The organism is Amycolatopsis sp. VC5-11 (assembly GCF_037034185.1).
Lineage (GTDB): Bacteria > Actinomycetota > Actinomycetes > Mycobacteriales > Pseudonocardiaceae > Amycolatopsis > Amycolatopsis nivea.
Window position 1 is genome coordinate 57672 of record NZ_JBAGKF010000012.1, and the last position, 111782, is coordinate 169453.

The 111782-nt window shown below is 70.5% G+C and carries 115 protein-coding genes (2 of these 115 cut by a window edge); 50 read left to right on the forward strand and 65 right to left on the reverse strand.

Annotated elements, in window-relative coordinates:
* From WA670_RS29825 to WA670_RS29835, 3 genes are all read right to left on the reverse strand, one after another.
* On the reverse strand, positions 1–4796 hold the beginning of the coding sequence (locus WA670_RS29825; RefSeq protein WP_336159529.1) for a non-ribosomal peptide synthase/polyketide synthase. 13573 nt of this gene lie to the left of the window's left edge; the window shows 4796 of its 18369 coding nt (coding positions 1–4796); it begins with the start codon at positions 4794–4796; the stop codon falls past the left edge of the window.
* Positions 4797–4873: 77 nt separating this feature from the next.
* Complete coding sequence (locus tag WA670_RS29830) at positions 4874–6118, reverse strand: serine hydrolase domain-containing protein (protein ID WP_336159530.1); 1245 nt, start codon at positions 6116–6118, stop codon at positions 4874–4876.
* A gap of 979 nt (positions 6119–7097) precedes the next feature.
* The gene (locus WA670_RS29835; protein WP_134731016.1) at positions 7098–8318 is read right to left on the reverse strand and encodes an MFS transporter; all 1221 of its coding nucleotides are present in this window, start codon (positions 8316–8318) and stop codon (positions 7098–7100) included.
* 526 nt (positions 8319–8844) lie between these two features.
* On the opposite strand from WA670_RS29835, the gene WA670_RS29840 reads away from it, so the two are divergent.
* The 3 genes from WA670_RS29840 (at position 8845) to WA670_RS29850 (ending at position 14047) form a co-directional block, all read left to right on the forward strand.
* A complete protein-coding gene (locus WA670_RS29840) occupies positions 8845–10257 on the forward strand; it encodes an FAD-dependent monooxygenase (protein WP_336159531.1) in 1413 nt (470 codons plus the stop codon).
* Between the two features lie 403 nt (positions 10258–10660).
* Positions 10661–11701 (forward strand): ArsR/SmtB family transcription factor, encoded by a 1041-nt coding sequence (locus WA670_RS29845; protein WP_336159532.1) that lies wholly within the window; start codon positions 10661–10663, stop codon positions 11699–11701.
* An 81-nt stretch (positions 11702–11782) separates the two neighbouring features.
* Positions 11783–14047 (forward strand): protein kinase domain-containing protein, encoded by a 2265-nt coding sequence (locus WA670_RS29850; protein ID WP_336159533.1) that lies wholly within the window; start codon positions 11783–11785, stop codon positions 14045–14047.
* 19 nt (positions 14048–14066) lie between these two features.
* On the opposite strand, the gene WA670_RS29855 is transcribed toward WA670_RS29850, so the two are convergent.
* Complete coding sequence (locus WA670_RS29855; RefSeq protein WP_336159534.1) at positions 14067–15062, reverse strand: amidohydrolase family protein; 996 nt, start codon at positions 15060–15062, stop codon at positions 14067–14069.
* A gap of 106 nt (positions 15063–15168) precedes the next feature.
* Here WA670_RS29855 and WA670_RS29860 point away from each other — a divergent pair, with 106 nt between their 5' ends.
* The 4 genes from WA670_RS29860 (at position 15169) to WA670_RS29875 (ending at position 21147) form a co-directional block, all read left to right on the forward strand.
* Positions 15169–16080 (forward strand): LysR family transcriptional regulator, encoded by a 912-nt coding sequence (locus WA670_RS29860; protein WP_275292838.1) that lies wholly within the window; start codon positions 15169–15171, stop codon positions 16078–16080.
* A gap of 169 nt (positions 16081–16249) precedes the next feature.
* Positions 16250–17149, forward strand: a complete 900-nt coding sequence (locus WA670_RS29865) for an aminoglycoside phosphotransferase family protein (protein ID WP_336159535.1) — start codon at positions 16250–16252, stop codon at positions 17147–17149.
* A gap of 234 nt (positions 17150–17383) precedes the next feature.
* Entirely contained in the window at positions 17384–19309 is a 1926-nt protein-coding gene (locus WA670_RS29870) for an amino acid permease (protein ID WP_442893136.1), read from the forward strand.
* Between the two features lie 53 nt (positions 19310–19362).
* Positions 19363–21147 (forward strand): serine/threonine-protein kinase, encoded by a 1785-nt coding sequence (locus WA670_RS29875; RefSeq protein WP_134731030.1) that lies wholly within the window; start codon positions 19363–19365, stop codon positions 21145–21147.
* Here WA670_RS29875 and WA670_RS29880 read toward each other — a convergent pair.
* From WA670_RS29880 to WA670_RS29890, 3 genes are all read right to left on the reverse strand, one after another.
* Positions 21144–21950, reverse strand: a complete 807-nt coding sequence (locus WA670_RS29880; RefSeq protein ID WP_336159536.1) for a M15 family metallopeptidase — start codon at positions 21948–21950, stop codon at positions 21144–21146. The genes WA670_RS29875 and WA670_RS29880 overlap by 4 nt on opposite strands.
* A 74-nt stretch (positions 21951–22024) precedes the next feature.
* Positions 22025–22924 (reverse strand): MBL fold metallo-hydrolase, encoded by a 900-nt coding sequence (locus WA670_RS29885; RefSeq protein WP_336159537.1) that lies wholly within the window; start codon positions 22922–22924, stop codon positions 22025–22027.
* Positions 22925–23038: 114 nt separating this feature from the next.
* A complete protein-coding gene (locus WA670_RS29890; protein ID WP_336159538.1) occupies positions 23039–23947 on the reverse strand; it encodes a hypothetical protein in 909 nt (302 codons plus the stop codon).
* A gap of 247 nt (positions 23948–24194) precedes the next feature.
* Between WA670_RS29890 and WA670_RS29895 the strand changes: the two genes are divergently transcribed.
* Both WA670_RS29895 and WA670_RS29900 read left to right on the forward strand, forming a co-directional pair.
* A complete protein-coding gene (locus WA670_RS29895) occupies positions 24195–25805 on the forward strand; it encodes an amidohydrolase (protein ID WP_336159539.1) in 1611 nt (536 codons plus the stop codon).
* Between the two features lie 57 nt (positions 25806–25862).
* Positions 25863–26336 carry a GNAT family N-acetyltransferase gene (locus tag WA670_RS29900; RefSeq protein ID WP_134662317.1) on the forward strand — a complete coding sequence of 158 codons (474 nt, stop codon included), beginning with the start codon at positions 25863–25865 and terminating at the stop codon, positions 26334–26336.
* 2 nt (positions 26337–26338) lie between these two features.
* Here WA670_RS29900 and WA670_RS29905 read toward each other — a convergent pair whose 3' ends face one another.
* From WA670_RS29905 to WA670_RS29925, 5 genes are all read right to left on the reverse strand, one after another.
* Positions 26339–26962: a response regulator gene (locus tag WA670_RS29905; RefSeq protein WP_037813102.1), complete on the reverse strand. Its 624-nt coding sequence runs from the start codon at positions 26960–26962 to the stop codon at positions 26339–26341.
* Positions 26959–28215: a sensor histidine kinase gene (locus WA670_RS29910; protein WP_336159540.1), complete on the reverse strand. Its 1257-nt coding sequence runs from the start codon at positions 28213–28215 to the stop codon at positions 26959–26961. The genes WA670_RS29905 and WA670_RS29910 overlap by 4 nt, the downstream gene beginning before the upstream one ends.
* Before the next feature lie 3 nt (positions 28216–28218).
* Entirely contained in the window at positions 28219–28953 is a 735-nt protein-coding gene (locus tag WA670_RS29915; RefSeq protein ID WP_336159541.1) for an ABC transporter permease, read from the reverse strand.
* A 10-nt stretch (positions 28954–28963) separates the two neighbouring features.
* Entirely contained in the window at positions 28964–29866 is a 903-nt protein-coding gene (locus WA670_RS29920; RefSeq protein WP_336159542.1) for an ABC transporter ATP-binding protein, read from the reverse strand.
* Positions 29867–29971: 105 nt separating this feature from the next.
* Positions 29972–31168, reverse strand: coding sequence for a cation diffusion facilitator family transporter (locus WA670_RS29925; RefSeq protein ID WP_336159543.1), 1197 nt, complete (start codon positions 31166–31168; stop codon positions 29972–29974).
* A 112-nt stretch (positions 31169–31280) separates the two neighbouring features.
* Between WA670_RS29925 and WA670_RS29930 the strand changes: the two genes are divergently transcribed.
* Positions 31281–31652: an ArsR/SmtB family transcription factor gene (locus WA670_RS29930; protein ID WP_037813111.1), complete on the forward strand. Its 372-nt coding sequence runs from the start codon at positions 31281–31283 to the stop codon at positions 31650–31652.
* Between the two features lie 77 nt (positions 31653–31729).
* Here WA670_RS29930 and WA670_RS29935 read toward each other — a convergent pair whose 3' ends face one another.
* Positions 31730–32206 (reverse strand): DUF2267 domain-containing protein, encoded by a 477-nt coding sequence (locus tag WA670_RS29935; protein WP_336159544.1) that lies wholly within the window; start codon positions 32204–32206, stop codon positions 31730–31732.
* A gap of 72 nt (positions 32207–32278) precedes the next feature.
* Here WA670_RS29935 and WA670_RS29940 point away from each other — a divergent pair, with 72 nt between their 5' ends.
* The 3 genes from WA670_RS29940 (at position 32279) to WA670_RS29950 (ending at position 33512) form a co-directional block, all read left to right on the forward strand.
* Positions 32279–32635 carry a hypothetical protein gene (locus tag WA670_RS29940; RefSeq protein ID WP_275292827.1) on the forward strand — a complete coding sequence of 119 codons (357 nt, stop codon included), beginning with the start codon at positions 32279–32281 and terminating at the stop codon, positions 32633–32635.
* A 61-nt stretch (positions 32636–32696) separates the two neighbouring features.
* Positions 32697–33068 carry a hypothetical protein gene (locus tag WA670_RS29945; protein ID WP_308196557.1) on the forward strand — a complete coding sequence of 124 codons (372 nt, stop codon included), beginning with the start codon at positions 32697–32699 and terminating at the stop codon, positions 33066–33068.
* 33 nt (positions 33069–33101) lie between these two features.
* Entirely contained in the window at positions 33102–33512 is a 411-nt protein-coding gene (locus WA670_RS29950) for a DUF4383 domain-containing protein (protein WP_134662322.1), read from the forward strand.
* Here the strand turns inward: WA670_RS29950 and WA670_RS29955 are convergent.
* The 3 genes from WA670_RS29955 to WA670_RS29965 are packed head-to-tail and all read right to left on the reverse strand — an operon-like array spanning position 33509 to position 36813.
* On the reverse strand, positions 33509–34333 hold the full coding sequence (locus tag WA670_RS29955; RefSeq protein WP_336159545.1) for an SDR family oxidoreductase: 825 nt from the start codon (positions 34331–34333) through the stop codon (positions 33509–33511). The two genes, WA670_RS29950 and WA670_RS29955, sit on opposite strands and share 4 nt — an antisense overlap.
* A 21-nt stretch (positions 34334–34354) precedes the next feature.
* Positions 34355–35356 (reverse strand): glycosyltransferase family 9 protein, encoded by a 1002-nt coding sequence (locus tag WA670_RS29960; protein WP_336159546.1) that lies wholly within the window; start codon positions 35354–35356, stop codon positions 34355–34357.
* Positions 35353–36813: an HAD-IIIA family hydrolase gene (locus WA670_RS29965; protein WP_336159547.1), complete on the reverse strand. Its 1461-nt coding sequence runs from the start codon at positions 36811–36813 to the stop codon at positions 35353–35355. The genes WA670_RS29960 and WA670_RS29965 overlap by 4 nt, the downstream gene beginning before the upstream one ends.
* 96 nt (positions 36814–36909) lie before the next feature.
* On the opposite strand from WA670_RS29965, the gene WA670_RS29970 reads away from it, so the two are divergent.
* The 5 genes from WA670_RS29970 (at position 36910) to WA670_RS29990 (ending at position 40985) form a co-directional block, all read left to right on the forward strand.
* Complete coding sequence (locus WA670_RS29970; protein WP_336159548.1) at positions 36910–38280, forward strand: aldehyde dehydrogenase family protein; 1371 nt, start codon at positions 36910–36912, stop codon at positions 38278–38280.
* Positions 38277–39353, forward strand: coding sequence for an FUSC family protein (locus tag WA670_RS29975; RefSeq protein WP_336159549.1), 1077 nt, complete (start codon positions 38277–38279; stop codon positions 39351–39353). Before WA670_RS29970 ends, WA670_RS29975 begins: the two co-directional genes overlap by 4 nt.
* 76 nt (positions 39354–39429) lie before the next feature.
* Positions 39430–39627, forward strand: a complete 198-nt coding sequence (locus WA670_RS29980) for a hypothetical protein (protein WP_336159550.1) — start codon at positions 39430–39432, stop codon at positions 39625–39627.
* A complete protein-coding gene (locus WA670_RS29985; RefSeq protein ID WP_336159551.1) occupies positions 39628–39900 on the forward strand; it encodes a hypothetical protein in 273 nt (90 codons plus the stop codon).
* A 32-nt stretch (positions 39901–39932) separates the two neighbouring features.
* Entirely contained in the window at positions 39933–40985 is a 1053-nt protein-coding gene (locus tag WA670_RS29990) for an NAD-dependent epimerase/dehydratase family protein (RefSeq protein WP_336159552.1), read from the forward strand.
* A gap of 76 nt (positions 40986–41061) precedes the next feature.
* Here WA670_RS29990 and WA670_RS29995 read toward each other — a convergent pair whose 3' ends face one another.
* From WA670_RS29995 to WA670_RS30030, 8 genes are all read right to left on the reverse strand, one after another.
* Positions 41062–41601 (reverse strand): flavodoxin family protein, encoded by a 540-nt coding sequence (locus tag WA670_RS29995; RefSeq protein WP_240690575.1) that lies wholly within the window; start codon positions 41599–41601, stop codon positions 41062–41064.
* Entirely contained in the window at positions 41525–42961 is a 1437-nt protein-coding gene (locus WA670_RS30000) for a UDP-glucose dehydrogenase family protein (protein WP_336159553.1), read from the reverse strand. Before WA670_RS30000 ends, WA670_RS29995 begins: the two co-directional genes overlap by 77 nt.
* Positions 42954–43892: a glycosyltransferase family 9 protein gene (locus WA670_RS30005; protein WP_336159554.1), complete on the reverse strand. Its 939-nt coding sequence runs from the start codon at positions 43890–43892 to the stop codon at positions 42954–42956. The genes WA670_RS30000 and WA670_RS30005 overlap by 8 nt, the downstream gene beginning before the upstream one ends.
* Positions 43889–44575: an SDR family oxidoreductase gene (locus WA670_RS30010; protein WP_336159555.1), complete on the reverse strand. Its 687-nt coding sequence runs from the start codon at positions 44573–44575 to the stop codon at positions 43889–43891. The genes WA670_RS30005 and WA670_RS30010 overlap by 4 nt, the downstream gene beginning before the upstream one ends.
* Before the next feature lie 17 nt (positions 44576–44592).
* Positions 44593–45960, reverse strand: coding sequence for a D-glycero-beta-D-manno-heptose 1-phosphate adenylyltransferase (rfaE2, locus tag WA670_RS30015; protein WP_336159556.1), 1368 nt, complete (start codon positions 45958–45960; stop codon positions 44593–44595).
* Positions 45957–46517, reverse strand: a complete 561-nt coding sequence (locus WA670_RS30020; RefSeq protein ID WP_134662331.1) for a D-sedoheptulose-7-phosphate isomerase — start codon at positions 46515–46517, stop codon at positions 45957–45959. Before WA670_RS30020 ends, rfaE2 begins: the two co-directional genes overlap by 4 nt.
* A gap of 20 nt (positions 46518–46537) precedes the next feature.
* Positions 46538–48172, reverse strand: a complete 1635-nt coding sequence (locus WA670_RS30025) for a carbamoyltransferase family protein (protein ID WP_336159557.1) — start codon at positions 48170–48172, stop codon at positions 46538–46540.
* A gap of 132 nt (positions 48173–48304) precedes the next feature.
* Complete coding sequence (locus tag WA670_RS30030) at positions 48305–49249, reverse strand: NAD-dependent epimerase/dehydratase family protein (RefSeq protein ID WP_336159558.1); 945 nt, start codon at positions 49247–49249, stop codon at positions 48305–48307.
* Between the two features lie 62 nt (positions 49250–49311).
* Between WA670_RS30030 and WA670_RS30035 the strand changes: the two genes are divergently transcribed.
* Genes WA670_RS30035 through WA670_RS30050 form a run of 4 tightly spaced genes read left to right on the forward strand, consistent with a single transcriptional unit; the run spans position 49312 to position 52140 of the window.
* Complete coding sequence (locus WA670_RS30035) at positions 49312–50181, forward strand: polysaccharide pyruvyl transferase family protein (RefSeq protein ID WP_134662334.1); 870 nt, start codon at positions 49312–49314, stop codon at positions 50179–50181.
* On the forward strand, positions 50178–51032 hold the full coding sequence (locus WA670_RS30040; protein ID WP_336159559.1) for a glycosyltransferase family 2 protein: 855 nt from the start codon (positions 50178–50180) through the stop codon (positions 51030–51032). Before WA670_RS30035 ends, WA670_RS30040 begins: the two co-directional genes overlap by 4 nt.
* 2 nt (positions 51033–51034) lie before the next feature.
* The gene (locus WA670_RS30045) at positions 51035–51247 is read left to right on the forward strand and encodes a glycosyltransferase (protein WP_336159560.1); all 213 of its coding nucleotides are present in this window, start codon (positions 51035–51037) and stop codon (positions 51245–51247) included.
* 2 nt (positions 51248–51249) lie between these two features.
* Entirely contained in the window at positions 51250–52140 is an 891-nt protein-coding gene (locus WA670_RS30050) for a glycosyltransferase family 2 protein (RefSeq protein WP_336159561.1), read from the forward strand.
* A gap of 62 nt (positions 52141–52202) precedes the next feature.
* Here the strand turns inward: WA670_RS30050 and WA670_RS30055 are convergent, their stop codons facing one another.
* The 4 genes from WA670_RS30055 to WA670_RS30070 all read right to left on the reverse strand — a co-directional run bounded on the left by WA670_RS30055 (position 52203) and on the right by WA670_RS30070 (position 55115).
* Entirely contained in the window at positions 52203–53414 is a 1212-nt protein-coding gene (locus WA670_RS30055; protein WP_336159562.1) for a glycosyltransferase, read from the reverse strand.
* Positions 53414–54346 carry a glycosyltransferase gene (locus WA670_RS30060; protein ID WP_336159563.1) on the reverse strand — a complete coding sequence of 311 codons (933 nt, stop codon included), beginning with the start codon at positions 54344–54346 and terminating at the stop codon, positions 53414–53416. The genes WA670_RS30055 and WA670_RS30060 overlap by 1 nt, the downstream gene beginning before the upstream one ends.
* Positions 54347–54406: 60 nt before the next feature.
* Complete coding sequence (locus WA670_RS30065) at positions 54407–54583, reverse strand: hypothetical protein (RefSeq protein ID WP_158714487.1); 177 nt, start codon at positions 54581–54583, stop codon at positions 54407–54409.
* 82 nt (positions 54584–54665) lie between these two features.
* Positions 54666–55115, reverse strand: coding sequence for a hypothetical protein (locus WA670_RS30070; protein WP_336159564.1), 450 nt, complete (start codon positions 55113–55115; stop codon positions 54666–54668).
* Between the two features lie 108 nt (positions 55116–55223).
* On the opposite strand from WA670_RS30070, the gene WA670_RS45240 reads away from it, so the two are divergent.
* Complete coding sequence (locus tag WA670_RS45240; RefSeq protein ID WP_442893137.1) at positions 55224–55487, forward strand: hypothetical protein; 264 nt, start codon at positions 55224–55226, stop codon at positions 55485–55487.
* Between the two features lie 39 nt (positions 55488–55526).
* Positions 55527–57608, forward strand: coding sequence for a molybdopterin oxidoreductase family protein (locus tag WA670_RS30075; protein ID WP_442893138.1), 2082 nt, complete (start codon positions 55527–55529; stop codon positions 57606–57608).
* Between the two features lie 4 nt (positions 57609–57612).
* Here the strand turns inward: WA670_RS30075 and WA670_RS30080 are convergent, their stop codons facing one another.
* Positions 57613–59643, reverse strand: a complete 2031-nt coding sequence (locus tag WA670_RS30080) for a CocE/NonD family hydrolase (protein ID WP_336159565.1) — start codon at positions 59641–59643, stop codon at positions 57613–57615.
* 72 nt (positions 59644–59715) lie between these two features.
* Between WA670_RS30080 and WA670_RS30085 the strand changes: the two genes are divergently transcribed.
* Entirely contained in the window at positions 59716–60606 is an 891-nt protein-coding gene (locus tag WA670_RS30085) for an alpha/beta hydrolase (protein WP_336159566.1), read from the forward strand.
* An 84-nt stretch (positions 60607–60690) separates the two neighbouring features.
* Here WA670_RS30085 and WA670_RS30090 read toward each other — a convergent pair whose 3' ends face one another.
* The 17 genes from WA670_RS30090 to WA670_RS30170 form a co-directional block, all read right to left on the reverse strand.
* The gene (locus tag WA670_RS30090; protein WP_336159567.1) at positions 60691–60921 is read right to left on the reverse strand and encodes a DUF2188 domain-containing protein; all 231 of its coding nucleotides are present in this window, start codon (positions 60919–60921) and stop codon (positions 60691–60693) included.
* A 15-nt stretch (positions 60922–60936) separates the two neighbouring features.
* Positions 60937–62208 carry an ATP-grasp domain-containing protein gene (locus tag WA670_RS30095; RefSeq protein WP_336159568.1) on the reverse strand — a complete coding sequence of 424 codons (1272 nt, stop codon included), beginning with the start codon at positions 62206–62208 and terminating at the stop codon, positions 60937–60939.
* Between the two features lie 3 nt (positions 62209–62211).
* Positions 62212–62772 carry a hemerythrin domain-containing protein gene (locus tag WA670_RS30100; RefSeq protein ID WP_336159569.1) on the reverse strand — a complete coding sequence of 187 codons (561 nt, stop codon included), beginning with the start codon at positions 62770–62772 and terminating at the stop codon, positions 62212–62214.
* Positions 62773–62957: 185 nt separating this feature from the next.
* Positions 62958–63722, reverse strand: coding sequence for a maleate cis-trans isomerase family protein (locus tag WA670_RS30105; protein ID WP_336159570.1), 765 nt, complete (start codon positions 63720–63722; stop codon positions 62958–62960).
* Positions 63719–64765, reverse strand: a complete 1047-nt coding sequence (locus tag WA670_RS30110; protein ID WP_037813170.1) for a leucyl aminopeptidase — start codon at positions 64763–64765, stop codon at positions 63719–63721. The genes WA670_RS30105 and WA670_RS30110 overlap by 4 nt, the downstream gene beginning before the upstream one ends.
* Before the next feature lie 57 nt (positions 64766–64822).
* Positions 64823–65665, reverse strand: a complete 843-nt coding sequence (locus WA670_RS30115) for an alpha/beta fold hydrolase (protein ID WP_336159571.1) — start codon at positions 65663–65665, stop codon at positions 64823–64825.
* Positions 65666–65675: 10 nt separating this feature from the next.
* Positions 65676–66335 (reverse strand): isochorismatase family protein, encoded by a 660-nt coding sequence (locus WA670_RS30120; RefSeq protein ID WP_336159572.1) that lies wholly within the window; start codon positions 66333–66335, stop codon positions 65676–65678.
* Complete coding sequence (locus WA670_RS30125) at positions 66322–66975, reverse strand: SRPBCC family protein (RefSeq protein ID WP_336159573.1); 654 nt, start codon at positions 66973–66975, stop codon at positions 66322–66324. The genes WA670_RS30120 and WA670_RS30125 overlap by 14 nt, the downstream gene beginning before the upstream one ends.
* Positions 66972–67478, reverse strand: coding sequence for a (2Fe-2S)-binding protein (locus tag WA670_RS30130; RefSeq protein ID WP_336159574.1), 507 nt, complete (start codon positions 67476–67478; stop codon positions 66972–66974). The genes WA670_RS30125 and WA670_RS30130 overlap by 4 nt, the downstream gene beginning before the upstream one ends.
* The gene (locus WA670_RS30135) at positions 67475–69865 is read right to left on the reverse strand and encodes a xanthine dehydrogenase family protein molybdopterin-binding subunit (protein ID WP_336159575.1); all 2391 of its coding nucleotides are present in this window, start codon (positions 69863–69865) and stop codon (positions 67475–67477) included. The genes WA670_RS30130 and WA670_RS30135 overlap by 4 nt, the downstream gene beginning before the upstream one ends.
* Complete coding sequence (locus tag WA670_RS30140; RefSeq protein WP_336159576.1) at positions 69862–70740, reverse strand: FAD binding domain-containing protein; 879 nt, start codon at positions 70738–70740, stop codon at positions 69862–69864. Before WA670_RS30140 ends, WA670_RS30135 begins: the two co-directional genes overlap by 4 nt.
* A gap of 25 nt (positions 70741–70765) precedes the next feature.
* Complete coding sequence (locus tag WA670_RS30145; RefSeq protein ID WP_037813179.1) at positions 70766–72160, reverse strand: MFS transporter; 1395 nt, start codon at positions 72158–72160, stop codon at positions 70766–70768.
* Between the two features lie 42 nt (positions 72161–72202).
* Complete coding sequence (locus WA670_RS30150; RefSeq protein ID WP_275292818.1) at positions 72203–73471, reverse strand: FAD-dependent monooxygenase; 1269 nt, start codon at positions 73469–73471, stop codon at positions 72203–72205.
* A 1213-nt stretch (positions 73472–74684) separates the two neighbouring features.
* Entirely contained in the window at positions 74685–75185 is a 501-nt protein-coding gene (locus tag WA670_RS30155; protein WP_043833973.1) for a MarR family winged helix-turn-helix transcriptional regulator, read from the reverse strand.
* A gap of 114 nt (positions 75186–75299) precedes the next feature.
* Positions 75300–75563: a DUF3703 domain-containing protein gene (locus tag WA670_RS30160; RefSeq protein WP_158714488.1), complete on the reverse strand. Its 264-nt coding sequence runs from the start codon at positions 75561–75563 to the stop codon at positions 75300–75302.
* A gap of 124 nt (positions 75564–75687) precedes the next feature.
* On the reverse strand, positions 75688–77091 hold the full coding sequence (locus tag WA670_RS30165) for a CoA transferase (protein WP_336159577.1): 1404 nt from the start codon (positions 77089–77091) through the stop codon (positions 75688–75690).
* Between the two features lie 11 nt (positions 77092–77102).
* The gene (locus WA670_RS30170; RefSeq protein ID WP_336159578.1) at positions 77103–78101 is read right to left on the reverse strand and encodes an acrylyl-CoA reductase family protein; all 999 of its coding nucleotides are present in this window, start codon (positions 78099–78101) and stop codon (positions 77103–77105) included.
* 91 nt (positions 78102–78192) lie between these two features.
* On the opposite strand from WA670_RS30170, the gene WA670_RS30175 reads away from it, so the two are divergent.
* Entirely contained in the window at positions 78193–79047 is an 855-nt protein-coding gene (locus WA670_RS30175) for a LysR family transcriptional regulator (RefSeq protein ID WP_336159579.1), read from the forward strand.
* Here the strand turns inward: WA670_RS30175 and WA670_RS30180 are convergent.
* Positions 79032–79373, reverse strand: coding sequence for a winged helix-turn-helix transcriptional regulator (locus WA670_RS30180; RefSeq protein WP_037813190.1), 342 nt, complete (start codon positions 79371–79373; stop codon positions 79032–79034). The two genes, WA670_RS30175 and WA670_RS30180, sit on opposite strands and share 16 nt — an antisense overlap.
* Before the next feature lie 125 nt (positions 79374–79498).
* On the opposite strand from WA670_RS30180, the gene WA670_RS30185 reads away from it, so the two are divergent.
* Complete coding sequence (locus WA670_RS30185) at positions 79499–80218, forward strand: alpha/beta fold hydrolase (RefSeq protein ID WP_336159580.1); 720 nt, start codon at positions 79499–79501, stop codon at positions 80216–80218.
* A gap of 94 nt (positions 80219–80312) precedes the next feature.
* Complete coding sequence (locus WA670_RS30190) at positions 80313–81737, forward strand: MFS transporter (RefSeq protein WP_336159581.1); 1425 nt, start codon at positions 80313–80315, stop codon at positions 81735–81737.
* Between the two features lie 557 nt (positions 81738–82294).
* Here the strand turns inward: WA670_RS30190 and WA670_RS30195 are convergent.
* On the reverse strand, positions 82295–82867 hold the full coding sequence (locus WA670_RS30195; RefSeq protein WP_238606983.1) for a TetR/AcrR family transcriptional regulator: 573 nt from the start codon (positions 82865–82867) through the stop codon (positions 82295–82297).
* A gap of 92 nt (positions 82868–82959) precedes the next feature.
* Between WA670_RS30195 and WA670_RS30200 the strand changes: the two genes are divergently transcribed.
* The 3 genes from WA670_RS30200 (at position 82960) to WA670_RS30210 (ending at position 85803) form a co-directional block, all read left to right on the forward strand.
* Positions 82960–83634, forward strand: a complete 675-nt coding sequence (locus tag WA670_RS30200) for a nitroreductase (protein ID WP_238606984.1) — start codon at positions 82960–82962, stop codon at positions 83632–83634.
* A gap of 73 nt (positions 83635–83707) precedes the next feature.
* Complete coding sequence (locus WA670_RS30205) at positions 83708–84826, forward strand: carboxylate-amine ligase (RefSeq protein WP_336159582.1); 1119 nt, start codon at positions 83708–83710, stop codon at positions 84824–84826.
* Positions 84823–85803: an iron-containing redox enzyme family protein gene (locus WA670_RS30210; RefSeq protein WP_336159583.1), complete on the forward strand. Its 981-nt coding sequence runs from the start codon at positions 84823–84825 to the stop codon at positions 85801–85803. The genes WA670_RS30205 and WA670_RS30210 overlap by 4 nt, the downstream gene beginning before the upstream one ends.
* A 45-nt stretch (positions 85804–85848) precedes the next feature.
* On the opposite strand, the gene WA670_RS30215 is transcribed toward WA670_RS30210, so the two are convergent.
* The 3 genes from WA670_RS30215 to WA670_RS30225 form a co-directional block, all read right to left on the reverse strand.
* Positions 85849–86046: a CDGSH iron-sulfur domain-containing protein gene (locus WA670_RS30215; protein WP_336159584.1), complete on the reverse strand. Its 198-nt coding sequence runs from the start codon at positions 86044–86046 to the stop codon at positions 85849–85851.
* Positions 86033–86716, reverse strand: a complete 684-nt coding sequence (locus WA670_RS30220) for a methyltransferase (protein ID WP_336159585.1) — start codon at positions 86714–86716, stop codon at positions 86033–86035. Before WA670_RS30220 ends, WA670_RS30215 begins: the two co-directional genes overlap by 14 nt.
* A 91-nt stretch (positions 86717–86807) precedes the next feature.
* Positions 86808–87035 carry a DUF2188 domain-containing protein gene (locus WA670_RS30225; protein WP_037813210.1) on the reverse strand — a complete coding sequence of 76 codons (228 nt, stop codon included), beginning with the start codon at positions 87033–87035 and terminating at the stop codon, positions 86808–86810.
* Between the two features lie 107 nt (positions 87036–87142).
* Here WA670_RS30225 and WA670_RS30230 point away from each other — a divergent pair, with 107 nt between their 5' ends.
* Positions 87143–87271 carry a hypothetical protein gene (locus WA670_RS30230; RefSeq protein WP_255443129.1) on the forward strand — a complete coding sequence of 43 codons (129 nt, stop codon included), beginning with the start codon at positions 87143–87145 and terminating at the stop codon, positions 87269–87271.
* Between the two features lie 3 nt (positions 87272–87274).
* Here WA670_RS30230 and WA670_RS30235 read toward each other — a convergent pair whose 3' ends face one another.
* A complete protein-coding gene (locus WA670_RS30235) occupies positions 87275–87712 on the reverse strand; it encodes an ATP-binding protein (RefSeq protein WP_037813213.1) in 438 nt (145 codons plus the stop codon).
* Between the two features lie 251 nt (positions 87713–87963).
* Between WA670_RS30235 and WA670_RS30240 the strand changes: the two genes are divergently transcribed.
* Positions 87964–89184: a PP2C family protein-serine/threonine phosphatase gene (locus tag WA670_RS30240; RefSeq protein ID WP_037813216.1), complete on the forward strand. Its 1221-nt coding sequence runs from the start codon at positions 87964–87966 to the stop codon at positions 89182–89184.
* Here the strand turns inward: WA670_RS30240 and WA670_RS30245 are convergent, their stop codons facing one another.
* Together WA670_RS30245 and WA670_RS30250 are read right to left on the reverse strand one after the other, a co-directional pair.
* Positions 89185–89556, reverse strand: a complete 372-nt coding sequence (locus tag WA670_RS30245) for an STAS domain-containing protein (protein WP_051728972.1) — start codon at positions 89554–89556, stop codon at positions 89185–89187.
* 540 nt (positions 89557–90096) lie between these two features.
* Positions 90097–90708: an HSP18 transcriptional regulator gene (locus tag WA670_RS30250; RefSeq protein ID WP_275294481.1), complete on the reverse strand. Its 612-nt coding sequence runs from the start codon at positions 90706–90708 to the stop codon at positions 90097–90099.
* Between the two features lie 305 nt (positions 90709–91013).
* Here WA670_RS30250 and WA670_RS30255 point away from each other — a divergent pair, with 305 nt between their 5' ends.
* The 6 genes from WA670_RS30255 (at position 91014) to WA670_RS30280 (ending at position 95009) form a co-directional block, all read left to right on the forward strand.
* The gene (locus WA670_RS30255) at positions 91014–91439 is read left to right on the forward strand and encodes a DUF6292 family protein (protein ID WP_238608367.1); all 426 of its coding nucleotides are present in this window, start codon (positions 91014–91016) and stop codon (positions 91437–91439) included.
* A 78-nt stretch (positions 91440–91517) separates the two neighbouring features.
* Positions 91518–91823, forward strand: a complete 306-nt coding sequence (locus tag WA670_RS30260) for a hypothetical protein (protein WP_037813222.1) — start codon at positions 91518–91520, stop codon at positions 91821–91823.
* Positions 91824–91927: 104 nt separating this feature from the next.
* Positions 91928–92311 (forward strand): DUF2267 domain-containing protein, encoded by a 384-nt coding sequence (locus tag WA670_RS30265; RefSeq protein WP_037813225.1) that lies wholly within the window; start codon positions 91928–91930, stop codon positions 92309–92311.
* 145 nt (positions 92312–92456) lie between these two features.
* A complete protein-coding gene (locus WA670_RS30270) occupies positions 92457–93053 on the forward strand; it encodes a class I SAM-dependent methyltransferase (protein WP_336159586.1) in 597 nt (198 codons plus the stop codon).
* Between the two features lie 10 nt (positions 93054–93063).
* Positions 93064–93528 (forward strand): DinB family protein, encoded by a 465-nt coding sequence (locus WA670_RS30275; RefSeq protein ID WP_336159587.1) that lies wholly within the window; start codon positions 93064–93066, stop codon positions 93526–93528.
* A 179-nt stretch (positions 93529–93707) separates the two neighbouring features.
* Positions 93708–95009: a methionine--tRNA ligase gene (locus WA670_RS30280; protein WP_336159650.1), complete on the forward strand. Its 1302-nt coding sequence runs from the start codon at positions 93708–93710 to the stop codon at positions 95007–95009.
* On the opposite strand, the gene WA670_RS30285 is transcribed toward WA670_RS30280, so the two are convergent.
* Together WA670_RS30285 and WA670_RS30290 are read right to left on the reverse strand one after the other, a co-directional pair.
* Positions 94986–95921 (reverse strand): bile acid:sodium symporter, encoded by a 936-nt coding sequence (locus tag WA670_RS30285; protein WP_336159651.1) that lies wholly within the window; start codon positions 95919–95921, stop codon positions 94986–94988. The two genes, WA670_RS30280 and WA670_RS30285, sit on opposite strands and share 24 nt — an antisense overlap.
* 90 nt (positions 95922–96011) lie before the next feature.
* On the reverse strand, positions 96012–96551 hold the full coding sequence (locus WA670_RS30290) for a TetR family transcriptional regulator (RefSeq protein ID WP_078870473.1): 540 nt from the start codon (positions 96549–96551) through the stop codon (positions 96012–96014).
* 48 nt (positions 96552–96599) lie between these two features.
* On the opposite strand from WA670_RS30290, the gene bioB reads away from it, so the two are divergent.
* On the forward strand, positions 96600–97658 hold the full coding sequence (gene bioB, locus WA670_RS30295; protein ID WP_442893139.1) for a biotin synthase BioB: 1059 nt from the start codon (positions 96600–96602) through the stop codon (positions 97656–97658).
* 5 nt (positions 97659–97663) lie between these two features.
* Positions 97664–98800: an 8-amino-7-oxononanoate synthase gene (locus WA670_RS30300; RefSeq protein WP_336159653.1), complete on the forward strand. Its 1137-nt coding sequence runs from the start codon at positions 97664–97666 to the stop codon at positions 98798–98800.
* A gap of 382 nt (positions 98801–99182) precedes the next feature.
* Here WA670_RS30300 and WA670_RS30305 read toward each other — a convergent pair whose 3' ends face one another.
* Complete coding sequence (locus WA670_RS30305) at positions 99183–99668, reverse strand: DoxX family protein (RefSeq protein ID WP_336159588.1); 486 nt, start codon at positions 99666–99668, stop codon at positions 99183–99185.
* 161 nt (positions 99669–99829) lie between these two features.
* Here WA670_RS30305 and WA670_RS30310 point away from each other — a divergent pair, with 161 nt between their 5' ends.
* The 3 genes from WA670_RS30310 to WA670_RS30320 all read left to right on the forward strand — a co-directional run bounded on the left by WA670_RS30310 (position 99830) and on the right by WA670_RS30320 (position 102076).
* Positions 99830–100309, forward strand: coding sequence for a COG4315 family predicted lipoprotein (locus WA670_RS30310; RefSeq protein WP_336159589.1), 480 nt, complete (start codon positions 99830–99832; stop codon positions 100307–100309).
* Positions 100310–100452: 143 nt separating this feature from the next.
* Entirely contained in the window at positions 100453–101655 is a 1203-nt protein-coding gene (locus WA670_RS30315; RefSeq protein ID WP_037813240.1) for an NAD(P)/FAD-dependent oxidoreductase, read from the forward strand.
* Positions 101656–101716: 61 nt separating this feature from the next.
* Positions 101717–102076, forward strand: coding sequence for a hypothetical protein (locus tag WA670_RS30320; RefSeq protein ID WP_037813241.1), 360 nt, complete (start codon positions 101717–101719; stop codon positions 102074–102076).
* On the opposite strand, the gene WA670_RS30325 is transcribed toward WA670_RS30320, so the two are convergent.
* On the reverse strand, positions 102073–102627 hold the full coding sequence (locus WA670_RS30325; protein ID WP_336159590.1) for a TetR/AcrR family transcriptional regulator: 555 nt from the start codon (positions 102625–102627) through the stop codon (positions 102073–102075). The two genes, WA670_RS30320 and WA670_RS30325, sit on opposite strands and share 4 nt — an antisense overlap.
* Before the next feature lie 65 nt (positions 102628–102692).
* On the opposite strand from WA670_RS30325, the gene WA670_RS30330 reads away from it, so the two are divergent.
* The gene (locus WA670_RS30330; RefSeq protein ID WP_037813245.1) at positions 102693–103151 is read left to right on the forward strand and encodes a cupin domain-containing protein; all 459 of its coding nucleotides are present in this window, start codon (positions 102693–102695) and stop codon (positions 103149–103151) included.
* A 3-nt stretch (positions 103152–103154) separates the two neighbouring features.
* Here WA670_RS30330 and WA670_RS30335 read toward each other — a convergent pair whose 3' ends face one another.
* The 4 genes from WA670_RS30335 to WA670_RS30350 form a co-directional block, all read right to left on the reverse strand.
* Positions 103155–103409, reverse strand: coding sequence for a hypothetical protein (locus tag WA670_RS30335; protein ID WP_336159591.1), 255 nt, complete (start codon positions 103407–103409; stop codon positions 103155–103157).
* 516 nt (positions 103410–103925) lie between these two features.
* A complete protein-coding gene (locus tag WA670_RS30340) occupies positions 103926–104159 on the reverse strand; it encodes a hypothetical protein (RefSeq protein ID WP_238606996.1) in 234 nt (77 codons plus the stop codon).
* Between the two features lie 16 nt (positions 104160–104175).
* Positions 104176–105789, reverse strand: a complete 1614-nt coding sequence (locus WA670_RS30345) for a hypothetical protein (protein WP_336159592.1) — start codon at positions 105787–105789, stop codon at positions 104176–104178.
* Complete coding sequence (locus WA670_RS30350; RefSeq protein ID WP_134662373.1) at positions 105782–106036, reverse strand: hypothetical protein; 255 nt, start codon at positions 106034–106036, stop codon at positions 105782–105784. The genes WA670_RS30345 and WA670_RS30350 overlap by 8 nt, the downstream gene beginning before the upstream one ends.
* A gap of 462 nt (positions 106037–106498) precedes the next feature.
* Between WA670_RS30350 and WA670_RS30355 the strand changes: the two genes are divergently transcribed.
* Positions 106499–107032, forward strand: a complete 534-nt coding sequence (locus tag WA670_RS30355) for a hypothetical protein (protein WP_037813252.1) — start codon at positions 106499–106501, stop codon at positions 107030–107032.
* Between the two features lie 77 nt (positions 107033–107109).
* Here the strand turns inward: WA670_RS30355 and WA670_RS30360 are convergent, their stop codons facing one another.
* Positions 107110–107331: a hypothetical protein gene (locus WA670_RS30360; RefSeq protein WP_037813255.1), complete on the reverse strand. Its 222-nt coding sequence runs from the start codon at positions 107329–107331 to the stop codon at positions 107110–107112.
* 138 nt (positions 107332–107469) lie between these two features.
* Here WA670_RS30360 and WA670_RS30365 point away from each other — a divergent pair, with 138 nt between their 5' ends.
* From WA670_RS30365 to WA670_RS30375, 3 genes are read left to right on the forward strand one after another with little or no spacing between them, the layout of a single operon-like run.
* A complete protein-coding gene (locus WA670_RS30365; RefSeq protein ID WP_037813256.1) occupies positions 107470–107805 on the forward strand; it encodes a DUF3040 domain-containing protein in 336 nt (111 codons plus the stop codon).
* A complete protein-coding gene (locus WA670_RS30370) occupies positions 107790–108881 on the forward strand; it encodes an SDR family oxidoreductase (RefSeq protein ID WP_336159593.1) in 1092 nt (363 codons plus the stop codon). Before WA670_RS30365 ends, WA670_RS30370 begins: the two co-directional genes overlap by 16 nt.
* Positions 108878–109507, forward strand: a complete 630-nt coding sequence (locus WA670_RS30375) for a phosphoribosyltransferase (protein WP_336159594.1) — start codon at positions 108878–108880, stop codon at positions 109505–109507. Before WA670_RS30370 ends, WA670_RS30375 begins: the two co-directional genes overlap by 4 nt.
* On the opposite strand, the gene WA670_RS30380 is transcribed toward WA670_RS30375, so the two are convergent.
* Together WA670_RS30380 and WA670_RS30385 are read right to left on the reverse strand one after the other, a co-directional pair.
* Positions 109508–110503 (reverse strand): inorganic phosphate transporter, encoded by a 996-nt coding sequence (locus WA670_RS30380; protein WP_134662378.1) that lies wholly within the window; start codon positions 110501–110503, stop codon positions 109508–109510.
* The gene (locus tag WA670_RS30385; protein WP_134734498.1) at positions 110504–111118 is read right to left on the reverse strand and encodes a DUF47 domain-containing protein; all 615 of its coding nucleotides are present in this window, start codon (positions 111116–111118) and stop codon (positions 110504–110506) included. It lies immediately after the preceding gene.
* A 100-nt stretch (positions 111119–111218) separates the two neighbouring features.
* Between WA670_RS30385 and ku the strand changes: the two genes are divergently transcribed.
* A protein-coding gene (ku, locus tag WA670_RS30390; protein WP_336159654.1) for a non-homologous end joining protein Ku crosses the window boundary here: on the forward strand, positions 111219–111782 show its 5' portion. Its footprint extends 336 nt past the window's final position; only the first 564 of its 900 coding nucleotides appear in the window; its start codon is at positions 111219–111221; its stop codon lies off the right edge, out of view.

The window sequence follows — 111782 nt, forward strand, 5'->3', positions numbered from 1 at the left end:
ACATCCGGGACCTCGGCCGACATCCGGAACGAGGTGGCGAAAGTGGTGGTCTCGGTCGGACCGTAGCCGTCCACGACCGCGGTTCCAGGGCAGCGGTCGAGGACCCTTCGCACGGCGGGCGGGGGCACGACGTCGCCGCCGGTCCAGACCTCGCGGAGTCCGGCGAAGCACTCGGGTGACTCCTCGGCGAAGAGCCGGAACAGGCCCGCGGTCAGCCAGAGCGCGGTGATGTCGTGCTTCGTGACCAGGTGCTGAATCGCGTCGGCGTCCAGGTCGCCGGGCGGCGCGACGATCACGGTGCCGCCGTTGAGCAGCGGTACCCACAGCTCGTAGGTCGAGGCGTCGAAAGCGAGCGGGGAATGCAGCAGGACGCGCTCGTGGCTGGCGAAGCGCGGATCGGTCGCGAGCGCCGTGACGTCCGCATGGCGTACTGCTACGCCCTTGGGGACTCCGGTGGAACCTGAGGTGTACTCGACGTAGGCCAGATTTTGGGGGCTCAGCGTGATTTCCGGGGCTGGTCCGTCCACATCCGCCACGACCAAGGACGTTCCTTTGTGGACGGTTGCCGCGGTGTCGTGCCAGGTGCGATCGGTGAGCACCAGCGACACCCCGTCGAGGACGCGGCGCAGGCGATCGGCCGGGGCGCGCAGGTCCAGCGGGAGATAGGCCGCGCCTGCCTTGAGGATCGCGAGCACGGCCACGACGAGGTCGGCCGAGCGGTCCATCAGCACGCCGACCTGCTCCTCCGGGCGGACGCCTTGCCGGGTCAGGTGCTGAGCGAGGCCGTTTGCCCGGGACTGCAGTTCTGCATAGGTGAGGCGGATGTCGCCGCTCACGACCGCGGTCTGGTCGGGTTCTCGTTCCGCGCATCGGTCGAACCGCTCCGGCACCGTTTCGGCGGGGCTGCTTTCGGCGGGTGCCGGGAGCAGGAACCGGCGGTCCTCGGCGGTGAGCAGCGGGAGGTCGCCTATCGGCCGTGCGGGGTCGGTGGCGACGCCGGTGAGCAGGACTTCCAGGCTCTGCGTGAGCCGTTCGATGGTGGCGGCGGCGAAGAGCGCGGTGGCGTATTCGACGGTGACGCGCATGCCGTCCGGTCGCGGCCAGAACTCGACCACGAGATCGAAGCGTGCCGAGGGTCGCGGCAGGGCGTACTCGCTGACCTGCAGCCCGGCGATCGTACGCTCCTCGACCAACGGACGTTGCAGCACTACGACGACCTGCACCAACGGCGTCCGCGACGGGTCGCGTTCGGGCTGGACTTCCTCCACGACGCGGTCGAACGGCACGTCACCGTGCGCGAAAGCGGCCAGCACGGTTTCGCGGAACTCGGTCAGGAAACCATCGAACGGCTGCGTACCGTCCACTGAGGACCGCAGCACAAGGGTGTTGACGAAGAACCCGGTCAGCTGCTCAAGTTCCGCCCGGTCGCGTCCGGAGACTGCGGTGCCGACCGCGATGTCTCGTTGCCCGCTGTACGCGGCTAGGACGACCTGGACGGCCGCGGTCAGGGTCATGAACAGCGTGGCACCCTGTGCTCGGCCTGCTTCCGCGATGCCGCGGACCAACTCTTCGGGCAGATCGTGCCGGTGCACCGCGCCTTCGGTGGTGCGCTGCGGGGGCCGGGGACGGTCGGTCGGCAGTGCGAGGGGTTCGAGCCCGTCGAGTGCTTCGCGCCAGTAGCCGAGCTGGTCGAGACGTTCGGACGCCAGCCGCCAGTGAGTGTAATCCTGGTAGCCGAGCGGCAGCGGGGGCAGGGACGCGCCGCCGTACAGGTCGAGGAGTTCGCCGGTGAGCAAGGCGATCGAGCGACCGTCCGTCACGATGTGGTGCTGGCACAGGAGAAGCAGGTGCTCGTCCGCGGCGAGCGGGAACAGGACGGCTCGGGTCAGCGGACCCGTCCGGAGGTCGAACGGTGCGCGCAGTTCAGCCTTCAGTGTCTCGTCGTCCGGGGCGGAATCCGCTATGCTCAAGGGTACTTCCCCGGTTGGCGCTATCCGCTGTTTTCCTTGTCTCTCAATGGAATCGAAGGTCGTTCGCAGCGATTCGTGCCGCGCGCACAGCGAGGCCAGTGCCCCGCGCAACTTGTCGAGGTCGAGCGGGCCGGACAGGCGGATCCCGACGCCGGTGTTGTACTCGGCGCTGCCGCCGGTCATCTCGTCGAGGAGCCACAACCGCCGCTGCGCCGGAGACAGCGGAAGCAGTTCCCGCGGCGCCGCCACCGGAATCGCCTGCTCGGCTCGCGGACCGCTTTCCAGCAGCTGCGCGAGCTGTGCCACGGTGGGCGCGTCGAAGAGCGCCCGCGCCGACAGATCCGCACCGAACCTCCGGCGCAAACGGGACAACGCCTGTACAGCCAGAATGGAGTCGCCGCCCCTGGCGAAGAAATCGTCCTCGACACCGATCCGGTCCAGGCCCAACACTTCCGTGACAACCTCGGCAACGGCGCGTTCAGTATCCGTTCCCGGCTCGGCACCTTCCGGTTCCGCCGTCGGCGCAGGCAGCGCTCTCCGATCGACCTTTCCATTGACACTCAACGGAAGCTCGTCCAACACGACAATCGCCGACGGGACCTGATAGCTCGACAACACCGCCGCGACCACGGCTTTCAAGTCCTTCCGCAGCGCGCCCGGCACCAACACGACGTAGCCGACCAGCCGCTTCCTGCCCGGCCCGTCCTGCCGCGCGACGACCACGGCCTCCGCGACCGTGTCGTCCCCGGCCAGCACGGATTCGATCTCGCCGAGTTCCACCCGGAACCCGCGGATCTTGACCTGATCGTCGGTGCGGCCGAGAAATTCCAGCTCGCCCCGGTCGTTCCAGCGGACCATGTCGCCAGTGCGGTACATCCGCTCGCCCGGCACCACGGGATCGGCGACGAATTTCTCCGCCGTCGCCCCGGGACGCGCCCAGTAGCCGCGCGCCAGCCCCGCGCCGGCCAGGTACAGCTCGCCGGTCGAGACCGGATTCAACGCGTCGTCCAGGACATACGCGCGCACGCCGTCCAGCGGGCGGCCGATCGGAATCGCCGCGACGTCCGCCGACTCGACCGCGTGGGCCGTCATGAAGGTGGTGGTCTCGGTCGGACCGTACCCGTCGACGACCGTGATGCCGGGGCAGGCCCGCAACACCCGCCGCACCGCTCCGGGCGGGACGACGTCGCCGCCGGTCCAGACCTCTCGCACACGCTGGAAACAGTCCGGCGCTTCCTGCGCGACGACCCGGAAGAGACCCGCAGTCAGCCAGATCGCACCGACCTCGAACCGGGACAGAACTTCGCGAAGGCTCTCGACGTCGAGGTCACCAGGCGGCGCGACCACCACGGTCCCGCCGTTCAAGAGCGGGACCCACATCTCATACGTGGAGGCGTCGAAGGCCGCAGGCGAGTGCAGCAACACCCGCCGATGCGCGTCCCCAGCGAATCTCCGGTCCGCCGCGAGCGCCGCAACATCCCGATGCCGGACCGCGACCCCCTTGGGCGTTCCGGTCGAGCCGGAAGTATGCATCAGATACGCCAGATTGTCCGGATATACTGTCACCGGAGGGAATTCCGCCTCCGGCAACGCCCGCCCGAGCACGACGATCTGTCCACTGTGGATCTCTGCCGCCCGGACCGGGTCGTCAGTCAGCAGCACCGTGACCCCGGCCTCGCCCAGCAGCGTCTGCAACCGCCCGTCCGGCGCCCGCCGATCGAGCGGAACATACGCCCCGCCCGCGATGACCACCGCCAACTCCGCGACGACCACCCCGGCCGACCGCTCCGCCAGCACCCCGACCCGGTCCTCCGTACGCAACCCGAGCCGCAGCAGGTAGGCGGCGAGCTTGCCTGCCTCGCCAGCCAGCTCGGCGTAGGTCAGGCGGGTCTCCGCACTCTCGACGGCGAGTGCGTCCGGATCCTGCCGCACCTTCGCAGCGAACAACGCGGGCAGGGTGGCGGCCGGATCCGCTTCAGCGTCAGCCAGCCGCGCCTCCCCGGCGACCGCGTCCGGATCCTGCCACTCCTGAGCGGCGAACAACCCGGGCACCGTGGCAACCGAGTCCGGTTCGGCGTCAGCCAACCGAGCCTCTGTACCCTCCACAGCTAGCGCATCCGGAGCCTCCCGCACCTGAGCAGTGAACGGCCCAGGCACGGTGGCGGCCGCGTCCGGTTCGGCGTCCGGCCGCCGAGCCTCCGCACCCTCCACGGCAACCCTATCCGAAACCCGCCGCACCTGAGCAGCGAAGGGCGCAGGCAGGGTGGCAGCCGAATCCGGTTCGGCGTCAGCGAACCGGGCCTCGCCACCCGCCACAGCGACCGCGTCCGGAGCCTCCCTCACCTGAGCGGCGAACGGCGCGGGCAGAGCGGCTCGCTTGGCTGCCTGTTCGTGGTCAGTCGACCTGGCCTCCGCACCCTCGACGGCGAGCGCATCCGGAGCCCGCCCCACCTGACCGGCGAACAGCCCGGGCACGGTGGCAGCCGGGTCCGGTTCGGTATCTGCCAACCGAGCCTCCACCGCAACCCCGTCCGGAGCCCGCCGCACCTGAGGAGCGAACGGCGCAGGCACGGTGGCGGCCGGATCCGGCTCGGCGTCAGCCAACCGAGCCTCCGCACCCTCCACAGCAACCCCATCCGAAACCCGCCGCACATCAGCGGCGAACAATCCCGGCACGGTGGCGCCCGAATCCGCTTCGGCGTCCGGCCGCCGGGCCTCCCCACCCCCCACAGCAACCCCATCCGGATCCCGCCGCACCTGTTCGACGAACAACGCGGGCAGAGCAGCAGCCGGATCCGGTTCGGCCGGTTTGTCTTGGGCGGTCATCGTCGTTCGCTACCTTCCGGGCACACCAAGGGATCCCGCCTGGCGCGGGTGGGGGACGAGGAGTCAGGAGGGCGGCCTCAGCACCGCCGCGCGAGCCGGCCGCCGATTTCGACTGCGGCTGCCGCGCCGGGGTCGCCGCGGAACCGTCCGCACGGGGTGGCGCGGCCGGTCGCCGGGTCGCGGACGGTGAAGCTGCCGTCGGCGTACCGGGTCAGTTCGGGGAAGACGTCGCCGTCCACGTCGAGGCACGCGCCGCCGTCGGCGGTCGGTCGGATCGTGTATCCGAGGGCTCCGTTGCGATAAGTGCCGAAATCGCCGTCCGGCAGCGGAATCGGGCAGGATTCCGCGCTCTGGACGTGATGTGGCGGAAGGCCGAGGTCCGGCAGTTCCGCGGCCAGGTCGTGCCAGAGGTCGGTGCCGCCCGCGCCGTTGGCAGTCAGCGCGAGCACGCAGGCCCCGGCCTGGTCGATCCGCAGGTGGCACGAGGTGCCGTCGGCCGTGCCGTCGTGGCCGAGCCAGCGGAACTCCTCGTCGCCGAAACACGCCAGCCCCAGTCCCCAGCCGTCGGCGAGGCCGAACGGTTCCGCGACGGGCACCGGCCGGTGCAGGTCGCTCGCGGTGACGACGTCGAGCAATCCTGGTTTGCCGAGGTGGACCCGCCCGAGCCCGACCAGGTCGCGGGCGCTCAGCGCGAGCGCGCCCGCCGGGTCCAGCATCGGCGGCAGCACCTGTTCGAGCGGACGCTCGCCGTCGCGCGCGTGCCCGGTCGCGACGCCCGGGCTGTCGACGTAGACCGGCTCGATCTCCAACGGCCGCAACAGAATCGACTCGACCGCCTCGCGCCAGCCCATCCCGGTGACCTCTTCGATCAGCAGCCCGACGAGCGCGTAGCCGAGGTTGGAATAGGAGAACGCGGCGCCCGGCTCGCAGACGAACTCCGCGGCCCGCACCTCTTTCCGGCAGGACCCGTCCGCGTCGGCCGGGTCCGAGGGCAGCCCGCTGGTGTGGCTCAGCAGCCTGCGCAAGGTCAGCTCGGCAGACAGCGAAGGGTCGCCGAGAATCTCGCCGACCGGCTGGTCCAGTTCGAGATCGCCGTCGGAGACGAGCATCATCGCCAGGGTCGCGGTCGCCACCTTGGTGATCGAGCCGATCGGCACCCGCGAGTCCGCCCGCATCGGCCTGCCGCCGCCCGCCGAACCGGTCTGGACCATGACCGTCTCGCCGCCGGACCACACCGCGACCTGCGCTCCCCGCACCCGATGCCGGGCGGCCAGCCGCGGGAGCACTGCGGCCAGCCGGCCCGCATCGCCGGCGCCGGGCACCGGCCGCGGTCTCGGGACAGCGAATCTTTCTTTCCGGGAGTGCATGACCAAGCCTTTCGAATACTCGTAGGAGCCGCCCGGGGAATTGCCCCCCGCCCGCGCGGCACTAGCCCCAGCAGAGCGCGGCCGTCTTCAAGACCGGACCCGCGCCGGAATCCATACCCTGCCTAGCGCGGTTGCGCTCCAGCAACCGCCAAACGAAGGACTGCGGCATACGCCGGTTCGCACCCAGCGTCACACATTGCCGAGAGCATTCTAAAATATGAACAACGGACTCACACCTCAGGGCGACACACAGATAAGCGGACGGTCCGCCTTCGCATTCGGCCGACGTCCCGACCGCACCCGGAACCGTTTCCGACTGCTCCGACCAGCGTAAACCCGTCATTATCCCGGCCGCCTCGACAATGATCGAAACCGCCGAAGTAGTGCCAACGGACGCTGCCGTTGCCCCGACCGCAGCAACATCACCGCCGCGAGCGGGAGTTCAGCCGCGTCCCGGAAAACGATCACCTTCCGCCTCTCCTTAAACGCTTCCGAACAGCTAGCGGGACAAGTCGATCAGGAAGAATCGGCGATTCGCTCCGCTAAACCTCACCCGATCACCGGAAAATTCCGCCGACTCCCCTCCGCGCGGAATTCACCGCCCTCCCCGCACGACCACACGAATGGCGCGCGACGGCAGTAGCCCTTACTCCCGGGTAACTCGCCGCACTTCCCGTCGTTCCGCCATGAGACCGCCACAGTCGATTCCGGCATGAGCACCTCCGCCCGCACAGTCGCCCCCGCCGCCGGAAACGTTGCACCTTCTCCGCGACCAATAACCGAACAGCGGAACCCGCTTCCAACTGTCGGCAAGCTGTCAATAAGATGCATATTCCGCAGCATTTCCGACCGCACAGATCGGTAAAAGGGAACCATCGGGCCGATTGCCCACGAATTGACTATCACCCACTGTCCACTCAGGACAGACGTGCCCTCACTCCGCTGGCTTCCCGCCGCGCATCGCCGATAGAAGCACCGGCAGCGCCACGGCCAGCGCGATCCCCCGCACCGCACCGGCCACCGGATACGCCGCCCGGATGCCGAGCACGTCCGCGACCAGTCCGCCGACCAGCGATCCCAGCGGCATCAAACCCCAGCCCAGCATCCGGTAGACGCTGTGCACGCGCCCGCGCAGTTCCTGCGGCACCGCCTGCTGGCGCAGGCTGACCGTGACCACGCTCCAGAGCGTCGTCGCAAACCCGTTGAAACCCAGCAAAGCCCCGAGAACGACCGCATTCGGACTGGCTCCGATGAGCACGAAGATCACGATGTTGGCGATCAACGCGGTCAACAACGCTTGCAGCGCCCCGATTTTCGCCACGACCCGCGCGTTGACCATCCCGCCGAGCACACTGCCCGCCGCGGCCCCCGCGAGCAGCACGCCGTAACCGCGCTCGCTGACGTGCAAAGTCTGGGTCGCGAGCAGCACGACCGTCACATTGCCAAGCTGGTAGCAGAACGTGTTCACCGCCAGCAGCCCGGCCAACGTCCGCAGCAACCGGTGCCGCCCGAGCCACCGCACCCCCTCCACCACCGCGACCCGGACCGGTGGCTGCACCTCGCGCGGCGCCGGACGGCGAGGCAAAGTCGCCAACAACGCGGCAGACCCCGCGAACGACACCGCGTCCAGGCCGAACGGCAACGCCTCCGCCCCCGCGAACAGCAGACTCCCGATCGGCGGCCCGACGAACAACTGCCCCGCGTTGGCGACCGCGTACTGACTGCCGTTCGCCCGGTGCAACTGCGCCTCGGACACCAGGTCCGGCAGCACTGCGAGCGACGCGTTGGCGAACACGACCTCGCACGCACTGAGCCCGAACCCCATGGCCGCGAGCCCCGCGATGTCGATCCGCCCCAGCCCGATCAGCACGGCGACCACCGCGACGATCACCGCTTGAAGCGCCTGCGACCGCCAGAGGAGACTGACTCGGTCGCGCCGATCCACGAGCGCCCCCGCGGGCAAGGAGAGCAGCAGCCAGGGAAGGTAGGTCGCGGCCGAGACGACCGAGACCTGCACCGGATCGCGCGTGAGCGTGACCGTCAGCAGCGGGACCGCCGCGGAGAAGATCCCGTCCCCCACGTTGTCCACCGCAGAGGCCCACCACAACCGCCAGTACGCGGCGGGGAGCTTGGCTTTGGGGTCGCTGTGCTTCATGTTCGGGAGGGTTCCTGAGTCGAACATGTGTTCGCCATCATGTAGACTGGAGCTACATCGACGATGGCTGGAACCTCTTCGTATTTCGCTTGCCGCAAGATCCGGGGTGCCGCAGACTGGCGCGGCCGATGCCAAGTCCTGCGCGAATCCCGACTCAGCCCGACGCGTCCTTACCTGGGCGTGCCTGCCGTCGTGGGGTCGCGATGCCGGGATGCGCGGTTGTCGCGATCGCCGCGGTTGAACGGGCGGCGGTTGGACGCACCGCAGTCAGCCACGCACTGATCGAGCGGACCCCAGCCAGGCTCTCTCCCATCAGACGCGCCGCTGCCAACCGCGCAAACTGCGGCAAGGCGCGCGCCAGCCAAGGCCCCGCTGAGCGAACTGCGGCTACGCGGCCACGGGCCAAGCGGGCCACGGCCGCGTGCATCCCAGCTCAACGGGCATCAGCAGAGCGCCGCGCAACTGACCGACCGGCGACTGTTCCCATCGCACCGAACCGCACGTCACCTGAACGAACGGATGCTTCATGATCGACGCAATCATCGCCGGCTGCGGTCCCACCGGCGCGACGCTCGCCGCCGAGCTGCGGTTGCACGGCGTGCGGGTTCTCGTGCTGGAGAAGGAAACCGAGCCGGTCCCGCTGGCCCGGATCGTCAGCCTGCACATCCGCAGCCTCGAGCAACTCGCGATGCGCGGGCTGCTGGAGCGGCTCCTGCCGCACGGACGGCAACGTCCGGTCGGCGGCATTTTCGCTGGCATCCCCGCACCCCCGCCCGCGGACCTCGACACCGCGTATCTGCTGGGCATCCCCCAACCGGTCGTCGTCCGGGAGCTCGAGGAACACGCCATCGAACTGGGCGCGGAGGTCCGGCACGGCTGCGCGATCGCCGGGTTCGAGCAGGACGAGGACGGAGTGACCGTCGAACTGGCTGACGGCGAACAGCTGCGAGCGAAGTACCTCGTCGGCTGCGACGGCGCGCGCAGCACCGTGCGCAAACTGCTCGGCGTCGGCTTCCCGGGCGAACCCTCGCGGACCGAAACCCTGATGGGCGAGATGCCCGCGTCCGCGCCGCCGGAGGAGATCGCCGCCAAGGTGGCCGAGGTCCGGCAGGCCAACAAGCGGTTCATGCTGGGGCCGGTCGAGGAAGGCGTCTACCGCGTCGTGGTACCTGCCGCCGGGCTCAGCTCCGAACCGCCCGTTCTCGAAGACTTCCAAGAACAACTGCGCGCCCTCGCCGGCACCGATTTCGGCGTGCACTCCCCGCGCTGGCTGTCCCGCTTCGGTGACGCCACCCGGCTGGCCGACCGATACCGCGTCGGCCGGGTGCTGCTGGCAGGCGACGCCGCGCACATCCACCCGCCCACCGGCGGACAAGGCCTCAACCTGGGCGTGCAGGACGCGTTCAACCTCGGCTGGAAGCTCGCCGCGCAGATCCGCGGCTCGGCCCCCGACTCCCTGCTCGACACCTACCAGGCCGAACGCCATCCGGTCGCCGCAGACGTCCTCGACAACACCCGCGCCCAGATGGAACTGTCGTCCGCCGAAGCAGGACCGCGGGCCGTGCGCAAGCTGCTCGCCGAACTGATGGACATCGATGAGGTCAACCGCCGCCTGATCGGGAAAATCACCGCGATCGACCTCCGCTACGACTTCGGCAAAGGCCCCGACCTGCTCGGCCACCGTCTCCCCGACCTCGACCTCAAGCAAGGCCGCCTCTACGACCGCCTCCACCAGGGCCGCGCACTGGTGCTGGACCGCACCGAACGACTGACCGTCGACGGCTGGACAGACCGGGTCGACCTCCTCGCCGACCCCGCCGCCGCCCTGGACGCCCCCGCCGTCCTCCTCCGCCCCGACGGCTACATCGCGTGGATCGGCGAGGACCAGCAGGAGCTGAACCACCAGCTCTCCCGCTGGTTCGGCCGGAGTGCTGCATAACAGAGGAGTAGCCGGAACCAGCGGGAACCGGACTCCCATCCCGCTGGTTCGGCACGCTCTCCCTTGGCAACCGCACTGCCGCGCCCCGCTCGGACCGGTGAGAAGCCGCACGCCCTCAACCACCGCTGAAAGACCGGCAGCCCAGACCGGCGAAGGCGAGACCTCAACGACCTGGCCGCTGAAAGCCACCCGGACCAGCAAAGTCGAGTCCTTACCGCCGCACCCGCTGAAACCACCCCTGGCCAGGGAAGGCAAGACCACAACCATCCCACCCACAGACCCCCGGACCAGGGAAGGCAGGACCTCGGCCGCCCCCTCAAGCGCGGCCTCTCGACCAGCCAAGGCCAACCCCGCCCGCCCGCCGGTCCCCCGAACAAGCCGCCCTCTGCCGCATAATCGCGACGTGCCGCTGACCCTCGATCTGAGCACCGGCGACCTCGCGGGCACCAGGCTCGCCGTCTCGCCGCTGTCCGAAACTGTCTCCGGCCTGCAGACCCTCGCCGGGTGCTGGGGCCGGACGCGGCACGAACGCTGGGCCCGCTGGGCGACGGCAGAGCTCGCCGCGCGGCCGCTGGACCTCCGGCGGACCTGGCCGTTGCTGGTCACCGGCCGGGCCAGTTGGCCGCAGTTCCTCCTGCCCGCCCCGGCGCGCGCGGCTAGCACGATCGACGAGGCGCTCGCCGCGATGTGCCGGACCACCCCGGGCGAGGTCCGGCGAAGTCTGCACGGCGTCTTCGGCGATCGCCTGCCAGGCCCGGCCCAGGCGCTCGCCGACGACCCTGCGGCCGGGTTGCGCGCCATCGCTGCCGAATTGCGCCAGGCGCACGACCGCCTGATCGCACCGCACTGGGCCCGGCTGCGCGCGGTCCTCGACGCCGACATCGCCTACCGCGCCAAACAATGGGCCGACGGCGGCGCGGGCCGTCTGTTCACCGACCTGCACGCCAGGCTGAACTGGCACGACGGCCGCCTCGTCCTCGACGGCGACAACCGTCCTTCGCCCGGACGCCCCGTCGGCGGGCTGGTCCTCTCCCCCGTCGTGCTCGGGCCGCCGTGGGTGATGATCAAACTGCACACCACCACCCAGACCACGATCCGCTACCCGGCGCGAGGCAGCGGTGCACTGTGGACAGCCGACGAGCGCCGTCCTGCCGGGCACGCGGTCCGCCTTCTGGGCCGGCGTCGCGCCGAACTGCTGGAGGCCCTGCGCTCCCCCGCCACGACCACCGACCTCGCCGAAGCCTTGCACGTGTCGCCGAGCGCGGTTTCGCAGCACCTCCGGGTCCTGCGCGACAACGGCCTGGTCACCGGGCAGCGGTCCGGTCGCACGGTCCGCTACCGCACCACCGAGCAAGGAATCCGCCTCCTGAGCCCCGGTTCGCCGACACATCAGCACCCCGAGGCGCGTCCAGTTTCGGATCCCACGACCGAGGCACAAATGTGACAACTCCACTCCGGATGCCACATCTCCGGAGTACGATCTCGCCGACCGCGACCAGCCTCGCGGAGAGGGGAAGCGGCGGGGATGAGCGACTGGCGGGTGCCCGGGTTCACTGAGGTCGACGTGCTCGGCGTGGGCGGCTTCGGCCGCGTCGTGCTGGCCAAGCACCAGGAATCCGGCCGGATGGTGGCGATCAAGTACCTCCTCGCGGAGTACCTCGCCGACCCGGACATCGCGGCGGGGTTCCGGCGCGAGGCGTGGCTGCTGTCCGGCGTCCGCAGCCCGCACGTCGTGCGGTTGTTCGACTTCGTCGAAACACCGCAGGGCGCCGCGCTGGTGATGGAGGCCGTGCCCGGCGTGTCCCTGCGCGCGCTTCTGGCGACGGAGAACGTCCTCGAACCGGAATCCGCGCTGGCCATCCTCAAGGGCTCCCTGCTCGGACTCGCCGACGCGCACGCCGCCGGGGTTGTCCACCGCGACTACAAGCCGGGAAACGTGCTGGTGTCGCAAGAAGGCCAGTCGAAACTGGTCGACTTTGGACTGGCCACTTTGGACGGCCACAATGGACTGACCGCAGGGTCGCCGTCGTACATGGCACCCGAGCAGTGGGCCGGGCAGCCGGGCCAGCCCGCCACCGACGTGTACGCCGCCACTTGCGTGTTCTACCAATGCATCACCGGACACCAGCCGTTCGAGGCGACCACCACGGACGAACTCCGCTCGCTGCACCAGATGGCGCCGGTGCCGCTGGACGCGGTACCCGAGAAACTCCGTCCGCTGATCGCGCGCGGGATGGCCAAGGACCCGGCGTGGAGACCGTCCACAGCGGATGCTTTCGTGTCCGAATTGGAAACCATCGCCCGCAAGGCCTACGGAAAGAACTGGGAGAAGCGCGGCTGGAAGCGCCTGGCCGCCGCGTCCGCCGCCCTGACCGCGCTCACCCCGCTGGCCCTCCTGGCCACCGCGGGCACCGCCGCCGCGCCGATCGGAGCGGGTGCCGGCGCGGTCGCGGCCGGGGCCGGGGTGCCGACCGCCACGGGCACCGGAGCCGGGGCGACCGCGGTGATCGTCGGCAAGGTCGTCGCGGTGCTGGTGGTCGTCAGCGCACTGGTCACCGGCGGAATCCTGGTCTTCAACCGCCAGGACGACCCGCCCGCGCCCGCGGCGCTCACCGTCGCGATGCAGACCGATTCCGGCCGCGACCAAGCGCTCCCGATCACCTACGACCTCCAGTATCCGCAAGTGTCCGGCGGACCGGACGCCGCGGTGCGGAAACGCGTCAACGACGCTTTGCGCGCCCCGATCGACAAACGGCTGAAGGCCATCCGCGACGCACGCGCCAATCCGGACTGGCGGCAGCAGTTCACCGACACCGGGGACACGCCCGCGGCGCACACGACCGCGCAGATCCTGCTGCAGACGCCGAGCCTGCTTTCCGTTCGCTACGACCACGGTCTCGATTCGAATGTCCTCTCCCACACGACCTGGCGTTTCCCGGAAACCGTGAACGTCGACCTCGCCACCGGGAACCCGCTCGGCCCCCAGGACATGTTCCGGCCCGAAGCGCTGACCGCGGCCGGGATGAAAACGCTGACCGACCGCATCGACCCGCACACCCAGGCCGGTTTCTGCCGGGAGCCGACCGTCGGCTACGACACCGGCCGGAAAACCACCGTCGACGCGGCGGACCGGGTCCCCAGCCGCGGGCACGTGCCCGCGACGCCGATCGGATTCACCAAGACCGGGGTCCAGTTCGAAATGGTGTGGTACGAACTGGGATGCGTCATGGCGGCCGGAAAAGAAACGGTCGTCCTCCCCTATTCCGAGATCAGCGACCTGCTGCAACCGAAACTCCTGACAATGCTGGGCGTCGGAGCGACTTCCCCGGCGCCCTCGACGCCGTCTTCGTCTGCCCCGGCGGCCAGCACCACCTACACCAACCCCCGGTTCGGCTTCACCACACGCGTTCCCCAGGGATATACCGCGGCACCGTACAGCCCGGAAAACGGCGACGGAATGACGTTCGCCAACAAGCCACTCCACGCGACCCTGACCGTCTGGGGCACCAACTCAGGCGGCCGCACCGTCGCCGCCGCACTGGCCGACGCGGCCGCCGAGACGGAAGCACAGTCCGGCCGGGTGACCTACCGCAAGGACGAAGGAGACCACTACTCGATTTCCGGCTATCAAAGCGACGGAATGATCTTCTACGAGATAGGTTTCTCCGGCCCCGGGTCGACGGCGACATTGCGCTGGGTCTATCCGCGCGAGCACAAAGCCGAACTCGACGCGCCGGTGAGCACTACCGCGGAGGCCTTCCGTCCGGGAGACCTCTCCCAGCCGCACTGACCCTCGGCCGCGAAACGAATCAGCCGAGACCGAGCAGCGCGTCGGCATTTCCGTGGGCGATCTTTTCCTGATCCTCGCGGGAAAGATGCGAGCCGGTCAGGAACGACACGGCGCCCTCGTTGCCGAGCATCGGGAAATCGACGGAATGGAGGATCCGGTCGGCGCCGACCGTGTCCGCGCAGTACCGGAGCTGGGCCTGGCTGAACATGCCGCTCGGGGTGATGAACACGTTGTCCCGGAAGTATTCGCGGAAGGTCCGGTCGAGCTTGGTCATCCGCCGGGGCATGCTCTCGTCCAGCCGGTCGAGGTAGAACGGGATGAATTCGCCCCAATGGCCGAGGATGAACTGCAGCCCCGGATAACGGTCGAGAACCCCGGTGAGCACCAGGTGCAGGAAGTGCACGGCGGTTTCCTGATGCCACCCCCACGCGGGGAGCCGGAGCGCCGCCGACACCGCGGGCGAGAGCCCTCCGGCGTAATTGGCTTCGCTGACCGCCGCCGGCGGCGGGGCCGGGTGCAGGTAGATCGGCACGGACAGGTCGCTGGCGGCGCGCAGAATGGGATCGAAGCGCGGCTCGTCCAGGAATTCGTCGTCGGTGCGCCCCATGATCATCGTGCCGACGAAGCCCAGTTCGCCGACGCACCGGCGCAATTCGTCCGCCGCGGCGGCGGGGACGGCCGTCGGCAGGGTGGCGAACGCGGCGAACCGGCCGGGAAACGCCGCGACCGCTTCGGCCATGGTGTCGTTGGCCGCGGCGGTCAATTCCGGTGCGACGTCCGCCGGAAGGAAAGTGTTGACCAGCGAGAGAACCTGCGTGGTGATGCCGTGCCGGTCCATGTCGGCGATCCGGGCGGCGCCCAGGTCCGCCAGGAGTTCGGGATGCCGCGGGTAGGGCATCCCGGTGTCCGGGTCGAACGCCGCGGCGTAGCCGGGCACGTGGTTCAGCAGATTCGGCATGCCGGCGGCGGTCACCGCCGGGTCGGTCCAGTGTTCTTCGAGCGTGACAATCCGCATCGCTGCCCCTGTTCGTCGGTCTGTCCCTCCACGATGGCCCCCGGCGAGCGATAAGCTCAAACACTTGTTTCTGATTCACTGATCAGTCCTGCTGATAGGAGACGGGATGGAGCTGCGGCACCTGCGCTATTTCGTCGCGGTGGCCGAGGAGGGCGGGTTCAGCGCGGCCGCGCGCACGCTGCACGTCGTCCAGCCCACGCTGAGCATGCAGATCCGGGACCTGGAGCACGAACTCGGCGGGCCGTTGTTCGAGCGCACCGGACGGCGGCCCCGGCTCACCCCGGCCGGCCAGGCGTTCCTGATCGAAGCGCGGCAAGTGCTCGCCCAGGCCGGACGCGCACAGGACGCCGCGCGGTCCGCCCTGCGCGGGGAGACCGGGAGCGTCCGGATCGGCGTGGCGGGCGCCGTGGTGTTCGGCGGCCTCCTGGCCGGTCTGATCCGCGAGTTCCACGAGGCACGTCCGCTCGTCCGGATCGAACTGCGGGAGGCGGGGCCGCAGGTTCAGCGCACGGCGATCCTCGCCGGCGAACTGGACGTCGGTTTCAGCGCGCTCCCGGCTCCGCCCGGCGAACCCCGGCTGGCCTCGGCTCCGGCCAGCTCGGTGTCGTTTCTGGTCGCGTTGCCCGCGGGGCACCGCCTCGCCCGGCACCGGACGCTGACCGTCGAGCAGCTCGCCGGGGAGGAACACATCGAGTACATCATCGGCGACGGCGACCTCGCGCCGCCGTGGCCGCGTCGGCGCGAGGCGGACCCGCCGTCCCGTTTTCGCGCCGACAGCACGCTGAGCGTGCTGGCACTGATCGCCGCGAAGGTGGGCATCGCGGTGGTCCCGGCGGGCGTGGAACGGGCCGCGGTCCCGGAAGTCGTGTACCGGCCGCTGGCCGAACCCGGCCGCGCGACCGACTTCCACTTGCTGCACCGCAGCACCGAACCGGCGCCGGCGGTGGCCGCTTTCGTCAACGCCTGCCGTCAGCCGTCGGCGCTCCGGCCGGGGCTTCCGGGCCGGGCGGACCCGTGAGACAGCCGGTTGCCTCAGGCGCGCGATGCGGCTCCGCGTGCACCGAGGGAAACCCTTGAGGGGCAAGACTTTCCCGACGCCTCGGGCGCGAAATCCAGTGGACGGACACCGGACGGCGTGGTCTGATCGAGGCGAACGTCCCGGGCCGCGGGGTGCCTGACCGAGAGACTTGCCTTTGCCCGCAACGCACTCCGCCGACGAGGCCTTGGTCAAGCGCCTCCTGGCCGCGCAACTGCCCGAACTGGCCGCCCTCCCGCTGTCGCGGCTCGAACCGGCCGGTTCGGACAACGTCCTCTACCGGCTCGGGGACGAGTTGTCCGTGCGCCTGCCGCGCGGCGAGTGGGCGGCGGGGCAGCCGGAGAAGGAATCCCGGTGGCTCCCCCGGCTCGCGCCGCACCTGCCGCTGGCGATTCCCGAGCCGGTCGCGCTCGGGACGCCGGGCGAAGGCTATCCGTGGCACTGGTCGGTGTCCCGCTGGCTGCCGGGCTCGCCCCCGGACATCGGCGGGCTCGCCTGCCCGGCCCGGATCGCGACCGAACTGGCGCGGTTCGTCGCGGCGCTCCACCGGATCCCCGCCGATCCCTCGCTCGCCGCCGGACCGCACAACGGGTTCATCGGCGCACCGCTCGCCCGCCGGGACGCCGAGACGCGCGCCGCGATCGCCGGGACCGCCGACGTCTTCGACCGCGCCGCACTGACCGCGGTCTGGGACGCCGCGCTCGCCGCACCGCCGTGGCCGCACCCGCCGGTGTGGGTGCACGGCGACCTGCACCCGGGCAATCTCCTGCTGGCGGACGGACAGATCAGCGCCGTCCTCGACTTCGGCGGACTAGGCGTCGGCGATCCGGCTTGCGACGCGCTGATCGCATGGACACTCCTCCCGCCTTCGGCTCGGGAGATCTTTCGCGCGGAGTCGGGCCTCGACGAGGACAGCTGGACGCGCGGGCGCGGATACGCGTTGAGCACCGGACTCAACGCGTACACCGCTTATGCGGCAACGAATCCCCGCGTGGCCGCGAGCACGAGGTACCAGATCACGGCGACGCTGGCGGACTTCCAGCGTGCCTGATTCCGCACCCCAGCTCGCCAATATCCGACAAATCCGGCACCCGCTGTTGCTCCATTCGGATGATCGACAACTTTCTCGCCCGGCATCCGCCCCCTGTCGCACCTAGCCTCGACGGACCCGGCGGCCGCAGACTGTCCCGCGTCAGCGAGGCCCGGCTCCGCGGCCGGTTCCGACATCGTTGTCGGCGGGGCGGCGCCGCGGGACGGCACGGCTGGACGAGAGGAAGATCGATCGATGGCTGATCGGATCACCGAAGAGGGCCAAGGCAGCCCGGAGAGCCCCCGCGAGGCGGCCTCGGGCGAGGCAGCGGCGGGGAATGCGGTCCCGGCGGAGGCTGCCGAGCGCACGGCGACCCCGGCCGAAGCCACCTCACGCACGACGTCCCCGGCCGAGTCGAGCGCAGGAGGCGCGACCGCACACGCGACGGCACCGGGCGAGGCAACCGACCGCACGGCGACCCCAGCCGAAGCCACCTCGCGTACGACGTCCCCGGCCGGATCAGGCGCAGACCCGGCGGCGCCGGCCGAGGCAACCAACCGCACGGCCACCCCAGCCGAGTCGAGCGCAGGAGGCGCGACCGCACATGCGCCGACGCCGGGCGAAGCAACCGACCGCACCGCGACCCCAGCCCAAGCCGCACCGGGCAAGGCGGCCGCAGGCGAGGCGATCTCAGGCGAAGCCGCCGCGCCCGCGCACACAGCCCGCGCAACCTCAGGCGAAGCCGAACCGCCCGCGAACACCCCCGAAGCAACCCCGCCCCACACCACCCCTGGCACAGCAGCAACCCCCGCCAGCGACCCCAAAAAGCTGCGCTCCCGGCACATCACCATGATCGCCCTCGGCGGGATCATCGGGGCCAGTCTCTTCGTCGGCTCCGGCAACGTGGTCCGCGCCGTCGGGCCCGCCGCCGTCGTCTCCTATCTCATCGGCGGGCTGCTCGTCTTCCTCGCGATGCGGATGCTCGGCGAGATGGCCGCCGCGCGGCCCGCGATCGGGTCGTTCATGGAGTACGCCCGGGTGGGGCTCGGCGAGTGGGCGGGATATCTCGTCGGGTGGCTCTACTGGTACTACTGGATCGGCGTGATCGCGTTCGAGGCGGTCGTCGGCGGGTCGGTGCTCGGCGGGTGGTTCCCGGACGTGCCGCAGTGGGTGTTCTCGGTGGTGCTGCTGCTGTTCTTCACCACCACGAACCTGGTGTCCGCGCGGTCGTTCGGCGAGGTCGAGTACTGGCTGGCGAGCATCAAGGTCGCGGCGATCATCGTGTTCCTCGCGGTCGGCGCGCTGTTCGCGTTCGGGCTCTGGCCGAAGGCGAGCTTCTCGATCCCGAACCTCTGGCAGCACGGCGGGTTCGCGCCGAACGGCTGGTGGCCGGTGCTGAGCGGCGTCGCGATCGTGATTTTCTCCTACTTCGGCACCGAGATCGCGGTGATGGCGGCGGCCGAGTCCGAGGATCCGGCCAAGGGCGTGCGGCAGGCGGTCGTCACGGTGATCTGGCGGATCCTGCTGTTCTTCGTCGGCGGCGTGCTGCTGATCGTCACCATCGTCCCGTGGAACCAGCTGCCGAATCCCAAACAGGAGGGGCCGTTCGCGCACGCCTTCACGCTGTTCGGGCTGCCCGGCGCCGGTCTGGTGATGAACGCGGTCGTGCTCACCGCCGCGTGTTCGGTGCTCAATTCCGGGCTCTATTCCGCCGGACGCATGTTCTCCGCGCTCGCCGAGAAACGGCTGGCCCCGCGCGCGGTGGCGAAGAAGAGCAAGTCCGGCGTGCCGGTCGTCGCGGTGGCGGCTTGCACGATCGGCGGGTACATCGCGGTCTTCGTCAACTTCGTCGCGCCCGACTCGGGCATCTTCGACTTCATCATGAACTCCGCCGGACTGGTCGCGCTGTTCGTGTACTCGTTCATCGCGTTCACCCAGATGCGGATGCGGCACAACATGACGCCGGAGGAACGCGCCGGGCTGAAGCTCAAGATGTGGCTGCACCCGTGGCTCGGCATCCTGACCGTCGTCGGCGTCGTGGCGATCATCGTGGTCATGCTGCTGACCGACGACTCCGCCCGCACCCAGGTGTGGACCAGCATCGTGTCGCTGGCCGTGATCGCCGCGTTCTGGCCGCTGGTGCGCAGGCAACTGCGCAAGAGCGCCGCGAAGGAGAACTGAGGACTCCGGGCGGCCGGAGGACAACCCGGGAACGCGCGGCTTAGGCTGTCGCGGTGACTGCGCCGCAGGTGATCGCCGGACGCTACCGGCTCGAGGAACGCCTCGGGGCCGGCGGGATGGGTGTCGTCTGGCGGGCGAGCGACCTCGAACTGCGCCGGACGGTCGCGCTCAAGCGTTCCCTCGACGGCGACGAACCGCAGATCCGCCGCGAGGCCCGGCTCGGCGCGGCGCTGCAGCATCCGAACATCGTTGCGGTGTACGACTCCGTTTCCGACGGCACCGACCGCTGGCTCGTCATGGAGTACCTCCCGGCGCGCAGCTTGGCCGAGATCGTGCACACCGACGGCGTCCTCGCTCCCGAACGGGCCGCGGCGATCGGTGTGCAGATCGCGTCCGCGCTCGCCGCGATGCACGCGCGCGGCATGGTGCACCGCGACCTCACGCCGGGCAACGTCCTGGTCGCCGACGACGGCACCGCCAAACTCGCCGACCTCGGCATCTCCCGCGGGCACGAGGTCACGCTCACCGACAGCGCCCGCGTCGGCGGCACCGCCGGGTACCTCGCGCCGGAGGTCGCGAACGGCGAAGCGGCCACCGCCGCGTCGGACGTCTTCTCGCTCGGGGCGACGCTGTTCGCAGCTGTCGAGGGCGATTCTCCTTGGGGCAGCGGCGAAAACGGGCCGTTCGCACAACTGCGCCGGGCCGCGGAAGGAACTCCTGAGCCGCTGCGCAACGCTCGTGTGCTCGGGCCCGCGTTGCAGGCAATGCTCAGCCGTCAGCCGGAAAAACGCCCGACCGCGGTCGAGGTCGAGACCTTCCTGCGCGGTGCGCCAGTGCCGCGAGCGGCGAAGAAATCCCGGCGTCCCGTGATCATCGGCGCGGCGCTTGGCGCGGTTGTCCTTCTGGCGGCCGGGTTTCTGATCTTCACCCGCGACGACGCCCCGCCCGCGAACGCGACCGCCGCGCCGCCGGCGCAAGACCTGTTAGGCGACCCGCACACCGCGGATCCGTGCTCGCTGCTGTCGGTGAATTCGCTGAGCCAGTACGGCAAAGTGTTCCTCGAACCGAACCTCGGCACGTTCGCGCGCTGCGACCTGAACACGAGCCTGCCCGACCGCAGCGGCACGATCGTGACCAGCCTGGAACTGTCCGAACCGGAGCAGTACCCGCAGGTGCCGCCGGTCCGGGGGAAGCTCGGCGAGATCCGGCGGCCGAATCCCGACGCCGGGAAATGCCGTCGCTCCTTCACACTGCCGGACCTCTCGGTCGTCACGGTGAGTTCGGTCCGCTCCGACGGCGCGGCCGCACCGCAACTGTGCGCGATGGCGGACGCCGTCGTCGGGGACGCCTACGCGCGCGTCGCCCGCGGCCCGATCGCCCGCCGGGCCCAGCCGTTCCAGCCGGGTTCGCTGGCGCGGACGGACGCCTGCACGTTGGTGGACGACGCCACGCTCCGCCGGACCGTCGGTCCGGACTACCCGGTCGACCGGCATTTCGCGAACTGGGCCTGCTCGTGGGGACACGACGCGAAGTCGGTCGACCTGTACTACGACCGCCAGTGGCCGCTGGCCGAGGATCCGCCGGACGGCCAGACGCGCACGACCGTCGGCGGACACCTCGCGTACGTCGATCCGCATGAGAGCGAAGGCGACACCTGCGACGTCACCCTCGTCCACCGCACCTACTCGCCGACCCTCCCGCCGCTCGAAGGCACTCCCGAACAACGAGACGAAGTCGTACTCGTCGAGATGACCGACGAAGCCAGCAAAGGAAACCTCACCGCCATCTGCGACACAGCGAAATCTGTCGCCGCGGTCGTCGCGACCCGCCTGCCCTAGAACGGACGGCCGCTCAGCGAACGCCGCGAGATCGGGAAGTCGAAGTAGGTGTCCGGGAACGTCTCCGGCTGGAACGTGTAGTGCCACCATTCCTCGGGCAGGTTCTTGAACCCGGCCCGCTCCAGTCCGTGCAGCAGGAGCATCCGGTTGTCCCGTTGTTTCCCGACGATCCGCGGGTCGAGGGTGTGCGCGAGGGTGTCGAAGCAGTCGAAGCCGGTGCCCATGTCGATCGAGTTGTCCGGGAATCGCTCGGCTTTCGGGCCGTAGCACGGGGTCAGCGGCTCGCCGGGGCGGTACGGCCGGGTCGGGAACGCGGGGAGCCGGACGAGCGTCAGGTCGACCGTGCTTCCCCGGCTGTGGCCGGATTTCGCCGCGATGTAGCCGTCCGCGAAGAGCCGGTCCTTCTCCACGCGCGGGTAGAACTCGTCCTTCATCCGCAGGTCGGACAGGTCCTCGGCCCAGCGCACGAAGTTGTCGACCGCGCGCTGCGGGCGGTAGCAGTCGTAGACCTTGAGCGTGTAGCCCTGGCGCAGGAACGACAGCTGCGCCTTGTGCAGGGCGACGGCGGCGTCCCGGGTCAGGATGCACATCGGCTGCCGGTACCCGTCGACCGGCGCGCCGGTGAAGTTGTGCGGCGTGATGTACCGGATCTCCTGCACGATGGTCGGATCGACGTCGCGCAGGGCGACGAATTCGTGCGGCGCCTTGGGCTCCGGTGCGGCCAGCGCCGGCGGTGCGGCGACGAGACAGGTCAACAGGCTCATCGCGGCGACTGCCAGGCCGCGCATCATCTTTCCGCGCATAGCCGGATTGCTTACCACAAGATCGCGCCGAAGTCCCCGGATGCGGAGCGAAACCGCACCCGGGGAAGACCGGCTCAGTAGTCCCACACCGCCGGCACGAAACGGAACGCGTTGCCCGCGACCGCCACGTGGCAGACGGACGGGAACGGCAGGTGCGTCGCCACCAGCTGCTCGCCGCTGGCGGCCAGCTCCGTCAAAAGCCGGATCCGGACCCGGGCCGATTCCTCGGGGTCGTGCTCGAACCCGTTGTACCAGTCCGGATTGTCGAACCCGGGCTGGAAGACCGCGTCGCCGGCGAACGTCAGCCGTTCGCCGAGGGATTCCAGCCGGACGATGCTGTGGCCGGGAGTGTGCCCGCCGGTGCGGCAGATCCGCACGCCCGGCGCCACCTCGTGCTCGGTTTCGAACGGCCGCAGCTGGCCGCGGTACACGTCGAGGAACCGCGTGGCCGTCGTGCGCAGCACCTCCGGGATCGGCTCCGGCATGACCGTCCGCGAGAAATCGGGCGCCTGCCAGAATTCCGCCTCCGCCGACGCGAGGTGCACCTGCAGATCCTCGCGCAGCCGGCCGCGCAGGCCCTCGACGAGCAGCCCGCCGATGTGGTCCATGTGCAGGTGGGTGAGCACGACGTCGGTCACCGACGACGGGTCGATCCCGGCCGCGACGAGCCGCATCGCCAGCTGCCCGGCGCGCGGGAAGCCCGGGAATTCGGTGCCGAGACCGGAATCGATCAGCACCGTCCGGCCGCCGCTGCGCACGACGGCGACGTTCAGCGGCCAGTCGATCATCTCCGGCGGCAGGAACATTTCGCGCAGCCACGCGGCCAGATCGGCCCGGTCGGCGTTGGTGGCCAGCGTTTCGGCGGTGATCGGCAGCACGCCGTCGCTGATCACCAGCACTTCGATGTCGCCGACCTTCAGCGCGTACCGCGAAGGGACCGCCTCGTCGAGACGGGCGGAAGGGGCCAAGCTCATGGGTTCTCCTCGGGAGTCGCACAGCCAGATCGTCGGCTAAGACCGGACGGCCGCCCGGTTTGTGACAACCCGCCGGAAAAAGGTGCTCTCGCCCAGGATCCGGTTCCGCGGCGATCAGGCCTGCGGAGCTTTCGAGGCCTTCCGCACCACGCGCCGCTGACCGTCCGCGTGCAGCATGGGCTCGAACCGCGACCGGGCTTCCTCCGCCAGTTCGGCGCCGAGGTCCGCCTCGTACCGGCTCCCCGCCGCGGCGATCCGCAACCGGTCGCCCCGCGTGCCGAGGCCGGTGATCCGGTTCCGCGCCACCGCCAGCAGCTGGACGCCGTGCGTCAGCGGCCGCCGGCCCAGCACATGGCGGACCACCACCAGCTCCTGCCGCGTCAGCACGACGAACGCCGCCGGCCGGGATTGCTGCCACAGCCAGCGTTGCGGGAGTTCCGGTTCCGCGCCGAGGTAGCGCGTATGCCGGGGATGTCCGAGCGCCACCAACGGCGACGCCGGGAGCCGCTCCCAGCCGAGGGCGGGCGGGCCCGCGTGCGCCGGTTCCGGCGCGCCGGGGCGGTGCGCGCGCGAGCGGACGTGGGTCAGGAGGTCGGCGACCGCGGGCCACGCCCACGAGCGGTAGCGGAAAACCAGTGTCGTGCGGACACCGGTTAGCACCAGGCACGCGTGCTTCCCCGCCATCGCGTGCTCGACCGCGATCAGCTCCGGGTACGGGATCGCGCCGACGATGCGCGGGTACGGCAGGTCGTCGACCCACAGCGCCACCCCGCGCGCGCCCGCGCCCAGCGCCTGTTCCGGCGTCCACACCACGCCGTCGCCCGACGGCCGCGTCGCCGACGGGGCCAGGACCACCTCGCCCGGACCGACCAGGTCCGCGAGGTCCTCCGCCGCCGCGCCCGGCCGGGACCAGCGGGAAGGCGGTTTGGTGTCGAGCCGGTCGGCGAGGTCGCGGCCGACCTGGATCTCCCACGGCTCGGCCGCGGCACTGAGCGCGGCCCGCGCACCGCCGATGCCGGACATGCGAGCCTCCTGCCGCCGCGGGAGCCGGGCCAGGCGCCCGGTGCTTCCAGCGTATACACCGCCGCGGAGCCGGTTCTCATTCCGGAGTTCGCCCGGGTGGGACCCAGATCACCCGAATGCCGCAACCAGCTTCGACCATGCGCCCTGGCCCGCCGCGCCCCTAGAATCGGCGGTGCGGCACCGGAGCCACACCGTCCTTTGTGGACACGATGCCGCGCGGTCAGCCGTCGACCCTGGAGGGAACCTCGTGTCCGCACCGGAATCCGTGCAGATCGTCACCGCCCGGCGCATCGTGACCATGACCGGCGCCGAACCGCCTGCCTTCGCGATGCGCGGCGAACGGATCGTCGCGCACGGTGCCGTCGCCGACCTGCGCGGCGAGTTCCCGGGCGCGCAGCTGCACGATTTCGGCGACGCCACCGTCATCCCCGGCTTCAACGACGCCCACCAGCACCCGACCGTCGTCGCGGCGCAGTCCTTGCAGGTCGACCTCTCGCCGTCCCGGATCAGCTCGACCGCCGACCTCACCGCGGCCCTGCGCGAACAAGCCGCCGCGACGCCGCCCGGCGAATGGGTCATCGGCTGCGGCTACGACTCGTTCCGCAGCAACGGCGGCCGCGAACTCACCCGCGCCGAGCTGGACGAAGCCTGCCCGGACCACCCGGTGCTGGTCGTGCACGTGACCCTGCACGCCGGCGTCGTCAACTCCCCCGGCCTCGCCCTCGCCGGCCTCACCGACGCGAGCGAACCCCCGCCCGGCGGTCACCTCGGCCGCGACGCCGCCGGCCGCCTCGACGGCGTCATCCACGACCAAGCCCTCTACGACCTGGCGTTTCCCGCCTTCACCCCGCGCCCGACGATCGTGCAGGACCCGTCCACCGAGGTCCTGGCCGCCGCCTTCACCCGGCACGCCGCCGCGCTGCACGCCGCGGGCATCACCTCGGTCGGCGACGCGCTGGTCGGCCGCACCGAATGGCAGGTCCTGCGCCACCTGGCCGACCAGGACCAGCTCACCCTCCGGGTCAACGCGCTGGCCGCCTACGACCACTTCGACTACTTCCGCGCCCTCCCCGACGCCCCGCTCACCCCGGAAACCCGGCTGCGCCTCGGCGGCGTCAAGACCTTCGCCGACGGCGCCGTCAATGGCGGGACCTGCCTGGTCGAACAGCCCATCGAAGGCACCGACAGCTACGGATTGGAGCGCGTCAGCGCCGCCGAACTGGCGGACACCGTGCGCCACGTGCACGACGCCGGCTGGCGAGTCTGCGTGCACGCCAACGGCGACCGCGCGATCCGCCGGGTCCTCGACGCCGTGGACCAGGCCCAAGTCGCGAACCCGCGCGAGGATCCGCGGCACCGCATCGAACACTGTTCCATCATTGACGACGAGATCCTGAAGCGCATGCGCGACCACGGCATGGTCGCGGTGCCGTTCGCGAACTACGCCGCCGCGCACGGGGACAAACTGACCAAGTACTACGGGGCGGAACGCGTCGAGCGCATGTTCGCCCACCGCTCGATGCTCGACGCCGGGGTCGCCGTGGCCGGTTCGTCCGACCATCCGTGCGGGCCGTTCCCGCCGCTGTACGCATTGCGCAGTTGCGTCACGCGGCTGGCCCCGAACGGCGAGGTGTTCGGGCCTTCGCAGCGGATCAGCGTGGAGGCCGCGCTCGGGATTTACACGACCGGGTCGGCTTACGCGTCCGGCGAGGAGGCGACCAAGGGACAGCTCGCGCCGGGATTCCTGGCCGATTTCGCGGTGCTGGCGGAGGATCCGTTCGCAGCTGATCCGGAGGCGCTGGACCGGGTGCGGGTAAGGGAAACGTGGGTCGGCGGGGAGCGGGTCTGGTCAGCGTGATTTATCGCCGGAAATTCGATATTTGCAAGATTAATCGAACCGGTTAGCGTTTTCTTTATGAACGCTGTCGTCGTCCGCGCCACGCCCGAATCCGTGCCACAGCTCGTCGCCTCGGCAACCGGCCTGTTCGCCGAGGACGGCGGGCGGCGGGATCCGTACCTGGATGTCGCGTGGCCGCGCCGCGAAGGCGCTGCTTACTTCGCGGACCTGGTGCGCCGCAACGATTCCCTGTGCCTGCTGGCGTACTCCCCCGCAGGCTCCGCGATCGGCCACCTGATCGGCCGGATCCGCCGCCCCGACCCGCTCCGGCCGGACGCGGTGGTCGGCGTGCTGGAGAGCCTGCGCGTCGACCCCGCGCATCGCGAGACCGGTGTCGCGACCGCCTTGACGGAAGAATTCTTCGCGTGGGCCAGGAAATCCGGTGCGAATCAAGCCAGCGTCACCGCCTACGCGGCCAACGAATCCGCTATCAGCTTCTACCGCGGGCGCGGTTTCGCCCCGTTCGAACTCACCTTGCACGCGCCGATCTAGCCTTACAGGGTCAAATATCCCTGCGCGAACCCCGCAGCCACGGCCGCCGCACGATCATTGACGCCGAGTTTCGCGTACACGTGCAGCAGGTGCGTCTTCACCGTTGCCTGGCTGATGAACAACTGCTCGGCCGCCCGACGGTTCGACGCACCCTTCGCGATCAGCTGCAGGACCTCGATTTCGCGTTCCGACAACAGGTCCGCCGCCGGTTGCCGCAGCTGCCCCATCAGGCGCGTCGCGACCGTCGGCGACAGCACCGCTTGGCCCTGCGCCGCGGCTTCGACCGCGCGGAAAAGCTCCTCCCGGGGCGCTTCCTTCAGCAGATACCCGGTGGCTCCCGCTTCGATCGCCGGGAGGACGTCGCTGTCGGTGTCGTACGTCGTCAGCACCAGGATTCGTGCGGGGACACCGCGTTTCGCCAGTTCCTTGATCGCGGTGACGCCGTCGGTTCCCGGCATGCGCAGGTCCATGAGGATCACGTCCGGGCGAAGCTGCTCGCCGGCCGTGATCGCGGTGGCTCCGTCCGCGGCCTCGCCGACTACCTCGAACCGCGGGTCGGCGCCGAACATGCCGCGCAGGCCGTCGCGCACCACCGGGTGATCGTCGACGATCAGCAATGAAATCACCGCGCACCTCCGGCCGGAATGGCGGGCACGGTCGCCGAGATCGCCGTGCCGCGGCCGGGTTCCGATTCGATGTCCAGGCGTCCCGCGAGGCGTTGCACCCGCTGCCGCATTCCGGACAGTCCGAAGCCGCCGTTCGTGGAACCGTTGGCGCGCTTGACATTCGGTTCGAAGCCGACGCCGTCGTCGCGGACGTCGAGAGTTACCAGGTCTGGCATGTACGACAAGGTCAGGCCCACCCGCTTCGCTCGCGCGTGTTTCGCGACGTTCGACAGCGCTTCTTGAGCCGTCCGCAGCAAGGCCACTTCGACGTCGGTGTGCATGGGGCGGGCGTCACCGGTGGTGGTGAGCACGGCGTCGACGCTGTTGGCCGCCGACCAGTTCCTGGTCACCTCGCCGATCGCCTCCGGGAGCCGGGCTTCGGCGAGCACCGACGGTTCGACGGAGTGCACCGTCCGGCGCGCCTCGACCAGGCTTTCCCGGGCCAGGTTCGTCGCGTTCGCCACGTGGCGGCCCAGCGCTTCCGGTTCGGCTGCGGTTTGCTCGGCGGCTTGCAGCTGGGTCAGGATTCCGGCCAGGCCCTGGGCGAGGGTGTCGTGGATTTCCCGCGCCATCCGCTGCCGTTCGTCCAGGACTCCGGCCTCGCGAGCCTGGACCAGCAATCGCGCGTGCAGTCCGGCGTTCTCGGCCAAGGCGGCTTCCAGTTTGCGGTTTGCCTCGTGCAGCTCCGCAAGCGCCTGTTTCTGCAATTCGTTCCGCTGGTAGGCCATGTCCACGAAATAAAACACCGCTCCCGCCAGCGCGATCGAAAGCACGCTGACGCCCAGCCACACCCACCAGAGGTTTTCCGCGTCGATCTTGGCGATTCCGCCCAGGAAGGCCATTGCCGAGACCAGCGCGGTGGCCGCGGCGCCGGCGTATCGCCAGCGTCCGGTCAGGTACTGGAATGCCTGCGGGTAGCCGACAAAGGCGAACAGGCCGTACCACGGCGCGAGAGCTGCCAAGCCCGCCGTGATCGCCAGCAGGCCCGCGTAATATCCGGCCCGCAATGCGGGTGGATGGAGAGTGTGAAACCACAGCAGCCACAGGGCGGCAGCGGCGGAAAGACCCAGTACGACCGGAAGATCCGCGGGCAACTGTAGAAACGTAATGCTCACGCTCACCGCGAGAAGGACGTACGGCAGTACGCTGAAGGTCGCCGTCTGTGCGCGTTCCCAGCGGTCGAACTCTTCGCGCAGCTCCCCCTCGATGCCCACCAGTCACTCCCAGCGGAAATAGCGCGCGGCCAAGCCCCCGGCCACGACAAGCCACCCTAGCATGACACCGAGGTGCAGCAGCTGCGGCAGATTCCCGGAAGCCGTGTCCTGCAACGCTTGTACGCCCGCGCCGAGCGGCGTCAGGTCGCTGATCGTCCGCAGCACGTCGTTCATGTCGGCGCGCGGCAGCCAGAGCCCGGCGAAGAACACGAGCGGGAAGAACACCAGGGAACCGACCGCGCTGGCGCTCTTCGCGGACCGGGCGAGCGCCGCGACCAGCAATCCGATCGCGAACAGCGCCAGTGCCAGCAGGGCAAAACTGAGCAGGTACCCGGGCAGTTGCTGAGGGAGGTCGATACCGAAAGCCAGCCATCCAGTTAGGAGGATGACCAGCGTGGACGCCGCCGACAGCACCATGGCCATCAGCAGTTGCGCACCGAGCAGGACAGTCGGTTTCACCGGGGTGAGCCGCATCCGCCGCAGCACGCCTTTCTCGCGATAGGAGGCGAACAGCTGGGACAGGCCGCTGAGCGAGAACAGCGCGACCCCCATCGCGACGACGATCGGCAGGTACCGGCTGATCATCCGGACTCCGTCCGGTCCGGGGTCGCGCAACGCCGGGATCAGGCCGAGAACGCCGAACAGGACCGGCGAGAACGCGAGCGCGAAGAACACGACGATCGGCTCGCGGAAGAACAGTTTCGTTTCGGTGGCGGCGAGCCGGGACAAGGCGGGCACCGGGATCTCCTCAGGATTCGATGGAACGGCCGGTGAGCGCGACGAACGCGTCGTCCAGCGTGGTCTGGTCCATGCGCAGGCCGGCGATCTGGTGGCGGGCCAGCGCGGACGTCACCGCGAGCAGCAGGTTTCCCCGTCCGGTGACGACGATCTGGCTGCCGGCGCGCTCGACGCCGGTGACCTCCGGCAGTCCGGTCAGCACCGCGTCGTCGAACGGTGCGGCAGCGCGAAACCGGAGCCGCTGCTGGTCGTCGACGCGTGCCACCAGCCCGGCTGGACTGTCGACCGCGACGACCTGACCAGCGTCGATGACCGCCAGCCGGTCGCACAGCCGCTCGGCTTCCTCCATGAAGTGCGTGACCAGCAGGATCGTCACGCCACGCGCGCGGATGCGTTCGACCAGGCCCCAGACGTCGCGGCGGGCCTGGGGATCGAGGCCGGTGGTGAGTTCGTCCAGCACCGCGACCTTGGGATTGCCGAGCAGCGCGAGCGCGATCGACAGCCGTTGTTTCTGGCCGCCGGACAAGCGGCGGAACTGAGTGCCGAGTTTGGTCTCGAGGGTGAGGATTCCGGCGAGTTCCCGCCAGTCGGCCGGGTCGCGGTAGAACGAGCTGTACAGCTGGAGCGCCTCGCCGACCTTCAGTCTGTCCGGCAGTTCGCTTTCCTGGAGCTGCCCGCCGAGGACCTGGCGCAGTTCGGCGTCGTCGCGCTGCGGGTCGAGGCCGCAGACCCGGATCGTCCCCCCGTCCGGCCTGCGCAGCCCTTCGACGCACTCGACGGTCGTGGTCTTGCCCGCCCCGTTCGGGCCGAGAATGCCGAAAATCTCGCCCGGTTCGACGGCGAAACTGACGCCGTCGACCGCGGTCTGCCCGCCGTACCGCTTGACGAGGCTTTCCACCTCGATGATTGCCATGCGTCCACCGTGCCGGGTGGCACCGGTGCGGCGAATCGACTGCGCGGCCAGAGTTTCCGGCCGGTCCCGGCGGAGCGGCGGATCAGCCGATCGGTCGATGCGCGATCAACCGAGGTGCACGGACTCCGCCCCGATCGCCGGTTCGACGTGCACCGCCGCCGCGGTCAGGCGGGGAACCGCGGCGATGAGCCGGTGTTCCAGGCTGTGCGCCAGTTCGTGCGCCTGCTCGACGGTGAGAGTGTTGCCGACCTGGACGGCGAGTTCGGCGCGCAGGCTGTGGCCGATCCAGCGCATCCGGACCTCCCGCACGCCCTCCACTCCGGGCACCGCCGCAGCTGTCGCTTCGGCCAGTTCGACGGTCGCCGGGTCGACGGCGTCCATCAGCCGCCGGAAGACTTCCTTGGCCGCGTCGCGCAGGACGAACAGGATCGCGACGGTGATCAGCAACCCGATCACCGGGTCGGCCGCCGGGAAACCGAGGGCGACGCCGACCGCACCCAGCACCACCGCCAGCGAGGTGAAGCCGTCGGTGCGGGCGTGGAGGCCGTCTGCGACCAAGGCGGCGGAGCCGATTTCGCGGCCGACGGTGATGCGGTACCGGGCGACGAGCTCGTTCCCGGCGAAGCCCACCACTCCGGCGGCGGCGAGCACCCAGAGCTGCTGCACGGGATGCGGATGCAGCAGCCGGTCGATCGCTTCGTAGGCGGCCAGCGCGGCGGATCCGGCGATGATCAGCACCACGACGACTCCGGCGAGGTCTTCGGCGCGGCCGAGGCCGTAGGTGTAGCGGCGGGTCGCGGCGCGGCGGCCCAGAGCGAAGGCGATGCCCAGCGGCAGGGCGGTGAGGGCGTCGGCGAAGTTGTGGATGGTGTCGCCGAGGAGGGCTACCGAACCGGTGACCGCGACCAGGGCCAGCTGGATGACGGCGGTGCCGAACAGGGCGGCGAACGACCAGATCAGCGCCCGGATGCCGCGCTGGCTGGTTTCGAGGGCCGTGTCGAGGCGGTCGGCGCTGTCGTGGCTGTGCGGGGTGAGGAGGTGTTTGACGCGGTGCCGCCAGGTCGCGGGCTCGTGATGACCATGCCCGTGGCCGTGCCCATGCCCGTGGCCGTGGCCGTGGCCGTGCGCAGGCGAGTGGCCGTGCCCGTGGCCGTGCGCGGGCTCGTGACCAGGGCCGGAAACGCCATGGCCATGCGCGGGGTCGTGCCCATGCTCGTGGCCAGGGCTGTCCTGGCGAGATTCCGGCTCGTGCGCGTGGCCGCCGCCCGCCGCGGTCTCGGAACCGTGTCCCAGCTCTGCCATCGCCCGCTCCCGGATGTTCCGCAATGCCCCACGACCGGGCGAACGCCCGGCCCACTGTCAGCATACCTGCGCAGATGCGCAGGTAACCGAGAAGGAACGGTAGCATCGGGGCATGCACTCCTCCCTGCCGGACTTCGACATGCCCTCCGACGAGCAGGTCCACCTGGCCGCGGAAAGCTTCCGCCTGCTCTCCGACCCGACGCGGATCAAGGTGCTGTGGGCGCTGCTGCAGGGGGAATCGTCGGTGGCCTGCCTCGCCGAACTGGCCGGGGCCGCGCCGACCGCGGTCAGCCAGCATCTGGCCAAGCTGCGGCTCGCGGGGCTGGTGAAGGGCCGCCGCGAGGGGACGTTCGTGTACTACTCCGCCGCGGACGAGCACGTGCGCGGGCTGCTGGCGCAGGCGCTGCACCACGCCGACCATATGGACCGCGACATCCCCGGCGGCGACGCCCAGCCGCACCGGCCTCGGATGCGGAACGCCTGAAGCGCTCAGGCGGCCTGAGCGCCAATGCCGGGCCGTGAGGGCCACCCTGAGGGAATCTGATTCCCTCAGGGTGGCCCTCACGGCCCGCACGACACGGGCAGATGAGAATGAATCGGGCATTTCGGCGGCGGTGGCGTCTCTTGTGGACGGTGAGCGGGACTGAGGCCGCCTAAGTTCCTGGATTGGGCCTGAGCGCCGACCAGGTGCCGCAACGGTTCCGGCAGCACGTCCCAGACCTCGTCCGCCACCTGCACCGTCTCGCGGCCCAGCACGTCCAGCACCACGCCGGCCCGGTGCAGGGCCTCCGGATCCGTCAGGTCCGCCCGGCGCGCGATCCGTTCGACGAAGTCCTCCAGTTCGTAGCGTTCCCCGGAGCCGCCGCCCGGGCGCAGGTCGTCGGCCAGTCCGGGCGGCAGTTGCACCGCCAGGCTCGCCGCCGCTTCCGGCGAGATCCGCTCGGACAGCGTCCGCAGCACGGCGTGCGCGACCTGTTCGGCGTCGCGGGACTCCGCGAGGCAGGCCCGCCTCCGGATGAGTTCGACGATCTCGTTCATCGTTCCCGGATACCCGGGGCAGCCGCCCGCAATCGTCCGGTTAGCGGCGCGACCACCGGGTATCAGCGGTTCATGGACCATTCAGCGACGTCTCCCGCACCGGCCGAGCAGGCGCAGACCGCGCTGCGCCGGCTCCGTCGCGAAGCCGGTGCCGGCGGCTACGAATCCCCCGCGGAGCTGTACCGCACGCTCGGCCTGCTGAGCCTGCTCGCCGACGACCTCTCCGAACTCCTCCCCGACCTGGGCGGCCAGCTCGAGGAATCCTTGCTCGCCGGGCGCGTGCGGCACCATTCGGACGACGCGCAGGAAGCCTGCGACGCGGTCGCCTCGGCGGCGCACAGCATTGCGGTCGCCCGCTTCACCGCGCTCCTGGTCGGGCAAGAAATCCAGAAAGCACAGACCGCGATCCGCGATCTCGCCGCCGCCTGACGCCGTTTTGCCCCGTTCCGCGCGGGTACCCGGCGGGAAAGCGCCGCAGCGAGAAGGGAGCATGATGCCCGACAGCGATCCGGCCGAGCCCGAAACGCTCGACCAGTCCGAGTCCCTCGACGAGGACGAACTGCGGGTCGACCCGCTGGAGGCCGGGGTCGAACCGCCGGAGCGCTGGAGCCCGGCGACCCGGCAGGCCACGACGCCCGCCGAGGCGCGCGAAGGCGAACCGCTCGGGAACCGGCTCGCCGAGGAACGCCCGGACGTCCAGCCGGTGCCGAACCCGCCCGACGACGAGACGCTCGCCCGGGCGGAAGCGGCCAGGGCCGCGGCCCCGGACGAGGACCTCCCGCAGCGCCGCGCGGATCCGGATCCCGCCGAACAGGCGGACGAGGCAGGCGGTTCCGTCGCGAAGTCGCTCCGCGAGGAGTGACCGGGCGCGACCGGCCGCGGAAAGGAGTCCCCCATGCCGACGGTCACCACCCGTTCCTGGGCGCGGCCGGTCGTCGCCGTGCTCGGGCTGGTCTACCTGGTCCTCGGCATCGCCGGGTTCTTCGTGCCGGAAACCGCGCACGCCGGGCACGACACCACGCGCGTGGTCTGGCTGTTCAGTTCCAGCACGGTGCTGAACATCGTCCACACTGTACTCGGTTTGCTCGGGATTTTGGCCGCACGCAAGCTTTCCGGAGCCGTCGCGTACTGCTGGGTGCTGTTCGTGGCGTTCACCGGGCTCACCGCGTACGGGATACTGGCGACGGCGTTCAGCACCGCACGCGACGACCCGGTGAATCTCAACTGGGCGGACAACTGGCTGCACGGGCTGACCGCGCTCGTCGCCTTGGTCATCGCGCTCAGCGGCAGCCGCGAACGGGCTTAGGGGCGCCGCCAGCTGTGGTCCGGGAACGCCGTTCCGGCCTGCGCGCCCATGCGCATCAGCCCGCCGTCGACCACCAATGAAGCACCCGTGATGTACCCCGCCGCGGGGGTGGCCAGGAAAGCCACCGCCGCGGCGACTTCGCGGGCGTGCCCGGGGCGGCCCAAGGGAATTCCCGGACGCTCCTGATCGCGCGGGTCGACGTCGGTCTGTCCGGTCATCGGGGTGGAGATTTCGCCGGGGGCAACGGAATTGACCGTGATCCCGTACTCGGCGAGTTCGAGCGCGAGCACCTGGGTCAGCGCGCCCGCACCGGCTTTCGCCGCGCAATACGGAGCGGCGCCGACGCGGGGCACGTGCTCGTGGACGCTGGTGATCGTGATGATCCGGCCGCCGCGCCCGGCGTCGATCATGTGGCGCGCGGCGCGTTGCGAGCACACGAAAACGCCGTGGAGGTCGACGTCCACGACGCCGCGCCAGGTGTCGAAATCCATGTCCATCGCGAGTTCGCTGCTGCCGGTCCCGGAGCAGTTGACCAGCACGTCGACGCCGCCGAGTTCGTCAGCGAGGTCGTCGACGGCGCTAGCCGCGGTCGGCAGGTCGGTGAGGTCGAGCCGCCGCACGTGCGCGGCGACGCCCTGCTCCCGCGCCTCGGCGGCGGTCTCCTGCGCCCCGGTTTCGTCGGTGTGCCAGGTGATTCCGACGTCCACTCCCCCGCCGGCGAGCGCGACGGCCACCGCCCGGCCGATGCCGGAATCCGCGCCGGTCACGACCGCCGTGCGCGGCCCGTCCGCTTCCTCGGGCAACGGTGCTGGGTCCACCATGTCTTCTCCTTCCCTTGCGGTTCAAGCGGTTACCCGGCGGCTCGGCCGCTTGGCCAATTCCTCCACCGCGGCCACGACTTCCGCCGGGTCGATGCCGTCCAGGCAGGGGTGCCCGGCGACCGGGCAGATGCGGGCGCGGCTTCCCCGGCACGGCGCGTGCTGGTCGCCGAGCAACGCCGCCGGGACCCCGAACGGGGCCCAGCGCGCGGCGGGCACCACCGGCGCGAACAGCGACACCACCGGGGTTCCGACCGCCGCCGCCAGATGCGCCGGGCCGGTATTCGGGGCGACGACAGCCTCGGCTCCGGCGAGTACAGCGGCCAGCTCGAGCAGAGTCGTGCGACCGCTCAGGTCGACGTCGGCGGTCATTCCCTCCGGCTTTGCGCCAGTGACGACAACCCGGTGTCCCGCCTCGGCGAGCGCGTCCACGATCCGTCCACTATGGACTGGAGAAGGGCTGCGCGCCGGGACCGAGGCCGTCGGGTGCACCACGACGTAGTCGCCGATCCCGGTCAGCGCCGAAACATCCGGCAGCGGACCGCGGATCGCGAGCCGGCCGTCGTCGCCTGGAGGCAGCGAGCACCCGGCGGCTTGGGCGAGCGACAGCATCCGCAGCGCTTCCGGCGGATCGCCCGGTACGCGGTGGCGCAGGTCGAGGAGACTGCCCGGGTAGTCGTCGCAGATCGCGCCGACCCACGGCACCCCGGCCAGGCGGAGCACCAGCGCGAGCGGCAACGGCGACTGGTGGAACGAGGTGAGCACGAACGCCGCGTCGAAACCGGTCAGCTGTTCGGCGAGGGCGTCGACGGACGGGCGGGTCAGCGGCGGCGGTTCGGGGTCGATCCACGGCGCGCTGAAGACCTGCACCTCGTCGACGCCGGGCAGCAGTTGCGCGGCCGCGGCACCGTGCGGTCCGGCGAGCAGCGTGACGTGCTCGGCCTGCGCGGCGATCGCCCGGATCGCCGGACCGGCCAGCAGGACGTCGCCGAGATTGTCCTGCCGGGCCACCAAAACGCGCTTCACGCGAGGACTCCGGTCTGGCGCAGTGCGTCCGCGAGGTCTCGCGCCACCAGGGCGTCTTGCCGGGCGCGGTCGATCTCGGCGGGCAGGGTGCGGGCGGTCGGCACCAGCACGGCGCGCGCTCCGGCGGCGAGCCCGGCTTCGACGTCCGCGCCGGTGTCGCCGATGACGACGCACCGCGCCGGGTCGACCGAAAGCTCTTTCGCCGCGCGCCGGACGAGTTCCGGGGACGGTTTGCGGCAGCCGCAGCCATCGTCGGCGTCGTGCGGGCAGACCTGCCAGGTGCCGAACTCGCCGAACAACTCGTCCACGCGGGCGTTCACCGCGGTCAGCTGAACCGGTTCGATCAGTCCTTTCGCGACTCCGGACTGATTGCTCACCACACCCACCCGGACGCCTTTCCGCCGGAGTTCCCGCACGAGGCGCACCGCGCCGTCGACCGGCCGGACCTGTTCCGGATCGGAGAGATACGGGATGTCGTGGATCAACGTGTCGTCGCGGTCGAACAGCACTGCCTGCGGCGAAAGCGAACGGCGGGCGGCGATTTCGCCGCGCAGCCGGTGATAGCAGGCGGCAGGCGGGATGAGCAGGCTCGTCACGAGCATGCGCGCGATCTCGCCGGGCGTGGCTGGCCCGGAACGGATGCGTTGTGCGGCGAACGCACCGGTCAGCCCGGCCCAGGCTGCCAGGGCTAGGCGACGCTTCCGGGGCGCGAGCGCGGCGACGGCGGTGGCGACGGTCAGCGCGTGCCGTCCCAGCATTCCGCTCCCAGCCCCGGTTCGCTGCCGCCACAGGACGCCGTGTTTGTACCGCATTCGCGCGTTGTCCGCGTTGCCTCGCTGGGCTTTCACGCTGGCGAAGAATCCCGAACGGCGAGCTGGATGGGTCGTGACGCGTTCGCCGCGCTCGATGCGGTGTCCCTTGAGCACGACGCGCAGGGCCAGGTCGGAGTCTTCCCGGAACGCACGCGGGAACCGCTCGTCGAAACCGCCGGCCTCGATCAGCGCCGACCGGCGGTAAGCCATGTCCGCGGTGATCCAGCGCGCCGTTTCCAGCCCGGCGGTGCCCCGTTCGTCGTCGGTGGGTTTCCGGTCGTCCGGCAGCGGCACCACGATCCTGGCCTGCGACGCGGCGGTTTCCGGCGGCAGCCGGGCGAGGTCGGCGGCCAGCTGGGCGGGCCAGTCTGCGGCGAGGACCACGTCGTCGTCCACGAAGGCGATCCAGTCCGACTTCGCCGCGCGCCAGCCGGCGTTCCGCGCGGCAGCCGGGCCCCGGCCGTGCGAACGCAGCACCCGGACGCCCTCGGGAACCTCCAGATCGGTCCCTTGTGGACGGTCGTCGACCACGATCACCTCGGCCGGGCCGGGGCCTTCCGCGGCGCCGAGCGTGTCCAGCAGGGTCCGCAGCGCGGGGCGGCCGGTCGTCGGGATCACCACGGCGCAGTCCGGGAAAGTGTTCACCCGCGGCGGTTTACCCCGCCTCCGCGCAGGCAAACGGAACGTATGACAGCGCGTGCGCCGGGGTACCCGCAGCGCGACCGACTTTCAGGAGGTGCGATGACCACGCTCGACGACCGGGCCGCCACGCTCGCGATCACCGACCCGGCCGACGGGAGCCCGGTCGGCGCGGTCCCGATGGCCAGCCCGGACGAACTCGACGCCGCGCTCGGCCTCGCGCACCGGGCGCAGCCGGGCTGGGACCGGACCCCGGCCGCCGAGCGCGGTGCCGCCCTGCGTGCCGCCGCCGAACGGCTGCGCGCGCACGCCGACGACCTGGCCGAGCTCAATCGGCGCGAGACCGGCCGTCCGCTCGAGGAAGCCAAGGAGGGGGTGCTCGCCGGGGCGGGCACCCTCGACCAGTACGCCGAGCTGGGTCCGGTGCATCGCGGCCGCAGCCTGCTCGGGGACTTCGCTGCCACCGATCTGATGGTGCCGGAGCCGCGCGGCGTGGTGGTCGCGCTGACCCCGTGGAACGACCCGGTCGCCGTGTCGTGCGGGCTCATCGGGGCGGCCGTGGTCACCGGGAACACTGTGGTGCACAAGCCGAGCGAACGGTGTCCGCACACCGGAGCGCTGTTCGGCGAGGTTCTTGCCGGGGTCTTCCCCGAAGGCGTGCTGCAAACCGTCCACGGCGACGGCCGGATCGGCGCGGTGCTGGCCGCGCGGAGCGATGTGGACGTTCTCGCGCACGTCGGGAGCACCGCCACCGGCCGGTCGATCGCGGCGAGCGCGGCCGCGACCGGGGCGAAAGCGCTGCTGGAGAACGGCGGCAACGACCCGCTCGTGGTGGACGAGGACGTCGACCCGCGGTGGGCCGCCGAGCAGGCCGCGCTCGGCGCGTTCGCGAATTCCGGGCAGATTTGCGTTGCGGTGGAACGGATTTACGTGCACCGCGCGATAGCCGAGAAGTTCACCGAAGCGCTCGTCGAGATCGCCCGAGGGCAAACGCTCGCCCCGCTGGTGGACACCCGGCACCGGGACCACGTGCATTCCCACGTGGAAAACGCCGTATCGCTGGGTGCCGAAATCCGTACCGGCGGCCAGGTCCCGGACGGGCCGGGCGCGCATTACCCGGCAACCGTGCTCACCGGATGCACGAGCCAGATGCGGGTGCTGCGGGAGGAAACCTTTGGCCCGGTCGCGCCGGTGTGCGTGGTGGATTCCTTCGAACACGGGCTGGCCGAGGCCGCGAACGACGATTACGGGCTCGCCGCGACCGTGCTCACCGCGTCGATGGAACACGCGCAGCACGCGTGGCGGGAACTGGCTGTCGGAACGGTCAAGGTCAACGCCGTTTTCGGCGGCGCTCCCGGCGGAGCGGCGCACCCGCGCCGCGGCAGCGGTTCCGGCTATGGCTACGGGCCCGAACTGCTCGACGAGATGACGCAGACGAAGCTCGTCCACCTGGGCGCGCCCGTACGCGCGTGACGCCCAAACTCGACCGCACGCCGCTGGGCTGGGCAGCCCGTGCGATCCGCGTGCCCGGCAGTGAGCGGCGTACCGCGTTGCAGGCCGCCAAGGCGACCGTCGCCGCGGTGGCTGCGTGGCTGCTGGCCACGGAGGTGATCGGCCTTTCGCAGCCGTTCCTCGCGCCCTACGCGGCGATTTTCCTGGTGGAAGCGACCGTTTACCGGAGCCTGCTCGGCTGGGCGCAGCAAGTCGGCTCGGTGACGCTCGGCGTGCTGCTCGCCGCCGGGGTCGCGCAAGTGGTGCCGGAACAGACGGTGACGCTGGCTATCGTCGTCTTCGTCGGTTTGCTGGTGGGTTCGTGGCGGCGGTTCGGCGCGTCCGGTGTGTGGGTCGGGGTGACGGGGATGCTGCTGGTCACCTACGGGACCGCGCGAAGCTCGGAACTGCTCGGCGACCGACTGTTGGAGACCGCCCTCGGCGCCGCGATCGGGCTGGTGGTGAACGTGGTGATTTTCCCGCCGCTGTACGGCGAACGCGTCGCCGCGGCCGCTGACCGGCTCGCTTCGGCGCTCGCCGGTCTGCTGGAAAACACCGCCGAACTGGTGCGCGCCGACGAGCTGCCGGAGGACCTGGACGACTGGCTCGGCCAGGTCAGCGACGTGCGCAGCCTGGCGCGGGCGGCCGAGGACGCGTCCGGGCTCACCCGGGAAGGCCGGTTCCTCAACCTGCGCAAGCGAAGCCGGCACTCCGGCACGCAACACGAGGCGTCGCTGCGGACGCTGGGAGCGTTGTGGCCGCCGGTCGAGCAGCTGGTCGAAGCGGTGCGCACGACGGCGGAGGGGCGGGAGCCGTTCGTCTATCCGTGGCCGAAAGCCCGCGACGCGCTCGCCGATTTGCTGCTGGAACTCGCCGCAGCGGTGCGGGACACCGCGGTCCCCGGGCGCAAGACGGATCTGGAACGCTGCCGGTCGCTGGTCTGCCAGGTCGAGGACCGGCTGGTCTCGTCGGACGACGGCGTTACGGCGACTCTCGGGCTCGGCGCGATGGCCCTGCCGGTCCGCCGGTTGCTGCGGCAGCTCGACCAGCATTGATTGACCCCGCCCGACGACCTCCCGACGGGAACCGAACGTCTACCCGTGGCCGAAAGCCCGCGACGCCCTCGTCGATTTGCTGCTCGAACTCGCCGCCGCGGTGCGAGACACCGCGGTCCCTGGGCGCAAGACCGATCTGGAACGCTGCCGGTCGCTGGTCTGCCAGGTCGAGGACCGGCTCGTCTCCTCAGACGACGGCGTGACAGCGACCCTCGGGCTCGGCGCGATGGCACTGCCGATCCGCCGGTTGCTGCGGCAGCTCGACCAGCATTGATTGACCCCGCCCGACGACCTCCCGACGGGAACCGAACGCTATCCGTGGCCGAAAGCCCGCGACGCGCTCGCCGATTTGCTGCTCGAACTCGCCGCGGCGGTGCGAGACACCGCGGTCCCTGGGCGCAAGACGGATCTGGAACGCTGCCGGTCGCTGGTCTGCCAGGTCGAGGACCGGCTCGTCTCCTCAGACGACGGCGTGACAGCGACCCTCGGGCTCGGCGCGATGGCACTGCCGATCCGCCGGTTGTTGCGGCAGCTGGACCAGCATTGATTGACCCGAAGCCCTGCGGGTACCCGGCCCCGATGAGCTCTCGACGGATCGCCGTGACCGGCGCGACTGGCAATATCGGCACCGCGACAGTGCGCGCCCTTGCAGCCGACCCGGACGTCGAGGCGATCACCGGCCTCGAACGGCGTCCGGCGGGTATTCCGCCGCCCAAGACCGAGTACGTCGGCGTCGACGTGGCGCACGACGAGCTGGCTCCCGCGCTGCGCGACGCCGATACAGTCGTCCACCTGGCGTGGCTTTTCCAACCGACCCACCGCCCGGACCTCACGTGGGAGACGAACGTCCGCGGCTCGCTCCGGCTCTTCGAGGCCGCCGCGGCAGCCGGGGTGGCGACGCTGGTCGTGGCGTCCTCGGCGGTCGGGGCCTACTCCCCCGCCGCCGACGACCGCCCGGTCAGCGAGGACTACCCGACGCACGGCTGGCCGGGCGCGGCCTATCCGCGCGAAAAGGCGTACGTAGAACGGCTTCTGGACTCCTTCGAACGCGAGCATCCGGAGATCCGGGTGGTCCGCGTCCGGCCCGGGTTCGTCTTTCAGCGCACCGCGTCGACCGAGCAGCGGCGGTTGTTCGCCGGGCCGTTCGTGCCCGGCAGCCTGCTCCGGCCCGGTCTGGTGCCGATCGTGCCGGACATCCCGGGGCTGCGGTTCCAGGTCGTGCACGCGGACGACCTCGCCGACGCCATCCGGCGCTGTGTGCTGCGGCCGGTGTCGGGCGCGTTCAACATCGCGACCGATCCGGTGGTCGACCCGCGGCTGCTGGCCCGGCTGCTGCGCGCGCGGCGGGTGCCGGTACCGGCCGGGCTGGTCAAGCCTGCACTCGCGGCGGCTTGGCGGATGCATCTGGTGCCCGCGACGCCCGGCCTCTTCGACACGGTGCTCCAGCTGCCGGTGATGGACACGTCGCGAGCGCGGTCCGAACTGGAATGGCAGCCGGAGTGGTCGGCCGAGGAGACCGTACGGGAGTTCCTGCACGGGTTGCGCCGCGGGCAGGGCGGGGGTACTCCGCCGCTGGCTCCGGACGAACATCGGGGGCACGAGATCGCAACGGGCGTCGGGCAGCGGCCCTGAGTCGCAAGCGCCCGTGCGTGAGGGGAACCCTCACGGAGTCTGATTCCGTCAGGGTTCCCCTCACGTACCTCCAGCGTCACGAAGCCGGATACTGCTGTTTCCCCAGCAGCTCAGCCAGATGCACCGCGTTCCGGACCAGCGTCGCGTTCGTCGAAGCGACCGCTTCCGGCGTCTCGTCCAGGTCCTGGTAATCGCCGCCCTTCATCGCCTCCCCGTTCCAGTACGTGCCGCCCTGGGCAGGGATGGTGAAGCCGATGTCGTTGAGCGACTGGAAAAGATCCGCGGTGATCTTGTGCGCCCCGTCCTCGTTGCCGACCACCGCGACGACGCCGACCTTGCCGAACATCCCGGGCCGGCCTTCGTCGTCGGTCTCGGACTGTTCGGCGTTCAGCCGTTCCACCACGCGCTGCGCGATGCTGGACATGTGCCCGACCCAGGTCGGCGTCGAGATCAGCACGATGTCCGCGGCCGCGACCTTGCGCCGGATTTCCGGCCATTCGTCGCCGTCGCCCATGTCCGCCTCGATGCCGGGGCGCACGTCATGGTCGGCCACCCGGACCAGCTCGCCGGTCACTCCCCGTTCCGCGAACAGGTCGAGCAGCTGCCGGGCGATCAGGTCGCTGCTGGAGCGGTCCGGCGAGCGCTTGAGGGTGCAGCCTAGGGCGAGAACACGCATCAGGAACCTCCACTGGGGTGCCGACGCCGATCCGGGCGAACCCGGCCTCGGCGAGCACGTCGGGATCGAGCACATTGCGGGTGTCGACCACGACCGGCCGGTCGGCCGCTTCGGCGAGCCGGGGCCAGTCGAGGTCGCGGAATTCCGGCCATTCGGTGAGAACGGCCAGCGCGGCCGCGTCTTTCGCGACCAGATAGGGATCGTCCACGACGGTCCCTCCGTCCATTTCGGACTGGACAGCCGGGTCGTACGCGGTGACCTCGGCGCCTTGCCGGACCAGTTCGACCGCGACCGCGACCGCCGGCGAATCGCGCACGTCGCCGGTGCCCGCCTTGAACGCCAGCCCCAGCACGCCGATCCGGACGCCCTCCAGCGAACCGTCCGGACGCCCGGTCGCCGCCGTCCGGATCGCGCGGACCATGCGCGTGCGCTGCCGGGTGTTCACCCGCACCGCGTCGCGAAGCAGCCCGAATTCGACGCCTGCCGAATCCGCCGCCCGCAACAGCGCGCTGGCGTCCTTCGGCAGGCACGACCCGCCCCAGCCGGGGCCGGGGGCCAGGAAATGCGGGCCGATCCGCGGGTCGAGGCCCATCACCGCGGCCACGTCGCGGACGTCCGCGCCGCATTGTTCGCACAGTTCGGCCAGCGTGTTCGCGTACGACGCCTTCACCGCGAGGAATCCGTTGCTGGCGTACTTGGCCAGCTCGGCGCTCGCGCTGCTCGTGCGCACAACTCTGGCTTCGGTCGGCGCGTAAAGCCGCGCAACCCGTTCCGCGGCAGGCGAATCCGGCGGATCGGCGCCGACGACCACCCGGTCCGGGCACCGGAAGTCGTGCACGACATGGCCTTCGCGCAGGAACTCGGGATTGCTGACCACGGGAAGGTCAGCACGGCCGAGATACTCCGGGACGAGCTGCGCGGTCCCGACCGGCACGGTCGATTTCGTCACCACGATCGTGCCCGGCGCGAGCACTCGGCCGAGGTCGCCGAGCGCGCTGCGGAGCGCACGCAAATCCGGGGTGCCGTCATCGCCGGGCGGGGTCGGCAGGCACAGGAACACCACCGTCGACCCGGCGACCGCGGCGAAATCTCCGGAGAAGACGAGCGTGCCTTCCCTCAGTCCTTCGGCGACCAGCTCGGTCAGCCCCGGTTCGGCGAGGTCGACTTCTCCGGCCCGCAGCCGGGAAACCTTCGTCTCGTCAATGTCCACAGCGGACACTTGATGCCCCATCGCGGCGAAGCAGGCCGCCGTCGTCAGCCCGACGTAGCCCGCGCCGAGGACGCCGATCCGCTCAGCCATGCGACACCCCTTGGCGCAGCACCGACTGAGCGGCCGCCAGCACGCGGTCCGTGCTCAGCAGCAGCAGTCCGGCGTCCGGTTCGGTGCAGTGCGGGTCGCCGACGTCGCCCACCCACAGCACGACGTGCTGCGGCGCGTCCGGCGGCGGGCCCCAGCACCGGGGCGGCGTCGGGCCGAAGAGCAGGACGGACGGCGTGCCGAAAGCGGTCGCGAGGTGGCCGACGCCGGTGTCCCCGCACACCACCAGCGCCGCTTCCGCCACGAGCGCGGCCAGCTCGGCCAGCCCGGTCGCTCCGGCGAGCACCGCTTCCGGACCCAGTCCGGCTCGGGCGGCGACTTCCTCCGCCAGCTCGCGTTCGGCCGCCGCGCCGGTGAGCACCACGCGGTGCCCGGCCGCGGCCAGGTCGCGCGCCACCTCGGCGAACCTCTCCGGCGGCCAGCGCCGGGCGGGAAACGTCGCGCCCGGGTGCACGACGACCGCCCCCGGCGCGGGACTCGGCCCGGGCGGCGGGGAAATCCGCAGGTCCCGGCAGTCGGCCGGGCATTGGCCGTACTCGATCAGCCGGCACCAGCGGTCGACCTCGTGAATGCCCGGCGTCCAGTCCAGGCCCGGGATCTCCGGGACCGCCGGGTTCCGGTGGGTGAGCAGCGCGTCCGGCAGCACGGCCATCAGGTCGCGGATGCTCTCCGGGCCGTTGCCGTGCAGGTTCACCGCCAGCCGCGGCGGCGGGCCCGGCCAGTGCAGGGCACCGAGGCCGGGAGTGGGGAGCAGTTCGTCCACGGCGTCGACCAGTGCGACCAGGTCGCGCAGCCATTCCGGCGCGGCCAGCACGAGGCGTTCTTCCGGGTACGCCTGGCGCAGCCCGCGCAGCGCCGGGACCGCGGTGAGCAGGTCGCCGATGCCGAGGGCGCGCAGAGCCAGCACGCTCATGGCCAGGAACCTTCCTCGGAAGCGCACACGACCAGCTCCCGCACCTCCGCGTCCGGCGGCTGGCCGAGGGCAAACACCACCGTCCCGGCGACGTGTTCCGGCCGGTTCAGCTTCGCGTCCGCGGGCGGCCGGTACTGCTCCGTCCGGTCGTCGAAGAAGCGGGTCCACATCCCGCCCGGCACGAGCAGCGTCACGCCGACCCGGCCCGCCAGCTCCGCGGCCAGCGCCCGAGTGAAACCGACGACGCCGAATTTCGAGGCGCAGTACGCGGTCGCGTCGCTGACTGCCTTGATGCCGAGCGTCGAGGACACGGTGACGATCCGGCCGTGGGACTGCTCCAAATACGGCAGCGCGGCCCGCACCACGGCGACCGTGCCGAGGAGGTTCACGTGCACGACTCGCTCCCAGTCCTTCGCCGGGACCTCGCCGAGCGGACCGCACGCGTCGATCCCCGCGGCTGTCACCACCCCGTCGAGTCCGCCCGCCCGTTCGGCGACCTCGCGCACGGCTTCCTCGGCCGCCGCGGAGTCCGCGAGATCGACCTGCACGTATTCCACCCCGTCGGCGGGCCGGGCGCGGTCAAGCACCCACGGGGTGCCGCCTTCCGCGCGGACCGCTTCGACCGTCGCGGCGCCGAGACCGGACGCGCCGCCGGTGATCAGGACATTGCCAAGAGAACGCATCAGACTCCCTCGAAGATTCACCGGCCGGCCGCGGCGGCGACCAGCCTCGTCGTCGAATAGCCGGGCAGGGTCGGCACCAGCACGACCTCGCCGCCGTACCGCTCGACCACCGCCCGTTCGGGCAGCTCCGCCTCGGCGTAATCGCCGCCCTTCACCCAGACGTCCGGCCGCAGCCGTTCCAGGATCGCCACCGGGGACGATTCGTCGAAGACCGCCACCGCGTCCACAACGGACAGTGCTGTCAGCAGCCGGGCCCGGTCCTGCGCGGACAGCAGCGGACGTCCCGGGCCCTTCAACCGGCGCACGGAACTGTCCGAATTCACGCACACCACGAGTGCGTCGCCGAGAGCGCGCGCTTGGCGCAGCAGGCTGACGTGCCCGGGGTGCAGGAGATCGAAACAGCCGCCGGTCGCGACGAGCCGCCCGCCAGCCGCGCGGACTCGTTCCGCTACCGCAAAAGCATTTCCCGCCGCGAAATCCGGAGAGTCCTCAATGGACATCCGGCCTTCCTCGACGGACAGTGCGCTGGCCCCGCCCGCGGCGACAAACCGAGCTGCCGCCTCGACCGCGACGCGCACAGCCTCCGTAATCGAAGCACCGTCGAGCAGTCCGGCCGCCACAGCCGCAGCGAACCGGTCGCCCGCGCCGCAGGTATCCGTCGCGCTGCCGCTGACCTTCGCACCGTCCGGCACCGAAATCCGCCGCACCGACCTGCCGTCGTCCACCAACGCGCCCCGCGAGCCGATCGTCACCGCGACCGCGTCGGCGTTCCAGCGTTCCCGCAGCAGACCCGGCAACTCGAGCGCGTCCGGCACCACCGCGGTGGCCTCGCTGGCGTTCGGCGTGACCAGACGTGTTCCTGGCACCGGCTCCGCGCCGCGCGGATGCGGGTCCCACACCACCGGAATTTCCGACGCCAGTTCGGTCAGCACCTCTCGCAGCCGCGGGTTCCGCGTGAGGCCCCGGCCGTAGTCGGACACCAGGATCGCCCCGGCACTGCGCAACGCGCGCTCCGCCCGATCCGGCAGAACGTCGGCGGACGCGGTTCCTTCGCCGGAATCCAAGCGCACCAACGATTGTCCGGCCGCTCGGATCCGGGTCTTCGACACGGTGCTGCCCTCCAGCGGGACCGGCACCAACGTCACCTCCGGTTCGAGCAGACCGGCGAGCGTCCGGGCAGAACGATCGTCGCCGAGCGCGGTCACGAGGACCACCTCAGCAGCCGACCGGGCCGCCAGCAGCGCGGCGAGACCCGCTCCGCCGGCGCGCAGCCACCGGCTGGTCACGTCGACGACCGGGACCGGCGCGTCCGGGCACAGTCGCTCGGCGACGCCCTCGGCATCGACGTCGAGGAACACGTCGCCGACCACCACCAGCGGCTTCACGCGGGCACCCCGAGCGCGTCGTCCAGGGCTTCGCACAGCGCGTGCACCAGCGCCAGATGCAGTTCCTGCACGGTGGCCACGCTCGGCGCGTCGACCGCCACCGCGTCGTCGCACAGCGCGGCGAGCGGGTTCGGAGCCGGTCCGGTGAACGCCCAGGTGGTCACGCCCAGCTCGTGTGCCGCCTTCGCCGCCGCGACGACGTTTTGGCTGCTGCCGCTGGTCGACAGGCAGACGAGCACGTCGCCGGGCCGTCCGTGTGCGCGGACCTGGCGGGCGAACAGTTCGGCTTCGTCGTAGTCGTTGCCGATCGCGGTCAGCGCCGAGGTGTCGGCGTGCAGCGCGATCGCCGACAGCGGACGGCGCTCGCGTCGGAACCGGCCCACCAGCTCGCCGGTCAAGTGCTGGGCTTCGGCGGCGCTCCCGCCGTTGCCGCACGCGAGCAACCGCCCGCCGTTCTCGAAAACACTGGCCAGGTAAGCGCCCCATTCGGCAATGCGCGGGGTCGCGAAGCGCAATCGTTGCGCGGCCGAACACAAGTCGGCGAAGTGGTCTGCCATGACGGCGTCTCCTCGAAAAGTCAGCGGCTCCGGTGACGCCGGACCAGGAACGGTCCCAACGCCAGAACATCCACCGGAGCCGAACCGAAACACTCCAACGCGTCGCGCGGGGAATCGACCATCGGCCGCCCCGCGGTGTTCAGGCTCGTATTGACGACGACCGGAAGACCGGTCCGGTCCGCGAATCCGGAAAGCATTCGCGCGGTGCGCGGATCGTCGGCCGGGTCGACGGTCTGCACCCGGGCGGTACCGTCCACATGGGTCACCGCGGGCAGCCGTTCGCGCCACGCTTCGGCGACGTCGTGCACGAAAAGCATGTAGGGACTGGGGAACGGGCCGCGCGAGAAGATCTCCTCCGCGCGGTCGGCGAGCACCATCGGGGCCACCGGACGGAATTGCTCGCGGCCCTTCACGTCGTTGAGCCGCTCCAGATTCCCGGCACGGCCGGGGTGCGCGAGCAGCGACCGGCACCCGAGCGCACGCGGGCCGAATTCGGCTCGGCCTTGGAACCAGGCCACGATCTGGTCGTCCGCCAATGCCTCCGCTACCGCGTCCGAGACGTCGTCCGGACGTTCGTAATCCAGTTTCGCCTTCTGCAGAATGGCTTCCAGCTCGTCGTCCGTCCATTCGCGACCGAGCGCGGCACCGGACATCGGTTCGATCCGCTCCCCCGCGTCGGCCGCCAGCTGGAGCGCCGCGCCGAGCGCGGTTCCCGCGTCCCCGGCGGCGGGCTGGATCCAGATCGACTCGAAGGGGCTTTCCGCGTGCAGGCGGGTGTTGGCCACACAGTTGAGCGCGATGCCGCCGGCCAGGGTCAACGTCCGTTGCCCGGTCCGGTCGTGCAGCCAGCGAGCGAGGTCGAGCAGCACTTCCTCCAGCACCTGCTGGACGCTGGACGCGAGATCCGCGTGCCGAGGGGTCAGTTCGTCGCCAGGAGAACAGCGCGGCGCGAGGGCGGACCAGTCGATCAATTCAGTGCGAAATCCCCCGTCCCCGGTTACGTAAACGCGCTCGCGGAGATAGTCGAGATGCACCGGTCCGCCATAGGACGCCAGTGCCATCACTTTGTATTCGTCGCTCGACCGCGCGAATCCCAAGTGCTCGGTGAGGTCTTCGTAGAACAGGCCGAGCGAATGCGGAAGCTTTTGCGCGGCAAGCTCTTTGAACCGTCCGTCGCGATACTCGCCAGCCAGGTACGACGTGCTTTCGCCGCGTCCGTCCGCGACCAAAACCGCCGAATCGCCCGGCGGTCCGGCGAGTGCCGCCGAAGCGGCGTGCGCGACGTGGTGCCGGACGAACCGGACCTTCTTCTGGTCGAGTCCGGGCAGTTCGCTGGCGAGGAATTTCGGGGCGCGGCGGGCGAATTCGGTGCGCAGTTCCTCGCCGCTGGGGTCGTGTCCGGCGAGACCGGGTTCGACCAGGTCCGGGTCATAGGAGAACCCGACCGCGTCGAGATCCGCCGCGGTGAGCCCGGCCCGCTCCAGGCACCAGCGGGCAGCCTGGCCCGGCTGTTCCCACGCCGAGAACGGCACCGCCTGCTTGCCGTGCTTGCGCCGGCTGAACCGCTCTTCTTCGGCTGCCGCGACGATCCGGCCGTCGACGACGAGCGCGGCGGCGGGATCGTGGAACACCGCGTTGATTCCCAGGAAGCGCACCCGTTCACCCCTTCTCCGGCGGGGCGGACCCGGTGGCCCGCCGTCCCGGGAGCACTACCCGGCGAAGTCGGGGATAAACGAATCAGCCGGAAAAGCCCAGGACGTCGCTACTCCGCGAAGCGACGCACCCGGTTACGCGGCGGCGGCTTGCCTCCGGGAGAACCATTCGGCGGTTCGCCGCAACCCTTCCCCCGCAACGATTCGCGGTTCCCAGCCGAGCACCCGGCGCGCGAGCGAAATGTCCGGGCACCGCCGCCGCGGATCGTCCACCGCCGCGTCGACATGCACGATCCGCGAAGACGACCGGGTGATCGCAAGGACCCGCTCAGCGATCTCCCGCACCGAAAGCTCGTGCGGGTTGCCGATGTTCACCGGTCCGGAATGATCCGACCGCGCCAGCGCGAGCAGCCCGTCGACGGTGTCGTCCACAAAGCACAACGACCGCGTCTGCCGTCCGCTGCCTTCGACGGTCAGCGGTTCGCCCGCGAGCGCCTTGGTGATGAACGACGGCACCATCCGCCCGTCGTCGGCCCGCATGCCGGGGCCGTAGGTGTTGAAAATGCGCGCGATCCCGGTGTTCGCATCGGCAGTGCGCCGCATCGCGCTGGTCAGCGCTTCGGCGTAACGCTTGGCTTCGTCGTACACGCTGCGCGGTCCGATCGGATTCACGTTGCCCCAATAGGTTTCGCGCTGCGGATGCTCCAGCGGATCGCCGTACACCTCGCTGGTCGACGCGAGAACGAACCGCGCCCCGCGCGCCGCGGCGAGGGCGTTCTCGGTGCCTGCCGAACCCGCGCGCAACGTCTCGAGCGGCAGTCGCAGGTAGTCCCGGGGCGACGCCGGGGAGGCCAGGTGGAACACGACGTCGACGGCCCCGGGAACCGGGATCGGCCTGGTCACGTCGTGCTCCAGCAGCAGGAACCGCGGATGTCGGGCGACCGCGTCGAGCGCGCCGCGACGGGCTGTTGCGAGATTATCCACCGCGGTCACTCTCGCGCCTTCTTCGAGCAGTTTCGCGCACAGCCGCGCGCCTACGAATCCGGCTCCGCCGGTGACTACCGCGTGGGAGAAAGCCATGCCGCGCCGGATACCCGCGCAGCGCCGCGTTAACCCCGGCGACTCACGGGTAACCGCCGGGCATGCGAGTACTCCTGACCGGCTGGGCGAGTTTCCGGCACGGCGAGGCCACCGCGGGAGACGTGCTGAGCTTACGGGCGGTGAGCGACGTCCTGACCCGAGCAGGGGTCGACCACCTGACCGTGTGGAGCCCCGCGTTCCGCCCCGAGGGCCCGCACCTGGCCGACGCCGCACCGGACGCGTTCACCCACGTCGTCTTCGCCTGCGGCCCGTTGCGCGGCACGCAACTCCAAGACCTGCACCGCCGTTACCCGCGGTGCCGTCGGCTGGCGATCGGCGTGTCCGTGCCCGATCCGGCGGACCCCGCGGTCGCCGGGTTCGACGTGGTCCTCGCCCGCGACGACGGCGACGCCTGCGCCGCCGACCTCTCGCTGGCCGCCCGGCTCGACTCGCCGCCGGTGGTCGGCGTGGTGCTAGCACCGGACCAGCCCGAATACGGCGCGGACCGGCGGCACGACGCGGTGCACGCGATCCTCGCCGAATGGCTGCGCGACCTCGACTGCGGCCGCGTCCCGCTCGACACCCGCCTCGCCACCGACGACTGGCGGCACTGCGCAACGCCGGACCAGTTCGTGAGCACAGTGTCCCGATTGGACGTCCTGGTCAGCACCCGGCTGCACGGCCTCGCCCTCGGCTTGAAGGCCGGTGTCCCGGTGCTCGCCGTCGATCCCGTCGCGCACGGCGGCAAAGTGACCGCCCAAGCGCACGCGCTGCGCTGGCCCGCCGTCCTGCCCGCGGACGCCACCCGCGCCGACCTCGACGAGTGGTTCGAGTGGTGCTGCTCCGCCGAAGCACGGGCCCGCGCCGCCGCGGAACACCCGTTCCCCGGACCGCTGGCCGAACTCGTCGGCGAGCTCAAGGAAATACCGTGAGCCGGACGACCGTCGTCGTGGCCACCCGCAACCGCGCCGAAGAACTGGCGCGCACCCTCGCCCGACTGTCCACATTGGACCCACCGCCGCCGGTGATCGTCCTGGACAACGGCTCGACGGATCACACGGCTGACGTCGCCGCTTCCTTCGAGCAGGTGCGGGTGATCCGAAGCCCGCACAATCACGGCGCCGCGGCGCGCAACCAGGGCGTCATCGCCGCCCGGACGCCGTATGTCGCCTTCAGCGACGACGACTCCTGGTGGGCTCCCGACGCACTCCTCCGGGCCGAAAAGCTCTTCGCCACCCATCCCCGGCTCGGCCTCCTCACCGGACGGACCTTGGTCGGCCCGGAAGAACGCGAGGACCCCATCACCCCGGCCCTCGCGCACAGCCCGCTGGGAACTCCGCCGGACGCACCCGGCCCGCTCGTGCTCGGGTTCCTGGCCTGCTCCGCGATCGTCCGGCGGTCGGCTTTCCTGCAGGTCAGCGGGTTCAGCCCGATGCTGCATTTCGGCGCCGAGGAACAGCTGCTGTCCTATGACCTCGCCGCGGCCGGTTGGCAGCTCTGCTACGCGGAAGACGTGGTGGCGCACCATCATCCGTCGCCAGCACGCCCGTCCCCGGGCTGGCGGCAGCGTGCCGAGGCCCGCAACCAACTGCTCATCGGCTGGCAACGACGTCCAGCCCACGTTTGCGCCACCCAACTCCGGCGGCTGCTCGCCCGCGCGCGGCGAGAACCGGCTCTGCTCGCCGCACTCCCCGCCGCGGCGCTCCGGCTCCCGCCCGCACTGGCCCGCCGCCGCGTGCTGCCCGCCGCCATCGAACACCAAGCCCGGCTGACGGAAGGATAACCATGAACCGCACGTCCGTGGTCGTGATCACCCACAACCGCCGCGAACAACTGCGCGAAACCCTCCAGCACCTGGTCACCCTGCCGGAGCGGCCACCGATCCTGGTCGTGGACAACGCGTCGACCGACGGCACCGCCGACCTCGTCGCCCGCGCACGGCGAGAACCGGGGCTGCCCGCCGCCATCGAACACCAAGCCCGGCTGACGGAAGGATGACCATGAACCGCACGTCCGTCGTGGTGATCACCCACAACCGCCGCGAACAACTGCGCGAAACCCTCCGCCACCTGGTCACCCTGCCGGAGCGGCCACCGATCCTCGTGGTGGACAACGCGTCGGCCGACGGCACCGCCGACCTCGTCGCCCGCGACTTCCCCGAACTGCGCCTGATCAAGCTCGACCGGAATCTCGGCGCGGTCGGCCGCAACATCGCCGTCCGCGAGGTGACGACGCCGTACGTGGCGTTCTGCGACGACGACACCACCTGGCAGCCCGGCTCGCTCGCCCGCGCCGCCGAAGTCCTGGACGCGCATCCCGGGCTCGGTTCGGTGACCGGGCGCTGCCTGGTCGAACCGGACCTGCGGGAGGACCCGATCACGCCGGAACTGCGGTTTTCGCCGGTGCCCGGCCCGGAGTGGCTGCCCGGTCCGGCGCTGCTCGGGGTGATGGCCGGGCTGACGATGTTCCGGGTGCGGGCCTTCCGCGACGTCGGCGGCTTCTCGCCGCGGATGTGGCTCGGCGGGGAGGAGGAACTGCTCGCGCTCGACCTCGCCGCGCTCGGCTGGCGGATGTGCTGGCGGGAGGACGTCGTGATCCACCACGCCCCGTCGAAGCTGCGCGATCCGCGCCGGCGGCGGGGGCTGGGGATCCGGAACACCTTGTGGACGTTGATGTTGCGCCGCCCGTGGCGTTCGGTGTTCCGCCGGGGAGCCGCGGTGCTGGCTTCCGCACCCCGGGACCGGACGACGGTCGCCGCGGTGGCGGAGTGCCTGCGCGGCCTCCCCTGGGTGCTCCGCGAGCGCGCCGTGGTCCCGGCCGAAGTCGAGCACGGTCTGCGATTGCTGGAAGCGCCACAACGCAACTCACCCGCGCGCCGATACACCGGTTAACCGTCCGTGAAGGGCTCCTTGAGGGAATCAGATTCCCTCAAGGAGCCCTTCACGGACAGTGGTTAACGCACGGCGGCCCAGTCGGACTCGCTGACTGGCATGGCTTTTTCGTAGGCGCGCACGGTTTCCGCGGCGATCCGGTCCCACGAATACCGCGCCCGGACCCGCTCCTGTCCCGCGGTGCCCAGCGCCTCCAGTTCCGCGGGCTCGTCCAGCAACGCCCGCAACCGAGCCGCCAGCCGGGCCGGGTCGCGCGGCGGCACCAAGCGTCCGGTGATCCCGTCCACCACCGTGTCTGTCAGACCGCCGACCGCGGCGGCCACCACCGGCACCCCGCACGCCATCGCTTCCAGCGGGACGATCCCGAACGGCTCGTACCAAGGCGTGCACAGCACCGCGTCCGCCGAACGCAGCAAGGCTGGCATCTCAGCGCGGCTCACCTGACCTGCCAGCTGCACCCGGTCAGCCACCCCGAGCCGCTCCGCCAGCCGCCGCAGCCGCCGCGCCTCCGGGTCGCGGGAAAGCGCCCCGGACGCCGGTCCGCCCGCGATCACCAGCTCGGTCTCCGGCACCCGCGGCAACGCGGCGATCGCCAGGTCGAACCCCTTGCGCGGCACCAGCCTCCCGACCGAGACCAGCCGCTTCGGCGCGGTCCGCGGCACCACCGGGCCGCCGACCCCGAACCGCTCCAGGTCGACCCCGCACGGCACCACCGAAATCCGCTGCCGCGGCACCCCTTGCCGAGCCAGTTCGAACACCTCGTCCGAGCAGGTCGCGACGATCCGGTCCACCTGTTTGCCGACCATCCGCTCCAGCCGCATCCGGTCCGGCGGGCTCGTGTCGGCGTCGCCCTGGTGCCGCCGCTTCACCACGCCCAGCGCGTGAAACGTCTGCACCGTCGGCACCTTGGCCTCGCGCGCAGCGAGCACCGTGGCCACGCCGGACATCCAGAAGTGCGCGTGCGCCACGTCCGGCGGCTCCTCCGTCCACCGGTCGCGCAGCCAGCTGCCGAATTCCCCCATGTACGGCAAAAGTTCGTCTTTCGGCAGGCGGCGCGCCGGACCGGCCGGAACGTGCACCACGCGGTAACCGGCCGGGGTCTCCACCGCGGCAGGCGCGTCCGAGTCGTCGCGTCGCGTGTAGACCGTCACCTCGTGGCCGCCGCGCACGAGCGCCGCGGAAAGGTCGGCCACGTGGACGTTCTGCCCGCCCGCGTCCGCCTCCCCCAGCGCGGCGAGCGGACTGGCGTGTTCGGACACCATCGAGATCCTCATCAGACTCCTTCCGCAGCGGGGGCGGTTTCGGTGAGCAGGCGGTCCCAGCGCGCCAGGAACGCGTCGAGACCGAAGTGCGCCAGCGCGTGCTCGCGGGCCGCTTTCCCGGCCAGCACGGCAAAATCGGGTTCGTGCACGAGTTCGCGGAACCGCCGCGCGAGCACCTCGATGTCGGCGGAGCACACCCCGGCGTCCGGGGGCACGGCCGCAGGGGCTTCGGTGGAGGCGACCGCGACGATCGGCATGCCCAGGTGCATCGCTTCCAGCAGCGACAGGCCGAGCGACGTCCAGCGCGCCGTGTGCAGATACACGCGGTGCCGGGCGAGCTCGTCGTGCAGCCGCGGCGGACGCACGTCGCCCTGTCCGCCGGGCAGCTCTTCGGTGCCCATGCCGAACACGTTCACCGGCGCGATTTCGCGGAACGCGGGCAGCAGATCGGCCCCGGTCACCCGGGCGCGGCGGCGCGGTTCGTTGATCATCGCCGCGCCCGCGGGCAGCTCGCCGGTGTAGCGCTCGCCCGGGTCCGGGATGCCGTGCGGGATCACGACCACCGGCGCGATCCCGTTGTCCCACATGAGCGCGTTGTACGAGGTGACGTGCACGATCGGCACCTCGTCCTGACCCGCCATCGGATGCCGGGACACCGCCGCGCCGTGCCGCGGCGCGTTGTGCTCGACGTACACCATCGGCACCCGCGAGCCCAGCTGCGGCCGGACGAACGCGGCTTCCTCCGGCCGCTGGAGCACGACCACGTCCGGCCGGGCGTCCGCGAGCCGGTCGACCGGGACCTCGGTCACCCCCGGCCAGTCCCGCCCCGCCAGACCCAGCCCCCACGGAGCGCCCTCGGGTCGCGCCGGGACGAAGTACTCGTGCCGCCCGCGGACGAACGCGTCGGTCCACGACCCGTGGACGTGCCAGAGCAAGATCCTCATGCGCCCTGGCTTATCCGCGCGGATTCGACGTTAAACGAGGGGATGCGCGGGGTACCCCGGTCAGCTCTCGCCGCGGAAATTGTCGCCCAGCTGGGGATGGCCGCGCTTCGAGCGGCCCTCCTCGTCCTCCAGCGGGCTCTCCGGCTCCGGCCGCCGGGGCACCTGCTCCTCGTCGACCTCGGTGCGGCGCGGGTTCGCCGCCTCTTGTTCCGGTTCCCGGTGACGTTCGTCAGTCATGCCGCCTCCAGCACTGTCTTGAACCAGCCGTCCGTGGTTGCCGCGCCAGGCCTGGCTCGGCGCGTCGCCGGGCACCCACAGGTCACCAGTCCGGACGGCGCACCGCGGGGAGCCGGTCCAGCGTCGCCGTCACCGCCGCGGCCACCCGCGGTTCGGTCAGCGGAGCGCCGGCCGGGCCGTGCGGGAGCACTTCGACCTCGACCCCGGCCTCGCGGGCCGAGGCGACGTGCGTGCCGTGCGCGGCGAACCACTCGCGGGACGCGCGGCCGTCGCCCTCCGGGTCCGGCCCGACGAGCAGGACCGACCGCACCGCCTCCGGGTACCGTTCGGCCAGCCGCAACGCGACCGGCACTAGCTGGCCGCCCGCCAGCACATCGGCCAGCGGTTTGGCACCCGCGGCCTCTCTGAGCAGCACGGAAGCCCGGCCCGGAGGACAGGGCACGATCCGGTGGTCCGGTGCCGCCTGCCCCCAGCCGGGCGGGACCTCGGCCTTCGCGGCTTCGTCCAGGACTACGAGCATCCGTTCAGTCATCAGCGCCTCCTCCCGGTCGCGTACCCGAGGGGGCGCGGGCGAAACCCGGGGGTTTGGCCGCCGCCTTCCGGGGTACCCGCGCGGGTCGGGCGAGAGAGGGAGACAGGGGTGCGGGACGGAATCGCCGAACCATGGGGCACGCGCACGCCGTACGGTCCGGGCGAGGACTGGCCGGTGCGGGTCGACTGCCATCTCGCCGACGGGCTCGAGCCGGGCGACGTCGACCGCTGGGTCCGCACCGCCGCGGTCCTGCATTCCAACGGCGACGGTCTCGACATCGCGGTGAAGGACGGCCGGATCGCCGGCGTCCGCGGCCGGGCCGACGATCGCGTCAACCACGGCCGGCTCGACCCCAAGGACCTCTTCGGCTGACAGGCCAACAACGCGCCGGACCGGCTGCTTACTCCGCTGGTGCGTGACAACGGGGTGCTCCGCGAATCCACGTGGGACGAAGCGATGGACCGGATCGTCCAGCGCAGCCGCGCACTGCTCGACACCGAAGGCCCCACCTCGCTCGGCTTCTACACCAGCGGACAGCTTTTCGCCGAGGAGTACTACACGCTGGCCGCGATCGCCCGCGGCGCACTCGGCACGAACCACCTCGACGGCAACACGCGGTTGTGCACCGCGACCGCGGGCGAATCGCTGAAGGAAAGCTTCGGCTGCGACGGCCAGCCGTCCTCCTACACCGACATCGACCACGCGGATGTCATCGCCCTGTTCGGTCACAACGTCGCCGCGACGCAACCGGTGCTGTGGTCCCGCATCCTCGACCGGCTCGCCGGTCCGCGACCGCCGCGCCTGCTGTGCGTCGATCCGCGGCAGACTCCGGTCGCAGAAGCCGCCGAACTGCATCTGGCTCCGCTGCCCGGCACGAATGTCGCGCTGATGAACGGAATCCTGCACAAGGTCATCCTGCACGGCTGGTGCGACGAGGCGTGGATTAACGAGCATACCGTGGGTTACGACGATCTCATCAAGGTCGTCCGCGACTATCCGCCCGAGCGCGCGGCGTCGATCTGCGGAGTGCCGGCCGACGAAATCCGTTCCGCGGCGAGACTGGTCGGCACGACTGACCGGTTGCTGTGCACTGTGCTGCAAGGGTTTTACCAATCGAACCAGGCGACCGCTGCCGCGGTGCAGGTGAACAACCTGGTGCTGCTGCGCGGAATGCTGGGCAAACCAGGCTGCGGCGTTTTGCAGATGAACGGCCAGCCGAGCGCGGAGAACACCCGCGAATGCGGTGCCAACGGCGATCTCACCGGGTTCCGCAACTGGAACAATGACGCGCACATCGCTCAACTGGCCGAACTGTGGAACGTGCCGATGGAGCAGATCCCGCACGACGGCCCGCCGACCCACCTGATGAAGATGCTCGACCTCGCCGAGAGCGGCGACCTGCGGTTCTGGTGGATCTCCGCGACCAACCCCGCGGTGTCGCTGCCCGAACTCGCGCGGGTCCGGAAGATCCTCGGCCAGGACAGCCTTTTCCTCGTCGTGCAGGACGCGTTCCGCACGGAAACCACGGAATTCGCCGACGTGGTGCTGCCCGCAGCGATGTGGGGCGAGAAAACCGGGACTTTCACGAACGCCGACCGCACCGTGCATCTGTCCGAGAAAGCGCTCGACCCGCCCGGACAAGCGCGCCCAGACCTCGACATCTTCCTCGACTACGCCCGCCGCATGAACCTGCGCGACCGCGACGGCGCGGCTTTCCCGCCCTGGCACGACTCGGAATCTGCCTACGCGGCTTGGCAAAAGGTGTCCGCCGGACGACCCTGTGACTACAGTGGACTGTCCTATGAGAAGCTCCGCGTAGTCAGCGGCGTCCAGTGGCCGGTCGACGAAGCCCATCCGGACGGCACCGAACGCCTTTACGCGGACGGCAAATTCTTCGCCGATCCCGACTACTGCGAGGAATACGGCAAAGACCTGCACACCGGCGAGCCGGTCAGCCCGGAGGAATACCGCGAGTACAACCCGGACGGCAAAGCCATGCTCAAGCCCGCCGAGTACCTGGTACCGGAGGAACCGCCGAGCACCGACTACCCGTTCGCGCTGATCACCGGGCGGACGCTGTACCACTTCCACACGCGCACGAAGACCGGCCGCGCACCGCAACTGGAGACCGCCGCCCCGGAAGTCTGGGCCGAACTGTCCCGCCAGGACGCCGAACGCGCCGGAATCACCGAGGGCGACCTGCTCGAGATCCGCACCCCGCGCGGCCGCGTCCGCGCCAAGGCGCGCCCGTGCGGGATCCGCGACGGAGTGCTGTTCCTGCCCTTCCATTACGGCTACTGGGACACCGCCGACCCGACCGGCGCGGACGGCGTCCGTGCGGCCAACGAACTGACCATCACGGCCTGGGATCCGGTGTCGAAGCAGCCGCTGTTCAAGACAGCCGCCGCGGCGCTGCGCAAGATCTCCGACGGGAACCCGAAGGAAACCATCGCGCTCGGCAACCGGACGGTGTCCGAACAGCTCGTCGACTAGCCGCTCACAGCAGATCCCGCGGCACCCGGCGATGCCAGTTCCGCGACACCAACCGCCGATCCCCCTCGTACCCGTCCAGCTGCGCGTCGATCACGAACTCCTCCGGCGTGCAACTCACCCGCGTATACGTCTCCGTCCGCACCAGCCACTCCCCCCGCTCGAACGTCACCGTCCACGACGTCTCCGCCACCGGAGAACAGAAATCATCCGCCACCCACGAGTAACACTCGTGCACATCACGAGTGATCTCCAGATCGATGTCGTCGTACCGGATCGTGCCGGAGTTCTTCACCACGTCCAGCGCCGAGTGGTAGTCGACCAGGTCCCGCGACACCGTCCACTTCTGCTCCGGACGGCTCACCTGCGTGGTCGGCAGCGGCGGCGTCCCTTCCGGCTCGCCGAACTCGTCCGGGGCGACCTCGTCCGGTTCGCCGGTCGGCCGCACCGGCAGGGTCAGCGCGCTCGCCCCGGTCCGCACGGCGAGCGTCACCGGTTTCGGCGGCGGCCACGCGAGCGGCCAGTACGAAGTGGACAGTGCGAGCCGGATCCGGTGCCCGGCCGGAAACGCTTGCGCCACCCCGTTCAACTCAAAGTCCACTGTGTACTCTTCGCCCAGCGCAAGCGGTTCCGGTTCCTCATGGCCGTCCCGGTGCGTGAGGTTCAGCAGGCCGTAGGTCACCCGCGTCGCCCGGCCGTCCGGGGCGACGTCCGACAGCCGCGCGGCCACCATCGCCACCGGCTGGTCCGCCGAGACCCGCAGCCGCACCCGAGGCGCACCAAGAATTTCGCACCGCTCGGCGAGCACGTCCGTGTCGAACACGAGCGAACCGCCGTCCTCCTCGCGCTGGTCGTACGGCAGGTCCGGCGGCGCGCTGTACGACGCCCATTTCCCGGCGAACTGCCCCACCGACAAGGGCGACGCGACACTCAGCGGCTCCTCGGCCACCGGCTCGCCGGGCCGGGCGAGCCGGTGCGGCGCGAGGGCGTACTCCGTCGGCCGGACGTGCGGCGAAGGCCATTCCGCCTCCCCGACCCAGCGTCCGGGACGGTCCTCATAGGACGTCGACGGCGGCACGCTCTCCTGCATCCACGTGCGCAGGACCGGGCCGTCCATGACCCCGTTGTCGACGTCCTTGAGCCAGTGATCCCACCAGCGCACGACTTCCTGCAGGTAGCCGATCGCGGGGCCGGGCTCGCCGAGGTGCGGGTACTTGTGCGACCACGGCCCGATCAGCCCGCGGCACGGCACGTCGAGATGCGACAGCAGCCGGGTGACCGCGTTGGAGTAGCCGTCGGCCCAGCCGCTGGACGCGAGCACCGGGCACTGCACCCCGGAGTAGTCCTCGGAAACCGAAGCGTGCCGCCAGTAGCTGTCGCGGCGCTGATGCCGCAGCCACTGTTCGGCCCACAGGCTGCAGTTTTCCAGCCGTTCCCGCCACATGTCGCGCCAGCGGTCCCCCACCAGCGCCGGGTCGGGCGGCATCGTCGCCTCGCCGAACATTGTCCCGGACTCGGCGATGTTGTCCGACAGCAGGCAGCCGCCCATGTAGTGCATGTCGTCGGCGAACCGGTCGTCGGTGAACGAGGAGACGACGATCGCGCCGAGGCTCGGCGGTTTCCGCGCCGCGACCTGCAGCGCGGCGAACCCGCCCCAGGAAATGCCCATCATGCCGGTGCGCCCGTCGCACCACGGCCGGTCGGCGAGCCAGGCGAGCACGTCCTCGGCGTCCTGTTGTTCCTGTTCCAGGTATTCGTCCGCGAGCACGCCCTCCGATTCCCCGGAGCCGCGCAGGTCGACGCGCACGCAGGCGTAGCCGTGCCCGGCCAGGTAGGGGTGGTGGATCGAGTCGCGGACGGAGGTCAGGTCTCGCTTGCGGTACGGAATGTACTCGACGATCCCCGGCACAGGCAGCGATTCCGATCCGGCGGGCCGCCAGATCCGCGCCGCCAGCCGGGTGCCGTCCGAAACCGGGATCCGGACGTCCTCGTCCTCCATGATCTCGTACGGCAGCGAGGGAAGAGCGCGCGTGATCATGCCTGCCGGGTACCCGGCCCCGCGCGCCCGAAACGGAGTTGCCCGCGGCAGGAAAACGGGTACCCGGTGCACATGATCAGCATGAAAGCCCAGCTGTATCAGGCGCATCTGCGCGCGACGCGGCAGAAAGCCTTTTACGACAACGCTCGCGTGCTGCACCAGCGCCTGCACCGCCACCAGCGGCCGTCGCAAGCCCGGCCGCCGAGGAAGCTGCGCAAGCACTACGACCTCGAACACCGCGAGGTGCACGGCTTCGCGTGCTGGACCGTGCGGCCGCGCGCGAAGGCCGGGCTGCATGTCTTCCACCTGCACGGCGGCGGTTACGTCGAGGAAATCGAATCACACCACTGGGAATTCGCCGCCGACCTGGTGCGCCGGCTCGGCTGCACGGTCACGCTGCCGATCTACCCGCTCGTCCCGCGGCACAGCAACGCCGAGACGATTCCCATGGTGCAGGCCGCGTTCGAGCAGACGCTCGGTGCGGAGCCGGCGGAAAACACCGTCCTGTCCGGCGATTCCGCCGGCGCCGCGCTCGCACTGGCGGTCGCGCAGCGGCTCCGGGAGGAGGGCCGCCCGCAGCCGAAACAGACGATCCTGATCTCGCCGTGGCTCGACGTGACCCTGGAAGACCCGATTTCGGTCGTACTGGACGAACACGACCCGATGCTCGGCATCACCGGCCTGCGCGAGGCGGGCAAGATGTACGCCGAAGGCACCGACCCGCACGATCCGCGAATCAGCCCGCTGTACGCGGATCTGTCTGGACTCGGCCCGTTCAGCCTGTTCATCGGCACCCGCGACGTCCTCCTCCCGGACGCCCGCCGCTTCGCTTCCCGCGCCCGCGATGCCGGGATCGACGTCGACTACGCCGAGTACCCCGGCATGTTCCATAACTGGCTCATGCAGCAGATCCCCGAAGGGCGCCAGGCGCGCAACCACATCGAGCGCATCCTCCGCCGCTAGGGTCATTCCGCCGCAGCACCGGCCCGCGCGGACCTCACCGGACTCGACCTGTTCAGCCGGCCCACCGGCACCCCACCGCGAGCCTCACTCCGGCGGCAGCGGCACGCCGCGACGACTAGTCCGGTAGTCGTCGCGGCTTGCCACCGTCCCGTCCTCCGCCCGGACAATGTGGACAGACCGCCGAGCCTTCGCCATATGCCGCCCCGTCTTCACCGCTTCCGCGCGGGACTTCGACGTGTTCGCCGCCCGCACGTGCCCCACCACGCGGTTCTTCCACAGCGAGTTCTCGTACAGCGTCTCGACGTCCCCGTCCACCCGCTGCCCTCCTGTTCAGTCCTCGAACTCGAAGCGCAGCCGTTCCTCGCACTTCGCGTACTTCGCCTCGAGTTCGTCCTCGGTGTCCGCGCCGATGATCAGTTCCGCCAGTTCGAAGGAGTAGCTGTCCTGCTCCGGCAGTTCCGACAGCCGCTGGCCTTCCTCCGGCGTGATCGAGATCGTCGTGCCGCCGAGTTCCTGGCAGAGCCCGGCGATCTCGTCCGGGGTCGGGATCCGCGTGACGACCGCGTCGCCGTCGAAGCGGCGCAGGTAGCAGCGCCCGGCGATGTGGTACTGCCCGCGGCCGCGCGGGAACTGCGGTTCCTGGCCAAGTCCCAGCCGGAGCATGATTTCGTGGTTGGCCACGCCGTCGACCAGCTCGAACAGCTCCGCGTGCGACTGCGAGTGCCGCGGGTTGATCTCCAGCAGGCACACCTGCCCGGACTGCCGGTCGCAGAAGAACTCGATGCTGAACGTGCCGTTCTCGAAACCGACCTGGCGCATCACGCGCTCGGCGATGTCGAACATCCGCCGGACGGTCTCGTCCGGCAGCTGCGACGGGTACTGATGGCGCAAAAACGAAGACCAGCCAGGGAAATCGACCGAGTCCAGCGCGGCGTAGAGACGCACCTCGCCCTTCCAGACGTACCCCTCGACCGCCGCCTGCACCCCGTGCAGTTCGGATTCGGCCAGGCACGCGGCCCCGCCGACCTCGGCGATTTCCGGCGGCAGATCGACCTGGCGCAACACGTCCTCGAACGGGTCCCCGACCCGTCCGACACCCTCCCGCAGTTCCTCGACGGCGTCCGCGAAGCCCTGCATGTCCCGCACGTGAAACGCCAGTTCCGACGAGAACCCCTTGACCGGCTTCAGCCACATCGGGAAGTCCACCCCGGACGGCGGCCGCGGCTCGTCGTCCAGGTCGACGATGCCGAACGGCGGCAGCTCGTCGATCACCTTCCGCTGTTCGAGCCTGCTCCAGTACTTGTGCTCGCACTTGAGCACCGCGGACAGCGGCACGTGCGGGAGGCCGCGCTCCTCGCACAGCAGCGGCGCCATGGTGGCGGCCGGGAAGTCCCAATAGGTCACGATCGCGGCGGGTTCGCCGTCGAAATCGTCCAGCTGCTGGCGGGCCTTCTTCATCAGGTCCGGGAAGTCGATCTCGCCGTGCTGCAGCTCGTCCGGGCTGAGCAACGGGCGGAACCGCAGCCCGGCCGCGGACGGGAGTCTTTTCAGGATGCGCTCGTTCTCCTCGTCAAGACCGAGCACGAACACGTCGTCAGTCATGGTTCAGCTCTTCCGTCCCGTCAGCGCGTCGCGGATCTTGTCGACGAACGCCGCTCCCGGCGCGAGTACCAGGTTCGCCGGCGGCTTGCTCGGCGCGTGCGGATGCGGCCTGGTCGGCGCGATCTTCTTCGCCGCCAGCACCCGCTCGCCCAGCCGGTCCAGCTCCTCGGCGGAACACGCGTCGCGCAGCCGCGGGAGCAGGTCGTTCTCCTCGTCCTTGATGTGGTGGCGGACGTCGGCGATGAGCTTGCCGAGCAGCTCCTCGTACTCCGGTTCGCCGGGGTTCTTGCGCTCGAGCCGCTTCATCACCTTCTCGGCCTCGGCGTGCTCCTCGATCTCGTGGTCGGCGATCTCGTCGCCGTTGTCGAGGTGCTTGCGCGCGGCCGGGTACATGAGCTGCTCTTCGGCGACCGAATGCCGGACCAGCTCGGCGATCACGTGGTCGACCACGTCTTTCCGGTTCCCCGCCTCGGGTTCGCTCTCGAGCTCGGCGAACACCCGCTCGACGTCGCGGTGGTCGTCGGTGATCACGGTGATCAGGTCGGTTCGGGTGGGTGCGGCCATGCTGCCTCCTCGCGTGTCGGGAACCCACCGGTTACCCGTTGCGCCGCACGGCAACCACCCGAAGCCGAACTGCCCCGCCGACCTGGCCGCTCCCCAGCGCCGCGAGACGGTGCGTGAGGGGAACCCTGAGGGAATCAGATTCCCTCAGGGTTCCCCTCACGCACCTCTGCGCCAACCCGCGCGGACTAGGCGGCAGCTGTCACCTTCCCGCTCAGCAAATGCCCCGCCCCCGGCACCTCCGGCCGCACCCCCAGTTCGCTGAGGATCCGGAACGTCGTGGCCGTGGCCGCCGAAAGCACCGGAATTCCCACCGCGTCCTGGACCGGCTGGATCGACGGCAGCGAAGGCATCTGCACGCACGCCGACAGCACCAGCGCGTCCGCCCGGGACAGGTCCAGTTTCCGGTAGTGCGCCAGCAGATCCGCCGGGTCCAGCCGCGCCACCGCCAGGTTGTCCGGCACTTCCAGCGAGAGCGAGTCGACCACCTCGACGCCCGCGTCCTCCAGGTACTCGACAACAGCCTGGGTCAACGGCTTCATATACGGCGTCACGATCGCGACCCGCTTCGCCGCCAACGCGGCGATCCCGGACAACAGTGCGCCCGCCGAAGAAACCACCGGCGCGTCCGAGCCTTCCGCCCGCAACGCCGAGGCGATCGAATCCTCAGCGGTGCAGTGATAACCCGGCCCTTGCGCCATGATCGCGACCAGGCAGGCAGTCGCGACGACGTCCGGTCGCGCGTCGGCCAGTTCGGTCGCCGCGCGCTCCGCTTGGGCGTTCATCGCGCGCAACTGCTCCGGCGTCACGTGCTGCATCCGCGCGCGGGCGGAGTGGAAGACGAACCGGTCCTCCGGGTACCGCTCCTCGCGGGCGCGCAGCATCCGCGGCAGCTCGGTTTCCATGGTCAGGTTGGAGCTCGGGACGATCATCCCGATGTGGTGGTCGGTCATCGCTTCGCCGCCGGGCGCATGTCCTTCACGGTCAGCTCGCCCGCGTCGACGATCAGCTCGTCGTCGAGGTACAGGCTGTTGCCGCGCATCGGGATGTCGAAGTGGCACGCCGTGTCGTTCGGTCCGCCGAGTTCGTTGTTCGGGCCGATCGAGAACATCACGTTGCCGTAGAAGCTGCGCAGCTCCATGCCCATGCCGCCGGGGAACTGGGTCAGGCCGTGCCAGTGCGCCCGCTCGTCGAGGCCCCAGCCGACGTGCGACATGCCGTAGCCGCGCGGGTCGTGGAAGGACTCGATGTAGCTGCGCAGCAGGTCGGCGTCGAGGCCGGACGAGCCCGCGCCGCCGCGGATGTCCTGGATGAAGCCCTTTTCGATGGTCAGCTCGACCGGCGTCTGCACATAGGTGTTGAACGGCAGCAGCACGTCGCCGGGCGCGAGCACGATCTTGCCGTCCACGCCGTCGTCGGAACCGCCGGTGAACACGAACGCCGCGGGCCAGTGGTCCCAGCGGCCCGGCTGGTCGGTGTAGCCGTACTCGCTCATCGTCGGGTACACGCCGAGCTGGTAGGTGACGTCCGTGCCGTGCGGGCTGGTGATCCGCATGGTCTTGGCCTTGGCCAGCAGTTCCGCGCCGATCTCGACGCGCTCGCGCAGTTCCTTGGTCGGCATCAGCCGAGCCAGCAGCTCCGGCGGCTCGACCGCGGTGAGGATCCGGGTCCCGGCGGCCTGGATCGCGAACTGCTCCTCGCTGAACAGCAGGAACGTGCAGTCCACGACCATGTCCGCGGCCTTGAGCGCGTCCACCGCGAGCGGCAGCTGGTCAAGACCGGACTGCCCGACCGCCCACGCGCCGGACGCGTTCGCCGGCGACGGCAGCCGCATGTGATAGGTCGCCGCCCCGAGCTGCTGGGCGGCCCAGAGGAAGGCGTCCGCGTACTCGGCGCGCTCGGCGCCGCGGGTCAGCACGACGACCGTCTCGCCCTCGTGCACGCCGGAAAAAGTCAGCTGGCGCAAGCAGATGTCGTTGAACAGGTTCTGGTCCATGGCGACCTCCTTGATTGTCCGAATACGGATTATCCGAGTGCGAAAAACACGCCGGGGTCAGCGGGCGAGCAGGTCTTTCAACGCCGAACGCAGCGCCTGCAGGGCGGGCCGCGGTTCGTCCCAGAAGATCATGTGCCCGGCGTTTTCGACGCCGGCGAGCGGATGCTTCGATTTCTCCAGCACCGCGACGTCCGCTGCGGTCACCACCGGGCTTTCCGCGCCGTACAGCAGCACGGCGGGTCCCGGGAGATTTTCCCACAGCGGAAGGAATTCCTCGGATTCGAAACCCTCGTGCGTCGCCGCGATGGCCGTCCGAGAGCACGACGCGAGCCAGCGGGCGCGCAGTTCCTGTTCCCGGCGCGGCCAGCGCGGCCACGAGGCGGCGACCTCGTCCGCGCCGGTCCCCCGCTGCGCTTGGTCCAATTGGGACTCGAAGACCGCCAGCGAGGTCGGGTACGGGCGGCCGGGGCCGCTCATCGGCGGGTCGGCGAGGACGGTGCCCGCGATCCCGCCGGACAGCGCGGCTTTCGCCGCGATCCGCGCGCCCATCGAGTGGCCGAACAGCAGCGGCGCGGACAGGTTCAGCTGGTCGACGACCGCTTCGACGTCGGCGGCGTACGCGTCGAGGGCATAGCTCGATCCGTCGTCGGACAGGCCGCGGCCGCGGACGTCGAGCACCAGCGGACGGACGAGGTCGGTCAGCTCGCGCGCGACGAAGTCCATGGTGATCGCCGGGCTGGTGATCCCGGGAAGCACCACGAGGGGGACGCCGTCGGCCGGGCCGTAGTCGAGGACGTGCAGCCGGACGGAACCGGACCGCACCCAGACGCTGGCCGCCGGGACGTCCGCCAGGTCGGCGAGCGCGGGCTGGGTCAGCACCCGGTCGGAAACAGAAGACATGCGGGAACTCCTAGCGGGCCTTGGCGAGCAGCTCGACGCCCTCGCCCAGGCCGATCACGTCGGCGTATTTGGCTTGCAGGTCGAAGAGAGCGGCGTCGTGCGGTCCCCGCGCGCGGTCGCCGCAGGCTTCGCGGACGACGAGGGTGTTGAAGCCGGACTGGACCGCGTCGACCGCGGTGGCCCGGACGCACCCCGAGGTCGTCGCGCCGCAGACGAGCACGGTGTCCGCGCCAAGGCCGGTGAGCAGCGCGGCGAGGCTCGTCCCGTGGAACGCGGACGCGCCCTTCTTGACGATCAGGTGGTCGGTGTCGTGCCGTTCCAGCCGGGGATCGAGCGCCACCTCGGCGCTTCCGTCGCGCAGGCTGCGCATGCCGGGAGCCTTGCGCAGCCACGCGATCGCGTCGCCGTCGGCCTCCGCGGGGGTGTAGCTGATCGCGGTGTAGACGACCGGCGCTCCGCTCTCGTGGGCGGCCCGGACCAGCGCGTCAGCGGCTTCGACTTCGGCGGAAAGGTCTGCGCCGGAAGGGAATTCCGGTTCGGTGAAGCCGCGAGTCAGGTCGACCACGACCAGCACCGGCGCGGTTCCCCTGGGCACCGCGGCTCCGAACCCCGCGCGGGCGTAGGTCTGGTCGGTCTCGGTGCCGTGCAGTCCGTTCTCAGGCGCGTTCACGCAGCAGCTCCTTGATCAGTTTGTGCTGCGCCCGGACCCGGCCGAGCAGCCAGCCCTGGAACAGCCCGAGCGCGCCCGCCGCGACGATCGGGAGATAGCGCTTCGCGTTGGGCGGCAACAGCATCGCCAGTCCGTCGAGCGAATCCGAGGCGGGCGCGGCGGCGGCCGCTGGTGCCGCCGGAGCCGGTGCGGTGCCGCCGTTCTCCAGCAGCGCACCGAGATTCTGCGCGAACTGCTGCAGGATCCGGTTTGACACCGTGCTGATCGCGCCCTTGCCGAACTGCGCGATTTTGCCTCGCACCACCAGATCCGTGTGCAGGTTCAGCGCCGAACCCTTCGGACCCGGCACCAGGGTCAGCGTGACGTCCGCTTCGGCGTCGCCGTTGCCGTGGCTGTCCGCGCCCCGGGCCGACAGCCGCAGCCGACGCTCGCCCTCGGCGATTTCGGTGAACCGGACCTTGCCCGCGTACGCGGCGCTGACCGGGCCGACCTTGAACTTGACCTTGCCGAGGTAGGACTCGCCGTCTCGGCCCTCCAGTACCGCGCCGGGCAGGCAGCCCGCGACCCGCTCGACGTCGTTGAGCAGCGCGAACACCGTGTCCGGATCGCCGGGAAGGTCAAGGGTGTTCTCGAGAATCATCGGACCGCGTCCTCTTTCCTGCCGGATCCCGCGCACCGCCGCGCGGCGGTCGCCTCGATCGCGTCCACAATGGTCTGGTATCCGGTGCAGCGGCACAGGTTCGACGACACCGTCTCCCGGATCTCCTCTCGCGTCGGCGACGGCTCCTGGGCGAGGAATCCCTCGGCGAGCATGAGGAAACCGGGCGTGCAGAAGCCGCACTGCAGGCCGTGGTGCTCCGAAAACGCCTGCTGCAGATCGTTCGGCTCCTCCGGGGTGCCGAGGTCCTCGACGGTCCGGATCGCGCAGCCTTCCGCCTGCACGGCGTACATCAGGCAGGCGCGCACCGGTTCGCCGTCGACCAGGATCGTGCACGCCCCGCACACGCCGTGCTCGCAGCCGACGTGCGTGCCGGTGAGGCCCACGTTGTGCCGGAGCACGTCGAGCAGCGTCCACCGCGGTTCGACGAGCAGTTCGTGCTCCTCGCCGTTGACGGTCAGGACGATCAGCTGTTTGTCGGTCATGCGCCGGTACCCGCTTTCTCCCGGTCGGCCGCGGCGAGCGCGGCGAGGACGGCCTCGGGGTGGACCGGGGTCTGCTCCAGCTGGACCCCGGTGTGCCAGAGAAGGTCGTTGACCGCGTTCAGCACGGCGGCGGGGGCGCCGATCGTGCCGCCCTCCCCGGCCCCCTTCGCGCCGCTTTCGGTGAAGGCGCACGGGGTTTCGAGGTGGTCGACGGTGATGTCGGGAATCTCCGCGGCGGTCGGGACGAGATAGTCGATGAAGCTTGCCGCCGACGGTTCGCCGTTCTCGGCGTAGGTGACCTCCTCGAACAGCGCGCCGGCGATGCCTTGCGCGATCCCGCCGCGCGCCTGGCCGTCGACCACCTTCGGGTTGATCACCACGCCGCAGTCCTCGACACAGGCGTAACGGAGGATTTTCACCTGTCCGGTGCCCGGGTCGGCCTCGACCACCACCGCGTGGGTCGCGTTCGAGAACGTGCCGTCGCCGGGGACGTCGAACGCCGCGGTGGCCGTGAGTGTCGGCTCGGCTTCCTTGGGCAGCAGGTGGCTGCGCAGGTACGCGACGTCGGCGATCTCCTCGAACGAAAGCCGCTGGCCGGGGTCGTCGAGCTGGATGACTCCCCCGTCGCCGTCGAGGCCGACGTTCTCGACGCGGGTGTCCATCAGGTGCGCCGCGATGACGCAGAGCTGCTCGCCCAGCCGGGTCGCCGCCGTCGCCACCGCCGAACCGCCGATCGTCACCGATCGGGACGCGAAAGTGCCCCAGCCGTAGGAAATCCGTTCGGTGTCGCCTTGCCGCAGCTTGACCTTGGCGAGGTCGACGCCGAGCCGTTCCGCGACGATCTGCGCGAACGTCGTTTCGTGGGACTGCCCGTGGTTGATCGTGCCGCTCGTGACGACGACCGAACCAGTGAGGTCCATCCGGATCTCGCTCACGTCGAACCCGGGCACGACGGTCATCTTCCGCTTCGCGAACGCCTCGGAGCCGTAGCCGGTGCGCTCGGAAAAGCAGCTGTAGCCGATGCCGATGTGCGGATTCTTCTCGCGCAGGTCGTACCAGCCCTCGTCGCGGAGGATCTTCTCGCCCAGCTCCAGCGATTCGAGGTAGCTGCCGGGGTCGTAGGTCACCTTGTTGATGCCGGTGTACGGGAACTCGGTGATCACGTTGCGGCGGCGGATTTCCACCGGGTCGAGACCGAGCTTGCGCGCGGCCAGGTCCATGATCCGCTCCATCACCATGACGTACTGCGGACGGCTGACCCCGCGGTACGGCGCGGTCGGCGCTTTGTTGCTGGCGATCGCCCTCGCCCGCACCCGGTAGGCCGGAACCCGGTACACCGACGGCATTTCCGCCGCCGCCATCAACGGTTCGATGCCGACGGTGAACGGATAACACGAGTACGCGCCCATGTCGCACACGATGTCGGATTCCAGCGCGGTCAACTCGCCGTCCGGAGTAAACGCGGCACGCGTGCGGTATCGCTGTTCGCGGGCGAGGAACCCGGACGCGAGCGCTTCGCTGCGGTCCTCGATCCACTTGACCGGACGCCGCAAGCGCTTCGCCGCCGCCGCGACAGCGATTTCCTCGCGCCCCACAACGCATTTCTGCCCGAAGCCGCCGCCCATGTCCGGGACCACGACGCGCACCGAACGCTCCGGAATCCGCAGCGAACGCGCCAGCACGGTCCGGACCTGGTGCGGCACCTGACTGCAGGTCTGGACGAGAAGCTGCTCGTCGCGGTCGTCCCAGGACGCCACCGCCCCGCGCGTCTCCAGCGGCAGCGCGTTCTGCCGGCCGCTGCGGGTGACAAGCTCGATCACGCACGCGTCCGCGAACGCTTCGTCCACGCCCGGGGTGTCGAACGCCGTGACGTCGAGCAGCACGTTGCTCGGCGCGTCCTCGTGCACCAGCGGCGCGTCCTCGGCGAGCGCGGTCTCCTCGGAAACGACGGCGTCGAGGACCTCGTAACTCACCTGCGCGGCCTCGATGCCGTCCTCGACCGCGTACGGATCCTTCGCGATGACCAGCGCGATCGGCTCGCCGACGAACCGCACCTTGCCGCGCGCGAGGATCGGCATCGTGGTCGGCGTGAACTCCTCGGGCGGACGATCCAGCAGCGCGACCATGTCGCCGAGCTGGAGGTCTTCCGCCGAGTACGCGGCTACGACGCCGGCCACCTCGCGGGTGGCACCGAGGTCGAGTTCGGTGATCTTGCCGTGCGCGACGGTCGCGCGCACGAACCCGGCGTGCAGCATTCCGTGGAGGTGAATGTCGTCCACGAACCGCCCCCGGCCGGTGACCAGCCGCGGATCCTCGCGACGCCGCACGGACGCGCCGATCCACTTGCCGCCCCGGCCGTCGAAGCGGGGTTCTTCGGATGCCCTCACCGGTCTCCCCTCTCCCATGCCTGGCCCAAACTCCGCGCCACCAACGTCCTCGTCAGCGCCCGCCGATAGTCCGCACTGCCTTGCGCGTCGCTGCGCGGGTCGATCGCCTCCGCCGCCGCCCGGCCGCACTCAGCGAACAACTCCGGCCCTGGCTCGCCTCCCGCCAGCACCGCCTCGGCTTCCGGAACCCGCAACGGCGCGGGCGCGACGCCACCGAGCACCACCCTTCCGCCTGCCAAGGAACCGTCCTGGCGAGGTTCGAGGGTCACCGCCGCCGCGACCGTCGCGAAATCCCCGGCACGGCGGGAAAACTCGGTCAACGCCGCCTTCGGAGCCGCCCGGGTGAACCGGACCTCGGTGACGACCTCGTCCGCCTCCACCGCGGTGGCGTAGAAGCCGTAGAACATCTCCCCGGCCGGGATGTCGCGGCGGCCGTTCGGTCCTTCGGCGACGATCACCGCGTCCAGCAGGAGCGCGAGCATGCACCACTCCGCGGTGGCGTCGCCGTGCACGAGACTCCCGCCGACCGTGCCGCGCGACCGGATCGGCAGGTGCCCGACGTACCGCATCGCCTCCGCCAGCACCGCGAACCCCGGGCTGAGCTGGGCCACCTCGACCTGGCGGTGCGTCGTCATCGCGCCGATGCGGAGCGTCGAACCCGCGTGGACGATGTCGGTCATCCCCGGCAGGTCCCGCAGCCGCCCGAGGTCGACCAGGTCGCTCGGGCGGGCCAGGCGGAAGCTCATCATCGGCATCAGGCTCTGCCCGCCCGCGATCGCTTTCGGCTCCCGCCCTTGCCCGGCGAGGTCGGAAAGCAGGCCGACGGCGTCGGCGACGTCGTGCGCCCGATGGTAGGCGAACGCGGCGGGCTTCATGCGATTCCCTTTCTGCTGCGGCGGATCAGACTGCGTCCAATTCGGACTGGTGCGGCTCCGGCGCGGTCTCGTCGTCGATCCGGTCCAGCTCCCGGCCCCGGGTTTCCGGCGCGCAGAAGACCATGAACACCACGGCCCCGACGACGAGCAGGCCGAGCAGCGTGAACGTCAGCGGCAGCCCGAGCACCGGCCACAGCACGCTCCCGAACAGCAGCGGCGCGAACCCGGTGACCGCCCGGCTGGACGACGATGCCCAGCCGAAGCCTGAGGCGCGCAGCTCCGTCGGGTACAGCTCGGACACGAAGGCGTACATCACCGGGATGACAATGAGCGAGAACAGCCCGAACGCGCCGATCGCCACCACCGCGGCTCCCGCCGACCCGAGCACCAGCGAGAAAATCACCAGCGTGACCGCAGCGAGCGGCCCGGCCGCGGCGATGACCCGCTTGCGGCCGATGCGGTCCACGAGCAACACCGCCACCACGACGCCGACGATACCGAGCGCGTTCATCAAAGTGGTCGAAGCGAACGCGGCGATCTCCCCGAAGCCCTGCGCCTTGAGGATCGACGGCATCCAGCTCAGCGCGGCGTAGTACACCAGCATCACGGTGATGAACAGCGCCCACGCGACCCCGGTGACCTTCGGGTTGTATGCCCAGACCCGCCGCAGCTGGTCGACGGCCGCGAACACCCCGCCGCCGCGCTTGTCTTCCTGAACCGCCGGCGGAATCCGGTACGGCTCCTTCGGCGCGCCCGTGCGCTCGACCAGGTCGTCGATGACCAGCCGGGCTTCCGCTTCGCGCCCCTTGCGCACCAGGTACAACGGCGATTCCGGCACCCCGCGCCGCGCCCAGAACAACAGCACCGCCGGGAGAATCATCAACACCAGCATCCACCGCCAGTTCCCGGAAACCGGGACCAGCAGCGTCGCGGACGCCCCCGCCAGCGTCGTGCCGACCGGCCACCACCCGTCCATCGCGGACAGCACCCGGCCGCGTTGCTTGCGCGGCGAAAACTCGCTGACAATGGCGTAATCCACCGGAATGCAGCCGCCCAGCCCGACTCCGGCGAGGAACCGCAGCAGCAGGAACACCTCGATATTCGGCGACAACGCGGCGAATACCGAGAAGAACGCGAACAACAGCAACGTAATGCTGAACGCCCGCTTCCGCCCGATCCGGTCCGCGACCGTCCCCCAGGCGACCGCCCCCACCGCCATGCCGATCAGATTGGCGGTGGCGACAAACCCGCGCTGCGTCGCCGACAGCCCGAATTCCGTACCCACGAGCGGGGTGAGGAATCCGTTCAGCGCGACGTCCCAGGCGTCGAACATGTAGCCGAGCCCGCCGATGAGGAAGATCTTGCCCTGGACGCGCCAGCGCCACGGCAAGTCTTGGACCACCTGGTCTCCGGTACGCATAGCCTTTGCTCCTTTGCGAAGTCTGCGTGTGCCGTTTTCGTGCTATCGGGCGAACTGGTAGTGAATCGATTCGTTGTCGGGGTCGTTGAGCGGAGTTCCGTTCCACAGCCAGTCGTAGGACACATCGGACTCGCCGTCGAAACTCCGCAGTTTTTCGTCGCGCTCGCGTTGCGCCGGACCGTCCGGCAAGTGGTAAAAACTCATATTCTGCAAAGAGGCGTCCTGCACCATCCCCGCGTGCTTGGCCCGCCGATGCACATACCGGGTCAACGCGGTGTCGATCCCGTCGCGCGTCGCCTGCCCGAGCTCCTCCGCGAGGACTGCCCCGTCCTCCATCGCCTGCGACGCCCCTTGCGCCTGGTACGGAAGCATTGCGTGGCAAGCATCCCCGAGCAACGCGACGCGCCCGTCCACCCACACCGGATCGCGACGCCGCCGGTACATCGCCCAGACGGAGACGTCGTCCTTGGCCTTCGACAGCATCATCGGCACCCGGTCGTCCCAATCGGAATACTCGGCCGCAAGCTGCTCCGCACTGGCCGGCGCACTCCAGTTCTTCTCGACTTCCTCGGTGCACGGCACGATCGCCACCACGTTCAGATACTCGCCGCCGCGGATCATGTAATGCACGAGATGCTTGTCCGGCCCATACCAAATCGTAGAATGGTAACGATCGACCAGGAACCGAGTAGCCGGATCCGCCGCGATCGAATCCCCGGGAATCAACGCCCGGTACGCCATCTCGCCGGAAAACGCGAGCGTGTCGTCAAATCCCGCGAGATCCCTTACCGCAGAACGAATCCCGTCCGCCCCGACGACGACGTCTCCTTCAAATCGCCGACCGTCCTCGGTAATGACCGCAGGCCGCTCCGGATTCCCCCGGTCAAGATCCACGACCTTCGCCGCGGTAGCCACCTTCACCACCGGCCCCGCCCCGTCCGGGTCGATGCACGCCCGCAGCAGAACGGAATGCAGATCCGCCCGATGGTAGTGCCAGTAAGGCGCCCCGTACTTGTCCACGACCCGCTGCCCGAGCGGCAACTGCGCGATAATGCTGCCGTCGGCCCACCGCCGCCGAACCTGATCCTGCGGCTCGCACCGAACCCGCTGCAGTTCGGCCCGCAACCCCAACCCGATCAAAATCCGGCTGGCATTGGGCGCAGTCTGGATCCCAGCCCCGATCTCCCCCAGCTGCGGCGCCGCTTCGACCACCGTGACCCGCAACCCGCGCTGCCGCAACGACAAGGCAGCACACAGCCCGCCCAACCCGCCGCCGGCGACCACTACCTCGAAAGACTGACTCGCCGCCACCTGCCGACCTCCTACCCGCTAGCCGCCTCCGGCTCACCTAGCCCCGGACGCGGTTAATCCGAACACGGATTATCCGAACACGCAATAGTCTTCGGGGAATTTGCTGGCAGGGAGGCGTTTTCGGCGGCGCAGGGTGGCGGTGCGGTCACCGAACGAGGCGATGCTGCGGTTCCCGGGGCGGGGCAGCGGGGCGATGCCGTGCGGCGGGGCGGGGCGGCGGTACGTGAGGGCCACCCTCACAGCCGCTGATTCCCTCAGGGGTCCCCTCACGACCCGCTGTTGCCTGCGAGGGTCCCTTCGCGGGCCCGGCTTGCCTGAAGGGACCCTTCACGACCCTCCGCCGCCACGAGGGACACCTTCACGACCCTCCGTCACGCACGAGAGACCCCTTCGCAGGCTTGGCTTCCCTCAAAGACCCCTTCACGACCCCGCCGCCGCGCACGAGGGGTCCATTCACAGCGCACCTTCCCCCAAGGGCCCCTTCGCGACCCGCCGCCGACCGCAAGAGGCTCATTCGCAGGCTCGCCCGCCGGGTGTCCTCCCCCGACCCGCCGCCACAATGCGCACCCAATGTGGCGTTCGGTGCGTCAGACGCACCCAATGCCACATTGGGGACTCCAGCAGCGGGCAAGGACTCTCACCCCACCGACGAAACCCGCCACGCGAGGCCGTGGTCCGTGAAGGGCTCCTTGAGGGAATCTGATTCCCTCAAGGAGCCCTTCACGGACTTCCGCAGGAGCAAAGGCCCGCCTCGCCGCCAGCGCCCCACCCGCCCTGACGAGCATCGTTGCAGCACCCCGCCTGCCGCCCTACCGAGAAGACCTCATTGGGCCACAACCCACGCTGCGAGCCCAACGCGACCAACCACCCAAGCCACCCGCACCCCCAACCGCGACGCGCGCACCCAACCAGCCACACGCACCCCGCAACCGCAACGCGCGCACCCGACCGGCCACGCACACCCCTCAAACCGCAGCCCGCGAACCCCACCAGCCACCCACCACCAAACCGCAGCCCGCGCACCCAACGATCGAGGCACCCAGCCCCTCCCCCGCACCCCGATACGAAGCCCATCTGCGGTTCGGGGGTGCTTGTCAAGGCATCTTTCCCGCCTTGACAAGCACCCCCGAACCGTCAGCACAATCAAGCTTCGGGGTGCCCCACGCAACCAAAAGCCGATGTCGCCGCCAGGCGACGAGCCGCCGGAGAACCCTCAAATCTCCGACCGCTCAGCAACCGCCTCCCAAAGCGCCCCCAGCTCGTTCAACATCCCCGCGATCTCCCCCCGCCGCTCCTCCGGACACCCCTCAAGCAACGCCTGATCCAGCTTCCGCGTCCGCCGAGTCACCTCGCGAAACGCAGCCAACCCGTCATCCGTCAACGTCAGCACCTTCGCCCGAGCATCATGCGGCGCAGGCCCCCGAGCAATGAGCCCCCGGTTCTCCAACCGCCGGCACACATCAGCCATCGTCGACGTGTCCAGCGCCACCGCCTTGGCCAACGCGGTCTGATCGAACCCGGGATACGCCCGCACCGCCGACAGCACCGCGAACTGCGGCCCCGTCAGCACCGAGTCGACATGCCGATTCCAAGCCGCCAAATACGCCTGGTACAGCCGTCGAGCCCCGTACCCGGGCGCGGCAGCGAGATCCGTCGGAGCCTCCAGGCTCACCCGCCGCCCCGCCCGCGAGCCGCCTTTCGCTGACCCACCCACTGCTGTCGACATCCCTCGACCTTAACTACGCACCCGCGCCCCAGCAGCCCGTCCGGTCCGCCGGAGCCTGTCCCCGCATCGCCCATAATAGTACGTCCTCGGACTAAGTGCGGTTCAGGCAACGCCGGACGGGTTCCGCGGATTCCGGTCGAACAGGGCAGCGCCGCCCATCAGAAAGAGCTGCGCGACCACCCGATCCCACCGTCGCTGCTTCCACGCGGCAGCCAGCCGCCCGCGATGCGCCGCCAAGTGGTCAGCCAGCACGTCGTGACCGAGGTTGTGCGCCCGCCCGAAATGTCGGTAGGCCGCACGGAAGTCCCGCACCGCCAGCGCGGCCCGCCCCCGGTCCATCTCGCCCTCGTACTCAGTGTCTGCCATCATCTCTCCCCTTACAGCATAGACAAAAACGCGGATTGACGACGGAAAAAGCAATTCGCACAAAGCCGCCATCAGGAACGGAGGAATACCCAGCAGCCGAACGGATCACCGCGGAAACCGCAGGTCACCACTCCGGCCGGGAGCTCCCCAGCTCAGGCGTAGTCCCCTCCCACCGCGGCGGGGTCTCACTCATCCGGATCACCGGACCCAAGCTCTTCAAATCACCATAGATCGTCCCGTCGTCCACCACCGCGTAGCGCTCGAATTCCGCGCGCGAAAGACGACCGGGCGCATTCGCGTAGGCGGTCAGCAATCCCTGCCGCTGCAACAACATCGACGACTGGCACAGCGAAACCCGCACATGATAAGACCCGCCTTCTCGAGCCCGCCGCGCCAAAGCCAGCATCGCGCCGTAACTTCCCAGGAATCCGGTGAGGAAATCGCACAAATAAACAGGCGTCAACTGTGGACGGTCCCCTCCCTGAATCACACAAGCACCAGTCACAGCTTGCGCGACCTGATCCCATCCAGCACGCATCCCGAAAGGACCTCCGGAACCGAAGCAGTCCACGCTCACATAAACGATCCCCGGACGCAGCGCCGCGAGATCCTCCGGGCCGAAGCCGTGCGCCGACATCCGCCCGGGGCGATAGCCCTCGACGAAAACATCCGCGGTACTGGCCAAAGAACGCAACCGAGCGGCATCGTCCACTGTGGAGTAATCGAGATAAGTGCTTCGCTTGCCATGACTGGTATCCCGGACGAACGGAGCCACCTGAGGAAGATGCGGAGCCGTCACCATCAGCACATTCGCCCCGTGCTCCGCCAAACTCAACGCGGCAGTGGGCCCAGCCAGAATACGGGTCAGGTCCAGGACCCGGACGCCCGACAGCGGCGAAGCACCCGCAGCGGGCAGCGGAGAAGGAGCGCTCTCCCCGATCTTGCTGATCTCGACCACCGGCCGGGAAGCCAGATACGCTCCATGCGGATGCGCGAGCCATTCCTCCGGCGTCCGCACGACTCCCCCGCAGGCGCCAGCGGCGGCGATAGCGTCTTCCAGATCTTCGGCCTTCCACTTGGCGACAGCAGCGGCAACCGAGGAAGGCGTCGCCTCGCAATCGAGAACATCCAAAACCCGGCTTTCCAGATGCGGCAGATTGAAATGCGGCAGAAACCACCGTCCATCGGCGGTCGGCCAAGGCTGGGTGAGCGCGACCATGTGCTCAACGGCGGGCGAAAGCGGTGCAGGGCGATATTCGCCGGAAGCGGAACGGACGAGCGTCATGTCTTCGCCGCCCAGAGCGGTGGCCGCGGCGGCGCGGACATCCACCGCGATCTTCTGCCGACGTCCGGTCCGCAGCTCCCACAGATCGTTCGCGGCGACGGCGCGGGCGGCGAGTGCGTCGGCGAGGGTTTCGCCGATCCGGAACGGCGACGCGAAAAGCGGGTCCGAGCCGGTGATCGTGACCTCGTCGGCGGCGGGACGAGGGGCGTCGCGCAAGGTCATCAGTTCGTCGAAGGCGTCCATAGTCATTCCTTTCAGGCCGAAGCGACGTCGACCACGATGCGGCCGGTACCGGAACCGGCCAGGAGCGAAGCGGCTGCGTCCTTGGCGTCGGAGAGCGGGACGACCCGCGTCACGGAGTCCAGGAGCACCGGATCGAGCAACTGCGCCAGGCGCTGCCAGGCGGCCTCGCGACGGAGCGGAGGCGTGCGGACCGAGTCGATCCCGAGCAGGGAGACGCCGCGCAGGATGAACGGCAGGACATTGCCGGGGTACTCGGCGCCTCCGGCGAGTCCGCAGGTCGTCGCGACGCCGGAGTGTTGCAGCCCGGCAAGCGCACCGGCGAGCACGGAGCCGCCGACCGCGTCGAGCACGCCTGCCCAGCGTTGTTTGCCCAACGGCTTGCCAGCAGCAGCGAGTTCGGCGCGGTCGAGGACCTGCCCGGCGCCCAGTGCGGTGAGTTGCGAGGACAGCTCAGCCGGACGGCCAGTGGCGGCGATGACCTCGTACCGAGCAGCCGCGAGCAGCGCTATCGCGATCGAGCCGACGCCGCCGCCCGCGCCGGTGACCAGGATCGGTCCGGTTTCCGGGGCCAGGCCGTGGCGTTCCAGCGCGAGCAGGCTCAATGCGGCGGTGAATCCGGCGGTACCGATCGCCGCCGCGCGGAGCGGGCCGAGCTGCGCGGGGACGCGGACGAGGTCGTCGCCGTTGACCGCGGCGAGGCCAGCCAGCCCGCCGTGCAGGTCTTCGCCGAGACCAGCGCCGTTGAGCGTGACCACGTCGCCCGCCTGCCAGCGCGGATGCCGCGACGCGAGCACCTCGCCGGTCAGGTCGATCCCGACGACGAGCGGATGCCGCCGGACGACGCCGGGGCGGCCGTGCAGCGCGAGCGCGTCCTTGTAGTTGATGCTCGAGCAGCGCACGCGAACGGTGGTGTCGAGGTCGTCCAGCATCGCCGGGTCGAGGCGGTCGAGCGTCGCTCCCGCGGAGTCGCGCGCGATCCAGCCGGGGAAGGCCGTCATCTCCTGGTCCATGATGTCCACGCTAGAAATCCGGAACCTGACAGGGAAATGCCTGTCACAACGGCACCATGCACGGCGGGCATAGCTGGGTAGGCTGCCCGGCATGGAGGTCGAACTGCGGCATCTGCGCGCGTTCGTGACGGTCGCGACGTGCGGCACGTTCACGGCCGCGAGCCGCGAACTGCTGATCACCCAGCCGGCGCTCACGCGTACGATCCAGCAGCTCGAGGAATCGGTCGGCACGCGCCTGCTGGAGCGCACGCCGCACGGCGTCGAACCGACCGAGGCCGGCGGCGAGTTGCTTGGGCGGCTGCGCGTCGTGCTGCGCGATCTCGACACCGCGCTCGCCGCGGCGGGCGGGAACGCCGGGCTGCGGATCGGGTTCCAGTGGGCGCTGCCGGATCCGTGGGCGAGCGACCTGCTGACCGCCTTCGAAACCGCGACCGGCGCGACCGCCACCCTCCTGCGCCGCGACGACATCGTGGCCGCCCTGCATTCCGGCGACGTCGACGCGGCGCTGGTGCGCGGCGAGATCGACGCGTCCGGGATCAGCGGAACCTTGCTGTTCGAGGAAGACCGGCTCGCCGCGGTCGCCGCGAGTTCGGAACTGGCGGCGCGCACGGAGCTGGACTGGACCGAATTGGCCGCGCATCCGGTGGTCGTGAACACGGTCAGCGGCGCGACCAGCCCGCTCGACTGGCCGCCGGAAAACCGGCCCGCGCAGGTGATCCAGTGCGGCAGCTACGACGAATGGCTCACGATCATCGCCTCCGGCCGGGCTGTCGGATCGACCACCACCTCGGCCGCGGAAGCGCACACCCACGCGCGCGTCGCGCACCTCCCGCTGCGGAACGCGCCCCGCGTGGCCCTGCGCCTGCTGTGGCCGACGCGCCGGTCAAGCGATCCGCTGCTGCGCCGGTTCAGCGAACTGGCACATTCCGTTCAGCGAGCGTCGTAGTCCGCACGGGCCTTTTCGATCTTCGCCAAATGCTCGACGCTCCATTCCAGCAATGGCGCGGTCGCTTCGCGGAGGGTCCGGCCCATGACCGTCAGCTCGTAGGAAACGTGCGGCGGCATGACATTGTGGACAGTCCGGGTGAGAATCCCGTCGCGCTCCAGATCCCGCAGCGTCACGGTGAGCATCCGCTGGCTGATCCCCTCGATTTCCCTTTTGAGTTCGGTGAACCGCTTCGGCCCGTCACGCAGCATGCGGACGATCAGCAGCGCCCACTTGTCGCCCACGATCTCCAGGACCACTCGGGTCCGGCACACCTCGTCGGCCATGGTTACCTCCGGAGAACCGGGGCACTAATTAGTGCCTTATTGCCCGCCGCGCTGCGGACGATCACGATGGTTCTCAAACAGTACCGGGTTACTTCCGGTAACCGCAAAACCGAGGAATCCTGACTATGACTACGTTTGTGCTGGTGCACGGCGCGTGGCACAGCGGCCGCGCCTGGGACCGGGTCGTCCCGCTGCTGGAAGCGGCCGGGCACCGGGTGCTCGCGCCTTCGCTGACCGGCTACGGCGACAAGAAACACCTGCTCAGCCCCGAAATCGGGCTCGACACCCACGTCCAGGACATCGTGGACCTGCTCCGCGGCGAAGAGGACGTGGTCCTGGTCGGGCACAGCTATGCCGGGCTGGTCATCTCGTCGGCCGCGAACGAGGTGCCGGACCGGGTCGCGGAGCTGGTCTACCTCGACGCGATGGTGCCCGAGGACGGCGAAACCGCGGTCGACGTCCAGCCGGTCAGCCAGCGTCTGATCGAACTCGCCCAGCAGCACGGCGACGGCTGGCGCGTCCCGCCGCTGCCGGAGCGGCCCGCGCCGTTCGGGCTGTTCGGCGTCACCGACCCGGACGACGTCGCCTGGGTGCGCGGAATGCTCTCCGACCAGCCGGTCCGCTGCCTGCAGCAACCAGTGCGGCTCGACAATCCGGCCGCGCGAGCGATCCCGCGCACGCACATCCACTGCGTCGGCACGACCCCGGAGGGCATCATCCGCCGCCCGGTCCCCGCGATCCAGCCGAACGGGACGCCCGCCCAGGTGTGGGAGCTGCCGACCGGGCACGACTGCATGGTGACGATGCCGGTCGAGCTGAGCGAACTGCTGCTGAAGCTCGCCTAGTCCGGACGGTCGAGTGCTCACCGGGCAAACTTGCCCAGTGGGCACTTTTATGGCTACCTTGGGAGCACAGCACCCGGGGGAAGGACGTCCAGCCATGCCGAAAACCGCCGTGCCGGAAGAAACGAGCCCGTTCACCCGGCGCGTCAAGATCGGCATCGCCGGGGCGTTGTCCGGCATGGCGCTGGGCATGCTCGACAGCTACATCGTCGCCACCGCGCTGCCGAGCATCGCCGCGGACCTCGGCGCACCGGGGTCGATGACCTGGATCATCACCGCCTACGCGCTCGCGATCGCCGCGTCGACCCAGGTGTGGGGCAAACTCAGCGACCAGTTCGACCGCAAGGCGATGTTCCTGCTTGCGGTCGCCGTCTTCCTGGCCGGATCCATGCTCTGCGGACTGGCCCCGACGATGGGCGCGCTGATCGGTTTTCGTGCACTGCAAGGCATCGGGGCCGGCGGGCTGCTCGTCGGGGCGATGGCGATGGTCCAGGTTCTGGTGCCGCCCAAGGAATCCACGCGGATCTCCAGCTGGACCGGCCTGCTGCTGGGCCTCTCCCTCGTCGGCGGCCCGCTGGCCGGCGGCTTCCTCACCGACGCGCTCAGCTGGCGCTGGATCTTCTACGTCAACGTCCCGTTCGGACTGTTGTGTCTCATCGGGACAGTCGTCGGGGTCCAGCTGCCGGCGAAAAGCGGGAAAGCACGCATCGATTACGGCGGAACGGTTCTACTGGTCGCCGCGGTCGTCTGCCTCACCTTGGCGACCAGCTGGGTCGGCACCCGCTACGCCTGGAACTCGCCGACGATCCTCGGCCTGTGCGCGGCCGCGGTCGCCGCGCTGACCGCGTTCGTGTTGGTGGAAGGCCGCTGCCCCGAGCCGCTCGTCCCGTTCCGGATGTTCCGCACCCGCAATTTCGCGCTCGCGCAGGTGCTCGGCTTCGCCTTCAACGTCACTATGGTCGCGACAGTCACTTTTCTCCCGCTGTACTTCCAGAACGCGCGCGACGTGCCGCCGTCGCTCAGCGGGCTGCTGCTGATCCCGATGACCGCCGGGATGGTCGTGGTGATGAACGCGAGTTCGAGATACCTCCGCCGCACCGGCCGTTTCCGGATCCTGCCGATCATCGGCAGCGCCTGCGTCGCCGTCGGGATGGCCGGGGTGTGTTTCCTGGGACCGGACACCGATCCGCTGCTCGCGTCGCTGACCGGACTGCCGCTCGGGGCGGGGCTCGGCTGCCTGATCCAGAACACGATCCTAATCATCCGGCTGAGCGTCGAACCCCGAGACCTCGGCGCGGCGCTCGGCCTGGGCTCCCTGACCCGGACGCTCGGCAGCGGCATCGGCGCGGCCCTGTTCGGCTCGCTGTACGTCAGCGCGCTGACCCGAGAGACCACACCGGCCGCGGTCGCCGACGGCCTGCACGCGGTCGCCAGTGCGACGCTCGTCGTCGCGCTGCTCTCCCTGACGGCCGCGTGCTTCGTCCGCGAAGTCCCGCTCACCGACCGCCCCGCACCGCGCTGACCTGCGGATTCCAGCGGCGCTCCAGACCCGTTCCATACCTTCCCGGCAGCGTCCTCCACGGTGCGTCGCGTCCGCCGGGAGGGTGGGACCGAGGCCAAGGGGGACGAACCGGCCGGGCCAGACCCTCCCGGCCGGTTCGGGCAAGGGCGGTCGCAACCCCAGGCTCCGCCCTTGCCCGCTCTTCACCGCTCGCGGCGGGTGCGATTTCACTCGCCGCACCGCCTCGATCGCTGCGTTTCACTCGTTGCACCGCCTTGATTCGCCACGATCCCGATCGCAGCGCCGCCCGCAACGCCGCACTTCCGCTCGCGACATTGCCCCGAGTGCCGCACCGCCCCGATCGCCATTCCGATCGCCGTGCCACCCCGGCTGCCTCGATCCCGATCGCCGCGGCGTGGCGGCGTGGCGGCGTGGCGGCGTGGCGGCGTGGCGGCGTGGCTGGCCGGAGTAGTCGGAGCGACCGAGACGGGGCCGAGCCAGCCACGGCCGCCACCGCGTGCCCCCCTGGGCAGTTCCCGTCCGCCGCACCCACCGATTCGCCTCGGCCGCCACCCGAGTCAGCCGACCGCGCGCTCCAGCAACACCTCCGCAGCCGCACGGGCATGACGGCCGTAGCTCGGATCGCCGAGAACCATCGCTCGGCTCGCCGCCCCGTCGGCCAGCGTCACCAGTTGCTCGGCGAGCGCGGCGGGATCGGCGGCCCCCAGCTCCGAAACCAGGTCGGTGACCAGCCGGAGCATCAGCAGTTTCTGCTCCCGCGCGTACGCGTGCACCGCGCTGGCCGGGTCGGGGTACTCCGCCGCCGCGTCCACGAACAGGCAGCCGCGCACCGGTTCGGCGTCCGGTAGGTCGAACATCGCCAGAAGCCGTTGCCGCGCAGGGAGATCCGCGCGGGTCAGCACGTCGTGCAGGGTGTCGCCGGAGCGGACGAGTTCGCGCAGGTAAGCGACGACCAGATCGTCCTTGACCGGGAAATGCAGGTACAGCGTCCGCTTCGACACCGGGGCCGCGGCGGCGACCTGCTCCATCGTCGTGCCGGTGATGCCCTGGCGGGCGAACAGGTCCGCGGCGGCCGCCAGCACGCGTTCGCGGCCGCCGCGACCGGCCCGGCGGGGCTTCTCCTCGACCATGCGGTCAAGTGTACAGAAACGTTTACTTAAGCCGCCGCAGCCTGCTACCGTGCTTAGGTATACGAGAACGTTTACCTAAGGAGGCACTCCCGATGCCCGAACTCGCCGACGCCGCCGCGACCCTGATCCGCGGGCGGCGGGCGACCCGGTCGTTCCGGCCCGATCCCGTTCCGGACCGCACCCTGCGCGAGATCTTCGACCTCGCCGCCGCGGCACCGTCCAATTCCAATGCGCAGCCGTGGCAGGTCGAGGTCGTCAGCGGAGCCAAGAGGGACGAACTCGCCGACGCACTGGTCGCCGCACACCAGGAAGGCCGCCGGTCGGTCGATTTTCCGTACAGCGAAGCCATTTACGAAGCCGTGCAGCAGAAGCGCCGAGCCGCGGCGGGTGGCGCGTTGTACGGCGCGCTGCGGATCGGTTTCGACGACCACGACGCGCGCGCCGCCTACGACGCCGAAAGCCTGCGCTTCTACGGCGCCCCGCACGTCGCGCTGCTGTTCGCCCCGGACACCGCCGAGGCCCGGCTCGCGGCGGATGTTGGGATGTACGGGCAGACCTTGCTGCTGGCCATGCAGGCGCACGGAGTTTCCAGCTGCCCGCAAGGATTGCTGAGCTTCTACGCGGACACGGTCCGGGAAACGCTCGGCCTCGACCGCGGGAAGCTGCTGTTCGGGATCTCGTTCGGGTACGCCGACCGCACCGCGCCCGTGAACCGGTTCGCCGTCGGACGCGCCCCGCTCGCCGAGACCACCCGCTTCCACGCCTGATCTCGTCTCGACCGGAATCTCCCGAAAAGGTTGCCGGGCCGCCGCGCGGGTACTCCGGCCCGGGGAGGTGCCGATGGACGTACCGACACTCGGCGTCGAGGAAGAATTCCTGCTCGCCTCGCCGGCCGACGGCCGTCCGATGCCCGTCGCGGACGAGGTTCTCGGGAAGGTCGGGCGGCTCGCGGACGGGGCGGCCGTCCACCGGGAACTGCGCGCGACCCAGGTGGAACACGCCACCGGCGTCTGCACGACCGCGGCGCAGCTTCGCGACCAGCTGTGCCGCGGCCGGCTGGCGTTGTCCCGAGCAGCGACCGACGCCGGCTGCGCGATCCTCGCCACCGGAAGCCCGGTCGGCCCGCTCCGCTCCCCCGCCGAGCCGCTGCCGCCGGATCGGTACGCGCGGATCGACGCGCACTACGGCGATCTGGCCGCCGATTACGAAGCCTGCGGCTGCCACGTGCACGTCGGAGTCCCGGACGCGGACACCGCGGTAGCGGTCGTGAATCACCTCGCGCGATGGCTGCCGACGCTGCTCGCGCTGTCGGCCAACTCACCGTTCGACCGCGGCCGGGACACCGGGCTCCACAGCTGGAGAATGGCGCTGCAGACCCGTTTTCCCGGCTCCGGCCTCTCCCCGCACGCGAGGTCCCACGCCGAGCATTCGCGGCTCGTCGACTCGCTCGTGGAGTGCGGGGCGCTGGTGGATCGCGAGCAGACGTTCTGGCTCGCCTGGCCTTCGCCGCGCTATCCGACAGTGGAGCTGCGGGTCGCTGACGTGCCGCTGACCGTCGACGGCGCGCTCGTTCAGGCAGTCCTCTCGCGGGCACTGGTCGCCACCGCACTCGCTGACCTGGAACGCGGCATCGAAGCAGCCCCGCTCGACCCGCAGATCGGTTCGGCGGCGGTGTGGGCGGCGACGCGGCACGGGCTCACCGGCGCCCTCGTCGACCCGGTCCGCGAGAGACCGCTGCCCGCCGCCGAAGCCGTCGCCGATCTGCTCCGCCATGCCGGACCCGCCCTCCGAGCGGCCGGGGACCACGACCTCGCCCACCGGCTCGTCCAAGCCGTGCTGCGGGACGGCACCGGCTCGGCCGCGCAACGGAAAGCCGGGCCGGACGGAGTCGTCGCGATGCTCGCCGCGCGCACCGTCCCACGCGTGACCTCGCTCCAGACGGGTACCCGGGGACAATGACGACCTCCCTCACCGCACTGCCGACCGCGCGCGGACCGGTCTCCGCGGCGCTGCTGGAAATCCTGCGGGATCCGGCCGTCCAGACCGCGGTCGACCTCCGCGACGCCGACCCGTTCGGCGACGATCTCCACCTCGCCCTGCATCTCTGCTACGAACTGCACTACCGCGGGCTGCCCGGCGTCGACGCGGACCGCGAGTGGGACACCGCGCTGCTGAAAATCCGGGCAGAGCTGGAGAACACGTTCCGTTCCGCGTTGCGCGACGCGGTTCCCGGCGGCTCCGGCGTGGACGCCGAACTCGACGAGCTGCTGACCGGACGCGACGCCGACGGGGCGGTCGGTTTCCTGCTGGCCGAGGGCGAATGGTGGCACGTCAAGGAACTGTTCGCGCACCGGTCGATCTACCACCTCAAGGAAGCCGATCCGCACGCGTGGGTCATCCCGCGGCTGTCCGGTCCGGCGAAGGCCGGGCTGGTGGCGGTGGAGTTCGACGAGTTCGGCGGCGGCCGCGCCGACCGGGTGCACGCGAAGCTGTTCGCGGACCTGCTCGCGGCGGCGGACCTGCCCGACGGGTACCTGGCGCTGCTGGAGCACGTTCCGGGGCCGATGCTCGCGCTGGTCAACATGATGTCGATGTTCGGCCTGCACCGGGCGTCGCGCGGGGCGCTGGTCGGGCACTTCGCCGCCGCGGAGATCACCACCGCCCCGGGCGCGCAGCGGATGGACCGGATCCTGCGCCGCCTCGGCGCGCCCGAAGCCTGCCGGTTCTTCTACACCGAACACATCGAGGCCGACGCGGTGCACGAACAGGTCATGCGGCACGACGTCGTGGGCGGATTGCTCGACGCGGAACCGGAACTGGCGGCGGACGTCGTGTTCGGGATCCAGGCGACCGGGTTCCTGGAAGCACAACTCGACCAGCACCTGCTCGGCTGCTGGCAGGACGGGCTGTCCTCGCTGCGCCAGCCGCTGCCCTGAGAGCAACGGCCTGGTCGCGCACCCGCGACCAGGCCGCCGCAGGGGTCAGCCAGTGCCGCGGACCCGCTTGCGATGACTCGCGTCGCACCACGGAAACCTCTTGCTGCGCCGGCAAGCGCACACCGCGACGACGAACCGGTCCGACCGCGCCGTGCCCCCGTCCGGAGCGGACACCTCGACCGGCCCCTCCACCAGGACCGGCCCGCCCGGCACCACCCGGACCCGGCGTTCATCGCGCGGCACGGAGCACCACCAGTTCCTCCGTGCGGTCGCCGGGCCGCACGAAACCGCGTTCGATCAAGAACTCCAGGCGTCCGGAGACCACCGGTCCGAACGGCACTTCCGCCCGCGCCAGCACCTCGCTGCGCAACCCTCCGGCAGCCAGCGCGAACCGGGTTTTGTCCACATCGGACATCGTCGACTGCACCAGGTACAGCGCACCAGCACGGGTCAGCAGCGAAGGAGCGGCGGCGCACAACGGGTCCAGCATCGCGCGACCGTCCGGCCCCGCGTCCCACGCGCGAGTCGAGCGGACGGTCGGCGTCGGGGAAGGCACGTACGGAGGATTGGCGACCACGACGTCGTACGGTCCGGCTTCGACGGTTTCCTGAAGCCCACCCCTGAGCAGTCCGATCGGGAGAGCGCGCAGCACGGTGTTCATCCACGCGGAAGCCAGTGCCCGCATGGAGATGTCCGTCGCGACGACCGCGGCTCCGGTCCGGGCCAAGGCGATGGCCAGCGCACCGCTGCCGGTTCCCACGTCCGCGCACCGCATTCCGCACCCGATGCGCGTGTCCGCCATCAGCACGCTCGAAAGCAAGGCAGTGTCCTCTTGCGGACGGTAGACCCCCGGCAGCCGGAATACTCTGCCCAGCGGCCGGGCCTCCGTTTCGGTGCGCACAGACGTCGTCATGGCGGTCCTCCATCTCGGTCGGGCCGCCGGGATACCCCCGTCCGGTCGGGCCAAACCGCGATTTCCGCCGCACCGCACCGAAATCGGCGTGTCACCCGGGCGCGTGCCGGTAGCAGCACTGCTCGACGATCTCCCCGTCGCCGTTGGCCTTGGGCTCGCCGTGGACGTAATGGCCGACCCCGCGCGCCCGCGCCATTTCCCGGCCCACCGACACCGCGTCCGCGCGGCGCGCCGCGGTGTTCGCCACCCGCCGGATCCCCTCGATCCGGTTCTTCCACAGCCCGCCTTCGCGGCTCGTGTGAATGTCCCCTTCGGCCATCCCGCGCCTCCTTCCGCTCGCCCGCCGGATACCCGATGCCCCCGCGGGCAACCGGGTTGCCGGGGCCGCCGCCGGGTACCCGACCCGGGAACGGAAGGAGCGAAACCATGACCGAACCGCGCGAATCCGACGACGTCTACGGCGACACCCCGGAAGAAGAACGCGAGACCATCCGCGGCGAACAGGGCACGTCGCGCGACGAACACGACGACTCCGACCCGCAACAGGGCCGATGAGCCTCAGCGGGACGATTCGCAGGCTTCCCGCGCCGGCACCCCGCAGCCGAGCCGGGCCCAGACCGTCTTGCCGACGGAATGCTCGTGCACTCCCCAGTCGTCGGCGAGCCGGTCGACGAGCAGCATCCCCCGGCCGCGCGCCCGGTCGAAGTCCGGCGGGCGGACCTTCGGGCGGCCGCGCTCGGGGTCGTCCACTTCGATCACCACTACGCAGGGCCGGGACAGCACGGTCAGCCGCGCATACGACGGGCCCGAGGTGTGCTCGTAGGCGTTCGACGCGAGTTCCTCGATCACCATCAGGACGTCCGCGAGATGGTCCGGGGACAGATGCCCCAGCGACTTGCCCGCCCAGGCGCGCAGGCTCGGCAGCGTCGCGACCCCGGTGCCCCGCAGGTCCAGTGCCCAGGGTGCGTCGCCCTCCCCGGAGCCCGGGCCGGTCACCGCCGGTCCCTCGTTTGGACAGGACAACAGAACCACTCTCCCGCCGACTGCGCGACGGCGCGCGGGCTCGCGCCGGAAAACGCCGCGGCGTTTCGCCGCCCCTCGCCGCAGCCGCTTGACCTCACGTGGGGAAGTCCCTTTCTCGTGCTCGACTTCGCCGGTGCCCAATCGGGCGTACCCGGACGGGGCAGACTTCACACCTGCTGGCGCGCATCTCCGGTTCCCGGGGCCGGTTCGGCTACTGTCGCTGCATGCCGTCTCACGCGCCGGAGCCCGAATCGCGGGCTCGCCTCGCCGAAATCCTCGGCCCCGGGGCGAGCAACGCCGCGCTCGGCGAGGAGCTCACCAAGATCCTCACCCGGGCTTGCGCCGTCCTCGACGTCGACACCGCCACCGTGCTGCGGCACGATGCCCGGTGGCAGCGCCTGGTCGCCGTCGCGGCCGCCGGACTCGAGGAGGAGATCTACCAGGGAGTCCAGGTGCCGGTCGGCGCGGGGTTCGCCGGCGCCGTCGCCGCGCGCCGGGAGCCGGTCGTCATCGACCAGGTCGACCGGACCACGGTGCTGAACGCGCTGCTGGCCGAGCGCGGCCTGCACACCATGCTCGGCGTCCCGATGCTGGCCGGGACCGAACTGGTCGGCGTGCTGCACATCGGAGCCGCCCGGGACCGCCGGTTCACCACCACCGACATCGAAACCCTGCGGCTGCTGGCCGACCGGCTGGCCGCCGTGCTGCAGGCGGAGATCATGCACCAGAACCAGGCCGCGACCATCGCGCTGCAGCGCAGCCTCCTGCCGGGCGTGCTTCCGGTCGTCAAGGGCCTGCGCCTGGCCGCGCGCTACGTGCCGGGCGCGGAGGCCGGGCTCGGCGGCGACTGGTACGACGTGTTCCGGCTTCCCGGGGACCAGACCGGCATCGTGATGGGCGACGTGTCCGGGCACGGCCTCGAAGCCGCGGTCATCATGGGACGGCTCCGCAGCGCGCTGCGGGCCTACGCGCTCGACTGCGACGATCCCGCGACCGTCCTCGCCAAACTCGACCGCAAAGCGAACCACTTCGAACACGGAGTGATGGCGACGGTCGCGTACGGCATCCTCCGGCCCGGCCACGGCAGCATGGCGCTGTCGCTCGCCGGGCACCTGCCGCCGGTCGTCGCGGCGCCGGGCGAACCGGCGCGGCTCGTGCCCGCCCCGCCGGACCCGCCGGTCGGCCTGACCGTCGGGGCCACCGTCGAACGGCGCACCACCACGGTGGAGCTGGTGCCGGGAGCCGTCGCCGCGTTCTACACCGACGGTCTCGTGGAGCGCCGCGACCGGCTCGTCGACACCGGCATGGACCAGCTCGCCGAGCTGGTCCGGCCGGAGGACCCGGAACTGGCCTGCGCCCGGATCATGGCCGCGATGGTGGGATCGCGGCCCCCGCAGGACGACGTCGCACTTGTGGTGCTCCAGCGCACTGCGGGGGCGCACTGATCACTCCGCGGCCAGCGCCTCGTCGAGCGTGCGGTACAGCGGGAGACTCTGCTCCAGCCCGGTGAGCTGGATCGGCCGCAACGTCGCACGGCCGGACGCCACGATCCGCACCTGCGTCCCCTCCGGCGCCTCCCGGCACGCGGCCAGCAGGACGGTCAGTCCCGCCGAGGCGAGGAAATCGACCCCTGTCAGGTCCAGTACCAGCACCGGGGGCTTCCCGGTGAGGGTCTCGGCGACCGCGGCCGTCAATTTCGGGGCGGTCCCGAGGTCCAGGTCCCCGTTCAGGGCCAGCACCGCCGCGGGCGAGCGGTCGGCCCGTTCGATCGACAGCGAACCCGGCGGGTCGATCACCGGGTCGGTCAGCTCACTCATCGCTCTTTCCCTCCTCAGGAAGCCCGGAACGCCTGCGTCCGGGCAGGAAAAGTACGCGGCTGGCTGCTCAACCGCGAATAGCATGCCTTACGGACGGCGGCTCGCACGAATGCCGCCGCGGGAAATGATCTCGGATCCCGGGAACGTCGGCAGCGCGGGGCCCCCGGGAAGAGACGTTCGGCTCATTGCGCGCGGTTTTCGCCCTTCGCGGACGGGGCTGTTCGGGTGCTGGCTTGCCCGCCCCGGGGACGCGGCAGGCCACGGTCCGGGCGGTTCGCGCCGATCCTCCAGCGGGAGACCTTTCGCGGCTGAATGCGCATGGATGTGCTGTTGGCCGCCGCCCGCGCGGACCGGCCCGCCACCGAACGCCTCGAACACCACGCCCGCTCAACGCACGCCGAGCCACCATCGGCCGCCGCAGTTCACGGAGCCGGATGCGCAACGTCGCGACCCGGACACCGCTCCCGCTCCCCGCGCGAGGAGACAGCACCCGCCGACCACACGAACCGGCTCGCAACGAGACCGGAACACCACTCCCCCTCATCGCGCACGACCGCGCCGCTGCCCGGCCGCGTTCTCGCGCAGCCGGTTCGCGTGTTCGCCGATCTCCCCGACGCGGTCGGCCAGCGCCGCGTGCCGCGGTTCGAGATGCGCGCGCACGTCGGCCAGCGGCGGCAGCAGATTAGTGACGTCGTCGTCGCCCAGCGCGACGCTGAGCCGGTCGGCGCTTTCCTGTCCGGCGGGGTCCAAGCCGGGCGCGGCACTCGCCTCCGCGGCCAGCCGGCGCAGCACCGCGGCGTTGCGCCGGGCCCAGTCCGCGACTGCCCGGTCTCCCGCGCGGCGGCCGCGTTCGGCGTCGACGCGGGCTTCGCCGGTGGCCTCTCCGGTCGCCGACGGCCGCAGCCGCAGGTACCGGCGTTCAGCCGCCTGCCTGCTCGCCACGCCCAGCGCCGGGGCCAGCGCCGCCCAGCTCGCGCCCGCCGCGCGCGCGGCCGCGATCAGTTCCGGTTCCCATTCTCCGAGCTGGTCGCGCAGCGCCCGCAGCGCGGAGAGCGCGGCCATCGACCGGTCGGCCGCCGCTCCGCCGTCCCGGGCGGCCAGCACCGCGTCGCGGACGCCCTGGATCAGCAGGCCGGGGTCCACCTCCGCCATCGCGTCATCCTCTCGACGACTTGGCAGTTGTCATCGTTTCGATGACATGCTAGAAGAAAAGAGCGTCCCCTGTCGAGCGGCGGAGGTGAGTCCGATGTCCTGCCGAGCACGCGGGCCGATTCCCCGCGTTCCGCAGGTTTCCCGTGCCCCTTCACCGGGAATCACGTCCGGACCGCCCGCAAGGGCGCGTTCCGGCCGCTAGCCGGAAAACCCCGCCGCGCCGCCGGATGCGGCCCGTGGCGCGGAGCAGGCCACCCCTGGTCCGTGCCAGTCCTTCGCGCGAGAAAGGCGTTGTCCCCGTGTCCCTGCCGCTGCACACCGCCCAGACCGGCCCGTCGCACCCCGCTTCGGTGCGTTTGTGGAACTACCTCGCCGACGTCACCAACGCACTGGGCATCGGCCTCGAGTCCTGCACCGTCGACCACGACACCCCGGTGTCGGCCTACGTCGCGCTCGACGGCCACCTGCCCGCCTACCCCGGCCGCGACGTCGCCCTGCTGTGGGACGAGATCCACGGCTGGGCCGCCGCCGTGGAAACGCATTCCGGCGAGGACCTCATCGTCATCCGCTACCTGGCCGGGCCCACGGTCGCGCCGCCCGCGTCCCGCGTCGCCGAGTTCGCGGCCGCGGTCCGCGACGACGACCACCGGATCGGCTGCCTCGCGCCGCCCGAAATCCGGACGCTGGGCACGCCCGCCGAACTCGACGCCATCCTGCGCGCCGCGGGCTGAACCGGGCAGCGCACCGTCCGTGAGCGTCCACTGTGGACTCCGCAGTTTCGCGCCGCCGCGCGACGGGTAGCCAAGATCATGAGCGAGTTCGAAGCGCAGCGAAGGATGCCCGCGCCCGCGGAACGGGTGTACGCCGTCGCGTCCGATGCCGCGCACCAGGACGAATGGCTGCCGGAGCCGGTCGCCGCGCCCCCGGCCGGGCGCCGTGACCGGCTGCGGCTCGAATGGGACGGCGGCTGGCTCCTGGTCGAGTCCGGCGCGGCGGGCACGAGCCACGCGACGCTGCACCTGTCGGTCCCGGCCGGCCCCGGCCGCGACGATGTCCCGGCGCGCATCCGCGAGTCCCTCGACCGGCTCGCCGTTTTGTCCGGCTCGCCCGGCTGACACCGTCCACAAGGGACTCGGCCCGGATCGTTTTCCGTCGCACGGAACAGGAACGGCACCGCGCGCTTCGGATCGGCTACTCTGCGGCCAGGAGTTGATGGTCCATGGTGGTGCGGAAGGAAATTCTGCCCGGGCCTCGCCTGCCCCGCACGGAACGGAACCGGTTCGCGGTCGACTGCGTCGTCGACAGCCTGCTGCGCTGCCTTCCGCTGGCCGAGCAAACCCGGCTGGGCGTCGTCGCGGCGAGCCGCGGCCGCACGTGCGACCGCGAGGCCCTCCTGATGGAGATCTCGTTGCGCACCAGGCGTTCCCCGCTCGCGGCGAGGTTCCTGGTGCGCGCGGTCTACTCCGCACTGGGGCAGACGTCGCCGGAGCTCGCGTCCCGGGTGCGCGCGGGCGTGAGCCCGGACGTGCTCGTCCTGCTGGGCGGGACGCGGCAGCCGAGCACGTGGTCGCGGGAAACCCCGCCCCGGTGCCACAGCGGGTAAACCCTGCTCAGGCTCGAGTCTGGCCGCGGGCCGGTCCGCATCGCACCTGCCTCCCCACTCGGGGAGTTGCCGTTCCGGCAAGATCGCGTGCGCTCCGGGCCCGGCTGCGGCGACGCTGGACGCACCCGACCCGAGGAGCCGACCGATGACCACCGACGCGACCCTGTTCTGGGACGAAGTGCACGCCGCCCGGCCGCCCGCGGACCCGAAGCCGAACGCCCGGCTCGTGGAAACCGTCTCCGGCCTTCCCCCTGGCACCGCGCTCGACCTGGGCTGCGGCAACGGCGGCGACGCCCGCTGGCTCGCCGGCCGCGGCTGGACCGTGACCGCCACCGACATCTCCGCCGTCGCCGTCAACCGCCTCTCCGGCCCGAGGATCACCGCGGTGCGGCACGACCTGCGGGTCAGCTTCCCGGCCGGCGAATTCGACCTCGTGACAGCGCACTACCTGCAGACCCCCTTCGAACTGGACCGGTCGGCGGTCCTGCGCACCGCCGCGCACGCACTGCGGCCGGGCGGCCGGTTGCTGGTCGTGGACCACGGCTCGATCGCGCCGTGGTCGTGGAACCAGGACCCGGACGCGCATTTCCCCAGCCCGGCCGAGATCGCCGAAGACCTCGCCCTCGACCCGGCGCGGTGGGCCGTCGAGCGCGCCGACTCCCCCACCCGCCTCGCGACCGGACCGAACGGCCAGACCGCCGAGGTCGTCGACCACGTCCTGCTGATCCGCCTGAACCCCTGAGGAGACCACTGTGGCCCGCCGTCGCGACACCCCGCCGCCCCGCACCGGAAGCAGCGAAACCGAAGTCCTGCGCGGATTTCTCGACTATCTCCGCACCTCCGTCGCCGCCAAGGTCGACGGCGCGCCGGAACCTGAAGCCCACACCGCCATGGTGCCGTCCGGGACGAATCTGGCCGGCCTGCTCAACCATCTGACCTTCGTGGAGCGGTCGCTGTTTCTCGGCGAGACCGTCAAGAGCTGGCCATCGACCTTTCGCACCAAGGACAACGTCGCCGACGTCGTCGCCCGCTATCGCGAAGCGGTCAAGCTCGCCAACGAAGTTCTCGACAGCTGCCCGGATCTAGCCGCCGCGCTGCCGGGTCGCGACCGCCCGAGCGTCCGCTGGGCGCTGACGCACATGATCGAGGAAACCGGACGGCACGCCGGGCACGCCGACATCCTGCGCGAGCTGATCGACGGCACGACCGGACGCTGAAAACCAGTGGCCCCGACCCGGCGCGCCCGGCCATCATGGAAGGCATGACCACCGCACGGCGACTTGGGACAATTCTCGTGCGCTGACGCAACCCACACGCGGGATCGCGTCGGCGTCTGGAGAAGCAGTGCGCACGGCCCCCCGGGGCCGGGTGCGCTGCTTCTCCAGACGCCGACGCGATCCCGCCCGCGACGGCGGAGCCGGCGCAATCAGACGCTGACGACAATGCTCTCAAGAACGTCACCGCGGCAAAGGCGGCAGGCGTTCCGGTGCAGGAGTTCGTGAACCAAGGCGCCGCGCGATTCGCCGCGCTACAGGAACCGCTCGGGCTCGCGGTCGACGATTTCCTCCGCACCAGCACCGATCTCCGCCACCTCGACGGCGTCCGGCGCCTGTGGCGAGCCAGTGCCCAACGCGGCGACTTCTACCGCCGCGACTACACCGGCCGCTACTGCGTGGGCTGCGAACAGTTCTACGCGGACGACGAACGCTGCCTGGAACACGAAACCCCGCCGGAAGTCGTCACCGAACAGAACTGGTTCTTCCGGCTTTCCCGCTATTCCGACGAAATCCGGGACCTGCTGGAGTCCGGCCGCCTCCGGATCGAGCCCGCCGCCCGGCTCCGCGAGGTGCTGGGCTTCGTGCGCTCCGGGTTGTCCGACCTCAGCGTGTCCCGGCCCGCCGCGCGCTCGGACGGCTGGGGCATCCCGGTGCCCGGCGACCCGGACCAGGTGATTTACGTCTGGTGGGACGCGCTCGCCAACTATCTCACCGCCGATCCGGCGCGCTGGGCCGAAGCGGCCGAGCGCGTGCACGTGATCGGCAAAGGCATCCTGCGGTTCCACGCCGTGTACTGGCCCGCGCTGCTGCTCTCCGCGGGCGAACGGCTGCCGGACACCATCTTCGTGCACGACTACCTGACCCTCGACGGCGCGAAGATCTCCAAGAGCGCGGGCAACACCGTCCGCCCGACGGACCTGATCGACCAATACGGCGCGGACGCCGTCCGCTGGTGGCTGCTGCGCGAGGTCGCCCCGCTCGGCGACACCGACTTCACCGAAGCACGGCTGATCGCGCGCGCCGACGACGAACTCGCCAACGGTCTCGGCAATCTCGTGCACCGCGTGCTCAGCCTGGCCCGCCGCACCGACCGGATCGCCCCGTCGAGTCCACTAAGGACCGTAGACACGCTCGCCGACCGGATCGACGCGGCACTCGCCGACTTCGACTTCCGCGCAGCCACCGGGGCTTTGGTCGAGGTGATCACCGACGCGAACCGGTACGTAGAACAGACCCGGCCCTGGACGTTGCACGGCACCGAACTGGAAGAGGCATTGGGGACCGTCGTAAGCACTTGCCGGGAACTGGCAACGGAACTCAGCCCGTTCCTCCCGGACGGGGCCGCCCGCCTGCGCGCCCAACTGGACCGCGGCGAACCGGCGCGCCTCTACCCCCGGCTACGGCAGCAAACGGGGCACTAGGCGGACGTAACAGACCATGCCGACCACCTCGACCAGCGTCTGCGTCACCACCACGACCGCCGCGACCGCGAACTCGTCCGGCAACGCCAGCGCCAGCGGAAGCACCACCAGCGAATTCCGCGTGGCCCCGGTGAAAACGATCGCGCGGCCGCCAGGAACGTCCAACCGGAACAGCCGCGCGACGCCCAGTCCGGCGAACGTCATCACCGCCAGGAAAACCACGTAGAACGGCACCACCGACGCGACCAGGCCGAGTCCGCCGTGGAGCTTCGGGGTTTGCGACGCGACCACCGTCGCCAGCGTCGCGGCCATCAACGGCACCATGGCGGACCCGGCCGCGTCGGCGAACCGGCGACCGGTCGCGTGCCGGGCCGCCCAGGCCTGGGTAAGCCAGGCCAGCGCCAACGGGATCGCGATCAGCACGAGGAACGCTTCGAGAAATGGCCCGGCCCGCACGACTTGCGCCAGGTCCGCGCCGAGGAAGAGGAACAGGAATCCGGGCAGCAGAATCATCTGCGCGAGCAGCAGCAACGGCGTCGCCGCGAGCAGACGGCGGCTGCTGCCTCCGGCAAGACCGCTGAAGACGATCACATAGTCCACGCACGGGGCCAGCAGCACGAGCAGCATGCCCAGCCGAAGCGCTTGTCCAGCCGGGAAGAAGGCGGACATCGCCGCGACGACCAGCGGCACTACGACGAAGTTCACCGCCAGGGCGGCGCCGAGGAACCGGCCGTCACGCAGGGAGCGGCCCAATTCGGCGGCGGGCACCTGGAGGAACGTGACGTACAGCAGCGCCGCCAGCACCGGGTTGATCGCCGGTTCCAGCCCCGGACCGGCGGACGGGGCCAGCCAGCCGGCCAGTGCGCCGACGGCGAGCGCGCCGAGGTAGATGACGACCTGGTGCCGTTCCATCCGCGACACCAGACCTGACGACTGCGACAACGGGCGCGCTCCTCGGTCCGGCCTCGTGCGTGTCCATCCCGGTCCAATCGCGACAGACACTCACGACAGTCCACTGAGGATAGCGTCGATGCCGAACCCGAACGCCTCGTCCGAATCCCCGCTGTGCGACGGATCCTCCTCGACGATCCCGGCGCGCACCAGCTCGGCGTGGTTCTGTTCCTCCGCGACGAACCCGAGTACATAGTGGACAACGGTGCGCGCCGCCCACTCCGCGCGCCGCTCGTCGTACTTCCCGGTGAACAGGCGGCGCAACGCGTGCGTGGGCACCAGCAGATCCGGCCGGTACGCCTGCACGAACGACACCACCTCGGCCCCGTCGCGGACCTGCAGCAGAGCCGAGCGGAAGTCCCCGGCCGCCTCGCGCGGGTCCTTCGCCACCCCGGGCAGCCCCTTCAGGATCCGCGCGGCGACGACGGCGAGCAGCTCCTGTTTGTTGGCGACGTGGTAGTACAGCGCGCCCGGCTGGACCCCCAGGTCGAGGGCCACCCGGCGCATCGACAAGCTGCTCAGCCCCGCTTCCCGCAATAGCTCGTACGCCCGGTCGACGATCTGGTCTCGCGTCACCTTCACCCCTCTCATTCTGCCCGCCGCTTGCTTCCGGCCGATCGGCCGCCTAGGATTTGATAGGTGTTCAAAACCTTCGACGACCTGGCCGACCGGCAGCTGGCCGGCGGCGTACTCGACCGAACTGACGCCCGCGCGGTGCTGGAAGCGCCGGACGAGGACGTGCTCGGCCTGGTCGCGGCGGCCGGGCGGCTGCGGCGCGCGCACTTCGGCAACCGGGTCAAGGTCAACTACCTCGTCAACCTGAAATCGGGCCTGTGCCCCGAGGACTGCGGGTACTGCTCGCAGCGGCTCGGGTCGTCCGCGCAGATCCTCAAGTACTCGTGGCTGTCCGCCGAGGAAACGGCGCGCCAGGCCGGCGCGGGCATCCAGGGCGGCGCGTCGCGGGTCTGCCTGGTGGCGAGCGGGCGCGGGCCGAGCGACCGCGACGTCGACCGGGTCGCCCAGGCGGTCGAGGCGGTGAAGTCCGCGCATTCCGACGTGGAGGTGTGCGCCTGCCTCGGGCTGCTCAAGGAGGGCCAGGCCGAGAAGCTGCGCGACGCCGGGGTCGACGCGTACAACCACAACCTGAACACGAGCGAGTCGCGGTACTCCGAGATCTGCACGACGCACGGGTACGACGACCGCGTCGACACCGTCGAAAAGGCCAAGTCCGCGGGGCTTTCCGCGTGTTCCGGCCTGATCGTCGGCATGGGCGAGACCGACGACGAACTGATCGACGCGATCTTCGCGCTGCGCGACATCGGCAGCGATTCGATCCCGGTCAACTTCCTGATGCCGTTCGAGGGCACGCCGCTCGCCGGGACGTGGGAACTGAGCCCGCTGCGCGCGCTGCGCATCCTCGCGCTGGCCCGGTTCGCTTGCCCGGCAACGGAAGTCCGGATGGCCGGCGGCCGCGAGATGCACCTGCGGTCGCTGCAGCCGCTCGCGCTGCACGTGGTCAACTCGCTGTTCCTCGGCGACTACCTCACCAGCGAAGGCCAGGCCGCGAAGGCCGACCTGGAAATGATCGCCGACGCCGGCTTCGAGGTCCTCGGCGCGGGCGAGCAGCAGCGGGCCGCGCACGCGACCCCGGCACTCCGGGAACGCGGGGCGGGCACCGCCGCCGCACCCAACGCGTGACCGCCATGGTGTCGATGCACGACTGGCTCACCGCCGCCGAACGGGACCGGCACGTCGCCGGTCTCGTCCGGCGGACCGATGATCGGCGGCACCCGCGAAAGTCCACATTGGACCTCGCGTCGAACGATTACCTGAGCCTCAGCACCGATCCGCGATTGCGCTCGGCCGCCGTCCAAGCCGTCGAGAAGTACGGCGTCGGTGCCGGCGCGTCCCGAGTCGTCACCGGCACCACACCGTGTCACACGGAACTGGAACGGGAACTGGCCAGCCTCACGGGGCAACCGGCCGCGCTCGGTTTTTCCAGTGGTTACACGGCAAACATCGGCGTGATCACCGCCCTCGGGTCGCCGGACACACTGCTGATCACCGACGCGCACATCCACGCCTCGCTGATCGACGGCGCGCGGCTGTCGCGCTCCCCCGTCGCGATCTGCCCGCACAACGACCTGGACGCCCTCGAGCGTTTGCTGCAGGACCGGTCGCAGGAACGGGCGATCGTGGTGGTCGAGTCGATCTATTCGGTACTCGGCGATGCCACGGATCTGGTGCGTGCGGCGGCATTGTGCGCTGAATACGACGCTTTCCTGGTGGTCGACGAAGCACACGGCATCGGCGTCGCAGGCAACGGCCGGGGTGCAGTGTACGCGGCCGGTCTCGCAGGCGCGCCGCACGTCGCGGTCACTGCCACGCTGTCGAAAGCTCTGGGCGCACAGGGCGGTGCGGTTTTGGGATCACCGCTGCTGCGCGAACATCTGGTCAACACAGCGCGGACATTCATCTTCGACACCGGCCTCGCCCCCGCCGCGGCAGCGAGCGCGGCGGAAGCGTGCCGGATCATCGTTGCGGAGCCTTCGCGGGTCGAGGAGCTGCACCGCGCCGCCGCCACGATCGCCGCCGCCGCAGGGGTTTCGCGCGCGCCGGGTGCGGTGCAGTCGATTCCCGCGGACTCTCCGGAGCAGGCTGTGGCTGCCGCGAATCAGCTGTATGAACGGGATATCGTCGTCGGCTGCTTCCGCCCGCCAAGCGTCCCGGACGGCATCTCCCGACTCCGACTGGTCGCCCGTGCCGGGGTTGATCTTGACCGCGCCGAGGACGCTGCGCGACTGGCTGCCCAATGGTCGCGTGCGGCGAGCATCGTCTGACCGCCTCTAGACCAGACGTCCCGCCGCCGAGCCTCCGTCGATCGCACCACGCAGGGATTGCCGACACCGCAAGGGGTTTCGCGAACTCCCGACGCGATGCAGGCAACCCCCGCGGAGCGCCCCGGACGGCATTTCCCAACTCCGAGTGGTCGCGCGTGCCGGGTTTGATCTGGACCGCGCCAAGGACGCTGCGCGGAGTCTTCATCGATCGACGGCCAGCACCACGCCGCGATCGCCGACACCGCAACGGTTTCGCGAACCCCCGACGCGATGCAGCCAATCCCGTGGAGCGCCCCGGACGTCTTTTCCCGGCCCTGGCTCGCCGCGCAATAGTCACGCGCGGCGAGCCTCGTCTGACCGCCTCTCGACCGGCATTACCCGGTTACTCGCCCCCGCCAGGACTGACCTGCACCGCACTCAGCGCGCCCCGCGACTCGCCACTCACCACACCCCGCGCATCGTCCGGCCGCTTCCGGAACAACGCGTCCACCGCCAGCGCCCCCGGCCCGGTGAAGGCCAGCAACAGGAACGCCCAGCAGAACATCGCCGCGGGCTCCCCGTGGTTCTGCAGCGGTAGCAAGCCGTCCGGCTGGTGGACGACGAAGTAGGCGTACGCCATCGAGCCGGACGCGAGCAGTGCCGCGATCCGGGTGCCGAAGCCGAACGCGACCAGCAGGCCGCAGCCGAGCTGGATCACCGCCGCGTACCAGGACGGCCACACGCCTGCCGCGACGGTTCCGCCTTTCGGGCCGCCGCCGAAGACGCCGAACAGCGCCGCCGCGCCGTGGGCCGCGAACAGCAGCCCGACGACGATCCGGAACAGGCCGAGCACGAACGGGACGGCCCGGTCGAGCGCACGCTCTGGCATGGGTCCTCCTCGGAGAGTTACTAAGGTTAGGCTTGCCATACCGTACGCACCGAGGCCTCTCCCGTCCAGACGCTGTGACGCTTGATAAATCCGGCTGAACCGTTCTGGAGCCAGCCGCGTGTCGGAGAAAGGGCGACACCCACGCACCGCTGGAGGCTGGGATGACTGGCACAACCCCAAGAACTTTCGGACTGCTGACCGCGTTGGCCGCGGCAGGCCTGTTCGCCGCGGCATGCGGCGGCGGCAACAGCGGCGGGACAACCGCCGCACCACCCGCCGCGCCGACGCATTTGACCGACAGCAAAGGCGACACGATCTACCTGTTCGCCGCGGACCACGACGGCCAGTCCGCCTGCGCCGCGAGCTGCGCGAGCTACTGGCCCCCGGTCGCCGCGGGCACTCCGCTCACCGGGCCGGCCCAGGGCAGCGTCGGCGCCATCACCCGGCCGGACGGGTCCAAGCAGGAAACGCTCGGCGGCCATCCGCTGTACCGGTACATCGGCGACAACTCCGCCGGGCAGACCAACGGCCAGGGCCTGAACCTGAACGGCGGGCTCTGGTGGATGGTCACGTCGGACGGCACCGCGATCACCACGACCAGCTCCGCACCGGCGGGCGGGTACGGCGGCGGCAGCTACTGAACGGCGAAGTAACACCCTTCCGGGTAGGTGCTGTCTCAATTGGGTACCTCTGATCAGGGGAACTTGACCGGGCAGCCGAATAAGACCAAACTTCGCTAGTGATATAAGTACTCCCGTCGTCCCCGCATCGAAGGAGTTCGTCAGTGACCTCGTCGTTCGTCATCATCGGAGCCGGGCTGGCCGGAGCGAAGGCCGCGGAAGCGTTGCGCGACAAGGGATTCGACGGGAAGATCACCATCGTCGGCGACGAGCGGCACCTGCCCTACGAGCGTCCGCCGCTGTCGAAGGACTACCTCGCGGGCAACGCGGAGGCCGAGAGCTTCCAGGTGCACGACGCCGCGTGGTACGCCGAGAAGAAGGTCGACCTGCGCCAGGGCGTCAAGGCGACGGCGATCGACCGGGACCGGAAGCAGGTCGCGCTCGACGACGGCACCAGCCTCGGCTACGACAAGCTCCTCCTGGCCACCGGCGCGAGCCCGCGCGAGCTGCCGGACACCGCGGGGATCCACTACCTGCGCCGGATCGAGGACGCCGACCGGCTCAAGGAGCTGTTCGGCACCGCCTCGAAGCTGGTGGTCGTCGGCGGCGGCTGGATCGGCCTCGAAGCGACCGCCGCCGCGCGCCAGGCCGGGGTGGAGGTCACCGTGGTCGAGGCGCTCGAACTGCCGCTGATCACCGCGCTCGGCCGCGACGTCGCCCCGGTGTTCGCCGACCTGCACCGCGCGCACGGCGTCGACCTGCGGCTCGGCGTCCAGGTCGAGCACATCACCAACGGCGGCCAGGGCAAGCGGATCCGCCTCGGCGACGGCAGCGTCCTCGACGCGGACGCCGTCCTGGCCGGGATCGGCGCTAAGCCGAACGTCGAACTGGCCGAGGCGGCCGGCCTCGACGTCGACAACGGCGTGGTCACCGACGCGAGCCTGCGCACGAGCGACCCGGACATCTTCGCCGCGGGCGACGTCGCGAACGCCTACCACCCGTTCCTCGGCAAGCACCTGCGCGTCGAGCACTGGGCGAACGCGCTCAACCAGCCCGCCGTGGCCGCGGCCGGGATGCTCGGCAAGGAGGAGTCGTACGACGAGCTGCCGTACTTCTTCACCGACCAGTACGACCTCGGCATGGAATACCTGGGCACCATCGAGGGCCACGACCGCGTCGTGTTCCGCGGTGACGTGCCCGGGCGCGAGTTCATCGCCTTCTGGCTCAAGGACAACCGCGTCCTCGCCGGGATGAACGTCAACGTCTGGGACGTCACGGACCCGATCAAGGCGCTCATCCGCTCTGGCAAGGCAGTGGACCCGGACCGGCTGGCCGACCCTGAGGTCCCGCTGGAGGACCTCGCCTGATTTCGGTGCCGACGGGCCGTTCCGGACTGGTTTCCGGGGCGGCCCGTTAGGCTTTCCCTCCGTGGCGACCGAAGTTCTCTCCGCCGGGTGGGACTCCCCGTGCTACGTCGTCCGGACCTCGGCCTTCGACGCGAAGTTTCTCGTCGGCGGCGGCGAGGAACCGGACGAGGTGGACAATGTCGACGTCGAGGTCCGCTACCCCGACGGTTCCCGGTGGAGCGCGACGATGTTCACCCTCGACGAGGTGGACCGGATCATGCGCCGATGGGAACGCACCGGCGAGTGCGCCGGTGGCAGCTACTTCGCCGTTCCAGACGGGCTGATCGTCCGCGAACCCGGCGTGCGGAAGATGACCGCCGTGCTGATCGCGATGCACGACATCGGCGAACTGAACTCTTACCTGGTGCGCTTGGACGACTAGTCCCGGGGCAGCAACCCCTCCAGCGCCAGCTCCAGAAACCGCCGCCAGTCCCCGCTCCCCGTGCGGACCACCGACGACAGACAGCCGACCAGCAGATACACGTCGCCCACCGTGCAGTCCGCGCGGAGCACCCCCGCCGCCTGGTCGGCCGAGATCGCCTGCGCCACCACGGTTTCCAGCTCCGCCAGCGCGTCGCCACGCGGTTCGCTCCCCGCCGAACCACGCGCCGTTTCGATCGCGGCCGACAGCGCCCGGTCCCCGGACAGCACCTCGCCGACGTGCCGCAGATAGCGCTTGACGCCGGATTTCCCGTCGACGCACCGCTTCCGCGCGTACTCCGCGATCTCGGCGAACCGCTGCTCCGCCAACGCTTCCACGAGCGCCCGCCGGTCCGGGAAGTTCCGGTACACCGTCCCGACGCCCACCCCGGCCACCCGCGCGATCTCCGGCAACTGGACGTCGTCCTGCTCGGCGAGCAGCGCACGGGCCGCCTCCAGGACCCGTGCCCGGTTGCGTTCCGCGTCCGCCCTCGGCTTGCGCTCCGTTGACAACCGACGCCCTCCTCCGGTTAATCTGGAAACGGACTCCGCTTCCACTATGTTTGCGAGGATACCCCATGACGAAGGACCGTTTCCTGCTGCTGCAGCCCGGCGAGGCACGCCCGGGCCGGGTGCCGCTGCCGCCCGCGTTCGCGGTGAAGGCGATGACCGGCGACACCGAGACCCGGTTCTCGCTGCTGGAGGTGACGCTGGCGCGCGACATCCCGCGCCACGTCCACCACGAGGCCGACGAATGCATTTACGTGCTCGAAGGCGAACTGGGCATCGACTTCGCGGACGAGACCCACGTGGCGGCGAAGGGGATGTTCGTGCTGCTGCCGCACGGGGTTCCGCATGCGCTGCGGGCGGTTTCGGATCCCGCGCCGCGGCTGCTGCAGATCTCCTCGCCGGGCGGGTGGGAGCACTATCTGGAGGATCTCTTCGAGGCCGGTCCGGCGGTGCTGACGGACGGCGCGGTGGACCCGGTGAAGATCAACCCGGTGGCGGCTCGGTACTCGATCACCTACGAGGAATGAGGGTCAGTTCTGCGGCACCGGCCAGACCGCTGCGGGATGACAGTGTTCCGGGCACGCGAGCAGGTGCACCGCGTTGCCGAGAAGCAGCACATAGGACTCTCCATAGGAATCGTGGCGCTGGTCTGCTCGGCCGGGCCGCCTCGCGAATTCGGTGCACTCCGGAATCTCGCACAAGAACGCCATCTCGGCACCGCACGCGCAGACGTGCCGTTGCGGATCCTGAAGCCAGCACGGCAGCCCGCCGACTTTGAACTCCATCCGGCCGGTGCTCCGTTCGGTGAACCCTTCGCGCGGGACAGGCCTCCACACGGTTTCCATCTCGTACTCCGGAGAACGCACCGGGGTGATCCAGCACGTGCGGATTTTCCCAGTAGCGCTCCGGAAGCTGCTCCGGCTCTCCGGGCAGACAGGCCGCGTCGTTGTGCACCGGCCACTGGAACACGAGCAGGTGGTCGCCGCCGAACCGCGGGATGTCCGGCGGGACGTCCAGCTGGAAGAACAACGTCATCCGCTCGCCGCAATAGCACTCCGGCCAGTCCTCGCCCTCGGGCAGGATCGGCCTGCCGCCGAAGGTGTTCCGCGAACCGGGGCGCGCCCGAAGGTATGGGTTTTCCACCAGATACATCGGAAGGTCGGGTCGGCGGACCTCGGGCGACGGTTCGAAGGCAGTCACCGGATCAGCCTAGGGCGGCCCGGAATTCCCGTCCGGCGTTCCGCCGAAAAGCCCGGCAAAGAGCGGGCACCGCCGTGAAGTCCGGTGCCCGCTCGTGCCGGTCACGCCGTCCGCAACCGCCGCCACTCCCACGTGGCCAAGCCGGCGAACAGCACCGTCGCCACGCAGGCGACCGCCGTCAGCAGCCACTCGGTTTCCCCGCCTCCGCCGTCCGGGGACGCGCCGGTCGTGCGTTCGATCCAGTCCGGGACCGTGAGCGTCAGCACCAACGCGACCGCGCTGAGCACCGCGAGCGCGGCCTCCGCCGCGATCCGGAACTTCTGTGCAGTGTTCATGACACCCTCCCTGCTCTCAGTACTTCGCCGCGTTGAGACGGGTCCGCCAGGTGTTGCCCGCGCCGGCGTATTCGCCGTAGCTCCACACGGTCCGGGAATCCGACGGGTCCCGGCCGATGCCGAAGTAGTCGCCCCATCTGCCGCCGGTGTAGGCGCTCTGCCCGGCGATCACCGAAGCGCTGCCCTGCAACGTGCCCGGCGGATCGGTGGCGAGGCGGCCGGTCTGGCGGAAGTGGCCGTACTCGTCGGCGGCGGACCGGCCGAACGCCACGTGGGCGTTGCGGGAAATGTCGGTCTGGATCACCGGGAAGAAATAGTGCCTGCCCGGCGCGCCGAAGGCGCCCTGTTGCGTGATCGCGTGGCTGGGCACGTCGATCTCGTACCACTGCACCACTGACCGGGCTTCGGTGTCGCCCCGCCAGCTGTACGCGGACGTGTGCGTCGTCCACAACCGCTGGGTCCGGCCCGCCGCCTGGAAGACCGCGTTGAGCAGCCGGGTGTCGTTCGTGGCGATTCTCGTTGTCCCGCCGTCCTTTTGCACCGCGCCGGGCGGCAGGTTGTAGCTCCGGCACGGTACGGCGGTCGCGGCCAGCGTCGGCGCGCCGCCCGACCACAGGCCCAGCGGGTTCGACAGCGTCCACAGCGTCAGGCTCGACCCCGACGGGAACAGCGAGTTCACCAGGTAAGCGCGCGGATTCCCGCCCACGCCTTGGAAATGGCAGGCTGGCTGGACGGAGAACGCGGCGCTCCCGTCGGGGTTCTTCAGGCCCCAGAAGTCCCACCAGCGGATCGTGTGGCCGCCGCCGGACCCGCCGCCGTACAGCTCCGCCTTGTTGAAGATCCGCAGTTTCGCGTAGGAGAACCCGCCGCCGAAGGCGAATTGGTTGGTGGACACGTAAATCGCCTGGCTGTCGAAGCCCAGCATCGGGTAGTCCGACCAGTTGCCGGTGGCGGTGGCCCCGTTCGCGGTCGCGTCGGTGCTCCAGATCCAGTACGCGCCCGCGGGGTCGGCCGTCTGCGAGACGCCGAGCATGATCCACGACCCCTGCGGGTTCGCGCGCCGGGCGGCGATGCAGACGATCCAGCGGCCGCTGTAGTGGTCGTAGGCCAGTTTCGGGTCGAACAGCTGCGCCCCGGCGGGCAGCACCGGGTTGAACATCGCGGTGAAATTGGCCCACCGGAACTGCTGCAGCCCGGTCTTGTCGTAGCCGACCAGGTCCACGTTGACCGCGGCCATGACCTGCTTCGGGCCGACCGCGACCGTGCAGTCCGGCGGCCGGAACGCGGTCTGCGAAATCCCCTCGAAACTCGCCGACGCCGCCGGGGCGAGCCCCTCGACGATCTCGTCCTCCGGCGGGTTCTCCTCCGACAGTTCCGCCGCCGCTTCCTCGTCCAGTTGCGCGTCGAGCGCGTCCCCCGGGGCCAGCGCCTCCGCGCCGTGCTCGCGCGCGCCGGTCTTCAGCCGGTCGTACTCCTCGACCGGAACCGGGAACCGTTGCGCGAACAACGGCGACCGTTCCGGGGACAGCGGTTCGGCGAGCAGTTCGCCGACCGTCAGATCCGCCATTTCCCGCGACGCGCCCCCGGCCGTTTCCCCTGCCTGGCCTTCGAGCACCTGTGCTTCAGGCATCACGGTGATCACCCTCTTCCTCCGCGGCCTCGTCGCCGGCCCGTGCCGGGGCGTCGGCCTCCTCCTCCCGATCGCGGTGCCGCTCGGCGGCGGCCTTCAGCCGTTCCAGCTCGGCGGCCGGGACCGGCATCCCGATCGGAATCTCGTACCCCGCTTCCGGTTCGGCGGGCGCGTTTTCGCCCGCCGGGCCGCTTTCCGCGCCCTCTCCGCGTCCGGCTCCGGACCGCGGCCCTTCCGGTTCGCTCATCGTTCACTCCCGGGAATTCCGCCCGAAAAGATCAATTCCGGCGAGGTTCACGAAAAAGGTCGCACCAGACCCGGCGACGGATACGGGACGCCGCTACCTTCAGCCGAACGGCGCAGCGGAAATCGATTGCAGCATTTTTCCCCGATTCGCCCGGAAGGCGCATAAAAACCGACCGGAAACAGTTCCGAAGAACCTTTCCAGCCATCCGGAGCCGCCCGTCCGGACTCGCCCCGAACGCCCGAATGCTGGCGGATCAAGCATCCCCGGCCCGTTCGCCCGGCTTGCGCCGCGTTTTCGGATCATCCCCTCGGACGCCCAGAACGCACGTCCACCTTGCGCATTTTGCCGTCCGGCAAGTTGAGCACCCGGTTAATTCTTCACGCATTCCTTCGAAGGTAGGTAGTGCGCTTGCCCGGAATCGGCGGACGCTGGCGCGACCGTGCTCCAGGGAGGAGATTTCCGATGTCCCGACTTGCCCGTTTCGCCGCGCCTGCCGTCATTCTGGCCGGTTCGCTCGCTTTGGCCGCGCCCGCCGCGCACGCCGCCGTTCCGCACGCTCTCGCCGCAGCCTGCTCGCAGTCCTATCTTCCGCTGCCCGACCCGGCCTGCACGCCCGGCGCGACCAACCCGGACGTCACCCAGGACACCATCGGCGACACGATCTGCGTGCCCGGCTGGACCGCGACCATCCGCCCGCCGACGACCTACACCAACAAGCTCAAGAAGCAGGGCATCATCGACTACGGCTACTCCGACACCTCGCTCAGCTCGTACGAGGAGGACCACTTCCTGCCGCTCGAACTGGGCGGCGCGCCGAAGGACCCGAAGAACCTCTGGCCCGAACCGCACGACGGCGACCAGAACTCCTACAGCAAGGATTCCGTCGAGAACGCGGTGAAGAAGGCGGTCTGCGCCGGGAAAGCCACCCTCGCCGACGCGCAGCACGCGATGCTCGCCAACTGGACCACTGCCGAGTCCGTGCTCGGCATCGACTGATGCGGACGTGAAGGGCTCCTTGACGGAATCTGATTCCCTCAAGGAGCCCTTCACGGACTTCTGCCGAACGCGGCGGCCTAGGGCGAGCCGTCGGCGGGCCGCGAAAGCACGGCCAGCCGCGGACGTCGCGTCTCCCCCAGCCCCGGTCCCGGACGATGGGCCCGGCACACCGTGCACACCACCGCGTGGCTGACCGGCGTCCCGTCCTCCTGCACCAGCCTGCCCACGTGCACCGCCTCGCGCCCGCACTGTCCACAGGGGACGGTCGCGCTCTCCGGGTCCACCAGCAGCCTGCTCATCTCGTGCTCCCTCCGACGTGCTCCGGCGAAAGCGTCCGGTTACCCGGCGTCTTCCGGGGCAAACCGGACGCCTCCGCCGTTCCGGTTTGGCCTGGCCGGGAACGGGTAAGCCGTCGGTCAGGCGGAAGGGAGCAGGCGATGGCCGCGCACCGGCAGCCGGATCCCCACCGGGCGCTGCGTTCGATGGAACGCGAGCTGCTCGCCACCGACGCGCTGTGGATGCGGCGCGCCTTCGGGCAGGCGGCGTGGCCGCTGCGCCGGGCTTGGCCGGTGGCGTGCTGGGCGCTGACCGCGGTCGCGGCCGCCCTGGTCGTCTGCGGGATCGTCTTTCCGCCGGAGGTGCCGCTCGCGCTGCTCGGCTTCGTGCTGGGGGCGATCGCGGTGTGCGGGCACGTCGCCCGCCAGGAGTGTCTGCGTCCGCCGAGCCGCCGGACTCCCGGTCCGGGGAAAGGATTTCCATGCCGCCCGTCGTAGTCGTGACCGGGGCCAGCGCCGGAGTGGGCCGGGCCGTCGCCCGAGCGTATGGCAGCCGCGGCGCGAAGGTCGCATTGCTGGCCCGGGGCGAGAAGGGGCTCGCCGCCGCGGCGGAGGACGTCCGGGAAGCCGGGGGCACGCCGCTGGAACTGCCGACGGACGTCGCCGATTTCGCCCAGGTCGACGCCGCCGCCGCCCGCGCCGAGGAGGAGCTCGGGCCGATCGACGTCTGGGTCAACGTCGCGTTCAGCTCGGTGTTCGCCCGCTTCGCCGACGTCAAACCGGACGAATACCGCCGGGTCACCGAGGTGACCTATCTCGGTTTCGTGCACGGCACGATGGCCGCTCTCGCGCGGATGAAACCGCGGGACGCGGGCACGATCGTCCAGGTCGGCTCGGCGCTCGCGTATCGCGGGATCCCGCTGCAGAGCGCGTATTGCGGGGCCAAGCACGCCATTCAGGGCTTCAACGAGGCGCTGCGCTGCGAACTTCTCCACGAGCACAGCGGAATCCGGACGACCATGGTGCAACTGCCCGCGGTCAACACGCCGCAGTTCACCTGGCTGCTGTCGCGGCTGCCCGAACACGCCCAGCCGGTCCCGCCGATCTACCAGCCCGAACTCGCCGCCCGCGCGGTGCTGCACGCGGCCGATCACCCGCGCCGCCGCGAGTACTGGGTCGGCACGAGCACCGCCGCGACGCTGCTGGCCAACGCCGTCGCGCCCGGCCTGCTCGACCGGTACCTCGCCCGCACCGGCTTCGGCGCTCAGCAAACCGGCCAGCCGCAACGGCCGAGCCAGCCCGCGAACCTGTGGGAGCCCGCGGACGGCCCGCGCGGGTTCGACTACGGCGCGCACGGGGAGTTCGACCAGCAGGCGAAGACGCGAGACGTCCAGCCGGTGCTGAGCCGCCATCACGGTGCGGTCGCCGCCGGGCTCACCGCCGCCGTACTCGGTGCCGGGGAACTGCTGCGCCGCACCGCGAAGAAGCGAAATCGGCCCGCGGCCCGCGTAGCCGCTGGTCTGGCTACTGTCCGGCAAACGCTCCGGCGCGCCGCGAAGAAGGGCCGCAGGTGAGACCGTTCCGGGACCGCGCCGACGCGGGCGCCCGGCTCGCCGCCGCCCTGGCCTGCCGGGAATGGGCGGACCCGGTGGTCTTCGGGCTCGCCCGCGGCGGGCTTCCGGTCGCCGCGCCCGTCGCCGAAGAACTGGACGCACCGCTGGAACTGCTCGTCACCCGCAAAATCAGCGCACCGGGGCAACCGGAACTCGGCCTCGGCGCCGTAGCGGCGGACGGGCCGCCGTTCTTCGACCGCGCCGGGCTCCGGGCGCTCGGGCTCACGCCGGAGGACATCGCCGGCCAGGTCGACCACGCCCGTACCGAGGCCCACGACCAAGTCCGCCGTTACCTGGGCAACCGCGCCCCGCGCTCGCCGGCGGGACACGACGTCGTGGTGGTCGACGACGGCGTGGCCACCGGCGGGACCGCGATCGCCGCGCTGCGGGCCCTCCGGTCGCACGCACCGCTGCGGCTGGTCTTCGCCGCTCCCGTCGGCGCGCCGCCCGCGCTGGACAAGCTCTCCCGCGAGGCGGACGAGGTGGTCTGCCTTCGGGAGCCGGAGGAATTCCGCGCGGTCGGCGAGTTCTATGCGGACTTCAGCCCCACCAGCGACGAGGAAGTCCTCGCCCTGGTGCCCCCGTGATCAGTTGAACGCCGACAGCAGCCAGAACATCAGCGCGGCGACCCCCGCCGCCGCCGGGAACGTCAGCACCCAGCCGAGCACGATGTCGCGCGCGATCCCCCACCGCACCGCCGAAAGCCGCCGCGTCGCGCCGACGCCCATCACCGCCGCGGTGATCACGTGAGTGGTCGAAATCGGTGCCTTCACCGCGAACGCGGTCAAGTACAGCACCGAAGCCCCGACCGATTCCGCCACGAACCCGTGCGGCGGGTCGAGCGGGAAGACGCGACGGCCGAGCGTCCGCATGATGCGCATGCCGCCCGAGCAGGTGCCGAGCGACAGGGCGCCGGCGCATACCAGCGTCACCCACAAGGGCACCGCGAACGTGTCCTGTTTGCCCGCCGCGATCAGCGCCAGGACGAGCACGCCCATGCCCTTTTGCGCGTCCTGCAACCCGTGTCCGAGCGCGAGCGCCGAGGCCGACACGATCTGCATCCGCCGGAACACCCGGCCGCTGCGGTGCGGGTTCGCCCGGCGCAGCAGCCAGAGCACCGCCACCATCGCCGCGTAGCCGAGCACCAGCCCGAGCAGCGGCGACGCGACCATCGGCACGAGCACTTTCTCCACGATGCCGGTCCAGTGCACGGTGCTCGCCGCGGCCAGCGCGGCCCCGACCATCCCGCCGATCAGCGAATGCGACGACGAGGACGGCAGCCCGAAATACCAGGTCACGAGGTTCCACGCGATCGCGCCGACCAGCGCGGCGAGCACCACGGTCAGCGCGCCCGGGCCGGGCGGGACGTCGATGATCCCCTTCGCGACGGTGGCGGCGATCCCGGTCGACAGCAGCGCTCCGGCCAGGTTCATCACCGCGGCCAGCACGAGCGCGGTGCGCAACGGGAGCGCCCGGGTCGAGACCGCGCTGGCGATCGCGTTGGCCGCGTCGTGGAAACCGTTGGTGTAGTCGAAGAAGACCGTCAGCACCACGACGGCGACCAGCGCGGCGGTGCTGTCCACTCAGGACTCCTTGACCGCGATGGTCTGCACCACGTCCGCGACGTGCTCGAAGCCGTCGGCCGCCAGTTCGAACTGTTCGACGACCTCCTTCGCCTTGAGCACCTCGAGCGCGTCGGCTCCCGGCTGGAAGAGGTCGGCGAGCATCCGCCGGTAGGTGTGGTCCGCCTCGTTCTCCAGCGCGTTGATCTCGATCCAGTACGGCGACAGCTCGCCGACCTTCGAGAGCCCCGGCATGGATTCCGCGGTCAGCTCCGCCGCGCGGCACAGCACGCGCAGCATGCCGTCGGTGCCCGGCGGGAACTTCTCGAGCCGGTACAGGACCGCGAGGTCGGCGGCAGTGTCCACAAAGTCCAGCACGTCGTCGATCCGGGCAGCCAGCGCCTGGATGTCCTCGCGGTCGAACGGCGTGACGAACGTGCTGTTCAGCTCGACCATGATGGTGTGCGTCAGGTCGTCGCCCGCGTGTTCGACCTCGTGCAGCCGGGCCGCGATCGCCTCCCGGTCGGGCGGCGACGCCTCGGTGAGGTCCCGCAGGAGCGCGGTGGCGGTGACGAGGTTCGCGGCCGCGTCCGCGAGCAGCTGGAAGAACTGGCTTCCGCGAGGTTTTATGCGCATCGGAGCAAAAGCTACCCCGTAACCCCTTCGCTCACACCGGCGCGGTGTGCCGCGCGCCCGGATTGGGTACCCGCCGGGCATGAGGGAGGAAGGAGCGCCGATGCGTCCGGTGTGGCAGGGTGCGCTGTCGTTCGGGCTGGTGAACGTCCCGGTGCGGATGTACAAAGCGGTCGAGGACCATGCCGTGCACTTCACGCAGTTCCAGCGCGGGACTCAGGACCGCATCCGCTACCGGCGGGTGAACGAGCGGACCGGCGACGAGGTGTCCTACGACGACATCGTCCGCGGCCGGGAGGTCGGCGACGACGAGTACGTGCTGGTCGAGCAGGACGAACTCGACGAGATCGCGCCGGGCCGGTCGAGGTCGCTCGAGGTGGAGAGCTTCGTGGACCTCGAGGAGGTCGACCCGCTGTTCTTCGACCGCGCGTACTGGCTCGCGCCCGCCAAGGAGGAAGCGCAGCGCCCGTACGTGCTGCTGCTCGACGCACTGTCCAGCCGGGACAAAGCGGCCGTCGCGAAGTTCGTCTTCCACGGCCGCGAACACCTGGCGCTCGCCCGCGCCGGCGACGGGGTAATCGTGCTGAACACGCTGCATTACGCCGCCGAAGTGCGCAACGCGGACGACGTGCCGCAGCTGCCCGCCAAGGCCAAGACGAACCAGAAG

What these genes read in the sequence shown, in the direction of transcription:
- WA670_RS29835 (WP_134731016.1), bottom strand. Translation starts at nt 8,318, where the DNA reads ATGAAGCACAGCGACCCCAAAGCCAAGCTCCCCGCCGCGTACTGGCGG.
- WA670_RS29840 (WP_336159531.1), top strand. Translation starts at nt 8,845, where the DNA reads ATGATCGACGCAATCATCGCCGGCTGCGGTCCCACCGGCGCGACGCTC.
- WA670_RS29850 (WP_336159533.1), top strand. Translation starts at nt 11,783, where the DNA reads ATGAGCGACTGGCGGGTGCCCGGGTTCACTGAGGTCGACGTGCTCGGC.
- WA670_RS29855 (WP_336159534.1), bottom strand. Translation starts at nt 15,062, where the DNA reads ATGCGGATTGTCACGCTCGAAGAACACTGGACCGACCCGGCGGTGACC.
- WA670_RS29860 (WP_275292838.1), top strand. Translation starts at nt 15,169, where the DNA reads ATGGAGCTGCGGCACCTGCGCTATTTCGTCGCGGTGGCCGAGGAGGGC.
- WA670_RS29870 (WP_442893136.1), top strand. Translation starts at nt 17,384, where the DNA reads ATGGCTGATCGGATCACCGAAGAGGGCCAAGGCAGCCCGGAGAGCCCC.
- WA670_RS29880 (WP_336159536.1), bottom strand. Translation starts at nt 21,950, where the DNA reads ATGCGCGGAAAGATGATGCGCGGCCTGGCAGTCGCCGCGATGAGCCTG.
- WA670_RS29885 (WP_336159537.1), bottom strand. Translation starts at nt 22,924, where the DNA reads ATGAGCTTGGCCCCTTCCGCCCGTCTCGACGAGGCGGTCCCTTCGCGG.
- WA670_RS29890 (WP_336159538.1), bottom strand. Translation starts at nt 23,947, where the DNA reads ATGTCCGGCATCGGCGGTGCGCGGGCCGCGCTCAGTGCCGCGGCCGAG.
- WA670_RS29900 (WP_134662317.1), top strand. Translation starts at nt 25,863, where the DNA reads ATGAACGCTGTCGTCGTCCGCGCCACGCCCGAATCCGTGCCACAGCTC.
- WA670_RS29920 (WP_336159542.1), bottom strand. Translation starts at nt 29,866, where the DNA reads ATGGCAATCATCGAGGTGGAAAGCCTCGTCAAGCGGTACGGCGGGCAG.
- WA670_RS29925 (WP_336159543.1), bottom strand. Translation starts at nt 31,168, where the DNA reads ATGGCAGAGCTGGGACACGGTTCCGAGACCGCGGCGGGCGGCGGCCAC.
- WA670_RS29930 (WP_037813111.1), top strand. Translation starts at nt 31,281, where the DNA reads ATGCACTCCTCCCTGCCGGACTTCGACATGCCCTCCGACGAGCAGGTC.
- WA670_RS29935 (WP_336159544.1), bottom strand. Translation starts at nt 32,206, where the DNA reads ATGAACGAGATCGTCGAACTCATCCGGAGGCGGGCCTGCCTCGCGGAG.
- WA670_RS29940 (WP_275292827.1), top strand. Translation starts at nt 32,279, where the DNA reads ATGGACCATTCAGCGACGTCTCCCGCACCGGCCGAGCAGGCGCAGACC.
- WA670_RS29945 (WP_308196557.1), top strand. Translation starts at nt 32,697, where the DNA reads ATGATGCCCGACAGCGATCCGGCCGAGCCCGAAACGCTCGACCAGTCC.
- WA670_RS29950 (WP_134662322.1), top strand. Translation starts at nt 33,102, where the DNA reads ATGCCGACGGTCACCACCCGTTCCTGGGCGCGGCCGGTCGTCGCCGTG.
- WA670_RS29955 (WP_336159545.1), bottom strand. Translation starts at nt 34,333, where the DNA reads ATGGTGGACCCAGCACCGTTGCCCGAGGAAGCGGACGGGCCGCGCACG.
- WA670_RS29970 (WP_336159548.1), top strand. Translation starts at nt 36,910, where the DNA reads ATGACCACGCTCGACGACCGGGCCGCCACGCTCGCGATCACCGACCCG.
- WA670_RS29990 (WP_336159552.1), top strand. Translation starts at nt 39,933, where the DNA reads ATGAGCTCTCGACGGATCGCCGTGACCGGCGCGACTGGCAATATCGGC.
- WA670_RS30000 (WP_336159553.1), bottom strand. Translation starts at nt 42,961, where the DNA reads ATGGCTGAGCGGATCGGCGTCCTCGGCGCGGGCTACGTCGGGCTGACG.
- WA670_RS30005 (WP_336159554.1), bottom strand. Translation starts at nt 43,892, where the DNA reads ATGAGCGTGCTGGCTCTGCGCGCCCTCGGCATCGGCGACCTGCTCACC.
- WA670_RS30010 (WP_336159555.1), bottom strand. Translation starts at nt 44,575, where the DNA reads ATGCGTTCTCTTGGCAATGTCCTGATCACCGGCGGCGCGTCCGGTCTC.
- WA670_RS30020 (WP_134662331.1), bottom strand. Translation starts at nt 46,517, where the DNA reads ATGGCAGACCACTTCGCCGACTTGTGTTCGGCCGCGCAACGATTGCGC.
- WA670_RS30030 (WP_336159558.1), bottom strand. Translation starts at nt 49,249, where the DNA reads ATGGCTTTCTCCCACGCGGTAGTCACCGGCGGAGCCGGATTCGTAGGC.
- WA670_RS30035 (WP_134662334.1), top strand. Translation starts at nt 49,312, where the DNA reads ATGCGAGTACTCCTGACCGGCTGGGCGAGTTTCCGGCACGGCGAGGCC.
- WA670_RS30045 (WP_336159560.1), top strand. Translation starts at nt 51,035, where the DNA reads ATGAACCGCACGTCCGTGGTCGTGATCACCCACAACCGCCGCGAACAA.
- WA670_RS30050 (WP_336159561.1), top strand. Translation starts at nt 51,250, where the DNA reads ATGAACCGCACGTCCGTCGTGGTGATCACCCACAACCGCCGCGAACAA.
- WA670_RS30055 (WP_336159562.1), bottom strand. Translation starts at nt 53,414, where the DNA reads ATGAGGATCTCGATGGTGTCCGAACACGCCAGTCCGCTCGCCGCGCTG.
- WA670_RS30060 (WP_336159563.1), bottom strand. Translation starts at nt 54,346, where the DNA reads ATGAGGATCTTGCTCTGGCACGTCCACGGGTCGTGGACCGACGCGTTC.
- WA670_RS30065 (WP_158714487.1), bottom strand. Translation starts at nt 54,583, where the DNA reads ATGACTGACGAACGTCACCGGGAACCGGAACAAGAGGCGGCGAACCCG.
- WA670_RS30070 (WP_336159564.1), bottom strand. Translation starts at nt 55,115, where the DNA reads ATGACTGAACGGATGCTCGTAGTCCTGGACGAAGCCGCGAAGGCCGAG.
- WA670_RS30080 (WP_336159565.1), bottom strand. Translation starts at nt 59,643, where the DNA reads ATGATCACGCGCGCTCTTCCCTCGCTGCCGTACGAGATCATGGAGGAC.
- WA670_RS30085 (WP_336159566.1), top strand. Translation starts at nt 59,716, where the DNA reads ATGATCAGCATGAAAGCCCAGCTGTATCAGGCGCATCTGCGCGCGACG.
- WA670_RS30095 (WP_336159568.1), bottom strand. Translation starts at nt 62,208, where the DNA reads ATGACTGACGACGTGTTCGTGCTCGGTCTTGACGAGGAGAACGAGCGC.
- WA670_RS30100 (WP_336159569.1), bottom strand. Translation starts at nt 62,772, where the DNA reads ATGGCCGCACCCACCCGAACCGACCTGATCACCGTGATCACCGACGAC.
- WA670_RS30105 (WP_336159570.1), bottom strand. Translation starts at nt 63,722, where the DNA reads ATGACCGACCACCACATCGGGATGATCGTCCCGAGCTCCAACCTGACC.
- WA670_RS30110 (WP_037813170.1), bottom strand. Translation starts at nt 64,765, where the DNA reads ATGGACCAGAACCTGTTCAACGACATCTGCTTGCGCCAGCTGACTTTT.
- WA670_RS30115 (WP_336159571.1), bottom strand. Translation starts at nt 65,665, where the DNA reads ATGTCTTCTGTTTCCGACCGGGTGCTGACCCAGCCCGCGCTCGCCGAC.
- WA670_RS30125 (WP_336159573.1), bottom strand. Translation starts at nt 66,975, where the DNA reads ATGATTCTCGAGAACACCCTTGACCTTCCCGGCGATCCGGACACGGTG.
- WA670_RS30130 (WP_336159574.1), bottom strand. Translation starts at nt 67,478, where the DNA reads ATGACCGACAAACAGCTGATCGTCCTGACCGTCAACGGCGAGGAGCAC.
- WA670_RS30140 (WP_336159576.1), bottom strand. Translation starts at nt 70,740, where the DNA reads ATGAAGCCCGCCGCGTTCGCCTACCATCGGGCGCACGACGTCGCCGAC.
- WA670_RS30145 (WP_037813179.1), bottom strand. Translation starts at nt 72,160, where the DNA reads ATGCGTACCGGAGACCAGGTGGTCCAAGACTTGCCGTGGCGCTGGCGC.
- WA670_RS30160 (WP_158714488.1), bottom strand. Translation starts at nt 75,563, where the DNA reads ATGGCAGACACTGAGTACGAGGGCGAGATGGACCGGGGGCGGGCCGCG.
- WA670_RS30165 (WP_336159577.1), bottom strand. Translation starts at nt 77,091, where the DNA reads ATGGACGCCTTCGACGAACTGATGACCTTGCGCGACGCCCCTCGTCCC.
- WA670_RS30170 (WP_336159578.1), bottom strand. Translation starts at nt 78,101, where the DNA reads ATGGACCAGGAGATGACGGCCTTCCCCGGCTGGATCGCGCGCGACTCC.
- WA670_RS30175 (WP_336159579.1), top strand. Translation starts at nt 78,193, where the DNA reads ATGGAGGTCGAACTGCGGCATCTGCGCGCGTTCGTGACGGTCGCGACG.
- WA670_RS30180 (WP_037813190.1), bottom strand. Translation starts at nt 79,373, where the DNA reads ATGGCCGACGAGGTGTGCCGGACCCGAGTGGTCCTGGAGATCGTGGGC.
- WA670_RS30185 (WP_336159580.1), top strand. Translation starts at nt 79,499, where the DNA reads ATGACTACGTTTGTGCTGGTGCACGGCGCGTGGCACAGCGGCCGCGCC.
- WA670_RS30190 (WP_336159581.1), top strand. Translation starts at nt 80,313, where the DNA reads ATGCCGAAAACCGCCGTGCCGGAAGAAACGAGCCCGTTCACCCGGCGC.
- WA670_RS30195 (WP_238606983.1), bottom strand. Translation starts at nt 82,867, where the DNA reads ATGGTCGAGGAGAAGCCCCGCCGGGCCGGTCGCGGCGGCCGCGAACGC.
- WA670_RS30200 (WP_238606984.1), top strand. Translation starts at nt 82,960, where the DNA reads ATGCCCGAACTCGCCGACGCCGCCGCGACCCTGATCCGCGGGCGGCGG.
- WA670_RS30205 (WP_336159582.1), top strand. Translation starts at nt 83,708, where the DNA reads ATGGACGTACCGACACTCGGCGTCGAGGAAGAATTCCTGCTCGCCTCG.
- WA670_RS30210 (WP_336159583.1), top strand. Translation starts at nt 84,823, where the DNA reads ATGACGACCTCCCTCACCGCACTGCCGACCGCGCGCGGACCGGTCTCC.
- WA670_RS30220 (WP_336159585.1), bottom strand. Translation starts at nt 86,716, where the DNA reads ATGACGACGTCTGTGCGCACCGAAACGGAGGCCCGGCCGCTGGGCAGA.
- WA670_RS30225 (WP_037813210.1), bottom strand. Translation starts at nt 87,035, where the DNA reads ATGGCCGAAGGGGACATTCACACGAGCCGCGAAGGCGGGCTGTGGAAG.
- WA670_RS30230 (WP_255443129.1), top strand. Translation starts at nt 87,143, where the DNA reads ATGACCGAACCGCGCGAATCCGACGACGTCTACGGCGACACCCCGGAA.
- WA670_RS30240 (WP_037813216.1), top strand. Translation starts at nt 87,964, where the DNA reads ATGCCGTCTCACGCGCCGGAGCCCGAATCGCGGGCTCGCCTCGCCGAA.
- WA670_RS30245 (WP_051728972.1), bottom strand. Translation starts at nt 89,556, where the DNA reads ATGAGTGAGCTGACCGACCCGGTGATCGACCCGCCGGGTTCGCTGTCG.
- WA670_RS30250 (WP_275294481.1), bottom strand. Translation starts at nt 90,708, where the DNA reads ATGGCGGAGGTGGACCCCGGCCTGCTGATCCAGGGCGTCCGCGACGCG.
- WA670_RS30260 (WP_037813222.1), top strand. Translation starts at nt 91,518, where the DNA reads ATGAGCGAGTTCGAAGCGCAGCGAAGGATGCCCGCGCCCGCGGAACGG.
- WA670_RS30265 (WP_037813225.1), top strand. Translation starts at nt 91,928, where the DNA reads ATGGTGGTGCGGAAGGAAATTCTGCCCGGGCCTCGCCTGCCCCGCACG.
- WA670_RS30270 (WP_336159586.1), top strand. Translation starts at nt 92,457, where the DNA reads ATGACCACCGACGCGACCCTGTTCTGGGACGAAGTGCACGCCGCCCGG.
- WA670_RS30285 (WP_336159651.1), bottom strand. Translation starts at nt 95,921, where the DNA reads ATGGAACGGCACCAGGTCGTCATCTACCTCGGCGCGCTCGCCGTCGGC.
- WA670_RS30290 (WP_078870473.1), bottom strand. Translation starts at nt 96,551, where the DNA reads ATGAGAGGGGTGAAGGTGACGCGAGACCAGATCGTCGACCGGGCGTAC.
- WA670_RS30300 (WP_336159653.1), top strand. Translation starts at nt 97,664, where the DNA reads ATGGTGTCGATGCACGACTGGCTCACCGCCGCCGAACGGGACCGGCAC.
- WA670_RS30305 (WP_336159588.1), bottom strand. Translation starts at nt 99,668, where the DNA reads ATGCCAGAGCGTGCGCTCGACCGGGCCGTCCCGTTCGTGCTCGGCCTG.
- WA670_RS30310 (WP_336159589.1), top strand. Translation starts at nt 99,830, where the DNA reads ATGACTGGCACAACCCCAAGAACTTTCGGACTGCTGACCGCGTTGGCC.
- WA670_RS30330 (WP_037813245.1), top strand. Translation starts at nt 102,693, where the DNA reads ATGACGAAGGACCGTTTCCTGCTGCTGCAGCCCGGCGAGGCACGCCCG.
- WA670_RS30335 (WP_336159591.1), bottom strand. Translation starts at nt 103,409, where the DNA reads ATGGAGTTCAAAGTCGGCGGGCTGCCGTGCTGGCTTCAGGATCCGCAA.
- WA670_RS30340 (WP_238606996.1), bottom strand. Translation starts at nt 104,159, where the DNA reads ATGAACACTGCACAGAAGTTCCGGATCGCGGCGGAGGCCGCGCTCGCG.
- WA670_RS30345 (WP_336159592.1), bottom strand. Translation starts at nt 105,789, where the DNA reads ATGCCTGAAGCACAGGTGCTCGAAGGCCAGGCAGGGGAAACGGCCGGG.
- WA670_RS30350 (WP_134662373.1), bottom strand. Translation starts at nt 106,036, where the DNA reads ATGAGCGAACCGGAAGGGCCGCGGTCCGGAGCCGGACGCGGAGAGGGC.
- WA670_RS30355 (WP_037813252.1), top strand. Translation starts at nt 106,499, where the DNA reads ATGTCCCGACTTGCCCGTTTCGCCGCGCCTGCCGTCATTCTGGCCGGT.
- WA670_RS30360 (WP_037813255.1), bottom strand. Translation starts at nt 107,331, where the DNA reads ATGAGCAGGCTGCTGGTGGACCCGGAGAGCGCGACCGTCCCCTGTGGA.
- WA670_RS30365 (WP_037813256.1), top strand. Translation starts at nt 107,470, where the DNA reads ATGGCCGCGCACCGGCAGCCGGATCCCCACCGGGCGCTGCGTTCGATG.
- WA670_RS30370 (WP_336159593.1), top strand. Translation starts at nt 107,790, where the DNA reads ATGCCGCCCGTCGTAGTCGTGACCGGGGCCAGCGCCGGAGTGGGCCGG.
- WA670_RS30385 (WP_134734498.1), bottom strand. Translation starts at nt 111,118, where the DNA reads ATGCGCATAAAACCTCGCGGAAGCCAGTTCTTCCAGCTGCTCGCGGAC.